The organism is Luteolibacter pohnpeiensis, from assembly GCF_016595435.1.
In the GTDB taxonomy this organism is placed as follows: Bacteria; Verrucomicrobiota; Verrucomicrobiia; order Verrucomicrobiales; family Akkermansiaceae; genus Luteolibacter; species Luteolibacter pohnpeiensis.
On sequence record NZ_JAENIJ010000001.1, the window covers coordinates 1 to 115,343 of the forward strand.

Sequence of the window (115,343 nt, forward strand, 5' to 3'; positions counted from 1 at the left end):
CGGATCGAACACTTCGTTATCGAATTCAACCCCAACAGATAAATCTCACCCCGCCCTGCTGCCACCGGTTTGAATGATCTGAGGTAAATCCTCAATGCTCGGAGCACTGGAATTCCGCTAATAACTCCGCAACGCAACGGCAGGTGTTGGAGCTTTGAATAGGAGGCGTTTTCAGAATTTAGCAAATAGAGCCGTGGATGCGCTATACGCAATCTATTTGCTCTGATGTAATGTCATTATATATGTCTTGGTCCCAAGATGGCATGGTGGCAAATGAAGTCATTGGCGAAGCATGATTGTGAAATATTGATATTGTTAGATAATATTTCTATATGGGGTTGTGCTGACTTGTGAGTGATTGATTCTGCTGCTCTCATGTTTTGGTGCATATGATATTCAGCTCATGCATGGGCTATTCTATGATTCTGGCTGCAACTGGCTCTTTTGAGATCGAATTAGCTATTTGCGAGTTTATTTTGGACGAGCGATTTGGTCGTATCGAGGCGTGACATGACTTGAAAAAGTCTGCAAGGTGTGCACTCGGAGAATCATGCGAGGACCAATCAATACGCTGCGACTGTTTGTTGAGATTCTGATCACCATCGGTGTGGCGGAGGCGCTGGTCATGTTTCTGCTGCCCGTGCTCGCCCCGGGGACTTCAGAAGTCTTTGAGGCCCTGTTAGACGCAATCTTGCTGGTTTTGATCGCAGGCCCGATTATTTTCTTCCGTTGTACTGCAGCGATCAAGAATGCGAAAAGTGGGGTTGAGCAAACTCCGATGGATACGCCGAGTCGATCGATTTGGTTGATGGCTGGAGTTTTGGTCGCAGTCGGACTGATGATTTCCTTTTGGAGTTCTCGGTTGGTTCAGAAGATTTACTTGAATGAAGCTCATGAGAGGTTCGACCGCTTGTCGGAGAGGTTGGAGCGGGAAATAGAGAGGCGAACAAATCAAATTGTCTACGGGCTGAACGGTGCCCGTGGGGTATATGCTGCGAGCGAGGAAGTTGATCGCGATGAATTCCGCCGCTACGTAGCCTCCCGAAATTTACCTAAAGAATTTCCCGGAACGCTGGGGATGGGATTTATCGAGCGGATCGAGCGCAGTGATCTTGATGCTTTTGTCCAAAAAGAGAGGGCTGACAATGCTCCTGGGTTTGCAGTGAAAACGAGCGGTGCTGCCCATGACCTTTATGTGATCAAATACATTGAGCCTCTTGAGCAGAATCGTGAAGCATGGGGATACGACATTGGAAGTGAGCGAGTACGACGGGAAGCCGTTGAAAAGGCCATCCAGACTGGGAATGCGACGATAACAGGAGGTATCTCCTTGCTGCAGGATCACCAGAAGCGGGTGGGTTTTTTGTATGTGGTCCCGGTGTTCAAAAAAGGAATGCCGACTTCCACGGCAGCGGAGCGTGAGGCCAATCTGCTGGGTTTCGTCTATGCTCCGATGGTGATTAATGATGTTTTCTCAGGGGTTACCGGGTTTACTGAGAATTTCATTGATTTTGAATTGTTCGACGGAGAGGAACCGAAAAAATCCAATCTTCTGTTAGACGCAGACGGCCATCTAATGGCGCTGGAGGATGCGATCGGGACGCCGCATTATGATGGTCGCAGATTTCGGCATACCTCATCGGTTTTGGTTGGAGGTCATGTTTGGACATTAGTCACTACTACGACCGAAAAGTTCGAGCGCTATACTCAACGGGATATTCCGGTGGCGGTTGGTCTAACAGGTATTGTCATTACGCTGTTAGCTGCCGGTATATTTGTATCATTGGCGATGAGCCGTAGCCGTGCGTTGAAATTGGCACGGGAAATGACATCGAGTCTGCGTGCTACGGAAGCAGAGGCCAGACGTCTGGCCATGGTGGCGGATCGGACGAGTAACGCCGTGGTGATCTGCGATACCAAGGGAAGAATCGAGTGGGTAAACAAAGGGTTCACTCGCATCAGTGGCTATACCCTAGATGAGGTGATTGGAAAAACACCGGGCTCCATTCTCCAAGGTGAACTTACTGATCCTGAAACCGTGAAAATCATGCGGGACGGGATTGCCACTCACGCGGGATTTGACGTGGAGGTGATCAATTACCATAAGAACGGTGAGTGGTATTGGCTGCAGGTTGAAGTACGTGCACTCTACGACAAGAGTGGTGAGTTCGCCGGATTTATGGCGATTGAAAGTGACATCACCGATCGAAAAGCATCCGAGCAGAAGCTCGAAGCGAATGAGCGAAGATTAGTGGCTCTAACAACGCATGCCCCGGGTGTGTTTTTCCAATTCGAAGTTGCACCAGATGGAAGTCGCTCTTTCGCGTTCATCAGTGCGGGCTTTTATGAATTGTTCGGACTAAATCCTGCAGGCTTAGTGAATCATCCGGAATTGCTTTTCGAAGCGATCGAACAAGGACAACGGGATCAAGTTTTCGAGAATTTCGAGAAAGCGATCCAGGAAACACGTTCATGGTCCGATACCTTTTCCACCAAGTCATCGATATCCGAAATTCACTGGGTTGATGCCCGGTCGACGGTGTCGGTCCTGGATGACGGCACGAAGGTTTGGTTCGGCGTATTTATCGATGTGACTGCCTTGCAGGAAGCGCGTAACACAGCAGAGCATTTGAACGAGCGCCTGGTTGAGGCAGTGGATCACGCGAAAGAGGCGGCTGCGCATGCGGAGCAGGCCAATCGGGCGAAGAGTCAATTCCTTGCGATGATGAGTCACGAAATCCGGACGCCGATGAATGGCGTGATTGGAATGACTTCATTGCTTCGTGATACGCCATTGAACCGGGAGCAGCAGGAATATGCGGAAATCATCCGGGTGAGCGGTGAAAACTTGCTGTCTCTGATTAATGACATTTTGGATTTCTCGAAGATCGAGTCCGGTCATATGGACTTGGAATGCGAGCCATTCAACATTCACGAATGCATCGAGAGTGCGTTAGATTTGTTTGCTCCAAAAGCATCCCAGAAGGGGATCGAGTTGTATTACGAAATTGCTGATGGAGTGCCGGTGGGGCTGCGCGGAGATGTTACCCGTGTTAGACAAATCCTGGTGAACCTTGTGGGCAATGCCCTCAAGTTTACCGAGCAAGGCGAGATCGATATTGCAGTTCAAGTCAGCGAGTCCGATACCGGGAAAAAGGAAATTCAATTCAGCGTCAGTGATACGGGAATTGGCATACCTCCCGAGGCAAAAGATCGGATTTTCAGTGCATTCTCACAAGTCGACTCTTCCACCACCCGCAAGTATGGCGGCACGGGGCTTGGGCTAACCATCAGCAAGCGGCTCTGTGAAATCATGGGCGGGCGGATGTGGTTCGAAAGTCCGGAAGGGAAGGGCGCGACCTTTTATTTCACGGTTGGTGCCGAATGGATCTCTACAGGTCGGAGAAGCTTTGTTTCCGAACACACCCGGATTCAGGGCAAGCGACTGTTAGTCGTGGATGATAATGAACACGGTCGAAGGATTCTTTCCACGCTGGCGATGAAGTGGGGGATGGAGTGCATAGCAGTCGCATCAGGTCCGGAAGGATTGGAGGCACTTCGCACAGGTGGCCATTTTGATTTGATCATTTCGGACATGCAGATGCCGGATATGGATGGAGTCATGTTCACCCAGGCTTTGCGTGAAATCCCGGGTTGCGCGGAAATCCCAGTGATCCTGTTGTCGTCGATCGGTCGTCACCCGGGTCCGGAAGTGGCCCATTTGTTTGCTGCTTCGATGACCAAACCCGCAAAGCCGTCGCTGCTGTTCAATGAAATCGGCAGGGTGTTGGGCTATGGTGAATATAAAGAGCCAACGTCGATGACGCGTCCATCTAAAGGGGCGGTGGAAACGCGATCAGAGCGGATCTTATTGGCAGAAGATAATTCGGTGAACCAAAAGGTGGCACTTCATATGTTAGGCCGTCTGGGCTACCGGGCAGACGTGGCTGGAAATGGCCTGGAGGTTCTCGAGGCGATGGAGCGCATTCCTTACGATATCATTCTCATGGATGTCCAGATGCCGGAAATGAGTGGAATCGAGGCCACTGAACAAATCCGGGCCAAACTCGGCGATAAGACGAAGCCGTGGATCATCGCTCTAACAGCTAACGCGATGGAAGAAGATTCCAAGCTCTGCAGTGAAGCTGGAATGAACGATTTCCTCGGGAAGCCGATCAAAATACAGGATCTGTCGAGTGCTTTGGATCGTGCTCGCGACGAAATGGACAACGCTAGCGAGTAATCGATCGACCGAATTTGTATCAGACGCTGCGGCGCTTGCGGACTCCAGTGGTCAGTATTGCTCCGAGCGCTCCAAGAATGAGGACAGATGGCTCGGGTACAAACTTGGTATTTTCCAGAGTGTAAACGAGGCGAAAATTCGTTGGATGATAGGTGTCGGTGATGCCACCTTCGGTGTAAGCCGCGACATCGGATCGATCATTATAGCTCCAGAAAAATGAAGCGTCTTCATAGGTTGAGGTATCGATCAGAGCGATCCAATAAGTCCCGGGTTCAAGATCAACTGCTGTGCTGAGATCCAGTTCGAAGTGAAAGATCGCTCCTTCGCTCGTGCTGAGGCCGGTGTAGGTCCGAGTTAGTGAGGATGCTCCGAGGATTTCACCGATTTGCTCGCCGGGAATGCCATTACCATTTTCGAAAAAAGCGATTTGAAATACATCTTTGGAAGGAGGAACGCCGTAGGGGTAATAAAATCCTTCGAAGGAAATGGCCTGGATCGAGTCGGCGGTATCCAGAACGAATAATGAAGCTGCGGTCTGAGCGGGGCTGGAGCCATTGGTTGCCGAGGCGGGTTTGGAGTCGCTCTTCAATCCATCATAAGGCAGGACATCGGCGGCAAATTCACCACTTTGGTAAATGGTCGCGGCAAACCCGGAAGTGCTCAGGCAAGCAAGCAGCGAAATGATAATCGGCAATTTCATCGTGGTGCAGACCAGCAGGCCAGGGTCGAGTTGTCGACTGTTGAAATCGCCGAATTAAAGCGGCGCCAGAAATTCAAGATCGCTCCACGAGTTGGATGAGCCAAGCCGAGCGATGGATTTTCCCGCTTGTGGCCAAAGGAAGAGTCTTCTCCCGCCTGATCCGATGAGTGCGGTGAAATCAGCTGGCTGATGTGTCGAAAGACAGGCGCGATTCCAAAACGCGGCAGAGTGCGGTTGATTGATCGCGGATTCGACTTCGACTGCAAAAGCTCCGGAACTGCGGTTGGAATTTCGCCAAAGTCCGCCGCCGAACATCGAGTTGGCGGAGGATGGCCGAGTCACCTGAGAAAAATCCTCAGCTTTGAATCCAGAGGCGTTTTCTCCGTTGAGTAAGCGAATCAAAGTTTGCCCGAGGCGACCGAGATCATCGATGCTGAATTCCGCGCCGGTGGATAGATAGGCGATGTCATTTTGGTCAGCTCGCCACTTCGGACTGCTCATGCCGATGGGGAGCAGGACGCTGCGATTCAGATAAGAGGCGAAACTTTCCTTTCGCGCCGTGAGCTTGCGGCGGATGAGTTCGGCCAGCACTTCCCAGTGTGACGGTCCATAGCGAAAGACAAGCCCGGGTTCATCGATGGCCTGCAGTGAAACCGCCGCCTTTCCCTTGTTGGCGGGATTCGATCGATACAGCGGAATCACTCCGCTCTCTAATCCGGAGGTTTGTTGCAAAAGCATTTGCACCGTGATTTTTGACTTTCGAGCGCTGCCTTGCCATTCGGGAAAAGTCGCAGAGACCCGTTCGTCACAACTCATCCAGCCTTCTCGGATCGCTCGAGTTATCGCGAGTCCGGCAATCGTTTTGGTGATGCTCAACGCCGGACCCCGCTCGTTTTCATGCCAGCCGATGATTTTCTTCCGCCCCTGCCATACGGCCCAACCGAGTGGATCATGACGGTTTGCCCCACGGCGGATGGCATCCAATTGGGATTTGCTCCAAGAGGCGCCTCCCGCTGGCCCGCTGAGCTCTGCACAGCTTGCAAAAAGGGATGCGCCCGAGGCGCTGGCTATTCGCAGGAAGTTCCGACGAGATATCATATCACCGACGAACTGCGACGGTCAGATTGGAATCGACCGGGCGGAGTTGATAGCCGGAGCCAAATGGAAGTGGTGGCACCGCGCCAGCAGCGGCGTAGGCGTTGCGAAGATCAGGCTGGGTAAATTTGCTGAAAAACTCAATCGGCGCTTGATAGTTGCCGAACAAGTGGATGTCCCATTTGCCAGCTTCGAATGATTGATAGGGAATGCCCGAGTCATCCTGAACCACAGCTCGGCAATTGTTGAGCACCCATGCTTTGATCGAGGAAAAATCGCTGTCCTGCATGAGATAAGAGGCGGCTTTGAAGTAAGCGACGGACCCGGAATACGAATTGAGCCAGGAGCGGTAGCTGGTGCCGAAGCCGCTGTTAGAGACATCGCCCGAGATATAGGTGACAGTTTTTCGTCCATATCCAGGGAGTGAAAAATCGATACGAATTCCTTGATTCCCAGCGACCGAAATCGGTTGCACGTTGGAAACTTCGGCATCCATCAGCGCAAGCGATGAGAGCAAAATCGGAGTGACGCCTTGCAATGGACCATTGGACAGATCGTTTTTCATGTCCTTGGTGATGAAGTATCCATGCTTTAGCTGGGTTTCCATGGATTTGGAGTGGCCGGGCAGTGAACCGAGGATGTCACCCGGAGAAGCGTTTTCCAGATCGGGAAGATTTCCTGCAGGTTCAAGACCGAGCAGCACATAATTCGAGGCTTCGGGGAACAAGGCCAGAGCGTGCATCAAATCAGGCCCGCCAAATGGATAGAACAAGGTTCTCGGAGAACCGATGAGAGGGCGAAGGTTTGCGGCTTCCCATCCACGTTGATCGGCGATGCGTGCGGAAGCCCGGTATTTCCATTTGCTCAGCGTGTCCTTGGAAAACGCCTGATAGGCGGAGTCCATTTGCAGGCGTGAAAGGATGGCTCCGTGATGCACCGGACGGCCTGCCAGAAAACGGGCAATATCGTTTTGAGACGGGCGGCCGCTCACTTCTTCGAATGGCTCGGGAAGATCGGCACCGGAACTGTCTTTCTTGATCGAACTGGACGAGCAGGCAGTGATCAAGAGAGGTAGAAGCAGGAAGAGGTATTTCATTTGGAGAGGCTTTTGATCGGAAACCAGAGGAGGACGCAGCCGAGTCCCGTCACGAGCCCACAAGCTGCTGGCATGGGTTCGGCGAAAAACAGGCGCACCATCACAAATCCCGTAAATAACAGAAAAATCAAGGCGGGAGCGATCGTGCTCGGCGGAATGTCTTTTCCCCGCAGCTTGAGCAGAATCAGTCCAAACGCGCTCAGCATGGTGCAGAGCGTCAGGCCGGTTTGCGTGTATTTGATGAGAAATTCAAAATCCCCAAGGAGGACCAGGGCGATGGCGAGAACCGACTGAAAAGCGAGAGGCACCAGCGGAACCTCACCTTTTGTGGCGAACAACCTCATGGCGGAAACATCGCGTCCCATCGCAGCCAGTACCCGAGGCCCGGCCCACAGCAGAGCACTCACGGAGGCAAACAAGCCGACCGCGAACAGCCCGGAAACAATGCGGCCTGTTTGTTCACCAAAAAGGGCTGCGGCTGCCACGTGGGCGATCTCTTTCTCGCCGCGAAGTCCTGCGATGGGAGCTGCGACGAGAAATGAAATGTTGAGAGCTAGATACAACATCATGACCAAGGTCGTGCCACCTAACAACGCGCGCTTCACGGTCCGGCTCGGTTCGCGCCACTCTTCCAGTCCATAAACCGCAGCATTCCATCCGCTGTAGGAGTAGAAAACGTAGAATACCGCGGTGGCGAATGCCGGTTTGGCGATTTGGGCGAAATCATCGGAGGCATGGAAGGCCCAGCGGATATCGCCTTTTCCCGGAAGAATGGCGGCGGATGCAATAAACAGAAGGATGAGGGTCAGTTTCAGCAGGGTGGAAAACAGCTGAACCCGTCCACTGGTCCGGTTGCTGACGCCGTGGGCGCAGGCGCTCAACAAAATAACGACCAATGCGGCAGGTCGCTCCGGAATTTCAGCTGACGCTTGGTGGAGGTAGCCACCTACGGCGATCGCCGTAATTGCAGTAGGCACGCTGAAACCAAAGATGGCAGACATGAGTCCAGCCATGAAACCCAGCGCCGGGTGATAGATGGTGCCGAGGAAATGATATTCACCGCCGGATCGGGGCATGCATTTCACCAAGCCAGCGTAGGTGAGCGCGCCACATAGGGCAACAACCCCGCCAATCACCCAGAGCAACAGAATCGGCGGGGCGGAGTGGAAGTCGAGCAACTGGAACCCCAGAGAAACGAAAACTCCGGTGCCGACCATGTTGGCAACCACCAGTGAGGTGGCAGCACTTGTGCCGGGACCGGAGTTTCGCACCGGGTTCACTCGGTGCGGGATAGTTGAGTGATGCCGCGCTGAAGCAGCTGTTTGTCGACAAAATCAGAAACAGTGCCGTCCAGATAGACGGTGAAATTTTCATCGTCGAACTCGATCGAATGAAGATCGCCTGTGTTGCTATCGAATGCTTCCTTCAAGGATTTCATGTCGCGCACTTCCTTGCCGTTGACTCGGCGGACGATGAGATTGCGCAATCTTTCATAGCCGACGGTGGCAGGGGTCGCAATGGCACCACTGAGGAATACGACGCGGTCAACTTTGCCTTCGTATTTTTCAGGGTTTTCGAATGCGTCCAGGAGATTGAGCGGCGCACGCGCAGTCCAATCCTTGCCGAATGCTTCGAGGAGCGAACGTGAAAGTTCCTGGAATACAAAACCGCCTTTAACCAAATAGTTCGGAGCTTTTCCGAAGGAGTAATTCGGAACCAGGCGGTTCTCTTCCTCGTCGCGGGTCAAGGTGGCTTTCAGTTCCAGCGGTTCGCCATCACGAAGCAGGGACAACGAGATTTCCTGACCGACTGAATTTTCTCCGCGAACCAGGTGTCCCCAGAACAAGCTGCCGTAATTCGGATGTTCATAGTAGCCACGGCGGTTGATTTCCTGGCCATCGATGGCAAGCAGGACATCGCCTTTTTTGACACCGGCTGCGTCTGCTGCGCCACCTTTACGAACGGTGTTGATGTAGAGTCCGCCTTTGTCGTCCGGGATTTTCAGCCATTCGCGGAAGGAGGTATCTTCAGTTTTGGCGACAGATACACCGAGGCTTGGGAAACCCTTGTAGCTGCCAGTTGCGGCCTCTTTGAGAAAACGGGTGACAATATCCGTCGAGGAAACATCACAAATTTGATCGTCCGAGTCGTAGGTGAAAAGCACGCCAGCTACTTTTCCGTCCTGAAGAACGGGCAGGGAATAGCTGCTTGCGGCCGTTTGCATGGAAGCTTTCACCCGGTAGGTGAGAAAGCTTTGATTCGGCAGGAAGTTGGATGTGACGTCGATGCTTTGAAGCAGACCTGGTGTGAGAAGGGCAACGCCGTTATCCTCGACCTGAAGCACTTCCATCGTGTCGCCAAGAGTGGATGGCTTTGCGATTTCCAATGGCTTGGTATTGAGGAAAAGCTTCTTTCCTTCTTCCTCGGAGGCGGGGCCTAGCAGGGCAAGGTTGGCTTCGTAATCCACGGCGATGACTTTCGCTTCGGCAAAGCGGGTGCCATCTGGTGACTCAAATTCAAGATAGGTGGCATCAGCGACCATCTCGGCCGTTGTCAGGACTTTCTGGTCTCCGACAATCGCGGCGAGTCCTCTGCGGGTGTAAGGGTCTTCCTTTTCCCAAGGTTGACCAGCGCTCCAATCCTGCAGCGTCGAATTGATCCGAACCACGGAGTCAACCAGATTGACTGGCGCAGGCCGTGTTTCACTGGTGGTGACGATTTCGATCGGTTGGGCGGGTTTGGCGGCGACTGGTGGCGCTTTTTTTTCGCAGGATGAAAGCCCGATGGCGAGAAGCGGGAGCAGCAGATGGTTCGGACGCATGTGTCGTTAGGTGGGATTTTGATGCCTTCCAGGGCGGTTATTTGAGGCCCAGCACATCCTGCATGTCGTAGAGGCCGGGTGGTTGATTTTGAAGCCAGAGGGCGGCTTTCACCGCGCCGGAAGCGAAGGTGAGCCGCGATGACGCTTTGTGCGAAAGTTCGATGCGTTCGCCATCGGCGGCGAAGATCACCGTGTGATCGCCGACCACATCCCCGCCGCGCAGGGTGTGCATGCCGATTTCGGATTTTTTGCGCGGGCCGATGTTGCCGAATCGTCCGTGGGCGATGTCATCCTGATAGGACGTTCCGGTTTCTTCGTTGAGAATCTCAAGCAATCTCCGGGCTGTCCCGGATGGAGAGTCGATTTTGTGGCGGTGGTGCATTTCCACCACTTCGATGTCGAATCGATCCTGGGTGAGGATGGCTGCTGCCTTGCGTGTCAGCCAGAAGAGGGTGTTGACGCCGATTGAAAAGTTCGGCGCATAAACGATCGGGATTTGCTTGGCGGCGGCTTCAATTTCCGCGCGCTGCTCATCGCTGTGCCCCGTCGTTCCGATCACCAGATGGGTGCCGGATTTCAATGCGGACTCAATCAACTGGGAGGTGAAGCCGTGCACGGTGAAATCGATGGCGCACGTAGCCTGTGCCATCGCCGCATCAATGTCTTCGCCGGTATGGTGTGTGGAAGTCACCTTCACTTCAGGTTCGGCGGCGGCGGCGGTGAGGACGGCTTGGCCCATGCGGCCGTTGGTTCCAGTGACGAGAAGAGAAAGCATTGGGGATCGAATCAGATGGGTGACTTGCGCGGATGTTGCAGAGAACCGGGGGATTTGGGAATTTCAGATTTGGATTTCTTGAAGCCAGGAGCGGGGGGCTAGTCTTCCCAGATAAAGTGTTTCAGGCGGATTTGACGGGCGCGGGCGGCGGCTTCTTTGGCACCAGGCCCTTTGAAAGACGCGATTTTCTCGGCGACAGCAATGGCTGCGGGCCAGCGTTCGTTTTTTTCCAACATGCCAAGTGCGCGGAATCCGGCGAGTTCGAAGAAATGCCACTCCGCCGGGGGCTTGCTTCCTGCAGCTTCCAGCACCGAGTAATAGGCCGCCAACGCTTCGTCGTCTCGTTTTCTGGAAGGGTCGTTGGCCCTTGGCAATTGCTCCAAAGTCATGCCGCGCAGGTATTGCAGCCGGTTGAACAATGCTGGTTCGGATTTGGCATGCTCTAACAGCTGGTCATAGACCGAAAGGGCTTCCTGATAGGATTCCGGCTTGCCGGTTCCTTCGGAATAGATGGCCTCACCAAGCAATAATCCTGCGGGCAGGCGGAGCGGGTCATCTTTTGAACTCGATTGAAACCAATCGCGCAGCAGGGCGATGGCTCCGGCGGTGTGGTTCAGCTCAATCATCAGATTGGCCTTCTCCATTTTGGCGACAGCGGTAACCGAACCGTCGATTTGGATGGCATGATCAAACAAGCCCAAGGCTTCTTCCCGGGATTGCGGGGTTGCTCCGAGCGATGCTGAGCGTGCCGCTAACAGCCAGGCGACCTGAGCCCGGTTTGGATTCAGTCCTTCGCCCTCCCCCAGTTTGACAAAGGCGATGCGTGCTTCATTGAAATTGCCGATTTCGAATAAATTCCGGCCCCGCATAAAAGCCGCTTCATCGGCATGTGGGGTATTTGGAAATGCTTCGAGAAAGGAGGTCGCCAGTTGGATGGTCTGCGCGGTGTCTCCTTTCAAATCAGAATAGCGCAATCCCATGAATGCCAATTGGGCATTGGAGACTTGATCCGGATGCTCGTGAAACCAGTCGAGCTGGTTCTTGGCAAAGTCGAGGTTAGGCGGCGATAGCTCAAGAGCGGCCTCAATGCCCGCCATCCGCGCTTCCGGCGCTTTTCGGTGATCTGGGTTGGCCGTCAGAAATTGTTCTATCGCTTCCAACTTGGCCGTTGCGGGAGTCGTCGAGAGTGCCTGCTCGAACTCAATGTCCGACTGGAGTTTTTGAGTTTCTGGAGTGATTTCAGACTCCTTTAACGAGACGAGAATCGGTGCTTTGCCTTCACGGATGCGTGCGAGATCGGCATTGATTCTGGCTGCATCAGGATCGGTCGATTTCAAAAAGCCAGCGGCTTGTTCAAATCGGGTTTCCGATTGAGCAAAATCTCCTGATTGGTAGGCGGCGCGGCCTCTCAGGAATGCTGCTTCCCCACGGATGATTGGCGATTGGGTGATTTCAGAAGCGGATTTGAGGACCGCATCGGCTTGGTCGATTTTTCCTTCCTCAATCAACCAACGTCCGGTTTCCACCAGTGATTTGGCGGTCAGGTAATGGCCGGGATGTTCGAAGAGCAAACGCTGAAACAATGCCTGGGACTGGTGGCGTGACGCAGCAGTGCCCACCCGGTGAAGCGCGATGGCGGTGGTGTAGAGTGAAAATGCCGAGAGTTCTTCGCTTTCCTGGGAATGTTCCGATGAGGCCTCCACCATTGGGAAAATGCCTACGGCTCCAGCATTTGCCGTGTTGAGAATCACCGGCGGTGCTGGAGGAAGGGGCGGAATCCATTGCGCGAGGCGGACAATGATCGGGTCCGAGGGACTCGGGTTTTGCGGCAGCCATTTGAGCAATCGCTCGAAGGCCTGCTGGAGCAATGTGGAATCCTTGTGCTGTTGAATGAAATCCAGCAAGGTGGTGGTCGCTGCCTCCTGATCATTCCTCATCGCTTGCGCATCCGCCAATCCCAGTGCTGCCGCTTGGTGACGCAACAAGGTTTGGCCTTCAGTTCTGGCAAGCAGGGCGGAAAATTTGGCAGCAGCCGAATCCGCGTCTTTTTCTGCCAACGACAGTGAGGCATCGAGAAAACGGGCGTGCTCGCGCTCTGCTGTTACGATGTTTTCTTCGGCTGGCATCCATTTGCGAGCCTCCCGGACATTGCCCTGGTCGAGCAGGATTTCGACAGAGCGCAGGCGGGCCTGAGCCGAGGCCAGCGGATCTGACGCATCAAAAAATGGCCGCAGAATCTCAAGTGCTTGCTGCGATTGATTCAGCGACAGCAGTAGGTTGGCCGCACTGAATGCAGCCTCCACCCGGTAGGGGGAAGCTTCGTCGAGTGCGACTTCCGAAAGCAGGTTGGCTGCCTTGGAAAATTCACCTTGGCCGGCAAAGGCTTCGCCGAGCCAGTAGTTCGCGCCGGGAACGCCGGAGTTCGCGAGCGGTTCCAGCAAAGTTTCAGCTTCTTTCGGGCGATCGCTACGAATCAAAGATTCTGCCAGGTGAAGCGTGATCTTTGACTTTTGAGATTCATTCAGTCCGTCGGCTTCGCGGGCGTCACGGAAGTGCGAAGCGGCGATTTCCCACAGTCCGGACGCGAGGGCTTGCTCGCCGAGTTTCAACGCGGACTGGCCCGGAACCGCGCCGATCGCTGCCACAGTGAGTGGAAGGGAGGCGATCAACGGCGGGAGAAATTTCATGGTTCGGCAAGCGTAACTTTTGCACCGTGCGATGGCCAGAGCAGAAGGTCTGGATCTCAACAGGTGCCGGCAGTGCCAAACAGGCGATCTCCTGCGTCTCCCAATCCGGGTAAAATGTAGCCGCGTGAATCAAGGCATCGATCCAATGATGCCGCAAATATCGGCACATCGGGACATTCCGATTCAAAAGTCGCCACACCTTCCGGAGCTGCGACCAGGCATGCAAAGCGGATCCGAGTTGCTCCAGCTGCTTGCAAGCGCCGGACGCCTTCAACGGCGGAACCACCGGTCGCGAGCATTGGATCGAGAACGATGATCTCGCTATCGGCAAGGCTGGGAGGATGCTTGATGTAATAAGGCTCGGGTTTGAGGGTTTCCTCGTTGCGCGCCAACCCAATGTGCGCCACCGCCGCGTTCGGGATCAAATCCAGAAACCCGTCGAGGAATCCAAGCCCGGCACGAAGGATGGGAACGAGAACCACGGAGTGGGTAAGGGTCTTGCCGGAGGTGATCTCTAGCGGGGTTGTGCAGGGCACCACGGTGCTTTGCAGATTTGCGGTGACGGCTGGAACCATCAATGACGCAATGCGCCGGACCCGTTGGCGAAATTCAGGAGTGGGACAGATCGGGTCTCGTAACCGGGTCAACTCGTCAGTGATCAGCGGGTGGTCGAGAACGTGGATCATGTCAGTTTTTGGGTGCGAGCATTTCCTTCAGGTGCGAAGACGGGATTCCAAGAAGAATGGATGCCTCCTTGAGATCGCCATCAGAGCGTTCCAAGGCACGGCGGGCGATTTCGCGGCCGGACCAATCGAGAACATCTTCGCCCGTGGGAGCGGCGTTGATGATTTGATCCAGCGAATCTTTGATGCGTGTTCCAGCTTTGGCCGGTGCAGAGGCGAGGGGAATGTCTGCGGGCAGTAAAATGTTCGATGAGGCCAGTGCGCAGGCGCGGGCGATCGTGTTTTCCAATTCCCGGACATTGCCCGGCCAATGGTGGGATTGCAGCGCAGAGATTGCCTCCGCGGAAATCCGGATGCGCGCCATGCCGTTCTTTTTGGTGATGCGCTGAAGGAAGTATTCCGCCAACAACGGAATATCCTCCGGGCGCTCGCGCAGGGCGGGGATCCTCAATTCGACAACGTTCAGTCGATAGTAAAGGTCTTCGCGGAAACGACCGGATGCCACTTCCGACGCGAGATTTTTGTGGGTGGCGGCTACAATGCGAACGTCCGTGGTCAACGTGTCATTGGCTCCGACACGTGAAAATGAACCGTCCTGGAGCACGCGGAGCAGTTTGACTTGAATGGAAAGTGGCATGTCGCCGATTTCATCCAGGAATAAAGTGCCACCATCTGCTTGCTCGAAGCGACCGGCACGTCTGGCGATCGCGCCGGTGAACGAACCTTTCTCGTGGCCGAACAATTCGCTTTCCAACAGATTTTCCGGGATCGCACCGCAGTTGATGGTGATCAGCTCTTTCTGGCGGCGCGGGCTGTATTCGTGCACGGCCTTGGCGACCAATTCCTTGCCGGTGCCACTTTCGCCGGCGATCAGAACCGGTGCATCGGAGCGGGCGACACGACCGACGAGTTTGAAAACTTCCTGCAGCGAGCGTGAAACGCCGATGATTTTGACCCGACCGTCCAGGGTGGGTAACTCCGGTTCTGGCTGGGCGGCGCTTCGACGATCTTCCTGAGTTTGTAAGGCGGACTCGATGACGGGGCGCAGTTCGAAGGCGAGCGATTCTTTTCTCAGCACATCGTGGGCACCCTTTTGGGTCGCCTCAATGATCTGGCTGGTACTGGGGAATCCAGCTGTGAGAATCACCAGTGTCTGCGGGCTTTGCTGCAGGATGCGCCCCATGAGTTCCACCCCATCGAAGGGCTGGATCGAGATGGATGCGATCACCACACTGACGGGCGTTTTCTCTACAACCTTGAGAGCGTTGGCGGCATTGTCGCAGCGCAAAATTCGGAGATCTTTCGCAGCGAGATGCTTTGACGCCCAATCTAGAAAATCATGGTCAGGATCAACGAGAAGCAGAGTCTCTTCTGATAAACTATCGGGCATCGCGGGTTCGAGAAATTCAAGCACGCAGGAGTGCGAAGGCACGAAAAAAATCGTGCAGAGGTCAACTTGAATACAAGATCATTCTATTCGAAGAATTTTTTCAGGGTTCGTTGCTCGTCGGGGTCGAGGCTGTCCTGCCAAACGCGATCACCTCCGCTACCGGTTGCGGTGGTGTTTCCGCCACTGCTGATTTTGGACGGAGTGGTATCGACATCATGTTCACCGTTCTGAAGTTGCAACAGATCGCCGGGGATGGCGTTGGACAAATCTTTTGCCTGCAAGCCGGTGAGATCGCCGGTTTCCACGGCATCTTTTTCTTTGCCAAGCACGCCTGGCGAATGGCCTGGACCGCGAGCGACGCCACCTTTGCCATTTTCTCCTCCTGGCTTGCCATCACCATCGCCATCGCCTTGACCTTCTCCATTTTGACCATCTTCTCCATCAAGCAATTCGTCCTGCCACTCCTGGCTTTCTCCTGACTGGGCATCTTTCATCGCCTGCTGATGCTTGCGCATATTTTCACGCAATTGCTGGAGCTGTTCCTGACTCAGCTGTCCAAGATTGCTTGGATCCAGCTGCTTCATTTGTTCCAGCAACTTCGGATTCGGCTTCATGCTGCCGTTTTCCAGGCTTTGAAGCGCTTGCTGGTAATCATTCAGCAGCTGCGACTTTTGCTCTTCGGTCATGGTCTGGGCATTTTTATCCAGCGAACTGAGCGCGTTTTCCGCAGACTCCAGATCGCGTTGCATGCGCTTCATCTCGGACTCGTGCGATTTTTCCAAGGTATCCGTGGCCTCCAAGGATGAATGGCTGAACCATTCTTCCTCTTTTTGCGCGCGCAGCTGCTCAAGACGCTCCTTCATCTCATCGAGGTAAGAATCGTTGACGACGTCTTTCTCTTCGAGCTGATCAAGTTGGGACTCGAGCTTTAACCAAGCCTGGGGCTCTTCCGGTTTCGGGTAGGCGGCGGACTTGCTCGATACTGGAATGAGTAAGCCGGCACTCAAAAGAGCGATCGCTGCAAGCGGAGGAATGATCAGGCGTGGCCAATGCCACCGCAGGCCGGCGCGAGCTTCGACAGTTGGGCTTGGCCAAGGGCCGATGCCGACGTTGGCGGCGGAGAGGGAATTGTGCAGTCCCATTTCAGCCTCAATTCGCACTAGGGATGTCTCCGGTTTTTCAAAGCGACGGCTTGCGAAAAACCAGGAACCGAAAGCAATCAGGGAAATCAGTCCGCCCAAGCTGGACCACAGAACGGCAGGGCTGAGGTCGGGTAAAAAATTACGGGTTAGGAGTATGGCGGCAGCTCCGATCAGAGATGCGATCAGAAGAGGGCCGGTGGCGAACTCCAGCCACCAGGCGGCATTTACCTGAAAAGCAGTTTTCCTAGCCTCTTTGAGCCAGAAATCACGACTGGATGACCCGGATTTTACCTGAATCGGGTCGTTTTGAGAGCTGGGCGCTGTCATACTTTGACAAAAGATAGCGTCCCGACTGCAGAAAGCGATCTCTTCCCGCAAACCTCATCGATTTTTCACAGATGCCCGAAATTAGAGCCATTCCATCGCGTCGTACAAAGAATCGACGACCTTGTCTGGATGATGGACCCGAAGTTCGTTCGCTGTGAATCTGCCAGTTGCGACAGCGAGGGATTTCGCCCCGATTGCTTTGGCGCAGGCGATGTCTTTCGGAGTATCGCCGATGACCCAGATTTCTTCGCCCGAATAGCGGCGCCCGGAATGCAAAGCTGCGCGCTCAATCGCGATGGGACCCAGTAAATTCCGGTCTGCATGATCGCTACCGTAGGCGCCAAATGGAAAGAAATCGTGCAACCCGAAGTGCCTCATTTTCGAAGCGGCACCGGCCTCGATATTGCCGGTCAATAGCCCCATGGCGATATCAGGACGGCCAGCCAGCGCGGTCAACGTCTCGACTGCCCCACCCAACACCCGGGCATGGTGATCTGCGTGTTTTAGATTCCAATCCAGGCGCTGGAGGTAAGCCGCGAAGAAAAGCTCGATGTTTTGCGGCGTGGATTCGATTTTGAAATGCGCGTGGATTTCCGCGACAATACCCAGATCGGTGCTGCCAGCGAGATCGAGCTCTGGACCTTCCTGGCCGAAAATTTCGAAACTGGCTTCCTGCAATGCCTTCATCCCTGCACCGCCGGTGTCCACGAGCGTGCCGTCGATATCAAACAGGTAGAGCATGAACTGAATGGGGGGATACGCGCAGCGCGCCGAATCACTCCGGCGCGCTGAGGGGCAAAGCTTAATTTTCCTCTTCTGCAGCGACTTCATCGCCGTCGTCTGCAGACTCTTCATCCGAATCGTCGATCGAATCATCGTCGAACTCTTCGGAATCATCATCGAAATCGTCTTCTTCCATCAGTTCACCGTGGAACAGCTGGAATTTGCGTTTGCGCTGATGGGCAGGGAGTGGGGAAAGAATCATGGCAACGGCGCGGCCGTTCAAGCGTGGTGCTTGGTCGACTTGGGCCATGGTTTTCAAATCTTCGACAATGCGGTTGAGAACCACGAAACCGAGATCCTTGTGGGCATTTTCACGGCCGCGGAACTGGAGCACGAAGCGGACCTTGTGGTTGCTGTCGAGGAAGCCCTCGGCGCGACCGAGCTTGATGTTGTAGTCGTGCTGGCCGGTTCCGACGCGGAATTTGACTTCCTTCATCTTGGTTGCAGCCTTCGACTTTTGCTTCTTTAGCTTGGCCTGTTCGTATTTATATTTCCCGTAGTCAATGATCTTACAAACGGGAGGATCCGCCTGGCCGGCGATTTCCACGAGGTCCAGTCCGATCGACTGGGCTTTCATCAAGGCGTCCCGGGTGCTGAGCACTCCGAGCTGTTCGCCGTTGGCGAGGACGACGCGCACTCTTGGGGCGCGGATGCGGTCGTTGATCCGCGTCATGTCGCGGAAACGGCCCCTGTTTTGGTCTCTTTTTGGCTTAGCTATGGCTTTGTCCTATTTTGGTTGAATGCGACCCACCATGGCACGTTCGGACAAGCCGCCGCAAAATGGTGCGAAGAAAAAATAAAAACGATCATCCGGGCACCAGATCATAAATCGGAGACAAATAAGCCCGACCGAACCAGGAGTCCGGTTTGAAAATTCATTACTGATCGTTCTTGGAAAGTCATCGGGCGGCTGGTGCCGGGGAGACGCGACGGGGGAAGTCAAAATGGGAATCAAGCTTCAGACCGCGCGTCTGAGGCCAAGTGTGTAAGGGCTGGCGAGCGAATCGGCAAGTCTCTTTTTACAGGGTGTTGAGAAGTGAAAGCTGAGACCGCGCGCGGTGGAAATCTGGATCGGGCAGTCACCGCGATGGCGTTCGTTGGCTTGGGAAGCGTTGCGCATGCCGAGAGCTGAATCGGAAGATGCTGCTTGGTACCTGTTTCAGCGAAGGTTCCTATTGAGGACGGTGAGGTGCAGACCCAACCAGCTTCAAGAAAGACGGTTCTGGAGGATCATGGGGGAACTTCTTGGCTTCTGAAAGTTCTGACTGAAAAGGGCAGGCGTGGAAATTTGACAAACTTTTGACACTTCTCCGACGCGACTTGGCTAGGTTTGAAGCCCTATGAAAACTCAAACTTTGCTGCTTTTGGCCGTCGTATTGCCGATTTCATCGCTTTTCGCCCAGGAAATGCCGATGGACGACCCTTATGTCCAAAATGCCAACCGTCAGGAGACGCGAGACACGATCAATATTTCGATTTGCTATGAAGATTTCTCGATGCCGCTCGCCCTGGCAGCGAAGCTTCAGCGTGAAAACTTAACGGATGCGGAACTTTACCAACGAATTGTCGAGTCGCTGGGTAAAGAGGTGAAGCAGGAATCGCTGTGCGTGATCCGGTCGCGGCCCACTCTCAAGGCGACGTCTGGAAGTATCACCGAGACCATCTATCCAACCGAATATGAGCCGGGGACCATGCCGGTTAGCTTGACGATAGACGGGGCAGTGACACCCGAATCGGCAAGATTTTGCCGAATTCCTGCAACACCGACTTCATTCGAAACGCGCAATGTCGGATTTTCTCTGGAGGTGGACCCAACCTTTGGAGAAGATTTGAAAACCCTGCGCCTGTTGCTATGCCCAGAGCACGTCGTGCTTGTCGGTAAGACCGAAGCAGGCATCGAAAACAGTAAAACGACTATGCCGACGTTTGAAACTCAGCGGCTCTCGACTTCGGTTATGGTCAACGTAGGAATTCCGGCCTTTATCGGAACGATGAATCGCTCACCTGAATCTGTTCAGGATCCGGACTCGGCAAATAAGGTGTGGTTTGCTTTTGTAACCGCAACTTTGGCAAAATGATACGATCATGCGTCCCGCTCTGATTTGCCTCGTTCCCATGCTTGCCGCCGCTGTCTTGGTGATGGTCGGCGGCGAACGTCTGGCCCGGCGCCAGGTGGAATCCCGCACTCCAGCAGACCGGGAACGGGTGTTGGATCTGGATGCTGCGTTTCGTGAGGAACTCCGGAGGCTCGAACGAATCTACCTCGCGCATTTGAATGAATTGGCGGCGCAGGCGGCCGACCGCGAGTCACGGAATCTGGACCAGGACGCGGAATCCCTTTACGGGTTGGTTCAGATTCACATTTTACCCAAAAACGGTAAAGATCTGACCATTCTCTCCGGTCCGCGGACCGCTGGACTCCCAGAAATCGAGTTGAATCCCGGCAAGCGCCCGCTTGATCCTGGAAAGGCAGTGCGGATTGACGCCTCATGGCTGGAATCCGGGAGGAAGGTGCAGCCTGTTTGGCTTACAGCCCCGGATCCGCGTTATCGCGTCTATTGTTGCAGGCCAGATGGTGGCAGGATTCGGCTTGTCGCCTTCCTCATCGATTGGGAAATGGTGAAAAATCGAACTGCGGTACATCTCAAGGCATGGCTTGGAACGCCACTCACTCCGCTTCGTGAGGCGGGAGAGCGTTTGTCGATCGAACAGCCGGACGGTAAGCCCCTGCTGGTCATCGGGCCCACTCAGCATGGTCCGGCGGCATCCATTATCCCGATTCGATCGCTTTTCGGGGATTGGCAGATTCGTTCGTGGGATGGGCTGGTGATTTCACATGAGTATGAACCAGCGAGCTTGATGATTGCGGCGACTTTGGCGATCTTGCTGGTTGCATCCGGCGTTTTTCTCATGGTTCAGCAAAAACGGGCGCTCAAAGCCGCTGCGGAACGGGTTTCATTCGTCAACCGGGTCTCGCACGAATTTGGCGCGCCACTCACCAATCTTTCCCTCAATTTGGACCTGGCCTTGGACTTTCTGGAGCATCGGCCAGCCGAGGCCAAGCATCGCATGACCTTGATTGGCGAGGAGATTCAACGGTTGTCCCGACTAGCGGGCAATGTCCTGACCTTTTCCCGTCAAGAGCGGGACATGCTGGAACTCAATCCGGTTCGTTGCTTCCCAGCCGAAGTGGTTCAAAAGGTGCTCGATAGCTTTCGCCCTTCTTTCGAGCGTCGTGGCGTCCGAATCGAGACTGATATTCCAGCGGGTGAAACCGTGGTGATGGATCAGGATGCGGTTAGCCAGATTCTAGGCAATCTATTGTCCAACGTGGAAAAGTATGCCGCTTCAGGCGGCTGGATGGGATTGATTGGAGAGATCGGCACCCATGAATTCATCATCGAGGTTCGAGACCGGGGAGAGGGAATTCCCGCTGCCGATCGCGAACGGATTTTTGCGCCATTTGAACGGGTTCGAGATCAAGTCAACGAAGGCTCCAGCGGAACCGGGCTGGGGTTGGCGATCGGTCGGGATCTCGCCCGTCGCATGGGTGGCGATCTTGAGCTGCTGCAGAGCGAAACCGGGGCTCGGTTCCGGCTTCGGATTCCCATTTCCACGACATTCACCGTATTGCCTCATCCCAATGTCGCATGACCATTCTTGTAGCTGAAGACGACCCGTTGACTCTTGATGCGCTTTCAACCTGCATCGAGAGCGATGGGTTCCAGGTGCTCAGGGCAAAGGACGGGCGGGAGGCGATTGATCTCTGGCGCAATGCAAAACCGGATTTGCTTTGTTTGGATGTGATGATGCCGATGGTGGACGGCTACGAAGTTTGCCGTCGGGTCAGGGCAGGAGATCGGACCATCCCGATTCTCTTTCTGTCCGCCAAAAATCAGGAAGTGGATGTGGTGGTGGGACTTGATCTCGGGGCGGATGATTTCATTCGTAAGCCCTTTACCCGAAACGAAGTGATGGCTCGCATTCGGGCCGCGCTGCGCCGATCTGCTCCGCGGGAAACGGGAGATAACTTTCGTTTGTCAGGAGTTACGATTCGGCCACGGGCGCTGTTGGCAGAGCGTGGAAATGATATCGTGGAACTGACCCCGCGTGAGATTTCGATGCTGCGCTTGCTTCACACGAATGCGGGTGAAGCGGTTACGCGAGATGCCTTTCTGGATGCATGCTGGGGGATGGATTATTATCCGGATTCCCGCACTCTGGATCAGCACATTTCGCAACTGAGAAAAAAGATCGAGATTGATCCGAGTTGCCCGCAAATCATCCAGACCGTGCGAGGCGTCGGCTATCGGACCGACTCAAATCAGCTTGGTTGAAAGGCACATTCTCTGGCTGAGGAATTCAGTTTTTTGGGCTGAATGAAATTTTTCCAAAGTGCCGAGTGGCTGGTTTAGAAGCAGATACTCCTGAAGCTGGAGAAACCATCGTTTTTTCTGAGGATCTAGGCACGCCTGCTGCAATGTTGTGGATGTCACGACAAGACAAGGCGGTCCGCCTGAAATGCTCCTCTGGTTAATGGGTTTTCCTTTGTGAGATGATCAGGCGGGTCGCCTTTTTGTATGGTGACAATGCGGGTGGAAATTTGAGTAATTTTTCCCATGGCGAAGGTGAATTTGCCGGTGCATGGTTTCGTGGTCGAAAGACAAAGCGGCCCGCGTGACATATCTCTTGGTTTTTGCGTGTTTTCCATGGGGTAAATCAGGCGGGACGCTTTTTTGTTTTTGCCCGGGCCCTGTATCGAGTCAGAGGACTACGAAGTGCGAGAGATCACCGTCCCAATACAAAAAAGCACCTGCCTTCGGCAGGTGCTAAGAATCGTGACAAAATCACGAGTGGATGAAATGACCCGGGTTTAGCGGCGGCGACGGCGCATGCCGAATCCAAGTCCAACTAAGCTCAGAAGTGCGACAGCAGATGGCTCAGGAATCGCAACGTTATTGTAAGCCAGACCATCGTAGACGGCGCGATCGTTGGCTCCGTCTCCGATATTGATCCAGACGTAGAATGTTCCGGTCTCGTCGGTAGTCACATCGGGCAGAGAGACCCAGTAGCGAGTATCGGCTGAAAGTGTCGATCCATCGTCTGCTGTCCCTAGGGCATCAGTATTACTATCTATCAGAGCGGTTCCTGAACCGTCTTCGTAATTGGTGAAGCCAGTGGATTCACTCACGACACTTGCTTGCAAGGTCCAGTTGCGAGTGGAGGTCGTCAGGATATTGCCTAGGTAATAAAGGCGAATGTCGGTGTAAGTGGAATTCGGGAGGAGGCCGGTAACAGCTGTCCGGATTACAATACTGGTTTCGGCGGAGTTGATTTGGAATGCAGTTCCGCCGTAAACGAAAGAGTTACCAGTGCGTTGGTCCCATAGATTATTCGTAGGGGATCCTGTATTGACTTCATACCAGTCGGTTTCGCTCTCAGTGAGAGCATTCACCGTGTTGCCGCCAACGCCGCCAGTGGCATCAACATAGACCAACGCAGCATGCGCTGAGGATAGGTACAATAAGGGTAGGGCGAGTGTTAATAAACGTGTTCGCATAATTTTCGGTTTCCTGATGTAGAACAATGCCAAACTAGAGAAATCTGAGGAAAAGGGAAGGAAAATAGTGGAAAACCTGGCATTCAAGTAGTGAACGAAATTACAGTTTTCCGTAATCATTGGATTCGCTAAACTTGTGCTTCGGCAAAGGTGATGAAGGACGTTGAGATTCGAAAGTGTGTAGCGGGTGACGAAGAGTTATTGGCGTTAGTTGGCAAGGCGACCTTTCTGGAATCCTTTGCCGGGATGATTTTTGGACAGGATGTGGTGGAGCACTGCATCGTACAGCATTCCTTGGAAAAATATCGCGAATGGCTCGCCTCGACCCATTACGAAATCTGGCTGGCAGAGATTGGCCCTGGGCAAGCCCCGATTGGTTACGTCGTATTGACGAAACCTGATCTTCCGTTGGAGGGGCTCGATCCGAAAGATGTGGAAGTCAAACGCATCTACGTATTGAGCCGATTCCAAGGAGCTGGGATCGGCAAGAGATTGATGGAAACAGCCAGGAACTTCGCTCTAGCACGTGGATACCAACGCCTATTGTTGGGAGTTTATGGCGGAAATGAATCCGCCATTCAATTTTATCGCCACATGGGTTATCGCGAAGTGGGGACCAGGACTTTTCAGGTTGGTGAACACACCTACCAAGACCTCATTATGGGGTGGGATCTTTGATTTTTCCGGTGACCAAGCCACTTAACGGCGTCGGCTGAATCCAAGAGAAAAACCAGCCAACCCTAAAAGTAACATGGATGCCGGCTCAGGAATCGCGACGTTGTCATAAGCAAGGCCATCGTAAACACCCCGGTTGTTCGCGGCGTCGTCGATATTCACCCAGATATAAAAAGTTCCGGAGGAATCCGTGGTAACATCAGGAAGTGAAACCCAATAGCGTGTGTCTGTGGCTGCGGTGCCGGTTTCAAGTGTGCCTAGAGCATCCGTGGTGCTGTCGACTAATGCATTCCCGCTATTATCTGGATATGAAATGAAACCTGTCGAATCACCAATTACACTAACTTTAAGTGCCCAATCATTACCCCCTCCTGTACCGGCATTGCCAATGTAATAAAGTCGGACTCCGGTATAGGTGCTATTGGGTAATAGTCCCGTGACAGCAGTGCGCAATAGGATACTGGTTTCGGTAGAATTAAGTTGATAGGCTGTGGCACCATAGGCAACACCTGCGGCTCCTGTATTCGTTCGGAGATCCCACAATTCGTTGTTTGCTCCGGTACCCGGTGTATACCAATCAGTTGTGCTTTCAGTGGCCGCATTAACCGTATTTCCTCCCACATCTCCAACCGCATCTACGTAGATGAGGGCGGCATCAGAAGCTGAAATAGAAAGCAATGGCAGTGCTAGTGAAAGTAATACTCGGTTCATTAGATTACGGGTTTTTGTAGAACAATGCCAACATATCTAAATTCTCACAGTGAGCGCAAGACAAAATAAATGACGATTCTTTCATTCTTTTCGTCTGGTGTTAGAAGTTGAACAATGATTTAAAAAACACGTCTCAATCTATAGTTTGTTGCCATATATCAAGATAAGTGGCCCAGCGAATCAATAGGGCGACAAGTGGAGGGCAGAGTTTAGGCTACAGTCTCTCCCTTGGAACGAAAAAGCCCGGCAGATGCCGGGCAATTTGCGGAGTAAAAATGTTAGCGTCTTATGCCTTTGCTTAGCGCGCAGCCACACGGCCGAGATCCGGGCGCTGGCGGACGATGTTGGCAAGCATTTGGCTGCAGTGACGGTATTTGGTCCGTTGCGAAAGGATTTCAGCACTGCGGGTGAAGGAACCCCATTGGACAATCGTCAGTTCCACATTGCGGCGGCCCCAGAGATTCATGAGATTTCTGGTGGGTTGGTAAATATCGATGGTGCCGGTTCCAGTCAGTGCGGAGCCGTAATCGTCGACCACGTAAAGCTGCGACATGCCTTTGATGCGGAAAACCGTTCCGACAGGATAGATGGACCAGTCTGCGGCGGCACTGCGCACGCGATCGGTGTAGCGAAGCTGGGTGCCGGTTGCATTCTTGGCACCGTAAATGAGGTGATCGGATTCGGTGGAAGTGTAGGCAGTGGTGCGAACGACGCGTGTCCGGTCAGTAAATGAATAAACCGGCATTTGGTGCCGGTCTTTCGGTTTCGAAGCTGCTTGAGCGATAACTTGCGGGGACGGAGCCGCGATTGGAAACGCGTTGTTTTGAGTTGAACGTGACGCGAGGCCGCCAGTTGCGTTGCCGTGAATTGCGGTTTTTGAAACGACGGTGACGCCGGAATCAGCACAATTCGAGAGGAGGGCCGCAGAAAAAGTTAGGGCGGTGAATGAAAGGATTCTGTGGATCATGCAGTATTGGTGAAAAGGTCTCACAAGGTCACTGAATGCTGAGGCGCACAAACAACGATGCAGGTTCTCTAGAGATTTCTGGAATTGGTGGCAATCGAAAAAGATCAATCGAGCGAATCAACTCGCTTCGATGTGGCAAATTACTGCAATTTAATGCCTTAAATCGCTGCTTAACATGTCTTAAATGCCGCTGAGAAACTGGTGGACGGCTTCTGGAACGAACGAAGCGTCGGTTGCTTCGGCGGCAGCCAGCTGCATTTGCTGGCGAATAATCGCAGGATCAACAGGGGGGCGATAGCCATTCAAACACTGCCGCAAAGCTTGGATTGGAGAAATTTTTTCCGTGCGGGTCAGTCGATAAGTTTTGACCGCGATGGCTTCTGCTGCGCCTGGAGTGAGCCATGGTGGAACCAAGGTCAGGAGGTCTGGCAATTCGGATTCGTTAAGAGGCGCGCCATGCCGCTTGCAAAGTCCGGCGAGCAAGGAAAGGCCTTCCGAAGCGGAGCCAGCAGGGAAAATCGGGATTTTGACGTCGATCCGCCCGGGGCGCTTGAGATCGACCTCAATCAGGTCCGGTCTTGAGGAGGCGAGGACCCACAGAATGCGACCGCGATTTTCCTGCGATGACATTTCGGCGGCGATCATGGAGTAAACCCGTGAAGAAACTCCGGAATCACCGTTGTCTGCTTGTCTCCGGCCCAAAGCCTGATCTGCTTCGTCGACAAAAACGATGCAGCGCCCCAACGCATGAAGGAGTGCGAATATTTTCTCCAAATTCGCCTCGGTCGCGCCAACCCAGCGATCCCGAAAATTCTTCAGCACCACGACTGGAACTCCGGCTTCACCCGCCAAGCATTCGGCGAGGTAGGTTTTCCCTGTCCCGACCGGGCCGCAGAAAAGGTAACCCATCGGCAACGCGGCAAGGTCGTCTTGCTGCCACAGCTGCAGGTCTTGCCGGAGCCACGACTTGACTCCATCCAGACCGAGAACTTGTTCGAGCGATTTTTTGGGCTCGATGAATTCGATCAGTCCCTCCGAATCGCGTTCCACCAGCGATTTACGGAGCTCGCCCAGGTCCGACTGAAGTAGTGGTTGCTTTGCGTGCTCGCGCAATCGCAGGAAGGTTTCCAGTGCAGCCACGGAAGTTCCTGCCAGGCGCGATGCGGGTTGAGTGAAATTTTCTTTCCAGAGAGCAAGTGTGTTCGGGAATGTGGGGGAGAAATGGGAGAAAACGTCGGCAAGTTCCGCGGGTTTCGGCAGCGGGATCTCGATCGCGCAAGCTCGCGGATTTTGTGCAACCAGTGCATGGAGGGCGTGAAGTCGGTCGCACATGAGAAAGACCGCCTGTCCATGTTGATGGGTGCTGTTTTCGGTGGCGAGAGATCGGACGACTGAAGCGAGTGCCGCCAAGTCGGCATTCAGGACTTGGGGAAGATTCGGTAGATAGAGAGAGGCATCACGGAGCAGAATGGCGACCGCTGGAGCTGGCGCCCCCATGGAGCGCAGGTTGCGGACGTATTGAAGATACCTCGAAAGCAGGCGTGCGGTCGCAAGCGCTTGCGTTGGCAGATCAGGGGCATCCTTGATGGCTGGCCAGGAATGGAAAATTTCCCTGCCGCGTTCGACCCGCAGCCCGTGTCCAGGGTCGTAGGTGAGTATCACCTGGAATCGCGGCAGCAGAATTTCCATCAGGAAATCCGATAGCGTTCCAAGTCGTGGTTTTTCCTGCAGTGGAAGCAGGAAATGGTCATCGATATTTCCATGAAGCAGGAACTGCCCGGCGGCTCCGCTTTCGTAGTGGGCAATGATGGTTTTGGTCCAGTCCGGCAATTCGATGGGCATCTCCTACTTTTATTAGAGGATGCAAACCGATCGGTAAATCACCTTGTGGCGGGCACCCATCCTCGCGCGCCCACACTGCGGCAGGATGTGTCCTTGAAAAATCCCTCCAGCCCCGGTCGGGCAAGCAAGTCTTTCAGCGCTGAGCGCATTTCCGGGTAATGCCAGCGGAAGCCGGCATCGCGGAGTCGCAACGGATCGACCCAGCGGCTTTTAAGAACCAGCTCGGTTTCGGTCCGCAGCAATCGGGCTCCGATTTCGAGCAGCGGCCTGGGCGATGGAATTCCGATGGGCATCCGGCAAAGCTGGCGGAAATTCGCCATCATTTCTCGATTGGTCGGAAATTCAGGCACCGTCACGTTCACCACCCCATCCAGGAATGGTTCGTCGACCACGAAATCAACGGCGCGGAGGAAATCCTCCATATGAATCCAGCTGACACGTTGTCCACCATCACCCATCGTCCCTCCCAAACCGCGAGCGGTGAGTTTTTTCAAAACGGAGAAAACGGTCCCGGTTTCGTTCGCCAGCACCATGCCGGTCCGGAGTGCCACCTTGCGGGTGACAGCCGGGCTTTGGCTTGAGAAAAACGCTTCTTCCCATGCGCGGGCGACATCGAAGGAAAAACCGTTCTCGTGTTCACCGAGCCATTCGTTCTGGGCTTGATCGCGCGCATCCCGATACCAGGTTGCAGTGGAGGCGTTGATCCAGGTTTTGGGCGGTGCTTCGCACGCGGCAATGGCGGTTCCGATGCTGCGCGTGGAGTCAACGCGGGAGTCGAGTATCCGTTTGCGGTTCGCCGGATGATAGCGGCAATTGACGGAGGCTCCGGCGAGATTGATCACAGCCTCGGCCCCTTCCAGAGCAAAGGTCCATGGTCCGTGGCTTTTACCATCCCACTCAAGGAACATCCCATCGCCGCTCCAGCCGGATCGGCTGCGGGCGATGGCCACGACTTGTTTTCCCTGACGGGTGAGGTGTCGGCACAGATACCGACCAAGGAATCCATTTGCACCGAAGATGACGATAGTAGGGCTCATGATAGGAATGGGTTAAAGGTTCTGGCAAATTCCGGAGGAACATTCGGGCGCTGGCTGGCTTTGCAGCTCGTCGCGCAGATCTTTCTCGCTGTGGAGTCGCAGCAGGCGCGAGAGCTGGAGGCGGTTTTCGGAAAGGAGATGAACGCATTTCCGGACCAGCGGTAGGAGAGATGGCTTCGCCAGGCGGTAGGACCAGTCACGATAGTTGCGGGTGATCCAGAGGCAGGTCAGCCACGCCGCCGGTCCTTGCCACCAGCGACCGTCATCGGCTAAAATCACAACATCCTGAGCGGCGTTGAGGCGGGAGATTTTGGGGAATCGCTTGATCGCTTCAGCTGAGTTGAAGGCGCGGAACTCAACTTCACAAAACCTCGGTTGCCCTTCCAGCCACAGGCGGAACTGGCGGCATAATCCGCATTGCGGGTCGTGAAAAATCGTAAGCGTTTTCATGACTGTTCTTAGATCGTGCCGCTAGGAGGAAGGGGAGGGGCTTGGTTCCAGCTGGCTCTCTTCCGCATCCGGGTGAAGACCACCAGGTTGAAAAAATGCATCCCGCCAAGGACAAGGAGGACGATACCTATCTTGGCACTAAGTGCTTCGAAAACGCCGCGGGTATTCGTTACTTCGCTTGCCAGTTTCAGATAAAGGGCAACGAAACCGAAATTGATGAGATAAAATCCCATCACCAATAACTGGTTCACACTATCGGCAAGGGATTCATTGCCGTGAAAGCAATCCACCAGGAAAATCCGGCCATTGCGGAATAAGTTTCGCGCCACCCACATCGTGAGCGGCAGGGCGATGACGAGGTAAATGGCATAGGTAATGACGGTAGCGTTCATATTTCTTTTATTTTTGTGTTTTCAGGAAAAAATGAAAATTTGAATCAAAAAAAGATCAACCCAGGAGTTTGGCCGCCATTTGGATCGCGAATCCATGTTTCATGGTGGAAACCCGATCCGCCATTTTGGAGGCGAACGAAACGAATTCTTCCAATTCGCGCATCTGGTCGTGGAATGCACGCCCTTCCGGGCTTTCGATGGCACTGCTATCTTCGGCGCACTTTTGTAGGACCGACAGGGCTGGTTCGATCTCACGACGCTTCCGCTCGCGGGCGATGATGGTGAAAATTTGCCACACATCTTTCTCTGCCTCAAAGTATTCGCGACGTTCTCCTTTGATCACCGTGCTGCGGATCAGACCCCAAGCGACGAGTTCCTTCAAATTTGTGTGCGCATTTCCCCGGCTGACCTGCAGCTGTTCCATCACGTCATCGGTCGACAATGGAGTAGGGGAAGTCATCAGCAGGGCGTGGATCTGAGCCATGGTTCGATTGATACCCCATTGATTGCCAAGGGCTCCCCACTGAGAGACGAACTCGTTTCTGGCTTTTTCCAAGGCTTCCATGATCTAATCCGCTGAGGACTTTCAATAGATACTGAAAGTTCAAAAAGAGTGCAAGCGGAAATTTAGGCCCGGAAGTTGCTAATTGAAACGCTTCGTGTCGAAAACGCCACGAGACTTTTGCTAAAAACCCGATATAAACTCCAACCCGATCTATCGGTGATTAGACGCTGCGGCGTCTTTAAAGCCGAAAAGCTCCTAACATTCCACTAACTATATGAAGGCAATTGATCAACTATTGCGAAGTAAGTTGCTGCGAGCGACTGGCATATCGCTGCTATTGGCGACTGCAGCGTCTGCTACGCCTTATACTGCGGACTTTGAAGACGGCACGAAGTCCAGCTATGCTACCGCCTCTGACACCTTCAACGGAGTTTCGTGGACGTTGACGAACGCATTGGTGGGGGATTTGGAGAACGATTGGAAAAACGGGGCTCTTTCGATTCGTTTGCGCGGTTATCAAGATAGCGCGATGACCATGGAATCGGATAAGTCCGATGGAGTGGGATCGGTGACATTTAGCTATCGTTCTTACGGAACAGATTCCCAAGTGCCCTTTGCAGTTGAATACAGCACTGATTCAGGCGGGACTTGGACTCAGCTGGGTGACGAATTCACTGCAACCAGCGAAGTGGCGACTTTTGATGGTTTGATCAATCTCGCCGGCAATATCCGGATCCAGATTGTTTGCCGTAGCACCAGCACGGGAACCAACCACCGGATGAATGTTGACGATCTGACGTTGAGTGATCCTGACGGCACGGTTAATCTTCCTCCGGCACTGGCGGGGACCGATCCGCTTTCCCCTGCGAATGGAGCGACTGAGGTCCCCTTCGACAGCGAATTTTCGATGACATTCTCCAAGCCGGTATCGGCAGATACTGGAAGCATCAAAGTCTACACCAGCTCAGGAACGTTGGTCGAATCAGTTGCAGCTTCCTCGACCTCAATTGCGAGTAACGTGGTGACTTTTTCTCTGACCAATTTGTTGGAGGAGTCGACCAGTTATTACATTCAGGTGGATGCTACCGCTTTTAAAGATGCCGACGGTGGGTATTTCGCCGGTATCTCCGATACCACTACCTGGACTTTCACTGCGATGGGACCTGACGAGACGGGGCCTGTTTTGGTCAGTTCCATGCCGGCTGATGGAGCAACTGGCGTTTCGCTGGATTACTTGATTACGAGTGCGGAGATGACATTCGATGAGTTTGTCAGCCGTGGTTCCGGGTCCATCAACTTGGTGGATACCAGTGACGAATCCACCGTCGAATCGCTGGACGTTACCGACGATTTCGAAGTCGGTTTGTTCGACTCAGGCGATGACAATCCATTGCTGTATTTTACCAGCACGCTGGAATATGGCACGACGTACCGGATCGATATTCCAGCAGGTGCCTTTACCGATGAACTGGGTAATCCAAACACCGCCTTCTCCTGGACTTTCACCACTGCAGCAGAACCTGTTTCGGTCTCGCTTACCACTGCTGCAGCTTACACACAGGATTTTTCGACGCTTCAGCCTGATGGAGAAACGACCACTCCGCTTTTACCGGATGGATGGAGTCTTGAAGGAGCAGTGACCACTTACAACTCTGGCACCGATCAACGTGCCTGGGGAGAGGGCTACAGCAGCGGTCTTCGCGGTAATTTGGGTGAAAATGTCCTCGGCTACCAGCACACGGGCAGCACCGGTGTTCTGCAGGAAATCCTCACTTTGCGAAATGCAACCGGCAGCACCATTACCGACCTTACGGTTTCTTATACCGGTAAAGTGGAGCGAGCAGACCAAGGTCGTTCACCGATCTACACGGTAACTGTCGATGGAATTGAAGTAACCGGTTTGCAGTTTAGCACCGAAAGTGGATCGGATAGCGACCTCACTGCCTCCGTGACAGGATTAAGCATCGCTGATGGAGCGATTTTTCAGATCATCTGGACTTCGGATCGCGGCCTGCCCAGTGGCTCTTCCAAGCAAATCGGCCTGACGAATGTTTCCGTTGAAGTCGGAAGCGCAGCACTTCCTCCGGCTATTGCGGGGCTTTCGGTCAATCTTGCAGACCTCACTGACACCTCGACTTCGGTGACTGCAACGGTCAATTCAGACAACGGGAGTTCAGTCACTCAACGGGGAATCGTTTTTGCCGCAACTTCGGTAAACGATACCCCGGCTCTCGGAGGAACTGGCGTTACCAGTGTGATCGATGGAAGTCCGGGCACTGGCTCATTCACCGCTGCACTTACCGGATTGACTGCTTCCACGAGTTACTCCGTTCGTGCTTTTGCGACGAACTCAGTCGGGACCAGCTATACCAGTGTCGTGACGTTCTCAGCGCTTCCGACACCTCCGCAGTTTACTGGAACTTACACTCAGCCTTTCGATAATTATGACGGCTCATGGCCGGTTGGTTGGACCGCAGTATCGAGCGGTGGCGTTCAAACCTTCAATGATTTGGATTGGACATCCTCCACTACTAACGGGGGATTCTACGGTGGCTTGAGCGATCCGGGGCTTTTGGGCTATTTGCACACCTCCTCGACCGGGACCCTCACGGTGACTCTGACTCTGATCAACAATACTGGTGCAACGATCGATCAGCTCTACGTTGGTTATCTTGGGCAGGTTTCCAATACAACCGCCACCCGGGTGCCGGAATGGACGGTTAGCATTGATGGTGTCCCTGTAAGTGAACTCTTCTACTCCACTGAAGATGGGGTCGATAAACAAGTGTCCACGACCTTAACCGGCTTGAATATTCCAGCTGGTTCCAGATTCACTCTGAGCTGGGTTTCAGATCGGGGACTGTCCGCTGGTTCGTCCAAAAAGATCGGTCTTGGCGAAGTCGTCGTTGCCTTGGAAGCCCCGGAGCCAGGTGCTGGCTTTGCTGAATGGGCTACAACCAATGCAGGTGGTGGAGCTTTTGACGCTGATTACGATGGCGACGGAGTGGCAAACGGCCTGGAATACTTCTTTGGTGAAACCGGGTCTTCATTCACGACCACTCCTAGCCTGGTCGATGGAACCATCACATGGCCGATGGATGTGAACGCAACGGACGTCAGCTACGCGGTGCAAACTTCGACCGATCTCGTAACCTGGACGGATGTGGCGGCATCAAGCCTCGATTTGACCACTTCCGGATTCATTTCCTACACACCGCCGACAGCGACCACGGCTCAGCCGAAGTTGTTCGTGCGGATCATGGTCAGTCAGGCTGACTGATTCATCGCACCTCAATCAGGCGGCCCTGTCAGTGTGACGGGGCCGCCTTTTTCATTTCAAAGATCGAGGAATTTCCCCGGGTTCAGCAAACGCTGAGGATCGAGCGCCTGTTTGAGCGCTTGATGAACAAACAGGGAGGTTTCTCCGAGCGCCTGCCGGATCCATGGTTTTTTTGCCAGGCCGACGCCGTGTTCTCCAGTGATCGCGCCGCCGTTTTCGAGAATCCAGGTGAACAACAGATCTAGCGCTTCATCGGCGTGGGCGCGAACCTTGGGATCGTCGTAATTCTCGACCATCAGATTCGTGTGAATGTTGCCATCGCCGGCGTGGCCGAAACAGGCCACCGGAATGCCGGTTTTTTGCTCCAGGCTGCGGGCGAACTCGACCAATTCGACCAATTTCGAACGTGGCACCACAATGTCCTCGTTCAGCTTGGTCAAACCGGTATCGCGCAGTGAGTAAGAAAACTCGCGACGAAGTTTCCAGATGTGTTCGCAGGCCGCTTCATCGACGGCGCGCTGGATGTGACTGGCTCCCAGTGACAGCAATCGCTGATAGAGTTCCTCCAATTCCGACTCCACGGCTGCATGGCGACCGTCGATTTCCACGATCAAATGAGCGTTGCCCTCCGGGAAAACATCGGCTCCGAGCCGACGGCGTGCGGCTGCGAGCGTGAATGTGTCGGTGATTTCAAGAGCCGATGGCAAATGCCCGGAATTCAGAATGTTCTGCACGGCCGCTGCTGCCAGATTGAATTCCGGGAACACGGCGGCAAGCATGGCACGGGCTGCTGGTTTGGGAATCAGGCGCAGCGTGGCTTCGGTGATCACGCCCATCATGCCTTCCGATCCGGTGAAAATACCGATAAGATCAAACCCGGTTTTGTTTTTGTGGAGCCGACCACCGGTGCGAAGAACCTGGCCATCTGGTAAAACGACCTCAAGTCCCAGAACGTAACTACGAGTCACACCGTACTTCAGGCAGCGCGGGCCACCGGCGTTGGTGGCGATGTTGCCGCCAATCGAGCATTCCTTCAGCGATGCCGGATCAGGCGGATAATCCCAGCCAACCTGGTTGGCGGCTGCCTGGAGATCGCCGGTGATGACGCCTGGCTGAACGATCGCGACGCCGTCTTCTGGGTAAATCCCCAGGATTTGATTCATCCGTGCAGTTGAAAGCACGATTCCGCCCTGGATGGGAACGCAGCCACCGACATAGCCAACACCGGCGCCGCGTGTGGTGACAGGGATCTGGTTTTGCGAGGCGAACGTAAGAACGGCGGAAACGTCAGCCGTGCTTTCGGCAAACACCACCACATCCGGCGGGTGGCTGGCATACCACTTATCGGTCGAATGAGTGGCCAGAATCTCAGCAGCGGTAGAGATCTGGCTCTTGCTGACGATGCTTTCCAGGCGGGATGCCAAAGTGGCTGGGTCGAAAGGTGGTGGAGTTGATTCCATAGGCAGAATTTGGGGTTCTGCTCCCGCATTTCAAGCCTTCGTCTTGGAATACGTCCTGGAATGCCAGTTGGAATCCCGATAAGCCGAACCACTCCACAGACTAGGGATCAGTCGTAGATCTTCTTGTAATACTCGTCCGCCAAACGATCGGCATCGAAGTAAGGCACGACATCGTTCATCGATTGGAAAACGAGTTTCGACCAATCGTCCGGGGCGTCGTAGTAGAGAGGAAGAATTTCCTCGTTCATCTTCGAATAAAACCCGAGCAGATCCTGCAAATCCCGCTCTTCTGGGGCGAGATTTGGATCCGCCGGTGGGATGATGAACGAGTTTTCGCCATCGCGCGCGAATTCACAAATCCAGCCATCGTAGGTGGAGAGGTTCAGCGAACCATTCATGGCCGCGGTCATGCCGGATGTGCCCGAGGCTTCGCGCGTCACGATCGGGTTGTTCAGCCAGACGTCCGAGCCGCATTTTAACAAACGGGAAAGCTCCAGCTCATAGCCGACAAGCACGGTCGCATTCGGATAAGGTTTGGTGGTATGGATCAGGTGGTTGAAAGTCCCGATCGCACCGTAATCGAAAGGGAATGGTTTTCCGGCCCAGATCATTTGCACCGGTCGCTCGTGATTGCTGAGCAGTTTTTGGAAAAGCTTGATGTCGCGGCTGATCAGATCAGGGCGCTTGTAGCCGGCGAAGCGGCGTGCCCACACGATGGTAAGGATATCCGGGTTGAAAAGCTTGCCGGTCTGGTCGGCGACGGTTTGAAAAAGTCGGATTTTTAGCTCACGTTTGCGGCCGCGGAGCTGTTCCGCATCGTTGCGGATGCGGGCGCTCTCGATGCCTTTGTCCACCCAGTATTTTTTGTTTTGGGCGTTGGTCACATGGGTGATTCCGCAGATGTTTTCCGCGTGGTCCCACATTTTCCGGGAAACCTCGCCATGAAGCTTGGAGACGCCATTGGCCTTGTGACTGAGTCTGAGTGCCGCGAGCGAATGATTGAAAACTTCGCCATAAATCCCCGTGATGGAGCGGACTTCTTCCTCCGGGATGCTTCCGAAAAATGAAAACTCCTTGAGAAGCTGGAAGCTGTGCTTCTCGTTTCCTGCTTCCTCTGGAGTATGGGTGGTGAAGACCAGGCGTTTCTTCACTTCTTCCAGATTCCGGTGATTTTGATAGAGATGGAAAGCTGCAGACAGTCCGTGCGCCTCGTTTAGGTGCCAGATGTCTGGCTCGACATCGAGTTGATCTAACAAGGTGGCGCCACCGACACCGAGGACGATGTATTGGGCGATACGGCGCAGCTCATCATTGTCGTAAAGGCGATGCGTGATCGCACGCGAAAGATCGTCGTTCTCTTCCAGATCGGTTGTTAGAAAGAACATCGGCACGGTGCCGAAAGTCGACCCATCCAGGAACATCGCTTTCACCCAAACGGCGTGACCGTGAATCGGAATGGTGAAACGGATTCCGGTGTCCTGCAGGAATGAATACTCGTTCTTGTTGAACTGCACGGATAGTTCGCGATTTTCACCCCGTGCCTGGTGGTAGTAGCCGTAGGTCCAGAGGATGCCGATGCCACAGAGGTTTTGGCCAAGCGCCGCCGCCGCGCGCATGTGCGATCCGGCGAGGAATCCAAGCCCGCCCGAATAAATTTTGAACGCTTGGTCGATGGCGAACTCGGAGCAGAAATAGACCGCACTTTTCGCATACTCCGGCGCGATTTCGTAAGGGTGAGCGAACGGCTTGGGCAAAAACGATTCAGGCATGGTGGGTTTGGAACAATTCCGGGGTTGTCAGTCCTGAAACTATGGCCTGAATGGACGCAAAATTCAAAGAATTTAAGATTTGCGTATTTGTTTGGCGTCCAATGGGTTGAATCGATTTCGAACGGATTGGAGTGGCAGCTCGATCCAGCGCCACGATGCGAGGGTCATGATCCAGGTAATCGCAGAGAATACCGCGATACGGATCAGAGCCGTGAATCCGGTATCAAAATGGCCGTTCCACAGAAACGGCATGATTTTACCCGCCGCGAGCGGGGCGAGATTATGGAACAGATAAACCCCATAAGATAGTGTGCCGATGCGCTGCAGGATCGGGTTTTCCAATAGGATCTGAATGGGCCCTTTGAAGCCCACTGACGTTGCCGCAATGAGACCGCAGAGTCCCACGGAGAGGAACGATTGCTGGAGGAATCCGAGCCCGAACGATGGCCAGTGATGTTCATAGCCTACGAATAACCAGATGAAGACCATCCAGCTCGCCACCGAGATCCACCGCAGGCCCGGGCTTTCCAGTGACATGCCACGGTGGATGGCCCAAGCCATCAGGCCGCCGATGCCAAAGTAATCAAAGGCGTTCCATGTCAGCTTGTCCGGCCAGGCGACCCAGGTGCCGATCTCTGCGACGAACAAGCGCGAAATCGGAGCGATAGCCGCGAATGCAAAAATAGCAAAGGGGAGCGTTCGCTTCGGCAAAAACCAGATGATGAATGGCCAAATGAGGTAGAACTGCTGCTGCATCGATAGCGACCAGTAGTGGGACGTGCCCGGTGGCCAGAATCCAATCTTTGCAATGTGGATGTTCGCCACATGAAATACATACCAACCGAGCGACCGCCACATGTCTGATGCGCCGACCAAAAGCGCGAAGGCGAGCGACGCATAATAAGGCGCCAGGATGCGCAAACCACGGCGGATCTGATAGGTTTTCAGCGATTGCATCCGCCAGGGGCCGCCGCGTTCTTCCGCACGATCCCGTTCACGCAGCAGGGAGCCGGTAATCAGGTATCCGGTTAGAACGAGAAACAGATAGAGGCAAATCTCAAACGGGAAAACCCTCGGCCAACCTCTTGGGCACCAATGGTCCCATGCAATCGCCATCATGGCGATCGCACGCAATCCATCGAGTTGTACGGCCCGTTTACTCACTTGCCCGGTGAAAAATCATGTTCCGTAAGACGATGCACGCGTTTTCGGGTGAATCGGTGAAATCAATTTTCAGATCATCTTGTTTGAATCGGGATCGGTTTGATTTTGATCGATTTGAGTCGGTTTTTCTTTCACCGGTTGCGGAAAGCTGATTATGCACGAATACTCGGTGCATGAACTTCCCAGCGGCTCGGTCGTCGGCTTCCCAGGTGTTAGATTTAACGCCGACAGCCAAGCGTATTTCCTGGTGTGCGCTTTTTGCGACACTTTCAGCCTGCGCCCCCACTGCGACGGATCATTCGGGGGCAGATTCCTCCATTGCGAAATTGGAACCAGGGGTCCGGCATATTGAGAATTTTCCGGAATTTCTTCCAGATCCAGCAGAGCCGTTGAACCGAGCGATCTGGGGGATCAACAAAGGTTTGGTGACCGGTATCGTGAATCCAACTGCGCGCGGCTACCGGAAAGTTGTCCCGGCGAGGGCTCGTGAGTCGGTTGCTGATTTCTCGCGGAATATCACTTACCCAGGGAGGTTGGCGAACAATCTTTTGCAGGGCCGATGGAAAGGAGCAGGGGAGGAGTCACTTCGTTTTCTCACCAATACAACCGTCGGTATCGGTGGACTGTTTGATCCGGCAACCAAATGGGGAATCCCGGAATCCGATGCGAGTTTCGGCCAAACATTCAGCCGTTGGGGTTGGGAGCCGAATCTTTTTGTGATGGTGCCTTTGTTAGGACCTAGCGACGATAGCCATGCGACGGGTGCGGTGGGAGATGAACTGGCGAATCCATTGAACTACACGGATTATCGCTATCTTACCTACGGGACATACTATAACGAGTTGAGCGGGAAGTCAGAGTCCGCTGCTCAGTTTATTCAGACGGAATCTGATTCCTATAGCGGCACGAAATACCTTTGGACTTATGGTGCAAAAGAAAGCCAGCCGGATTGGAGTGCCTCACCAGAGCGTGACCTACCGACTTTGCAGACTCTGAATGCGGCAACAATCCGCCCGAAAGACCCTGATTTCCTTGAGCACGGACGCCAAATGAGCGTCCGGTTGACCTCCACCGGCAAGAACTTCAAATTCAATTGCTGGCTTCAACCCACCAACGCGCCACTGGTTTATGTGTCCCCCGGGCTAGGTTCGCATCGCATATCTAACATGACGCTGGCCTTGGCTGAGTGCATCTATCAACAGGGCTACTCGGTGGTCACTTTGACCGGTGTTTATCATCCAGAATTTATGGAACAGGCATCCACCGTGGCGATGCCTGCGTATCCACCGATCGATGAGCACGATTTGATGGTGGCCATCACCGACATCGATCAAAAACTTACCCGCAAATACCCGGACCGGTTTGGCAAACGGGTCCTTGTTGGATTTTCCATGGGCGCTTTCCAGGCCTTGCACATTGCGGCTCGCGAATCCTCGGAAGAGCCAAGGCTTTTGCGGTTTGATCGCTATGTGGCGCTGAACCCACCAGTCAATCTGCAACATGGAGCGGCGGTGATCGCAAGTTACCAGGAGGCGCCGCTGGAATGGCCTGCGGCAGAACGCCAGGAGCGTATCAATAATGCCGCGCACAAAGCGGTGAAGGTGATCGGCTTGCCACCTGAGAAGCTTGCCAATCCTCCGTTTGACGCGACCGAATCCAAGTTCCTGATCGGAATGTCATTCAGTCTAACTTTGCGGGATACGATTTATACCAGCCAGATGCGTCATAACATGCATGTGCTTCAGTCGCCCCTTTCGCGTTGGCGGCGTGATGCGGTTTATAGTGAAATTCTCAACTATTCCTTCCACGATTATTACGAGCGCTTTGTCATTCCCTACTATCAGGAGCTTGGAATTGGCAGGAAGGATTTTGATCGAGAGGTCGATCTCCGAACCTATGAATCCCGTCTTCACAGACTGAAAAATGTGCGAGTCATCACCAATCGCAACGACTTCCTGTTGAACGCTGACGATATTTCCTGGCTGCGATCGACCTTTGATCCATCACGTCTCACTCTGTTTGCGAATGGCGGACATTTGGGCAGCTTGGGAACACCTGAAGTTCAAAACGAGTTGATCAAGGCGCTGCAAGGGCTGAAGTGATTGATCCAATAAAAAACGCTCCGTGAAATCGTTTCACGGAGCGTGGGAATTTGAGCGGGAATCTACAGGAACTGAAAATTCTCAGGACTTTTTCTCGGCAAGTGCCTTTTCGACTGCCTCGGTGACGGCCGGGCTTTCTGGAACTTGCTTTGGTTCGAAACGAGCAATCGGTTTGCCATCGCGGCTGATCAGGAATTTGCCGAAATTCCAGGCGACATCGCCGGGGAATGCGCCTTTTTCACCGGTGAGGGCCTTGTAGAGCGGGTGCTGCTCTTCGCCTTTGACGCTGATTTTGTTCATGATCGGAAAGGTCACATCATACTCGCCGGTGCAGAATTGTTGGATTTCTTCAATCGTTCCGGGTTCCTGACCTCCGAAGTCGTTGCAGGGAAATCCGAGGATGACGAGGCCGTCGTCCTTGTGTTTTTTATACATGGCTTCGAGGCCTTCGTATTGCGGGGTGTTGCCGCATTTTGAGGCCACATTGACGATCAGAACCACTTTGCCGGCGTATTCCTTGAGCGTGTGATCTTTGCCTTTGGCGTCTTTAAATGGGATCGATGTGAGGTCCGCAGCGAAGGCGGTGGACGCCATCATGACAACAGGAGCGATGATTTTGAAAAACATATGGGGTCAAGTTTAGCACGTGATTCTCAGAATGCAGCAGTCGATTTTTAGCTGCGCATTCCGAGTTTTTCTTCGATTTCCTCCAGCGGGATTCCCTTGGTTTCCGGGACGAATTTGAAAACCCAGAGAAGCTGCAAGACCATCATTCCAGTGAAGAACAGGAAAATGGTGGCGGGATGGAAGGTGCTCACCATTTTTGGGAAAACACTCGTGAGCAAGGCGGCGAAGATCCAGTGGGTCGAGCTGCCGAGGGATTGTCCGGCAGCGCGATGCTCGTTTGGAAATATCTCCGAGATCAGCACCCAGATCACGGCGCCTTGACCCACGGCGTGTGCGGCGATGAAGGCAAAAATGCAGGTGGGGACGATGGCATAATTTTTGGAGTAGAATGCCCAGGAGACGAGACCCAATGAGATGATGTATCCAAATGAACCGATATAAAGCAGGGTTTTTCGGCCGACTCGATCGATCAACCAAAGCCCGAGCAGGGTGAAAACGAGATTGGTGACCCCGATGCCGATGGATTGAAGCAATGCGGTATTCTGGGCGAGGCCCGTCATTTCGAAAATTCGCGGGGCGAAGTAGAGAATCGCGTTGATGCCCGAGAGCTGATTGAAGAACGCAACCATGATCGCGAGGAAAATGGGAATCGTCAGCCGCTTTGACCAGAATGGGTTAGACGCCCGGCTGCCACCGGATTGGGCACGGCCATAATGATTCGCGATTTCGTCTGCCAAGGCGGAGGCTTCTGCTTCTGTGGCATCTGGATTGGTAAGGCGGAGCACTTCCAGTCCCTTGGCGCGATCTTGCTTTTCGCCGATCAGCCAACGCGGGCTTTCAGGAATGATGAAACAAAGCAGGGTGTAGATTGCGGCGGGAATGGCCTCCACACCGAGCATCCATCGCCAGGCGTGTTCACCGATCCCAGCCAGCAGCATGTTCGAGAAATAGGCGACGAGAATTCCGAAAACGATGTTGAACTGAAACATGCCAGCCATTCGTCCACGCTTCGCCGGAGGCGAGATTTCAGAAATGTAAAGCGGAGCGGCCACCGTTGAGATTCCAATACCCACACCGCCGAGAAATCGCGCGATGATGAATGAATAAACATCCGTGGCGAGGCCGGACCACATCGCCGAAATGAAATAAAGCGAGCCGATGCAGAGCAGGGTTTTCTTACGGCCGAAGTGCTCGGTAGGCCAGCTGCCAAAGAACGCTCCGAGCACCGTGCCGTAGAGTGCGGAGCCAATGGCCATGCCGTGGAGCAGGTCGCTGAGCTTCCATAATTTCTGGATCGATTGCTCCGCCCCGGAAACGACAATGGTATCGAAACCGAAGATAAAACCGGCAAGCGCGGCGATGAGTGCGATGAAAAATAGACGGGATTGGGCTTTCATGGGTTGGTGACAGAATTTCGGATTTCCCCGAATGAATTCTGCTTTTGGGTTTCCTGAGAATTAGCTTTCGCAACCTCCCGCCGTCGATGGTAAACGGCGATCAGTTCCGGAAAACTGTCATGTCAGGTTGTTGCCTGTCCAAGCTGCACACCGTCGTGCGATTGGTTCGACTCAGCGCCTACGATGAACCCGCTGCTCTTCTATCTAAAGATTTCACCATCAATGAGCGGCCAGCCAGTTCGATCCCGTGCCATATTCCACTTCGATCGGGACTTCGTGCGGCAGTGGGAGAGAGGTTTTCATCGCCTCGAGAATTCTCGGAACGAGTTCATCCTTCTCATCGATTGCCAGATCGAAAATCAATTCGTCATGCACCTGCAGCAGCATTTTCGACTGATACGGTTTTTCCCGTAGCAGGGCATCGATGCGGATCATCGCCAGCTTGATCATGTCCGCCGAGGTTCCCTGGATCGGGGAGTTGATCGCTGCGCGCTCGGCATTTCCACGTAGATTCTGGTTGCCGGATCGGAGGTCCGGGAAGTAGCGGCGGCGACCTGTTAGAGTCTCGACGTAGCCGCTTTCGCGGGATTCTTCGATGGTCCGGTCCATGAATTCTTCGATCGCTGGATACTCACGGAAATAAGCTTCGATGATGGATGCTGCTTCGGTCCTCGGAATCGAAAGCCGCTGGCTCAGGCCGAATGCCGAGATGCCGTAAATGATGCCGAAGTTCACCATCTTGGCAGTACGACGCATATCCGAGGTGACTTCTTCAGGCGCCACGCCGAACACGCGAGAGGAGGTGATGGTGTGAATGTCCGCGTTGCTGCGGAATGCGGCGATCATGCCTGAGTCGTTTGCCAGCGCGGCCATGACACGAAGCTCGATCTGCGAGTAGTCGCACGAAAGCAGGGTGAATTGCTCGCCATCGGTCTTGCGTGGAACGAATGCCTTGCGAATTTTTCGTCCGGCCTCGGTGCGCACCGGAATGTTCTGCAAATTCGGATCGGACGAGGCGAGTCGACCCGTTGCCGCGAGCAACTGATGATAATGGGTGTGAATGCGGCCGGTTTGCTCGACGATGTGATTTGGTAGCGCGTCGAGATAAGTCGACTTGAGTTTGGTGGCTTCGCGCCATGCCAGAATTTCGCCGATGATTGGGTGTTTCCCCTCGAGGCTCGCCAGCGTTTGCTCATCCGTTTTGTATTGGCCGGTTTTGGTTTTCTTCGGCTTCTCGATCAGTTGCAACTGGTCGAACAGGATTTCTCCCAATTGCTTGGGCGATGCGATGTTGAAGGAACGGTCGGCATGGTGGTGGATCGATTTGGCGAGTTCTTCGATCTGTTCTAACAACTCATCTCCGATTGACGAAAGGGATGCTTTGTCGACTTCGATTCCTTCCATTTCCATGCGGACCAAAACCGGCAGGAGTGGGGATTCGATATGGGTTAGAATTTCTTGCTGGCCGGAAGCTTCCAGCAGTGGGCGAAGTTTTTCTGCGATCTGGAAAGTCACATCCGCATCCTCCGCCGCATATTCGGCGAGCGCGGAAAGGGGAATCGATTCAATGTCGAGGTCCTTGGAGGCCTTCGATTTTTCCGCGTGGGCGAAGAGATCCATACCAGACGACTCTTCGGAGTCAGTGCGTGCTTTCGCCAGGTCCGCGAGTTTGACCGGAGTATAGCCGAGCAAAATCTCCGAAAGGTAATCCATCGAGTGCTTGCGGTCCGGCGCGATCAAGGTGTCCGCCAGCATGGTGTCGAACAGAGGGCCGGCGACTTGGATGCCGTGATTTAACAACACACAAAGATCGTATTTGAGATTGTGGCCGATCTTTTCCACTCGGGATCCGAGTAACTTTGTTAGATCGGCTTTCTGGCTTTCGTCGTATGGCAGATACCACGCTTCGTGGGCTTTCCAACTGAAGGCGATGCCTAACAGACGGGCTTCGAATCGATGCAATGAGGTGCTCTCGATGTCGAAACATAACGACTTTTGTTGGGCAAGGCTGGCGAAGAGCTCGGCTTGCTTTTCCGGTGTGTCGGCAAGGTGATAGGTATGCTCGACATCCCGGATCGTTTTGAAAGTTTCGAATAACGTCGGCTCCGCGACTTTGTCTGGAGAGTCATGGTTGGTTTCAGCTGATACGTCACCGAACAAGCGCTTGGTCAGTGTTCTGAATTCGAATTCGGTGAACAATGATTTGACCGCTTCGTCATTGCGGGCGGAGAGCTCCAAGTCTCCCCAGGTGACATCGATCGGGACATCGCGGATGATGGTGGCGAGTTCCTTTGATAGCAGTGCCTGATCGGAATTTGCGACGACGTTTTCCTTCTGCTTGCCCTTCAATTGCGAAGTGTTCGCGAGCAGGTTTTCCACGGAGCCGAATTGGGCGATCAGCTTCTGAGCGGTTTTCGGGCCGATGCCCGGAACGCCGGGGATGTTGTCCACGGCGTCACCCATCAGTCCTAACAGATCGATGATTTGCTCAGGCTTGCTGACGCCCCAGATGCCTTCCAATTCGCCGAGGCCGATGACTTCATGATCCGAGCCTTTGCGGCCGGGTTTCCAGATGCAGGTGGTCGGCGAAATCAGCTGGGCAAAATCCTTGTCCGGCGTGACCATGAAGGACTCGAACCCATCATCATCCGCACGCTTCACCAAAGTTCCGATGATGTCGTCGGCCTCAAAACCATCAAGCACCAGGACCGGGATGTGAAACGCCTCACAGAGTGCTTTGACATGGGGAATGGACGCCGCGAGCTCCTCCGGCATCTCATCGCGCTGCGCTTTGTAGGCCGGATAACGCACGTGGCGAGGTGTTGGTGCAGAGGTATCGAAGGCGACGCCGATGTGGGTGGGTTTCTCCTTTTCCAGAATGGCCAACAGGGTGTTGATAAAGCCATACAATGCGGACGTGTTGACTCCTTTGGAATTCCGGATGGGATTCTGGATCAGCGCGAAGTGGGCGCGGTAGATCAGGGCCATGCCGTCGAGCAGGAAAAGGCGATTCATGGCGCATCGTTGAACATCGAACATCGAACGTCCAACCTTGAACGTCGAAGTTTTTTCAAATGCCGAGCATCAGGGAAACATGCATCGCGGTGAGTTCGCCCATCGATTCACAATCGCCGAATCCGGAGGTCCGGTGCATGCGATCCAGCTCCTTGGCCAGGGTGATGACGTGTTCGCGCGGCGCGATCGGCTCGCGTCGCATGATCCCGAGCAAGGCCCGTAGGCGACCGCTTTCGACCTTTGCCCGGCGTGCCATCTGCGCGTGTTCTTCGGCAACGTATTGGTCGATCGATTTCCGGTTCAGGACGTCGAACGCCAAACGCGTTACGGCGCGGTTCGATTTGAAGCGGAATGCCAAATAGATGTTGCCGCTGCCTTCGTAGGATTGCTGGTCGAAGTCGATCGGGCGGACGCGATATTGGATTTCTTCGAAGTCGGGGGTGATGTCGACCACGTAGTTGACCGAGCGCATGTCCCCGAGCAAGCGGATGAAGCAGCGCTCGGTGAATTTGGTGAACTCTTTGGCGATCCGGACTTTGTTGAGTGCCGGATTCTCAAGGTGGTGGCGCAGAAACACGTCGCCCGGAACACCGGCGATGTGTTCTTCGATCAAGGTGTTGCCCTTGACCAGATAGTTGATCCGGTTTGGCGACAGAATGTGCTCCAGTTCGAGGCCGTAGATCCGTGAAGCATCGGCCTGTTTGACGTAGAAATAGTCCGAGTTGTCGTTGAACAGGTTGGTGATGCGGATGCGGAACGGCTTGGAGTTGCCGAAGTTTCCGAAATCGATTCGGTCGACCAGCAAGTGCTCGTGCTGATCGCCTTCGCGGCCGATTTTCAGCTCGGTGTAAATCTTGGTCAGTCGGCAGCGCAAATCATCCTGCACTTCCGGCGGATACATCACCGTCAGCCACAAGGTTTCATGGCCTTGTGGATCTTCGTAGGGAACGGCTCCGGTGAAGCGGCGCAGCTCGTCATAAACCTGGGGGATTTCCCGCAGCCGATCGTAATGATAAAGATACTGCCGCAGTGGCTGCGAGACCGGGTATTGTTGTTTGCGGCGGGCGATCACCGGTCCAGCGTGACGATTTTTTCAGAAAAGGCTAGAACCGGTGACCGGGAATCGCAGGTAGTTATTTGGACAACGCGACCAGGATCGCTTTCTGCGCGTGCAGGCGGTTTTCGGCTTCCTGGAAAATCGTGTCGGCGTGCAGCTCCAGAGTTTCCTCGCTGATTTCCTTACCGCGATAAGCTGGCAGGCAGTGCAGGACGATGTGGCCATCCGCCGCTCCGCGGAGCAGCTCTTGGTTCACTTGGAAACCGGTAAACTCGTTTTCCTTCTCCTTTTGATTTTCCTGTCCCATGGAAAGCCACACATCGGTGTTGATCACGTGAGCGCCGGCGACCGCAGCTACGGGATCTGTCGTAATGGTGACATTTGGCGCATCCAGCGCGGCCAGGAAATCGGCAGGTGGCTGGCAAGCGACCGGGGAAGCAACCACGAGCTCGAAACCGAGTCGCTTCGCAGCCCACATCCAGGAAATGGTCATGTTGGAAAATCCGTCACCGATGAAGGCGACCTTCTTGCCTTCCCAACCGCCGAGTTTTTCCTGAATCGTCAACAAATCGGCCAGGATCTGGCATGGATGCTCGTCGTCGGTCAGCGCGTTGATCGTTGGGATTTTCGAGAATTCAGAGAAATCGACCACGTCTTGCTGCGCGAAGGTCCGGATGATGGCTCCATGAACCATGCGGCCCAAAACGCGGGCGGTGTCCTTGATTGGCTCGCCGCGACCGAGCTGAATGTCGTTGCTGGAAAGGAACATCGGGAAGCCGCCAAGTTCGCGGATGCCGACTTCGAAAGAAACGCGGGTACGGGTGGACGATTTGGTGAAAATGAGCGCCCAGGTCTGACCTGCAAGCGGTTTTGGCGCATTCGCCTCACCACGTCCGGCCTTCAGTTGAGCCGCTTCGGCCAACAAGCTCTGGATTTCATCCGCGGTGAGTTGTTCGATGGATAGGAGGTGTTTCATAATAGCGCCCGATCTCGGGAAAGGGGCGGAGGCTAGCGGCACTTACGAAAATTGCAAACCGTGAATGTTCACGAAACGGTAGCAATTGCGGATTGCCCGGGCCTTGGGCGATCGGCCGGTCATTTATTTGCCAGATTCCGGCTGTCGACTTGCTCCGTCTTTGCCACGTTTTCTCAATTCGGCAGGCGGAAATCCGAAGTGGCGCTTGAAGGATTTCGACAAATGAAATGCGTCACAGAAATCGAGCGCATCCGCCACCAGATCGAGCGTGAATTCGCTCTGGATCATCCGTGCGGCCTGGACCAGTCGCAATCTGCGGCGGCAGTTGCCGGGGGATTCGCCAGTGGCGGCTTTGTATTTTTTGCGGAAGGTTTCATAGCCCATTCCGAGTTGTCGGGCGATTTGTTCCAGGCTTGGCGCGCCACGGCCCATGCCGAGCATTTGCGTTGCGGAATCCACCCAGTGCCCGGCGTGGCCGGATTGCGGGTGCTGCGCCAGAGCTTCGGCAACCAAGGTGTGAATCGTGCCCACCGCCAGGCATGCCTCGGCAAGAGTCGTGATGCGCATGTCGAGCAACTGGCGAAACCGTTGCTGCCAGGATTCCGGCGATGGCAGTTGCCAAATGGGTTGGCTCGGATTCAACCCGCGGTTCCGCCATTCATCGAATGCGGCGCCGTCAAAGGTGAGAAAGATTTCTTCCCAAAAATCACCTGCTTCCGGTCCATATTGGTGGGGGATTTCTGGAAAAATGAGCAGTAAATCTCCGGCGGTGATTCTGCGATCCGTGCCGAGCTGGTCCCGGAATCGCCCCGAACCTCTGCCGGTGACCAGAACCAGCGCGTAATTGCCATAAGTGCGGAAATGTTGGAACCCGGTTCCGCCGACGTTGGATAAATGACCTCCAAAATGAAAACTGCCCAGTGGTGTCGAAATTTCCGGAAACGATACCACTCCGGGAAAATCTCGATCAGCATCCATTGACCAAAATGTACATGCAATATGCCAGTGAGTCCATTCTCAAAAGGAGACTTAACCACTAGCTTCCAGAAACTGGCTGCCGATTTTTTTCACGGTGGCCCGAATTCACCCAGCTCCCGCACGATGAAGTTCCGAACGATTTCCGCCCTATTGAGTTTGTTCCTGCCGCCCGGATTGGCCTGTGCGGACGTTCTGCTCAAAGACGACTTCAGCGCCTACGGAGTGAATTCGACGGATTTGAATTTAAATCTGCCTGCTGCCGATGGAAGTGACTATCCAACGACACTGGTTCGCCAAAGTGGCTCGATCGGCACCTATGGCTACCAAAAGCAAGGCGGCACCTCGAACAGCCAGTTGGGCAATGGCGCGACTTACGCAGGGCAGGCCGATGCGCCGGGAAATGCGGATTATTTGCTGATGGCGTATTCCAGCACGGTCTCGTCCCGATTGCCGGTGGACGATGCCTTGGTTGATGGCAAACCGCTGACGATCAGCTTTGATTTCGGAACGGAATTGCCGCCGAATTACACGGATGATTCATGGTGGGCTGCGTTCCGGCTCGGTGACCTGGGCAATAGTTATCCGGTTCTGGGAGGCGATGCCGGGTTTGCGTTTCTGTATCGAATCAACAAAGGCGTGCAGGTTTTCACAACCGGTTCCGGTGGCGTTGAATTTCCTGCAGTGACCAGCAATCACTTCACGATGGTCTTCACGGACGACCTCGGCACCGGTTCTGCGTTTTCCGGAAATGGATCGAAGGTCGCACTGTATTGCGGGACGACATTGTTGGGTCGATTCAATACCGGCCAATTGAGCCGCGAGTTCCTCAACTTCGGCGTGCAGAACGCTTTTGCATCGGTGGACAATCTAACGATCGAAACCGGAGTTCCTTCTTTCGTGTCCGATGGATTCCGCATCACGGATACCTCGTTCGATTTTGCGACAGGAAAACTGGACCTGCGTTGGACCTCGGAGGCGGGCAAAATTTACAAGGTGTTCCATTCGGTTGGATTGGGTGACGAGTGGGAGCCGGTTTCAGGAGAAATCCCGGCACAAGGCACCAGCACCGCTACCACCATCGACTTCCAAAAAACCGACAAGGATTTCTTCCGGGCGGAGGAAGTCGAGCCTGCGCCGTTGGAGTTCGATGGGAATCAGGTCGTCCAGGATGAGGTGGGGAAAACCGTGACGATGGCGGATGCAAACGGCGATTTGCAGATCCGCCTTAGCTACGCGGGGCGCAGCATGCTGGATCGCGTGCAGGTGAATGGTCGGCAGGTCATCGCGCCGACCACCGGGGTTTGCACTGGAATTCTAGCAGACGGAGTTTGGGCGACATCTCGGGATCAGGCAGGAGATCAGACGGTGACGGTGGATGGAAATGACGTCCGGATCGATCACATCGAGTTTGCCAGTGGCGGTGTATCCGTCCGCGAATCGTGGCAATTCCATGTCGGCGAAAGCGGGATTGATTGGGAAATCAGTCGTGAATACCTGACAGGTGGAACCTTGCAGGATACTTATTTTCCCGGTTGGGACTTCACCAGCACCTCCGCGTGGACGGGCGGGATTCTAGATACCGGCGGCGTCGCCTGGATGCGCTATCTCGGTTCTGGAGCGTCTTATGGTGCTCACTCGGCATCGACGGTTTTCTGGAAAGGAGATGATTGCCTGAAAGTCAGCACCACGCCATTGAGCGGAACCTACCAGGCATCCCGGTTTTCCAATCAACCAGCAGGCGGGGCTTTCACCTATGCCCAATCGGTCTCGTCCTCACCGATCGCCACCAATCACAACTTGCGGCGCAGCATTCAAGGCATGGATTTGTGGGCTCCTTTCGAGGTTTCTCCCGGAACTGTGGCGGTGAAAATTCATCTGGAAGCCCCGAGTGGCGCCGCTGAGCGATATCGCGGAAATTTCCAAGGGATCGATGGAGAAGCCGTCGGCGAGTTGATGGACACGATTGGCCGCTACGGCGTGATCGATCGTCAAATCATGGGGGGCAATGGTTGGCTGACTGGATTTGTCTGCGTGCATGAGCCTTTCCACGCGGAAATGGGCATCGCGGTTGCGGATGAAAATTACACGGCAAACATGGCGACGACGCTTGATGCCCGGAGAGACCAGGCATTGCAGGCCAGCGGCCGTATGTTGCCTCGGTTTTGTCATGACACTGGCGATTACATGGTCCCCGGAACCTACAATCCACAGACTGGATTTTACGAAGTCGGCTGGGGTTATCTGTTGGATTCGCAGCCGGATTACCCGATCAATGTTGCGGAGGAGTTCGATCTAACAGGGGACATCGAGTGGCTGCGCAGCCACAAGGAATCCTGTGAGCTTAGCTTGAAGTGGATCATGGACCGCGATCAAGATGGCGACGGTTTGGTCGAGATGATGACGGATTCCCAGGAAGAGGGAAAATCCAGTGACTGGATCGACATCGTTTACGCATCCGGTGAAAATGCCTTGGTCAACGCTGCCGTTTACGAGGCGTTGGTGTTGTGGACGGAGCGGGAAGAAATTCTGGGCGATGCCGAACAAGCAGCTGCTTACCGCGCGGCTGCGGAAAAGCTCAAGGCCGCCTACATCAAGCCAACCAGCGAAGGTGGATTTTGGGATCCGGACAATGGCTGGTTTGTTTACTGGAGAAATACCGATGGCAGCATCCACGGCAACAATTTGGTGACTCCGGTGAATTTCTGCGCGGTCGCTTACGGACTGTGCACCGATGAGCAACGCAGCCAACTGCTCGATACGATCGAAACAAAGACCCGTGCGGAAAACCTGTTCCATTGGCCACTTTGTTTTCTTCCTTATGAGCAGGGCGAGGGGCGCGATAACGTTTTCCCAACCTATGAAAATGGCGACATTTTCCTGTCCTGGGGAGGCATGGCCATGCGCGCCTATGCGTCCTACGATCCGCAGATCGCGGTTGCTTATGTCAACCGGGTTTTGGCCAGATATCAGGAGGATGGCTTGTCGTATCAACGCTACCTTCGGAACAGCCAGGCCGGAGCAGGGGATGATATTCTTGCCGGCAATTGCATGACCATTGTCGGGCTGTATCGAAACATTTACGGGGTGCGGCCGCAGTGGGATCGCATGATGCTGGACCCACACCTCACACCGGAATTGGCAGGGACCAACTTGAGCTATCCATTGAGGGGGCAGACTTATGAACTGACCCTCGGTGAGCAGATTTCAACGATCGCAGTGGACGGATTCGCCGCGACCGGAGCCACCCCATTTGCCGTCAATGCCAAGGCGGATCAGGTCGCGTGGTATCATGGAAACCAGGACGTTGCAGCTCTGGTGATCGATCGCGATGGATCGGATTCAGTGGAACTCGAAATCCAACAATGGCCAACTGGCGAAGCTGGCCTGAGGAGTTGGACCGAGCGTCATTCCGCAGCGGAATCGACAGCAACGCAGCACACCTTGCGAGGGTTGATGCCAAACACCGCTTATCTGCTGAAAATCGACGGCGGCGAAAGCACCACGCTGCAATCGAGCGAAGACGGGGAATTGGAATTCGAGCTTTCCCCGAACTCCGCAGCCGCTCGCCAGATTGAACTGCAGGAAGCTCCCTGAGGAGCCATCAGCCGGGATACCAGATATTCTCCAGTTTCCGCAAGACGTAGGTTTCGGTGGCGGAAAATCCATCGGAACCGAGCACCTTGGTCAGCCAAGTCAGTGCTTCACCCTGGCACCCTTCGGCCTTGATCGCTTGGGCGCGGCTGACGAAAAACTCCTGAGTTTTTGCCGTGTCCGGGTGCGTTTCGCGGACCAGCGCGAAGGTTTGGGATAAAAATTCCTCCCTTGGTTCCTCACTTTCCCAGTTCAGCGTTTCGATGGCCTGATTGAGAACGGCATCTTCCGCTAGCGAGAGATGGTCGTCGGTGTAAATCGAAAGCAGAAGAAGCTCGATAATGGCCTGGCGCGATTCTTGGGTCATGTTGCCGCATGCTAGCAGAGAAGTTTCAAATCACAATCGGATTCCGATGGTGATGGTGCATGAAAAACCCGCGCCGGATCGGTATCTGGCGCGGGCTGGATAAATTCAAGAATGTTTCGCTCGGTTTTAAAGCGGCATCATGTAGCCGAGCAGGCGGGCCAGTTTTTCCCGGAGTTCCTTGCGGGGCACGATGGCATCAATCAGGCCGTGCTGCAGCATGAACTCAGCGGTTTGGAAGCCGGGTGGCAGCGTTTGGTGGGTCGTTTCCTTCACCACGCGTGGGCCGGCGAAGCCGATCATGCACTTTGGCTCAGCCAGGTTGATATCGCCGATGGTGGCGAATGAAGCGGTGACGCCCCCCGTGGTCGGGTGGGTGAGGACGGAAATATATGGCAAATGCGCTTCGGACAAACGGGCCAGGGCACCGCAGGTTTTCGCCATTTGCATCAGGGAAAGCATGCCTTCCTGCATCCGCGCGCCGGAGGAGGCGGAAATGATGATGACGCCGCGCTTTTCCTTGATCGCAGTTTCAACGGCGCGGGTGATTTTTTCGCCGACGACGGAGCCCATCGATCCTGCAAAGAATTTGAAATCCATGACGGCGATCATGGCTGGCTTGCCATCGATCGAGAGACGGCCGGTGACGACAGCGTCATCAAGGCCCGTTTTTTCGCGCATGGTGGCGGTCTTTTCGCCGTAGCCGGTAAACCCGAGCGGGTTGGCGGAAATCAGGCCGGTTTCAGTTTCTTCAAACGTGTCAGGATCGGCCAGGAGTTGAATGCGCTCGCGGGAATCGAGCAGGAAATGATGGGAGCACTGCGGGCAGACTTGGAGGTTCTGTTTGAGCTCGATGGTGTGGATCATCGCGCCGCAATCGGGGCATTTGATCCAGAGGCCTTCCGGCATGTCTTCGCGGCGGTCGTGACTGCGAAGGCGCGGTTTGTTGAAGATACCCATGAAGATGATTTGTTGCAGTGTCTCGTGAAGCGTCCGGTCGTTTTTCCGCAAGAAGTGCTTCGGCGTTGAAGCTAGCGCCGGACGGCGGCAAGAACAATCCCTTTTCGGACTTTCATGCCAGCTGAAAAGGCCATTTTTGATTGCATTTTCAGCTAAATTCGCCAAAAAACCGCCCAGCGTAAAGAATCTGCCACCCTACTGATTTTGAAGAATATTCGCAACTTTGTTTGTCTCTCCTCACTCGTTTTAGCTGGCTGGTTGGGATTCACCTTCGTCAACAAGGTTCCACCGCATCGTTACCCGACTTTGGGTGGCGGCGATTTCCCAGCATCTCAGACCGTTGGAACCAAAGTCGATCCGTCAAAAAAGACCGGCCAAGTCGATTCGGAGCATGAGAAGCTGACAGCTGTGGTCGTTTCACCGATCGGCACCAGCAGCTCTCACGAGTGATCGACTTTGTGCTTCCTGGAGAAGCAGTGTTCAGAAATCGAGGTAGATTTCGGTCCGGCGATTGGCGCGTCTTCCTTCGGGATTGTCGGTGCCGGTTTCGGTCACGTTCGGCCTGCGTGGTTGGCTGGAACCTTTGGCTAGAGTGATGATTTGCTCGGTGGCGACACCGGCTTTAACCAGAAAATCCCTTACGACATCGGCGCGACGCTCGGAGAGTTGATTGTTGTAATTGTCCGTTCCCATCGCGTCCGTATGACCGGAGAGGGTGATTTTTTTGCCGGGATCGGATTTGAGAATCAGCGCGACGATTTCCAATTGGCGCCGGGTGCGCGGGTTGATTTCGTCCTGATCGAACTCGAAGTAGAGTGCTAGGGTGTCACCGCCTTGCGGATTTTTGACTAAAGGCGAGTAATAGATGTCACCGCCCGCCACGCGCCGGGTGTAATCGGCGATCAGTTGATCCAGATTGATCTCGGATACCCGCCACGCCAACGGATCCGCGTATTTTTCCAGGCCGATGGTGAATTGGGCGGTTTGTTTGGCTTCAGGCGTAACGACGTTGGCCAGATAGCCAGCGGCATCATCCCGGCGATACATCGCGCGCAACGGCTTGTTTGCCCGGAGGTGATAGGTTCCTTCCTCAAAAAGAATGCAAAGTGCTGCGATTTTGGTGTCGGATACCGAGTCCGGATTGACGAAATTCCGGGCAAATTCGAAATCCTGCTGCAGCACGGATTGGAGAAACGCGTCGGTGATTCCCAGCGGATCGGCGACCTGGGCATCGGGCACCGGTTGATCTCCCTCCGGCGGCAAGGCGAGCCGCTCGACGGACCACCTGCCGTTTCGATTGCGCAGATCCAGCAAAATCCGATCGCGGCCAGCTTGCTTGCCTTCCAGCTGCAGTGACCAACGGGCCAGCGCGTTGAGTTCAATTTCGCCTACCTCCCGGACTCCTTCAGGCTGGCGCAGTTTCAACGAACCACCGGAAGAAAGCCCCTTGAGGCGCTCAAGCGTCGGTTGATCCAACGCGTCTTTGCCGATGAGCTGGGCGACATCCTGCAGATTGCCTTTTTCCAGCGCGTTCCCAATGCGGTTGACCAGCTCTCCGGGATCGACAGTGGCAACTCCGATCCCGAGATCTTTGAGGATCACGGCAGGATCTTCTTCCGGCACCGGCTGGTCCAGCGAGGGAATCGAATCCGGTGGTGGCTGGATCGCGAGCTTGGCGGTCGGGCTGATATCTGGTTTCGCTTTTACCGTTTGGGCGGATTTTTCCGCGCGATGCAGGAGTAGATACAGAGCGGACGCGGCAATCACCGCCGAGAGGCAGAGGAAAAACCAGGCAGTGCGATTGGAGCGATGCATGTGGATGACGTGGGTTTCGACTTAACAAAACGTCAGGCAGAACCCGGTATTTCAACGGAATTGGTTATTCTCCCGTTGGCTCGCTATTGGCGAGGTTGAACGTGTTCTCACTAATGGTTGCGCTGAGAGTGGTGATTTCACCTTTGCGCCACACATCGATGTTGACGTTTTTTCCGATGCTGGTGCGTTGCACCAAGGAAATGAGTTGATTGGCGGTGTCGATGGTTTGCCCGTCGTAGCGGACAATGACGTCATCCTCCTGTAGCCCTGCTTTTTGAGCGGGGGAGTTATCGGTTACTCGACGAACGGCGATGCCGCCTTTGGCCGTGTAGTTGAGCAGCACATGACCATAAGGAGTGAGTTCGCCGACTTGAATGCCAAGGTAGCCGCGGATCGGTCTGCCGCGTTCCAGAATCTGGACGATGGCGTCTTTGATGTCATTCGACGGCAACGAAAATCCGAGACCCGCTGATGCTGGGTTTTGTCGGTCTGCGGAAACGATGCGGACGTTGATGCCGATCACTTCCCCGCGTAAATTGACCAGCGGACCGCCGGAATTTCCCGGGTTGATGGCGGCGTCCGTTTGGAAAAGATTGCGCTGATCATCGGCAAATGAGCGTTCTTTGGCTGAAATGATGCCCTGGGTTACGGTTTCACTGAGACCGAATGGGTTTCCTACGGCAAAGACGATTTCCCCGACCTGGGTTTTAGATGAATCCCCGAGCTTCAGAGGCGTGAACTTTTCATCGCTGTCAATTTTGAGCACCGCAATATCCAGCAGATTGTCCTCTCCAATCAGCTTGGCGCGATATTCTTTGCCGTTGTGGAGGGTGATGGTGATCCGATCCTGGCCTGCAATCACGTGATGGTTCGTAACCACATGGCCTTCTTCCGTGACAATGACTCCAGAGCCCTGGCCTTGCACCGGAACGGGGCGAATGGCGGTGCGGCCCCAGGCATCGCGCATGGCCTGATCGCGTTCACCGGAGGTGGTGATGGATACCACGGAGGGCACCACGGCCTGGGTCAAACGAGCGTATTCGTTGTTGAGTCGGGCCAGCAGCTGCACGTCGGAAAGATCAATCGGAGCAGAATCCGGCAGGGTGTATTTTTCCGGGCTGAACTTTTCCTCATGTTTCGACAACCCTGGAATGAGATCCCGGAAGCTACCACCGCGTCGCCAGACACGAAGAGAATACACGGCAACAAAGGCGACGAGGAAAACGGCGGCGAGCGACAACAGGCGGCGAAGTCCGGAATTCATAGGTAAAATGGAGTGCAGGGTGGAGGGACCGGGTCATGATGATGTAAATACGGAAGATTCCAAGTGCGTAAAGATCAGCTCAATTCCACTTCTTCGCTCTTCCTGCTTGCACCCATAAGCCAATCTGCCATGTCTGAAAGCATGAATCGATCGTTGTTTCTCGTTTGCGCCATTGGCCTTATCGCAAAGTCCGCGGCAATCGGGGCTCCCCTCACAGATGCGGATCGTGAACAAGCCTTGGAACGCCTCGAAAAACTCAAGGATGAGGCGTCGAGCCGCTCGTATTCCCGGTTTCGCGCAGCGATCAGCGCGTTCAATACGGGCATGGCCAGCGACTCCGCGGCGATTGATCTGTATTTGGATTGCGTGAAAAAAGTGGAGTTCGAGGATCAGAAAAAGAAGGACTCGGATTTCCGCGATTGGAAGCGCCAAAAGAGCGACGAACTGTCCGATCCGGGCATGCGTCTGGCCCTGCGCTATCAATTGCGCTGGCTGGTTCTGACCTTGAAAGTCGCATCCAACAACGTCCCTCGGGAAGATATCCAAAACGAAGCCCAGCAAGTGGTCGACATGATCGTCGACGATGCCAAATCGTTGAAAAACCAGCAGGGGGTGATTTCACAATCGGTCATCGGGACCGTGTTTGCCAAAGCATATTCATTGCAGGACGTGCGTGCATCAAATTGGCCGATGGCCCCGATCAAGGCGCTCAATTCCCGCCAGGATCGGCCATGGAGAACTTCGGGAGCTGACAAGGAATCCCAACGCCAGGCGGATCGTGCGGCAAAGGATCAGGCACCCAGCGGGAATTTCACTTTTGATCCGACGGGTCAGTTGGGCGAGGTCTACGAACAAGTGCTGCTGCCGCCCTACCGTTCCGAAAGCACGCTCGATAAACTCCGCGCGGGGTGGGCGAAACGCGTCCAGCAGGAAGATACGATTTACAAATACTGGGGCGGTGGCAGCGGGGATTCCGCCGTTTATGAAAAGTTTCAGGAGGAGGGGCTGCCTGCTTTGAAATGGCAAATGGAAGTGGATCTTTTCCGCAATGGGGATGAAGCCGGAGCTGCTGTCCGCATGCTGGCTCATCTCGAAAAATACATGTATATGCCGGCTGCAGAAGGCTGGTCCAGACAGCTGCAAGGCCTGCTGTCCCAGAGCGGCTCTGCCAAAACGGCAGAAACCGCCAAGGGGCTTTGAGCCTGGCTAAAACCGTATTTCGTCGAGAAACCGTGCACCAAGATGGATTGGTGTACGCTGCGTTCTTGGTCGCAAGCAGGTTGGGAATTTGCGGCTTAAGTTGGGATCATTGGCAGTGACTGGCGGATTTCCCGCGTGGACTGACGGCTGGGCTTTACTCCTGCCGCGGATTTTTCCAAGTTGCCCGCCCGCCCGATTAACCAACCGCCCATGACTGCCGCAGAGATTCGCCAGAGCTTCCTCGACTTTTTCAAAGAGAAACAGCACACCATCGTGCCGTCCGCGTCTCTTCTGCCATCGGCCGAGGCGCAGAAGACGCTGATGTTCACGAACGCGGGGATGAACCCGTTCGTGCCCTATTTCCTGGGGGTTGAAACTCCGCCATACACACCGCCTCGCGCCACGGACACGCAGAAATGCATCCGCGCCGGTGGCAAGCACAACGACTTGGAGGATGTCGGCTACGATACCTACCACCACACGTTTTTCGAAATGCTCGGAAACTGGTCGTTTGGTGACTATTTCAAAAAAGAAGCCATCGAATGGGCCTGGGAGCTCGTCGTCGAGCGCTGGGGATTTCCCGCCAACCGGCTTTACGCCACGGTCTATGCCCCGAAGGAAGGGGATCCGGGAGAATTCGACCAGGACGCCTGGGACATCTGGGCGGAGCTTTTTCGCAAAGCGGGCTGTGACCCGGCGGTCCAGATCGTCAACGGCAACGTAAAGGACAACTTCTGGATGATGGGCGAAACCGGCCCTTGCGGTCCTTGCTCCGAGCTGCACGTCGATCTCACACCGAACGGCGACTCCGCAGGCAAGCTGGTGAACAATGACTCCGATCTCTGCATCGAAATCTGGAACCTCGTTTTCATCCAATACAATGCCGAGGCCGATGGCACATTCCGCGATCTCCCCGCCAAACACATCGATACCGGCATGGGCTTCGAGCGCGCTTGCTCGATCATCAAGGGCACCAACGGTTTCACCGATTTCTCGAAAAAACCGAGCAACTACGCGACCGATGTTTTCACTCCGCTGTTCAGCAAACTCGAAGAGCTCAGTGGCAAGACCTATGTGAACATCTATCCGGAGCCGGGCGCGGACCGGACCGCGTTCAGCGAGGAAATGAAAACGGCGATCGCCTTCCGCGTGATCGCCGACCATTTGCGCACGCTCAGCTTTTCGATCGCCGATGGCATCATGCCCGGCAACAGCGGTCGCAACTACGTCTTGCGTCGTATCTTGCGCCGTGCGGTTCGCTACGGTCGCCAGCTCGGCTTTTCCGGCGACAAGCCATTTTTCAGCGCCTTGGTCAGCACCTTGGTCGATCAAATGGGGGAAGTTTTCCCTGAATTGAAAGCCCGCCAAGAGGTCGTGAGACAGACCCTGGAAACCGAAGAGGCAAGCTTCAACCAGACGCTCGATCGGGGGCTGAAGCGGTTTGAAGATGCCGTCGTGGAAGTGAGCAACGGCACGCTATCCGGCGATATTGCTTTCGAACTCTACGATACTTTTGGTTTCCCAATCGATCTAACCGAATTGGTTTGTGCCGAGCGCGGGTTGAAAGTGGATATGCCTCGGTTCGAGGAGCTGATGGAGCAACAGCGCGAGAGAGCCCGCGCCGCCCAGAAGTCGACCGTGGTTCGGGCACTGGATCTAACAACCGAAGCCGTGACAGAATTCGGTGGCTTTGAATCGGATGAACTTGAGGCAACGGTTCTCGAAATCCATCCGCAGGATGACACGCTCTTCGTCATTACGGACCAAACTCCATTCTACGCAGAAATGGGCGGCCAGTCGGGTGATACTGGGAATCTGGTAGTTTCAGGAACCGAGTATCCAATCAGCGGCACCCAACAGATCGGTCGAGCACGCGCTCACATCGTTGACTCATCAGTCGAGATCAAAACTGGCGACAGGATCACCCTGAAAGTCGACACCACCCGCCGTCGGCCGATCGAGGCGCATCACTCGGCAACGCACTTGTTGCACTGGGCATTGCATGAAGTGGTCTCAAAGGACGCATCGCAGCAAGGTTCATCGGTCGATGAAAACCGCCTGCGCTTTGACTTCAATAGCGCGGCCGTTACTCCCGAGCAACTCGCGGCAATGGAGGAAAAGGTGAACGCTTCCATCCTGGCAAACGATGCGGTCAGCTGGAAGGAAGTTGCGCACGAATCGATCAAAGGCCGTCCGGATATCATGCAGTTCTTCGGTGACAAATACGGAGATACGGTGCGCGTCGTACAAATTGGCGGCGAACGCGAAGCGCTCAATGGCTACTCGATGGAACTTTGCGGCGGCACTCACGTCCGCAACACCGGCGAGATTGGACTTTTCAAAATCAAATCCGAAGGGGCGATCGCTTCCGGAGTTCGTCGAATCGAAGCCGTTTGCGGCAACAGCGCATTGGAATATCTCCGGGATCTGGTGGTGCAGCTCGCTCAGGAATCCGAAGCGATCCAAGCCAAGCTTGCACCGCTGAACGCGAAACTTGCTGGCATTGAAGAGCCGGTTTTGGTCATTGCACCTCCACCGGTTTTGAATGCCGATGCCTTGTTTGCCGTGGGTGATATCAAAGCGATCAATGCGGCGATTTCTGAAGTTCAGTCCGCGATTGAGTCGGCAAAGAACGAGCTGATCGAAGGCGAGAAACGTTTCAAGAAACTCCAGGCATCGGCCGCAGCGAAAATGGCGGATGAAGCCTTGGCCGAGCTCATCGAAAAGGGTGAGCCGATCATCGTTTCGTTTGAGTCCGATGCATCACTGCTGCAGGAGCTGCAGAATGGTCTCAAGAAAAAGCAATTCGCCGGTCCAGCGTTTCTCATCGTGGATGATGGCGACAAGCTTCACTTGGCGACCTATTGTGGCGATGACGCCCTTGCCAAAGGTCTCAAAGCTGGCGATCTGCTGCGCGAACTCGCTGCCATCGCCGGTGGCAAAGGCGGCGGCAAGCCGGATCAGGCACGCGGAGCCGCCCCGGATCGATCCAAGTTGGAAGAACTGAAGGCCGCAGCTGCAGCGAAGTTCTAACCACTGCGATCCCGGATTCAGAATTGCGATGAGTTGCCCGAAATCCGGGCATACTCATCGGCCCATTCTTGCACCAGTCGACGGGCGACCGCATTGTTCTTGCTGAGTAGGCTCACCATCTTTTGCTGGTGCTCAAGTTCACGCTGCAGTTCCGATTTGATCAAATACGAGCTGGCGATGTTTCCGGTCGCCGGATGCTGGAATCGTCGCAGCGGTCCATATTGCGGCTCCGCAAGCATGGTCAGGGTGCGCTTTTTTTGATCCGTGATCTGCTCCTCCAACACCTGACAATACACGCCGAGCTGCGCATCTCCTGCGTTCATCAAATTGCTCGAAGTCTCACCTAACCACTCCATTTCAAGTTGCAGCATTTCCCGCAGATCATCAGCTTCGTAGGCGGCGTTGAGTCGTTGCATCCAGATTTCCTTCTGCCGTTTGAGCGAGGAATCGGATTCAAGATCCGGATGGAACGACTTCGCGAGCTGCTTGAATAGCGTCTTGAGGTCGCGCTTTTTGGCCGTTTCCATTTCCTGCCTCAGTCGTTCCTTTTCCAGTTCTGCGGCTGTTACTTTTCGGGATTGTCGGGTTTTTTCGCGTGGTGGTTTGCGCGCTCGTGCGGCCTGCATTTGCTCCTGCACCATGCGCTGCAATTCTTCCAGCCCGGCATGGGAATCGATGCTGCTGAGATCTAATTCAATGCCTTCTTCACGGGCGATTTTTTCGAGCATTTCCCGCCATTGCTCAAATCGGGTTGCTTCATCCGCATCGCTCTGGGGATGGCATGGGGGCGGTGCGAGCTCGGCTCGAAGTTGCTCCAAGCGATCCAAATCCGTAGTTGTTAGGCCGACGGGATCGCTGAGCATGCGATCCAGTTTGAGCAGTAGAAAATTCCTCAACGCCAATTGGCGCTCGGGTGACAGCGGGAAGGCTTTCAATGCCTGGGCGCCAGCGAAAAGCAGATCGCGTTCAGCGCGTTTCACATCCTCCAACAAGGGCATCCATTCGCGAATCGATAGCTGTAAAATCTCATCAAGCTGCTTTTGAGTTCGGACATGGCTGCGCCTGGCGGTTTCCAGGGTTTTCATCAAGCGGTTGAACTTCTCCTGGGTCCGGCTCAATGGAGTGTTTTCCCGAGCACGGATCGTCACGTCGTCACTCGTGACTGATTTTCTCCGTGCTCGTCTGCGCCTCATCGGGTGGATCATCCCGCGAAGCGCTGACGAGTCAAACGAGTTTCACCGATTAGTGGCGGATCGAAATTTCGTGCGCCTTGCCGCGTTCGCCGCTGGTGAGGATCGCCGAGGAAATATAGCCATTTGCCGGGTTCTGAATGTAGGCAAGGAACGACTCCATGCCATCATGATCCGTATTGTCACTGGCGATGACACTGCCGGATCGAAAACGCGGCTCTAACAGTTTCAACACTTCGATGTAGAGCTCCTTAGCGCCATCAAGGAATAACATGTCGATTTGATCCGGCGAATCGGTGAGCGATTCACGTGCGTCCCCGACGCGGAAGTCGACCCATTCCTCCAAGCCTGTTGCGGCAAGATTGCGCCGTGCCTGCTCGGATTTTTCCGCATCGTATTCGGTGGTGATCAACTTGCCACCGCCATTGTCCCGCAGCGCTGCAGCAAGGAAAATGGTGGAAACTCCAAACGAGGTGCCGAATTCCACGATGGTCTTCGCATGGGTGGTTCGTGCCAGACTGTAAAGGAGCTTACCAAATTCCCAACCCACAGCCATGTAGGCTTTGCGCATGGATTTGAAGAAAACAGGAATATCATCTCCGGTGGGTTTGATGCCGGAAGCGGAGGCTCGTGCCAGCGGATCCTTGATCGCGGCATCGGCATAAAGTTCTTTCAGCAACGACGTGACTCGGTCCGTTGCAATCCAGGGGATGATTGATTTTGACACAGAAATATTAAAAGTTAGAAGTTGATATTGTCTACGAGATGAATGGTTTCGTAATTTGACGAAGTCAACTAAAAACTGGTGTCCTCAACAGCCAGGAGTCACTTCGAAATCCGAGCCATCCACGCGAACAGCTCATCCAAATCGTAGTCTCCGGCGTGTCCTTGGTTCCATGGCATGCTGAAGTCAGCTTCGTTGCCATTGTTGAGAAGTTTCGCCGCGAGCATCACGGGAATCGCAAGTGAAGTGTCACGATCCATGGTTCCATGGCGGATTCTCCAGAAGTGGGCGGTTGCAGTTCCATCCGCGCCGATGTAGTTCATCGGGTTCATCATTTTGATCACCGCTGGCTCGGCCATGGCATGATTTTCTCCGGTATCTTTTGAAAATTCGGTGAAGTGCTGATGATCGACGGTCGCCGTGCCGAACAGGTCATTTTCCGGTGCGCTCAGATCCAGTGCATCGAAAGCCGGAGGGGTCTTCATCCGGTTGGCGAAGGTGATGTATGCATTGAAGTCCAAGTCGGTGACTTTGCCGTCCTTCAGGGTGAGCCAAGGGTATTTGCTCAGATCCTCGCCATGACTGGCTGCTTTTTGAGCGGATGCTGCCACGTAAGCCTTCACAACATCCTTGAAATTGCCTTCGCCATTTTCATCCAAGGTTAGTGCCGTTCCATCAGCTTTTGTTAGGCCAAGATTATTCAGATAAGCCGGAAACTGGGATTTCAGTTTCTCAGAAACCTCGATTTGTGGAGCCGTGAGCTCTCCGGATTTGCCGCGCTGATTGTAGCTGTTGATGCCGTGAAACAGCCACTCATAGGCTGCGTCCGCGTGATCCAGATTGGTGATCGGGCAGTAACAGGACGCTGCAAAAACTATATCGGATTCTTCAGCCGCACCGATTTCCTTGAGATACGGCTCGTAGTCCGAGTTATCGCCAGTGGCTCCGAGAAGTGCGGATAGCGCGCCTCCGGCGCTGGTGCCATTCGAAATGATCTTGGTCGCATCGCCCGGCATTTCGGCATCATTGTGGTGCAGATAACGGACTGCGGCTTTGAGATCGACGATGGCAGCAGGGGCTTTGCCGGTGAAGTTGCCATTTTGATCCTTCAAGGTGCGACCACGCGCCCCTGGGGCAGCGACGACATAGCCTTTGGAAAGGGCGACTGCGATTGGGTTGGGGCTTGCTGCATCACCGCTGGGGCCGGGCGGGCGTCCTGATTGATCTGGAGTGCCAGGTTTTCCGGGCATGTAGCCACCGACTTGATTAGGGAAAAAAATGGGGGCCGTGTCCTTGGTGAAATCGCCGATGGCTTGATCCTCGAAGTAAGCCTCCGGAACGTAGAAATTCAGTTGCTGATATGCAGGATCGACAGGTTTTGCAACGTAGACAATGCCTTCGACCGCGCGATAGGCGACTTCATCGTCGCCCAGTTTCAGGGATTTTTTGGTGAAGGCATTAGCATCAAATTTCAGCGGATCGGCATCCTTTGGCTCATCTGCCATCGCGGCGTTTGCCAGAGCTACCATGGCGATGAACGGCGAAGCTGCCTTAACGCACCGGCGGCTGAAGAAATTGAGGCGTTGAAGCGGGTTTGCGCAGCGATCGGTGATGGTAGCCTTCATGAATAGATCCAGATTCGTGTGGAAAGAATGCATTCTTGAGGCAGAAGTTGCAATCCAACTTGAATTTCATCTGCACGAGGCAGGAATTCGGGATCGAATTCTCAGCCAACGGCTGGCTCTAGGGGCTTTTTGGGTTTCACCCGGAACAGTCGCATGACCGTGACGAAGTAAAACGGCACGAAGAATAAACCAAGGAGTGTGGTGGTGATCGCACCGCCGACGATGCCGGTGCCGACGGCATTTTGAGCGCCCGCACCCGCGCCGGTGCTCAGCGCCAGAGGCAAGGTGCCGAGACCGAAAGCGATGGAGGTCATCATGATGGGGCGTAAGCGCTGTCTGACGGCGTGGACGGTGGCTTCGATCAAGGTGGCCCCTTCGTCGAAGGCTTCTTTGGCGAACTCGACCACCAGAATGGCGTTCTTTGCCGAAAGGCCGATGATGGTGATCAAGCCGATTTGGAAATAAACATCGTTCGGCATGTTGCGGATGAAGCAAGCGCTCAGCACGCCAAGTGCTCCCAGTGGCATGTCCATCAAGACGGATACCGGGATCGCCCAGTTTTCGTAAAGTGCGGCCAGGCACATGAACACGACGAACAGGGAAAGGGTGTAAAGTAGCCCTGTTCGCGAACCGGCAAGATTCTCTTCGTAAGACAAACCGGCCCATTCAAAGGTGATGCCTGCGGGGAGTTCCTTTGCGAGATTTGCCATGACCTCCATCGCCGCGCCCGAGCTGTAGCCTGGAGCTGCGACACCGGAGATGGCGACGGATGATTTTCCGTTGAAACGCGAGAGGGTGGTCGAGCCAAGTTCCCATTGCGAGCTGATGAATGCGGAGAACGGAACCATTTCACCGTTGCCGTTACGAATATACCAGCTGTCGATGTCGTCCGGCGTCATCCGGTAATCGGCGGCTCCTTCCAGATATACTTTTTTCACCCGGCCACGGTCGATGAAATCATTCACATAGGATGAGCCAAAGATGTTCGAGAGTTCGGTTTTGATATCGCCGATGTTAAGTCCCAGTGCGCCTGCCTTTTCGAAATTGATGTCGAGGCGGAGTTGCGGTTTGTCTTCCAGGTTGTTAGATCGGACGTTCTGGACCTCGGGACGTTGGCTGGCCATCTGGATGAGCTTTTGCTGCGCCTCGATGAGCGCTTCGTGGCCAAGGCCCGCATTGTCCATCAGGCGGAAATCGAATCCATTGGTGTTGCCAAGTTGGCGAACTGCCGGTGGGATCATGGCGATGACTCGGGCTTCCTTGATTTGGGAAAAGGCGCCCATCGCCCGTTGCTGGATTTCTTGGATGCTTTGGCCTTTGCCTTCGCGTTCAGACCAGTCTTTCAGATGGGCGAACACCATGGCCTGGTTTTGACCGGAGCCAACAAAGCTGAACCCGGTAACGGCGAAGACCCCTTCGATCGAATCCGAAATCTGGTTGATGTAGATATCCTGGACACGCTTCAGCACTGCCTGGGTTTGTTCGGAAGTCGCGCCGGTCGGGAGTTGGACCAGGGTCATCATTTCCCCGGAGTCCTCTTCGGGAAGGAAGCTGGTGGGCAGGTGCTTGAACATCAGGACGACCCCGGCGATGATAACCAGATAGGCGGCGAGCAGCACCCATACGCGATGCAGAGTGAATCGAACGGCTCCGCTGTAGCGCTCTGCGATGCGGTTGAAGCCACGGTTGAACCAACCAAAAAATCCGCGTTGATGCTTCGCGTCTCCCTGATGCCCCGGCTTCAACAGGGTGGCACACAGAGCGGGGGAAAAGATCAGCGCGACCACCACCGAAAGAGCGACGGAAGTGGCAAGGGTGATGGAAAACTGCCGATAGATCACGCCAGTGGAGCTGCCTAGAAATGCCATCGGTGCGAAGGCGGCGCAGAGCACGATTCCGATGCCGACGAGCGCGCCGGAAATTTGCTTCATCGATTTGACGGTCGCTTCACGGGCGGGCAATCCGTCCTCCTGCATCACGCGTTCCACGTTTTCGACGACGACGATGGCGTCATCGACCAAAAGGCCGATTCCCAGAACGAGGCCGAAGAGGGTGAGGGTGTTGATGGAATAGCCGGCGATGGCCAGCACGCCGAAGGTGCCAAGGAGAACCACCGGAACCGCGAGAGTGGGAACCAGAGTGGCGCGGATGTTTCCCAGGAAAAGATACATCACGAAGAACACCAGGATCACGGCTTCGATCAGGGTTTTCACCACCTCTGAAATCGAGTGATGTACGAAGGCTGTCGTATCAACCGGGTAGATGACTTTGAGGCCGGTTGGGAAAGATGGCTTGAGCTCGTCCATCTTCGCCTTCACCGCAGAAACGGTGTCGAGCGCGTTGGCGCCCGGGGCGAGGCTGATGCCGAATCCGCTTGCTGGCTGGTGATTGTATTCAGCCTGCATGCTGTAGCTTTCACTGCCGAGTTCCACACGGGCGACATCTTTGAGCAGCACCTTGGAACCGTTTTCGTTTACCTTCAGCAGGATGTTTTCGAACTGGGAAACATCTTCCATCCGGCCTTGGGTGACGATGGTTGCATCGATCAGGTGGCCTTTCACGGCAGGGTCCGCACCGAGCGAGCCAGAGGAAACCTGGGCGTTTTGATCCGTGATGGCATTTTTGACATCTTCGGAGTTCAGCTTGTATTGCATCAGCTTGGCAGGATCGAGCCAGATGCGCATGGCGTATTGGGAGCCGAAGCTGCGGACATCACCCACGCCGGAGATTCGGCTGATGGTATCCTGCAGGTTGCCCAGGAAATAGTCGCTGATGTCCGCGCTGCCCATCTTTCCATCTTCGGAAACGAGCGCCAGCACCATCAGCATGGAGTCGGACGCTTTGCGCACGGTGATTCCCTGATTCTGGACCTGTTGCGGCAGCATGCCGCTGGCGCTCTGGACCTTGTTTTGAACCTGAACCTGGGCAATGTCCGGATCCGTGCCGACTTCGAAGGTGAGGTTGATCGTCGCCGTGCCGTTCGAGCTGCTGGAGGATTCCATGTAGCGCAGGTGATCGAGCCCGGTCATCTTTTGCTCGATGATCTGGACAACGCTGTCCTCGACCGTTTCAGCGGAAGCTCCCGGGTAGGTCGCGCTGATCGAGACACGCGGCGCGGCGACATCCGGGTATTGTTCGACGGGAAGCAGGAAAATGCAGAGCCCGCCCGTGGCCATGATCAGGATGGCAACCACCCAGGCAAAGATCGGGCGATAAATGAAAAACTTGGACATGGCCGGGGGGAGTTAGTTGCTGGAGGTGGATGGCAGATATTCCGCGGACAAATTCGCCGCGGTGCCCTTCACGGGGGTGCCTTCGCGCACTTGTTGCAGATTGGAAACGATCAGTTGATCGCCAGCATCCAAGCCGGATTCCACCAGCCACTGGTTGCCGATGCTGCGCGAAGTTTGGAGAATCCGGGCTTTGGCGAGGCCATCGCTGCCGATGGTGTAGGCGACAGCTTGCCCTTGGTGGTTGCGGGTCACGGCGAGTTGCGGAACCAAAATGGCTTTCGGCTTTTCTCCTTCAACCAGTCTCGCACGCACAAACATGCCGGGCAGGAGATCCTTTTTTGGATTGGGAAAAATCGCACGAAGCGTCACCGAGCTGGTGGTTGGGTCCACGGTGACATCCGAGAATTGCAAGGTGCCTTCTTCCGCGTAGTCGCTGCCATCGTCCATGATCAATCGGGCAGGAGCTTTGCCATTTTCATCACTTTGGATTTCTCCGTTGGCGAGGCTTCGCTTCAGGCGCAGCAACTCGTTGCTGGATTGGGTGAGGTCGACGTAAACCTTGTCGAGTTGCTGGACCGTTGCCAGCAAGGTGGCGGAGGAGGCCTGCACGTAGGCACCTTCGGTGACTTGTGAGGTGCCGATGCGGCCGTTCACCGGAGCGGTGACTTTGGTGTAGCCGAGATCGATTTCCGCAGTTTGTACCGCAGCTTCGGCGGATAACACATCGGCCTCATTTGCATGCAGAGTCGCGACGGCGTTGTCGTAATCCTGCTGACTGATGGCCTGGGTTTCGATGAGTTTTTTATATCGCGCCTCGGTGAGCTTGGCTCCTTCCGCATTGGCTTTTGCTTTTGCGAGATTCCCCTTTGCGCTGCTCAAGGCGGCTTCATAGGGCGCTGGATCAATGAGATAGAGCACCTGACCCTCCTTCACATCGCTGCCTTCCTCGAAGTATCGTTTCAGCAAAATACCGCTGACCCGAGCGCGAATTTCAGCGACTCGAAATGCGGAAACCCGGCCCGGCAGGTCTTTGAACAAAGTCACCGGTTGCGGCTGGATTTCCAGAACCCCGACTTCCACCGCGCCGCGTGGTATGGCGGACGAGCTTGCCTCGGTCGATGACTTCCGGTTGCACGATGTCAGCCCACCCACGCAGACGGCGACGCCAAGGATCGAAACCAGTTTCTGAAAACGTAACGTCGTGAGGAAGCGCGGGCGACCCGATGATCTCGGTGTCGCCAAATGGGCGGCTGCATATTTCTCTTTCATTGCGCGGGGGTAACGTTGATAATATCCACTATGAGTCGCAGCAATGTTGATAAAGTCAACAGAAAAAAATCGAACCAGGCAGACGAGGTGTTTGAGTCGATCCATCACCTGATGCACCAGTTTCGTTCGGAACAATACCGGATGTTGCGGGACGGGCCGTATGAGATGACTCACATGGAAGGAAAGCTGATGGGGTATTTCGCCCACAATCCGGGGTCGACCCTGCGGGAATTGGTCGAATTCACCGGCAAGGACAAGGGGCAGCTAGCGCGTTTGATCCGCAGTCTGAAAGATCAGGGACTGCTTGAGGGTGAGGAAAATGCGAAAGATAAGCGGAGCGTTCGCCTGTCGCTGACCAGTGAGGGAAATGCGATCCATGACGCGTTGAGGAAACAGCTCAGCCGGGTTTCGAAAATTGCCGTGGCGGGGCTGGATGCGGACGAATTGCGGCAGCTGATTTCGATGCTGAACCGGATTAAGGGAAATCTGGAAGAGTCGCGGGACAAAGAGTGACGGCATGCCGTCCGGCGGTCACAGCTCGTCCGCCAAGTCTTCGAGCGGATAGCTCCAGATTTCGCTCAAGGTGGGATGGTACCAGTGGACTTTCAGCAGGTCGGCCGGAGTGGCTCCCAGTGATAATGCCACCGCCATGGAGTGGATGAGTTCACCAGCATCCTTGCCCACACATTCGGCGCCGATGAGTTTCCCGGTCGAGCGGTCCGCCCAGGCTTTGACGTAGCCGTATTTGGCTTCCATCAGGATGGATTTGCCATGGTCATCAAACGGGTAATCCGCAACCACGACGTCCAGTCCGCGTTCAGCGGCCTCGGCCAGTGAAATTCCGGCCGTCGCGACTTGAGGATCGGTGAAAACCACCCCGGTGCGGGTGTTGTAATTTACTGGATCTGGCGATTCTCCACGAGCGTGTTTGGCGGCGACTTCTCCTTGGATGATGGCGATGTGGACGATCTCGAAAGGTCCCGAAACATCCCCGGCTGCGTAGATGCGCGAGTTGCTGGTTTGCTGGAAATGATTCACCATGATTTGCCCGTTCGGACGGGTTTCGACGCCCGCCGCTGCGAGTCCCAATCCGCTGGTGTTCGGTTTGCGACCCAGCGCGTTGAACAAGTGGGCGGCCCGCGCCTGCTGGGCTTTGCCGTTTTGGGTGAAATGGACGACAAAAGCCTCGCCGTCTTTTTCTACCGAAACGAGCTGGGTGTCAGTGTGCAGCTCGATTTCTTCGTCGCGAAACGCTTGCTCCACCACCTTGGCGGCATCCGGTGACGTTTCCTTGAGAATCAACGGACTGCGTTGGATCTGGATGACTTTGGAACCAACCCGGTTGAGAAACTGCGCCAGCTCGCAAGCAACAATCCCGCCGCCCAAAACGATGACGGATTCCGGCAGGAAATCCAGATCCAGCACATCATCGCTGGTCCAGTGCGGTGTTTCCGCAAGACCGGGAACATCCGGAGTGTTCACGACCGAGCCGGTGGCGATCATGAAATGGTCTGCTGTGATGTGTTTGCCGGATTTTGCGAGAAGCAGGGTTTTCTCGGCGATGAAGGTCGCGCGGTCGCGGATGAGGTGAAATCGCTCGGATTCGAGTTGTTCCCGGCGATACGAGGCGAAGTCTTCGATCGTGACCAGCTTGCGCTGATGAATCGCCGCCATGTCTGCTGTTGCGGTTGGGATCTTCAGGCCGAACTTTTCCGCTTCGTGCGCCAAATGCAGAACTTCTGCGGAGTAAATGAGCGTTTTGGACGGCATGCAGCCTCTCAGGATGCACAAGCCACCAAGTTCGGCACCGTCATCGATGATGGCGACTTTGTTCTTGGTCTCGCGCGCGGTTCGGGCTGCCGCGTAGCCTGCGCTGCCGCCGCCGATGACGACAAAGTCGAAATGCTCAGAATCCATGCGCCAATGAAGCCGATGAGATCCTGCTGGGCAAGTGCCACGTCGACCCGGATGGGAGCGTGCCAAAAATTTCTCACTCCCGCACCGAAGCCCGGCGCAGCCGGTCCATGATGGCAACACCCAGACCGGTTTCGCTGAGAGGCTCGGCGACGATGCAGTCCAGACCTGCTTCGTCCATCAGGCGCATGGTGAAAAATAACCGGATTGCCGCTTCGGCGAGTTTTCCACTGCCGGGGCTCAGTGCCTCGATCATTTCCCAGTCGTGAATGTCGGCGTATGGGCTGTCGTCCTCACCCTTGTAGGAAAGCAGTCCGTATTTCTTGCCTGGCTCGGGTTTGAAATCGGTTGGGCTTTCTAACAGAATCAGAGGAGTCAGAGGGGCGTAGTGGCTGGGTAGCTGACCTGGCGCGAGCGGTTGATCGGCGGATACCTGCTTGAGCTTTTCGACTTTGCCGAAGGCTTGGAGCTGCTCCTTGGTAATCGGTCCCGCGCGATGCAGGCGGAAAATCGGCTTTTTGCCTTCGCGCGGCTCAATCGAGATGATCGTGCTTTCCAAGCCCTCCGAGCAGGCCCCGGCGTCAACGATCAGCGGGATTCTGCCGTCGAGTTCCTTGCTGACCGCAGAAGCAGAGGTCGGTGAAATTCGACCGAATCGATTCGCGCTCGGGGCTGCGATGGGTCGGCCAAGTTCCTTATTAATGGCACGGAATACCGGATGGGCGCTCTGGCGCACCGCCACCGTGGGCAGGCCACTTGTCACCAAATCGGGAACATCCGGATGTTTTGGGAGAATGAGGGTGAGGGGACCTGGCCAGAATTCGGAAATAAGTCGGTTCACCGTGTCGGAAATTTCGTCCGGCACGATCGCGACGCTCTTCAGATCGGTGACGGAGCCGATATGAACGATGAGCGGGTCAAACGATGGCCGTTCCTTTGCCGCGAATACTTTGGCTACGGCTTCTGGATTAAATGCATCCGCGCCGAGTCCATACACGGTTTCCGTGGGGAGGGCCACGACCTCTCCGGCACGGAGCAGGGTGACTGCTTCACGCACGGCATTTTTGAAATCGTCATCAGCGGCTTGGATCGTTTGAGTCTCGAACACGGGCCGATCATGACCTGTGAGTCGCTGCTGGCCAATCCCGAACTTCAATTCGAATGGCAGAAGCACGACATTTTACGCCCTTCTCCTTGCCAAGCGGGCACGAAGGGGGTAAAGCTGCCGCCCGCGAAGGAAAAAGGTCCCGTAGTCCAATGGATAGGACGATGGTCTCCGAAGCCGTAGGTACAGGTTCGATTCCTGTCGGGACTACCACTTCGCATGCCTCAGCAGTTGTTTTGCCGAGGCCCAGTCTTTGAGGATGAGCCGACGATGGGCCATTTTTTCTCCAATTGTTGGGAATGGTTCAGAATGATTCACTTGTGGGGTGCTTCGGGAATCCTTGATTTCTCCTTTGCTGGCAAAGGCATTTGACATGGTTCGATGGAATGAAGATAAGAGCCGGACAAACCCGTTACATCCGAAAGATCGACCGCATAACCCTGTCCGATTTTCGCGATTCTCTGGCCGGGTTTGATTGCCAAACCCATATCATCCATGACCCAGACCTCGGCCCCATCGGGCAATCGTTTCGCTTTCACTACCGTAACAGTGTTGTTCTTCATGTGGGGTTTTATCACCTGCATGAACGATCTTCTCATTCCGAAGTTCAAAGCAGATTTTGATTTGACCCAAACCCAGGCAAATTTGGTGCAATCGGCCTTCTTCGGTGCCTATTTCCTTGTCTCGCTCGCCTATTTCCTGATTTCTGCGGCGAAGGGAGATCCGATCAATCGAATTGGCTATAAAAATGGTTTGGTTTTGGGCCTCATCGTGGCGGGGTTGGGTTGTTTCATGTTTTATCCGGCGGCCGTGTCCAAAAGTTATCCCCTGTTTCTTGGGGCGATGTTAATCGTCGGAGCTGGCGTTACGTTGATCCAAATTGCGGCAAATCCCTATGTTTCGATCCTCGGGCCTGAGGCTTCCGCTCCTGCAAGATTGAATCTTTCCCAAGGTATCAATTCCTTGGGATATGTCATTGCACCCTTGATCGGCGGCATCCTGATTTTTGGAAATGAAATCTACAACGATCAGGCGGGCGGTGTAGATTCATTGAAACTCCCTTACGTGGGACTGGGTGTTGCTTTCATCGCTCTTGCCGTCATTTTTAAAATGATCACTCTTCCGGAGTTCACCCAGGAAGGCGAAGTGGAAGCAGGTGTTCGAGCTTTCCGGCATAAGCATTTTATTTGGGGATGGTTGGCAATTTTCTTTTATGTCGGTAGCGAGGTGGCGGTCGGAAGTATTCTGATCAATTACCTGGGCGATGCTGGTGTGATGGGGCTTTCGGAAACGAGCGCGGCTCACTTTTTGTCCTTTTATTGGGGAGGTGTCATGATTGGACGCCTTATGGGGGCGATTTCATTGAGCAACATCAAGGAGTCGAAGAAGTATGGTTTCATGGTGCTCTCAGCGGCAATCGCAACTGCGATCATCTATGCAAATGCAACGTTTAAGGAAAAGGTGACCAATGGGCATCATATCAATCCCATGGACATCATTCCTTATGTTGGATTGGTGGTGCTGAGTTTTGTGTTCTTTGTGCTGGGTCAATCCAAACCGGGACGCATGGTTGGCCTCTTTGCTCTGATGGCAACCCTGCTCACCGTGTTTTCCATGGCAACCCACGGGCAGTTGGCTCTTTGGTCAATCGTCGGCATCGGATTGTTTAATTCGATTATGTGGTCGAATATTTTCACCCTTTCGATTCGTGGACTGGGCCGGGACAAAGCACAAGGTAGCTCGCTTTTGGTCATGATGATCGTGGGTGGTGCTGTCCTTCCACTGATTCAGGGAATCTTAATGGACGCCAAGGGAGTGCGAATTTCACTCGCGGTGGTTTTGGTGGGATACGTGTATCTCGTCTTTTTCGGATTTTTCGGTTCGAAATCGGGCAAGCTCCTTACGGAGGAAGAAGAGGAAAAGGCAATCACTGCAGGACATTGATAATAAATGGATGATCGCCGCCGTTGGTTTTGCGGCTGCCATTGGTAAGGCACATTGAGAAAAAAGTTAGATGTCAGATATCACCACCGATTCACGAATCGTCATGACGCTCGATGCGGGCGGGACGAATTTCAGATTCTCCGCGATGCGCGGCGGCAAACCTGTTACGGAGACGATCTCGTTGCCAAGCAATGGCGATGATCTCAACCAGTGCCTCGCCAATATGGTGGAGGGGTTCAATCTGGTGAAGGCCGGGTGCCCGGAGCCTCCGGTGGCGATCAGCTTTGCGTTCCCTGGGCCATCGGATTATGCGAACGGCATCATCGGAGATCTGGTCAATTTGCCAGGTTTCCGCGGCGGTGTCGCAGTGGGGCCGATGCTGGAGGAGAAATTTGGTATCCCTGTTTTCATCAATAACGATGGCGACCTTTTTGTCTACGGGGAAGCGATTGGCGGATTCCTGCCTTATGTGAACAGTCTGTTAGAGAAAGCAGGCAGTCCGAAGCGATATAAGAATCTGTTCGGCATCACCCTAGGCACCGGACTGGGTGGCGGGATCTCTCGCGATGGCGAATTGTTCATCGGTGACAATTCCATTGCATCCGAAGTCTGGATTCTGCGCAACAAGCTCAATCCGTCGATGATCGCGGAAGAAGGTGCCTGCATTCGTGCAGTCCGCCGAGTTTTCGCGGAACAATCAGGAATTTCCTTCGATGAAGCTCCGGAGCCTAAAGAAATTTACGAAATCGGCACCGGTGAGCGCGTTGGAAATCGTGCCGCGGCATGTGAAGCCTTTCGTCGGCTTGGTGAAGTGGCGGGTGATGTGATGTGCGCGGCGCTGAACCTCGTTGATGGCCTTGGCGTTATTGGTGGCGGCGTTTCAGGAGCATGGCCGTTGTTCCTTCCATCGCTGGTCAGCGAAATGAACAGCTCATACGTCAATCCGCAGGGTGAGAAACTCCGCCGCTTGGCATCGCAGGCGTTCAATTTGGAGGATGAAGCCGATTTGAAAACCTTCCTCGCGGGGCAAACCCGGGAGATCACTGTGCCTGGCGGAACGCGGACGATGAAATACGATCCGCTGCAGCGCGTAGGTATCGGGATGTCCAGACTTGGAACCAGTGAAGCGGTTGCTTTAGGAGCTTACGCCTATGCTGTCAGGCATTTGCCGGTGGCCGCCATCAGCCTCTGAAGTGATCAAAGAAAATCTGGCATCACAGGCCCAATCGGGTGATAAATACCACAGACCTATGAACCGAAGAAACTTCATTCAGAAATCCGCCATCGCTGTTTCGGCGATCGCTTTCGCAGGTTCCGCCTTTGCGGAAGAGTCCGAATTTCCCGTTGTCCGCACACCAGTGGGCGAAAGAAAATTCAAAAGCGAAGCCGTCGAGCGAGTGATCAAGGAAGTTCGGTCTTCCATCGGCAACAAGGAGTTGGGCTGGATGTTTGAGAACTGCTTCCCCAACACGCTGGATACCACGGTCGATTTCTCGATGGTCGATGGCCGCCCGGACACCTATGTCATCACCGGTGACATCGACGCGATGTGGCTGCGCGACAGCTCCGCACAGGTCTGGCCCTACCTTCCTCTGATGAAGGAGGACAAGCCGCTCCAACAACTGATCGCGGGCGTGATCAACCGCCAGACGCGGTGCATTTTGTTAGATCCGTATGCCAACGCGTTCTACAAGAACCCGACGGATACCGGACATTGGAAAGACGATCACACCGACATGAAGCCGGGTGTTCACGAGCGGAAATGGGAAATTGATTCGCTCTGCTATCCAATCCGTCTTGCCTATCAATATTGGAAAGACACGGGCGATACCGATCCCTTTGATGAAAAGTGGCATGAGGCGATCAAGCTGACCCTCAAAACGTTCAAGGAACAGCAGCGCAAGGATGGCCATGGTCCCTACAATTTCATGCGCACGACCCAATGGGCGACGGATACCGTTCCGGGCAAGGGATATGGCAATCCAGCCAAACCGGTCGGGCTCATTTACAGCATTTTCCGTCCGAGCGACGACGCCACGATTTTCCCGTTTTTGGTCCCGTCGAATTTCTTCGCAATGGTGAGCCTTCGCCAAGCGGCTGAAATGTTAGAGGCGATGCCGAAGGATCTGGAAACGGCGAAGGAATGCCGGGCTCTGGCGGACGAAGTCGAGAAAGCACTGGCGGAATACGCGGTGGTCAATCATCCGGAAGCCGGGAAGGTCTACGCCTTTGAGGTCGATGCTTATGGCAACTACTACTGCACCGATGATGGCAACATTCCCAGCCTGCTTTCGTTGCCTTATCTCGGAGCGGTCAAAATCAGCGATCCGCTTTATCAAAGCACCCGCAAGATGTTGCTTTCCAAGCTGAATCCTTACTATTGCGTCGGAAAAGCCGCGAGCGGAATCGGTGGACCACACGTGGCCGCAGATTCGATCTGGCCTTTGGGGGTCGTGATGGAAGGCCTGACCGCGAACAACACCGAAGAGGTGAAACAATGCCTTGCGACCTTGCAGAAAACTCATGCCGGCACTGGCTTCATGCACGAGGCTTTCAACAAGGATGATCCGACCAATTTCACCCGTCCGTGGTTTGCTTGGGCCAACACGATCTTTGGTGAGTTTGTCCTGAAAACCTATCACGAGCATCCTGAGTTGCTGGATTGATCTGCAACGGTCATCAAATCATTTCAAAAGCCGTTTCCGTGACCCGGGAGCGGCTTTTTTGTAGGATCTGGCTGCTTTTTTCAGTCCGGATTTGACCCTGCAGGCGGATGCCGTCATTTGAGGTCCCCACCCGCCATGTCTCTGAAAATTCGCTTCACCTCCGCATCTGCCACCGAACTTTTCCTCGCAAAAATCGGCCACCCTCAGCGTGACGAGCCGTTGCAGACTTCCAAGGAGGTTTTTGCGGTCGATGAGGATGAGCAGGACGTGCTTTCGCCGATTTTCCTGAAACCCTTCAAAAACCTCACCGGGCACCGCTTCAGTCATCATTCGTCGTTGGATCAACACGAAATGAACTCTCTTACGGCGGATATTTTTGCAACACCTTCATCGTTGTTGGAAAAGGCTTCCGCGATTGCCCGCCGCCTCTATTCGAAATCGAATCACCCCAATATCAAATCCGGTGATCTCTGCATTTCCTATGTTCGCAATGTGGAAGTTGAAGGAAATCTAACCGATGCGATTTGTATCCTGAAGTCGGAGAGTGTGGTGCCATTCCTGAGCATCTCCACACGTGATGGCGATCTTCGTTTATCGACCGAGCAAGGCATCAATCCGGAGAAGATCGATAAAGGCTGCTTGATTCTCAATCATGCTGCGAACAAAGGTTATTACGTTCTGACATTTGACCGGTCTGGTTCGGACTCGCGATTCTGGGTTCGGGATTTCCTCGGCGTTCTGCCTGTGACGGATCCTTCGTTTCTAACGAATCAATATGCCAAGATGGCGGTGTCATTTGTCGAGAAAGAGCGGGAAGCCAAAAAGGAGGAAACCGGTAGTGAGGAAAGCCCGCCATGGGATACTGCAAGCGCTGCGCGGGATGCTCTGGCCTACTTCGAAGGCAAAGAGAATTTCAGCCTGCAGGAATTTGAAGAGGAGGTGCTGAAAACTCCCGAGGCAGTGGCGAAGTTTGCGGAACATCGTTCAAAGGTTGAGGAAGAACAGGGGCATCGCCTGGAAGACAGCTTCCAGATTTCCAAAAAGGATGTGACCAAGGCGAAAAAGAAAATTCAGAAAGTGATGAAGCTCGATACCGGTGTGGAGATCCATCTGAAACCCGGCTTCGAAGATGAAACCTCACTTGAGCACGGCTTCGACGAAGACCGTGGGATGAAGTACATCAAGGTCTATTTCAATAAAGACCGCAACGCGTGAAGCCACGGCTCATGCCATGATTTCCTTGATCACCTTGCCATGGACGTCGGTGAGCCGGAAATCCCGGCCGGAGTAATGGTAGGTGAGCTGTTCATGATCGAGGCCTAACAAGGACAGGATCGTGGCATGCAGGTCGTGCACATGCATGGGGTTTTCCGTCGCGGCGAAGCCGAATTCATCGGTCGCGCCGTGAACATGGCCGCCTTTGACGCCGCCACCTGCCATCCAAACGGAAAACCCGTAGTGGTTGTGATCGCGACCTTTCATGACACCGGCATTTGATCCCGGCTTCGGCAATTCGACGACCGGGGTCCTGCCAAATTCTCCGCCCCAGAGGACGAGTGTTTCTTCTAACAACCCACGCATTTTCAGATCGGTTAGAAATGCACCGATCGCCTGATCGCATTGGGCGGCAAGCTTGCGATGATCCTCGATATCATCATGACTGTCCCACGGTTGGCCGTTTCCATGCCAGAGTTGGATGAAGCGGACGCCTCGTTCTAACAGGCGGCGGGCCATGATGCACTGGCGGGCGAAATTTCCCTCACCATACATCTCGCGGATGTTGGTGGGTTCTTTTTCGATATCGAAAGCGTCGGTTGCCTCGCCCTGCATGCGGTAGGCGAGCTCGAAGGAACGGATGCGCGCTTCGAGCTGCGGATCGTGCTGGTGGCTTTCCAGATGTTGCTGGTTGAGTGCCCGCAGAAGTTCCAGTTGATTGGCCTGGCGCTTTTGATCCGCGTTTGGATTGCGAAGGTTTTCGATCATGCGATCGATGTCCTTGATGGAGGTGTCCAAATACGTGCCCTGATAGCTTCCAGGAAGGAATGCAGCGCGCCAGTTTTCGGCACGTTTGATGGGCATGCCGCCTGGGCACATGGACACATAAACCGGGAGATTATCGTTTTCACTGCCCAGACCGTAGCTGACCCATGAGCCAAGCGACGGCCGGGACAATCTGCCATCTCCGCAGTTCATCAGCATGAGAGAAGGCTCGTGATTCGGAACGTCCGCGGTCATGGAGCGGATCACACATAGGTCATCCGCATGCTTCGCGGTGTGTTGAAATAATTCGCTGATTTCCAGCCCGGATTGTCCATAACGCTGGAATTTGAAGGGCGAACGCAATGCGGCGCCGGTGGGGCGTTCGGTTTTCAATCCTTCTAACGGAATCGGTTGCCCATGGTATTTATCCAGTGAGGGTTTGGGATCGAAGGTATCAACCTGGGACGGTCCGCCATTCATGAAGAGGTGGACCACGCGTTTTGCCTTCGGCGCAAAATGGGGAATGACCGGAGCGGCGGATAGATTGCGCGTGAGCAGTCCGCCTAAAGCGAGGCCGCCAAAGCCCATACCGCAGCGACGCAGAAAGTCGCGGCGGTCGAGGATGAGATCGTTTGGGGTAGGAGCATGCATGGCATTCAGTCGATGTAGTGGAATTCATTCGATGACCAGAGCATCTGAATCAGGTCAGCCCAGCGTGTGGTCGGATCTGAAGTCGAGATCCAGTTTCCAACCAATTGTTTTTCGTCAGCTCTCGGTTCGCGTTCGAAGATGCGTTGATAGAGCCACGTGATCCGGTCCTGATCGTTTTGGATTTTTGCAAAGTCCGGAGCATTGGCTAAGGACTCCGCCTGGCGGATCACGAAGGGACTGTTGAGGAAATAAAGTGCTTGTTGGGGAACGGTGGTTTCAACACGCGCGGCCGCATGCTGGTCAGGATGGGGGAGGTCGAAGGAAATGAACGTACTAGGAAGAGCGTAGCGATCAATGAACGCATAGACGCTGCGCCTGGAGTCCGATTCTTTCTTGTCGATCCGAACCGACCGGCCGCCGATTTTTGTTAGATCGAGTGAGCCTGAGGTCATGAGCAGGCGATCTCTCATGGCTTCAAAATCCACCCGGTGGGTGCTCCATTTCCAAAATAGGGAATTCGCTTCATCCGCCGCGCTGTTGGCCGCGGGCCCTGTCGATGCCAGACGGAATGCTTTTGAAGAAAGGATGATGCGTTGGAGTTCCTTGATCGATCCACCACTCTCGTCGAACCGCAAGGTCAACCAATCTAACAAGGGAAGCAATGGCGGTGTTGGCTGCTGGGGTCCGAAGTCCGCTGGGTCTGCCAGTGGATGCCCGAAGTCCCATGCCCATACCCGATTTACAATGACCCGTGAGGTGAGGGGATTGGCCGGATCCGCGATTTTTTCGGCGAGAGAGAGACGCGGGCTTTGCCCTTCTGGAAATGGTTCGCCGCCGAGGAAGGATAGCCAGTGACGCTTGAAAGGTTCTCCTGGATTGCTTGGATTGCCGCGAACGAAAACTCTGGCACTGGAATATTTATCTTTGTCCGCGACCACCATGGCGCGTGGTGGCGAGCCAGGGTGCTCGGTTTGTAGTTTGGATCTGGCAGACGTCCGGGCATTGTTGTCGTTGTTGTCCTTCTGATCCATGATTTCACCCACCCGATCCATGCCGATGGAGAGCGGGCAGGCATGGTTCACGGCAAGTTTGCCAAGTTCGCTATCTGATGATGCATTGGCCCATTCCTCGGCCAATTTCAGGGCTGTGGTGCCTAACTGATCCGCAGGGGTTGATTCCATTTCCTGCATCCACGCCGCTAGTGCAGGCGACTCTGCATGTTCCTTTAAAAACTTTTTCCACAAGGAAACCACGTTCAGCCGGAAGCGACCACGCTTGAACGCCTCGCTCGATATCTTGCCGCTGTCCCAGTCGTTATGAATCGATAGCCAGGCAAGTTCCAGATAGGTGGCTGATGTTTCAGGAAGTCGTACTTGGTCGATGATGTCCTGCCTGGCTTTGCTATTTTTCGCGTCAAGCTCGGCCAGTTTGTTACGGTAATCCTCGTAGTCTGGATTGTCAGCGGGCTGACCGATGACGGGGCCCTCGCTGGGTACTTTTAAGTTATCCAGTATCGAATAGATGGAATAGTAATCTTCGGTGGTGATCGGATCGGTTTTGTGGTCGTGGCAGCGTGCACAGGCGACCGTGGTGGACATGAATCCACGGGTGATGACATCGACCCGGTCATCGTTTGTTTCCAGATTTCCGGAACGTCTCCCGACTGTTAGGAAACCGAGTGCGGCGAGATCAGGATCATCCTTTTGATCGCAGATCAAATCGGCAGCGAGCTGAAGTTTTACAAATTTCGGGTAAGGCATGTCTTCGTTGAATGCCTTAATGAGCCAATCGCGATAGGTGTATGCGTAGGGGTAACGGTTGTCTTTGTCGAAATTGTAGCCGAGCGTGTCCGAGTAGCGTGCAACATCCATCCAGTGACGCGCCCAGCGTTCACCGTATGCGGGTTGGGCGAGGAGTTCGTCTATCAGCGCACGCCATTGTTCATCAGTCGGGTTATCGCTGAGCTTTTTCAGTTGCTCTGCCGTCGGCGGCAGTCCTGTTAGAGCGTAAGTTGCCCGTTTGACCCAGGTTTTCGCATCCGCAAGTGGAGCACTGGTTAGATTGGATTTTTTCTGTGCGGCGAGCAGGTAGGCATCGACTGGATTGGCCTCTCCAGCTGGTGGTTTGGAATCCACCGGCGGAACATATGCCCAATGTTCCTCAGCTCGTGCAGACATTTGCACGAAGATGAGCAAAATGCAGAAAATCGCACCATGGAGCTGGACCATTGTAGTGTGACGAGCATAGCAGGAAATATCTTTCAGTGCGACTGCAAATGAGCTGCGCATTTTCCGGGGATGCTACTGTGCATCTCAACGATGCACCCGGATGGCTATTGGGCCGCCTTCCGGCGCGCTGTCGAAAATGACGAGTAGGTCGCAGTGGGAAGGCGTGTCATCCAGCACCAACATTGCTTCTGCCTTGCCCGACGAGTGAGGGAGTTGTCCGATCTTCTCCGCTTTCTGACCCGGTTTCCAGAAATACAGATGAAACGTGTCGTCGGGTTGATTGGTCAGGGTAACCGGGATTTTCTTGCTCGCTTCGGCCGCTGAATTTCCGGCGATGATCAGAAATCCGTCGCGCACGGCCGTGAGCTCGCGAACTCCATAGTCGTCGCCGAGTTGGATTTCGTGGCTTTTGCCTTCCGTTTTGTCTCCGCTGAAAAGCGATTCTGAAGAAATCTCGATGATGTGGCAGGTGCCGTCGATGTTCGGTCCGCGCATGCCGAACCAGAGTTTGCCATCGCGAAAGGCTAAGCCTTCGATGTTGATACCATTTTGTTGCAATGGCGCGCGCACGAAGTCCTGGAACAGGTCATCGTTTTGAAACCATGGGAGCAAGCTGCTGCGACGAATTTGCGAACGGAGGATTTCTCCGGATTCGGGATCGACCGGGACTTCGAAAACCGTCTCGCGCGGCGGTTGGACATCGGCCTTCTTTTTGCCGACGCCATGCGAGCCGGTAACAAAATAGCGATGGTTTTCCGGATCGGCGGCGATGGCCTCGATGTCGAGTTCGGGAGCACTGCCGCTGTAGGTATCGAGTAGTGGCATCAAGGGCTTGGCATGAACGACGTGCTTCGCGAAATCGATCCTGGCGGGTTGAACGCTGAACAATTCGTCAGTGCCGACGAGTGCGGAGCGGTTGCCGATCGCGGCGATGCCGCTGAGGTCGAGTGATTCAGCGAATCCATCGAGCTTCCAGTTTCGGTCAAGAATCTCGAGCCGATGTGGGGCTGCTTGAAGGGAACCGGCGGCGAAGATGAGCAAGGTGAGCGATTTCATGAAAACATGGTTCCATGATTGCATGACGGCACGATGAGCGGGAGTCGAAAATTTTTGCCTTCATGCCTCACAAGTTGATGATTCTGAAAATTTGACTCAATCTGGATCGACCTCGGAACTCATGACTAAAATTCTTTGCCACACCTTTATCGGCCTTCTAACCCTGGGTATCTCGGGGTGTGTGAATTCGTCTCAATCAGACAAGCCATCGGCATGGCCAGAGAAGGTGATGAGTTTCGACGAGAACCGATTTGTCGGTGTGTATGAAAATCAAGGGGCTACTGATCCTGAATCAGACCAATCAGAGCATTCGAACCAGCTCTTTGACTATTTGGCGAACGATGGCCAGTTCAAGGGGCGGCGTGGGAAGTATGTGGCAATCGCTTATTCACCCGACCAGGAAACGTTGGAGATCACGCTTCTTGATAAGTCACGTCGGCGAATGGATTTCATAGCACTGAAAAAGAATAACAATTACACTTTCACTGAGGGCACTATCAGAATCAAGGGACGCAACTATATTGGCGGAAATGTCGGTGGTGGTTTCGAATGGTTCGATTTCAAGCTTTCGAAGAATTCCAGCGATGGCTTGCTGGGAGAAGATTCGAGACGTGGTGCTGCACTTCTGTTTTATTTTCTGCCCATCGCCGGTGAGCGAACCGATTGGTTGCTTTGGCCGCGAGCCGGACAATGACGAAGGATTTCTTGAATGATTCCGGTTCTGAGCGTTGTATCGGGAGCATGACAGGGATTCAGATCGCAATGGGCCTGGTGGCCGCCGGGGCACTTACCGCAACTTTGCCGGCCACCGCACAAGAGATTCCAAAGGTGCTGGAAATCGGCTCATCGGCTCCGGATTTCTCGCTCAAGGGCATTGATGGGAAAACTTACACGCTGTCGAGTTTCGCCGACGCAAAGGTGCTCTGTCTGATTTTTACCTGCAATCACTGCCCGGATTCCGTGGCGGCGGCGGGCCGGATCGAAGGCGTCTACGAAGATTACAAGGACAAGGGAGTCCAGGTGGTCACGGTCAACGGCAACAATGCAAACAGTCTGAGGCCAGACGAGTTGGGCTATTCGCCTTACACCGACTCGTTTGAGGAAATGTCGTTGTTTGCCAAGGACTATGGCTGGACCTTCCCATATCTTTACGATGGGGAGAAGCAGGAGCTGGTGAGCGCATGCGGCGGCCAGTCGACCCCTCATGTTTTCATTTTCGATCAAGACCGGAAGCTTCGTTACACCGGGAGGATGGATGATGCCCAACGCAATCCGGGGGCGGTTGACAAGAGTTACATCCGTGATGCTCTGGATGCCGTTCTCGCTGGCGAGGAGGTGAAGGAGAAAGTGACTCGCTCGTTTGGTTGTTCGACCAAGTGGCTGTTCAAAGTCGGCGATGTGGCGAAGGATCAAAAAAACTGGGAGTCCAAGGAAGTGACGCTCGAAGAGATGGACGAAGCTTTGGCGAAGAAAATCCGCGCCAATGCGACCAATAACATCCGACTGGTGAATTTCTGGTCCACGACTTGCGGTCCATGCATCATTGAGTTTCCGGATTTGGTGGAAACCTATCGCCGTTTCCAAAACCGGGAAGTCGAGTTCATCTCGATTACGATGGACCCAGCCGACAAGAAAGCGAGCGCTGAGAAATTTCTGAAAGGAAAACACGCGGCGCTCGCCGACGCCAACGTGAAGTCACTCAAAGCCGACGGCAGAACGAGCAACAACTACATCTGGACCGGGGGAAATCCTGACAAGGTGGCAGACGCGATCGATCCAGAGTGGACCGGCGCCTTGCCAGATACCGTGATTCTCGCTCCAGGCGGAGAAATCCTGTGGCGGCATTCAGGTGCGTTGGACATCGTCGAGATGCGCAAGGCATTGATCAAAGCTCTCGAAGGCAGGCCATAAATTGCCTGGTTCGGCAATCCAGCGTTGATTTGAGACAATCCTGCGCGAGCGGGATTTTCCAATCATCGCTAGATTCCAGGCATGTTCTGTTCCTGGAAGAGCGAGCGAGGAGGCGGCTGCAATTGTGCTTACCGCCTTCGCAGACCGATCGGTGAGATTCTCAATCACCTGTGCAGCATCGGCCCTTCCACGCTGATTCTGCGCAGCCCCGGTCTGACGGTGGCGAAAGCCACCCGGTTCGGCCTTCACATCCGTGAAAAGGCGGGGGATTGGAACGTCCTTCATGATGCGGTCAGCGGCCTTCGCACCAACTTGGAGGTCCAGCAGCATGCATTCATCATTCGGGAGTTTTCGGATCAGTGCCCGATTTTGGCTTTCGCGGTCGATGGGCGGCCCGCTGATCTATCGGTTCGTTTGGTAGGACACGATTGGGGATCACCCGCTGTGCGGAAAATGATCGCGGATTTTGATGGAGTCGCACTCGATTGTGCTCAAAGTCGGCAACTTGGGGCAGGTGCCTGGCTAGATGAATGGGAGCAACCGAAGGCAAAGGCACCCACAGTCGAAAACCGATTGGATGAGGCATGCGAAATTCTTCATTCCTGCCAATTATTGGCGGTCGAGGTGAAAACGCCGACAATGCAATGCGATGCCTGTTTCAGTCCATCCTTCATCGATCATGAAGGAACGGTAATCCGAATCGCGGATCGGAAGCGGAACCACATCGTCTATGCGGACGTGGATGCCGCTGGCTTCCGACTCGATCACATTGGCAGCCAAACCGCGCAATTATTTCACTCCATTTGAAAACCAAGCGATGCATTCTCTCGCCAAAACCCGCTATCATCTGATTGAGGCCCCCGCTGACTCGGTTCTGGAAAACCTCTACTGCGGCGTCCCGCTGTATCTGAACGGGAGGACTCCCATGGCTGAAATCACAACGGTGGTTCCGATGAGCGACTCCTTCTTATCGGATGACGATTGGTTTTGTTTTCCAGAGCAAAACCTCCATGTGTGGATGCCTCAAGTTCAGGTAGTGCACGCGATCGAGGTCGACCATCCGTTGCGGCCTTGCCTGACATTGGAAGTGGCCGCTCGGGACGAACCGAGCGCGCTATCGTTTGCGGCGATCGGCAACAGCAGTGAGCGTGACGCATTTCGCAAAGGTCTGGCCAAACATCCGGCCCGTGAGTTGACGGCAAAGCAGTATGAAAAGTGGCGCCTAAAGCATTTTGCCAAGCCACATCAGTGTCCATGTTGTGAAGAAGCTGCCGAAATCCGTCGCAAAGCGCCCGGAAACAGTCCGATCGCGCTGATTTTTGCGGATGCCATCCGGTCCCGCCGCTCTCTTCACTGCCGCGCCGTTGCCAAATCGTTTCAGTTCGGCGTCGAAATGATGCCGAGTGAACTCTTGGTCGGTGATGAGCGGATTGGCGTAGCAGGTGAGGATCAATCCTCGATGATTGAGATCGATCCGGGAATTTGCTATTCGATGGTCATTCGTGAAAACCGGATCGACGATGCACCCTTTACCTCGGTCTATCTCTCGAACTCGATGGGTATTACAGAGTTAGTCATCGAAACTCCAGGTTTCGAGTCCGCCAGAAAGTGGGCGGATCTTTGCCGGAAATAGCGGGTGATCAATATCGGACCTCTTGCGCCTGCCAGCCTTCGTCGCGGATACGGCGCAGCCAGGATTGATAAGATGGCAAGTCCATGGCTTCTCGTGGAGCGGTGGCTTTGCTTGGCCCCTGAAGCACGATGATCGAGCGCTCAATGCTCATACCGGCTGGCAAATCGCCGAATGGAATCAGTTGAATCGATTCATGCCGATCACTGGGATGAATATGGAATTTTGAGGTAACTTTTAGAGATTGCATAGGTTACGTTATCAAAATCCCAAAAAAGCGGCAAGTTACGAATCCGTTCATAACATGGCGAAATCAGGACTGCTCAGCCGCTCGTGAAATCAACCGCCTATCGCTACCGGAAGCGGTATTTGCCGCAGTTCAATTTTTCATCAGCTTCAACCGAGCGATCTGCCATTCCTGCCAGGCGCAGTCGGGCTCGATTTCGTCAACAAAATCGCAATTTTCCCACGAAGCCTGCAGCGTATGGGATTTGATCCGCGAAGCCGCCATGGCATGTGCGATGTGGATCACCTCTTTTTCCGTCAACGCTCTACCCAAGCTTTCCTCAGAAGCGGAAAGCAGGTGTATCAACGGAGGAAATGCAATAAATTCACTCTCCTCCTCTGTCGGTTGCTCGGATATTCAAAAATCATATTATTTTTGAACGAAATGGCGAGTCGATTGTCGTTGGATTTAAATTTTTCCTTCCAACCGTTTGATGCAAAATGCGGATTGCTGACCCAACGATTGAGCACGTGGGATGCCGATTGGAATTCGTTGCTTCGCGTTGCTCAGCTTTGGGAAAAAGGACTTTTGATACTCAAAAACGTAAATTGCTGAAGATCAGTTCATAAATGAAAAAAACTCGGCATCCGTTTCGATGCCGAGTTTTGGAGAAAAAGAAATGGAACGGGTTCCTTTAGTTGTTAGGGCCGCGGTCGTAGTCGATGCGGAAGGTTTTTCCGCGCAGCTTGGAATTGCGGGTGCGTTGGATCACTTGATCGGCGACTTCGGATGGGACATCGACCAGCGTATGCTTCGGGAACAGGGTGATCCGGCCGAGAGTGCCATCCGGTACGCCGGCTTCGCGATACATCATGCCGACGATATCCTTTGGCAGCAGTCCCTGGCCTTTGCCGAGGGAAAGGAATAGCCGGGCCATGCCTTCTTCGCTGCCTTGGGAATTGCGCGGGCCACGTGGTGGGCGTGGTCCTGCTTCGCGATCGCGGGTATTCCGGGTGTTCTGACGACGCGGACCGCGTTCCGGCTCGCGATCTTCCTCGATCATCGATCCTTCACGGCCACTGGCTTCGCGCAGCATGGTGACCAAGGCACCGGCGATGTCGGTTGGGGTGTGGCCTTGCTCGAGCAGGCGGTCGATGGCTTCCTGATGGGATTCAAATTTTCCGCCCTCGAGGCGCTCCTTGAGTGCGTCAAAAATCAGATCGGCGCGGCGGCCTTCGACTTGCTCAACCGATGGGATCTTCTCGCGGGTGATGATGTGGCGCGTGTAGCGCTCAATCGCCTGCATGCGATAGATTTCCCGGCCGAAAACAAACGAAACCGCGCGTCCGGAACGTCCGGCCCGACCGGTGCGGCCGATCCGGTGGACGTAGTCCTCGGGGTCGGTGGGGAGGTCGTAGTTGAAGACGATGTCGATTTCATCAATGTCGAGACCGCGTGCAGCGACGTCGGTAGCGACCAAAAGCTCAACCGATCCGTCGCGGAAGCGCTTCAGCACCCGCTCGCGCATTTGCTGGGTGATGTCGCCGTGCAGACGGTCTGCCGCGTAGCCGCGATTGATCAGGTCTTCGGTGCACTCGTCGACCGAACGCTTGGTGTTGCAGAAAATGATGCCGAGCCGCGGCGGATTCATGTCGAGAATCCGTGAAAGAACCTCGACCTTGGAACGCTGGCGAACCTCGAAGTAGGATTGCTCGATGGTGGAAACCGTGCGGGCTTTTTGCTCGATCTCGATGATTTCCGGCGTGTTGCCGAAGCTCTTGATCAGGCGCGAAACGCCGGGGTTCATCGTGGCGGAGAAGAACAAGGTTTGGCGTGCTTCTGGCAAAGCGCCGAGAAGCTCGTCCATTTCATCCTTGAAGCCCATGTCGAGCATGCGGTCCGCCTCGTCCAGAATCGCCATTTTGATGTGCGATGGGTCAAAGGAGCCACGACGCAAATGGTCGAGTAGGCGTCCAGGGGTGCCGACGACGAGCTGCGCTCCGGAACGGAGTGCGCGAAGTTGGCGATCGATTGGTGCACCACCGTAGACCGGCGTTGCGTGCAGGCCTTTCATCTTCGAGCCGAGGCGATGGACTTCTTCGCAAACCTGCACCGCGAGTTCGCGGGTCGGGCAAAGGATGAGGACTTGTGGGTAACTCGCCTGAACGTCCAGTTTGGTCAGTGCGGGCAGGGAGAATGCTGCGGTTTTACCGGAGCCGGTGGCGGACAAGCCGAGAATGTCTTTTCCTTCCAAGGCTGGTGGAATGGACTTGGCTTGGATAGGGGATGGTTTTTCGTAGCCGAGAGCTTCGATCGCATCGAGAAGTTCCTGCGGCAGGCCGAGTTCAGAAAAGGGAGGGGTGTCCATGGAAGATAAAATGGTACGTGTTGCGGCGTGAAAGTCAGATCGGACGGCGCGGGAGGGAGAGGCAATCGCTGTTTTCGTCAAGAACACAAGCACAGAATGCAGTTTCTGCCGATCGAAGATTCCGGGTTGCAGATCCGGGAAGATCGGGGATGCTCGCGCCGTGGCCAGCTACGAGGAACAAAAGAGGGTAATGAATTGGTCGTTGGCTGCAGCGGTGGTTTTACTGATTGCCAAGGGATTAGCGGCGATTTTGACCGGTTCTTCGGCAATTTATTCCGACGCGGCGGAGTCGGTGGTGCACCTGTTGGCGGTGGCGTTCGCGGTCTGGGCGCTGAGATTCTCTCATAAACCGGCGGATGAGACTCACCACTTCGGTCACGACAAAGTCGCTTTTCTATCTTCCGGTTTTGAAGGGGCGATGATCGCCGCCGCGGCTTTGCTGATTCTGAGCGAAGCCGGTCGGCAGTTTTTTTCCGGTGTTCACCTGTCGAATCTAGGAATAGGTGCGCTGCTGACTGGAGCGGCGGCCGTGATCAATCTGATCTTGGGCCTGTCCTTGGTGAGAATGGGAAAACGCAGTGGCTCGCCATTGATCAAGGCAAACGGGATCCACGTTTTGACAGATGTCTGGTCGAGCATCGCCGTTCTGGTAGCGATCGGATTGATCTGGTGGACCGGTTGGTTGTGGTGGGACCCGATCGCGGCGACGATTGCAGCGCTCAACATCCTGCGCTCGGGCGCGAAACTGATGCGGCAAAGCTTTGGAGGCTTGTTGGATGAGGCGGATTTGGAAATGGAGCGCCAAATCTGTGAGCTGCTGGATACGGAAGTCTCCAAGCGCGGCCTGAGTTATCATAATTTCCGCCATCGCCACTCCGGGCGCACCCACTGGGTGGAGTTTCATTTGGTTTTCGACGATCATTTAACCGTCGGCAAAGCTCACGAGCAGGCGACTGAGGTGGAGTCGGCTGTTGCCGCGTTGCTCTATCCGGATGGCCGGGTGATTTCCCACCTGGAACCGAAATCCGCCGAGCACGAGGAAGAGGTTTGGGAAGAAGCGCGGAAGGTTTGAGAGCGAAATTCCGGTCCGCATGGGGGTGGAGATACGGACCGGTGATTTTTCATGCCATTTACGGATTCTGCCTCCGTAGATAAACGACCTGAGCGCTCACACCGAGGATCAGTGCTACCAGCAAGCCCGCCTGGGTGCCGAGCAGCAGTGGCGATTTCAAATCGGTGACGATCGGATGACCATTGGGAACCCGCCGTAAAACTTCGGAAACGGTGGGCAGAAACAGTAAAAACGCGGTCATGCTCAGGAAAATCGTTTCCAGATAAACGCCGGCGCGTTTCAGCGAACCGATTTTACCCACGGTGTAACCGGCGAATAATAACAATAACGTCAGGATTGCGATGACCCGGCTGACGTTCTGATGGGCAATCGGGAAAACCGTGACTGCTCCGAGCAACATGCAGATGAAATAGACGACCCCGGGCACGGATCGCGGCACGATTCGACCTTTTCGGGCAAGCATGTAGATGGCGACTGGGATGGCGGGCAGGCTACTGAGGGTGTGCACCCATCCAAGTGGTGAGATTCCAAACATATTCGTGGTTCTTGTGGTTCAGTTTTGTGGATTCAAGCTATCTACCAGTAGGTAGACTTGACAATGAGAGTTATGCATTTCGTTTTTTAGGCAAGATCAAGAATGGAGCGTCAGGCGATCGATCAAGGCATGAACGATGGTGCTAAAGATGGAGGCATCACCGTAGGCCCTGGCTGAAAGCATGGCTCCGTGAAGTGTCGCCATGAACTTTTCCGCTTCAGTTTGCGCGGAGGAGGACAGTTTGAGGTCGCCAAGCTCCTCGCCTCGTTCGATCACGCGAGTCAGCCACTTGGATAGCATCTGGAAATGAGACCTGACCTCAATCACCACTTCCTCAGGCAGAACCGGAATTTGTGAAGCCAGTAACGCGCAGATGCAAAACGGAGCGGTCGCGTCCGCGATGCATTTCTCCCAGTATCCGGTGTAGGCTTTGAGCTGATCGATGGGATTTTTCACATGCTGCTCAAGTTGAGCCAATCCTGCTTCGGCTTCCTTCCGATAGCGCGAAACAAGAGCCACCACCAATCCTGCTTTGCTCGGAAAATGGTGATGGATGCTGGCCTTGCGAATCCCGACCTGAGCCGAAATATCCGCATAGCTAAACCCATTGTAGCCCCCCGCAACGATCAGCTCCCGTGCGCTGGAAAGGATGGAGTCTGCGGTGGAAGACAAGTTGGTCATGAATGAAATCTACCGACTGATAGGTAGATTGCAATCGAAATTTTCTTGGGAAGATTTGAAGATCGTTTGTGTTGGCTGAAGGCCTCCTCCGTAAAGACGGTGCGCATGAATCATTGGTCGGGTTTGCGGTGATACCCAATCCCATGTTTGGGCGAAATCCCTGCGGACAGTGGTTGATCCGGTTCGTTAAGGGCGGTTAAGTGGCGGGGCGATGCCGAAGATCCGAGTCCTTTCCGATATTCTCGCCAGCCAGGTGGCGGCGGGGGAGGTGGTGGAACGTCCGGCTTCGGTGGTGAAAGAACTGGTTGAAAACAGCATCGACGCCGGAGCAAAGGAAATCCGGGTGGATGTCGACAAAGGCGGTGCGGCCTTGATCCGGGTGTCGGACGATGGCTGCGGCATGTCGCGCGAGGACGCGCTGCTTTCACTGGAGCGCCATGCGACGAGTAAACTGCGCGAATCCAGTGACCTTGCGGCGGTGCGGACCCTTGGATTTCGCGGTGAAGCGGTGCCGAGCATCGCCAGCGTTTCCCGTTTTCGCATGGTGACCCGGGAAACCGATGCCGTCTCCGGTACCGAAATTTCCGTCGATGGTGGCAAGCTGCGGGACGTGCGCGATGCGGGTGGCGCGCCGGGCACCCAGATCGAGGCGAAGTCGCTTTTTTTTAACATGCCGGCGCGGCGGAAATTCATGCGCGCGGAGAGCACGGAGTCGGCGCACGTCGAGCATCAGGTGCGCTTGCACGCGCTGGCGGCACCGTGGGTGCGGTTTCGCTTGCGGCGCGATGATCGCAGCATTTTCGATTTGCCGCCGGTGGCGAAAGCCGTGGATCGCGTGCGGCAGATCGTTGGCACTGAGTTGGCGCGGGAGCTCATTTCCTTACCAATCGGGCATGGCAACGGGGTGTCCGTGGAGGGTTTCGTGCTGCCAGCCAAACATGCGCGCAAGGGGCGGCGGCATCAGTTTGTGTTTCTCAACGGTCGGCCGGTCGAGGATGCGGTGATTTCCCGTGCATTGGCAGAAGGGTTTCGCGGCGCGATCGCGGATGGTCTGCATCCGGCGGCATGGCTGTGGATCGATCTGGAACCGGGGTTGGTCGACGTCAACGTTCATCCCGCCAAACGCGAGGTGCGATTTCATCGGCCGCTGGATTTGAGAGACGCCATTCTGGAATCGGTGACTGCGGGGCTCAAACCTCCCGTCCAAAGTGCGACGCCTGTGCCGGTGACGCGGGTGGAGTCGCCTGCGGTTGATTTGCCGACCCGATCCGTTGCCGCTTCGCGAGTGCCGCAACGACCTGTTTTCAGCGCTAAAAACGTTCAGCCCGAATTGAAGTGGTCGCCGCCCAAGCAGTCGGTGGTGAAGTCTGAACCTGATGTGAAATCTACTGCACTTCCCGTAGAACCGGCTGAATCCAAAGCAGTGGAAACCATGGCATCGCCGCGCGCGAGGTTCAAGGTGATGGCGATGTTGCATCAGCGCTATGTCTTGCTGGAAAGTGAGGACGGTCTTGTGGTTTTAGATCCGAAAGCAGCGAAAGAGCGGATCTTGTATGAGGCCATGCTGGCGTGCCGGTCCGGAAGCATGGCAACCCAGGGATTGTTGGTGCCGGTTTTGTTAGAGATGGACCCGCGTGACCTGGATTTGCTGTTGCGCGAGCGGGATGCGTTGGCGGACGCGGGAGTGGAATTGGACGGATTTGGCGGCAATACCGTGCAGGTCCGGAGTTTGCCGGCTTGCCTGCCGGTTTCCGAGCCGCGTCCGTTTTTGGAAGAGTTGGTCGAAGAATTGTTGCACGAGGCAACGCCTGGGAAGCGGTTTGCCTTCGAGCGTCTGGCGAAAATTCTGGCGAAACGTGCTTCGTGGTTGGTGCGTCCGAAATTGGCGGAGATCGATGGTTTGTTGGATGAGCTTTTCCGTTGTGATCTGCCGTATTGCGCCGCTGATGGACGGCCGACATTGACCGAGTTCAGCTTGAGCGAGCTGCAGCGCCGATTTGGCGGAGCGGGGTGAGCGCATCAGAATGTCGCCCCGTTGGGGCTCGGTTTTCGTGGGGGGCTTGTATCCAAGGTTGCACCTTGGGCTAATGCATTTCACCCCGTTGGGGAGATGGGAGATGGTGATTCTGTTAGAACGATGATGAACGAAATCCCATGGAATCACGCATTGATGAAACGGTGTCGCCCCAATCGGGGCGAAATGAGATAGCCCAGGGCATCGCCCTGGGTTGAATATGCCTCCCCGTTCAACCCCAACGGGGTGTCATGATGGTGGTATTGGAGGCGAGTTTATCCGGAGGACTCCGAGTGTGCTGTTAGAGCGATGTTGAACGAAATCCCCACGGAATCACGCATTGATGAAACGGTGTCGCCCCAATCGGGGCGAAATGAGATAGCCCAGGGCATCGCCCTGGGTTGAACATCCCCCCTATTCAACCCCAACGGGGTGTCATGATGGTGGTAGGGGTTCGAGTTTACACCGGTGAGTGCAAATGTTTTGCTAACTTGTAGTGAAAGCCATTCTTAAAATCTTCCTATGGATACTCACTGCGCTGGCAGGATTTTTCTCGCTATTTGTTGGGGCGACCTCCGCGTCGGATTGGTTCGTGATTCGTCACTATGACGACTATATCAAGCAAGACCTCGTCGTTCATGGGGTCAGCAAAGAATCCAATCCGGATGGGACGTCCGGATATCGCCTTGAAGGATTCATTGGGAGTGAGAGCATCACGTTCTCAGTCGATTCGTCGAAATACGAATATTTCTCACAACCAAAGGCACGAGGGGAAGTGGTTCAAATTTATCGGAACCCAAAGGCAATGTCGGTGACCTTCCAGCAAAAGAGCCTCAATGTGATTTTTGCGGATGAGTGGCGGGATCTTGAGCCGCTTGTAATCAGCGCAAGGTCGACAATGTGGATTGCGATCGCTTTATTTTCGGTCGCTGCGGTGTTATGGATCATCGCCCGATTCGCTCTTCCGCCGATTCATTCTCGGGGTGGGGGTATGGGCATTACAGGATGATCCTTCTTGTTTCGATCGTCCGATTCGCTAAAACGCTGACGGACATGAGGCTGCCAAATTTCCAGAATGCCCGCCGGGCGATCATCGGCTGTATCGCCTTGGCGGCGGGATCACTGCAGGCTGGCCCGATGGAAGTTCGGCTGGCTGCGGCTCATGATGAATTTTTGGTAAATCGGCGCGAAGCGATTCATGGTTTGCTGGATCCGTTCGGCGTGCCAGAGGTGGCGCGGCCTGTGATCGAGACCCCACGCGGACCATTTCATAAGCCCGAGGACTGGAAGCGGCACGTGGTGGCAACCGTGTTTTGGGTCGGCGAGCAACCGAGTGAAAATAATCCTACCGCGAACACCAAAAGTGCTTGGGATCCGAACTGGCAGGCAAATTTTGGTGGGTATGATGACCCGTTGGCTCGTGATGGATATGCGCCTGCGGGGTTTGTCCCCCAGCAAAACTCATTTTATGTCGCTCTGCCTTACAATGATCTAACATCTGGCGGAAAGCACCGGGAAGAAGCATCCAAAGTCATTCCCTGGTTCTGGGAGAAATATCGCGGCGATGGCATCTCGGTTTGCAAAGGGCATTGGGTCGAAATTCATCGAGGGGGCAGGGTCTGCTATGCCCAGTGGGAGGATGTCGGACCGTTTGTCGTAGATCATTGGCAGTATGTTTTTGGCCAGGAAAGGCCGCGATTGAATCGAAACAACGCAGCGGGAATCGATTTAAGCCCGGCAGTGCGGGATTTTCTCGGATTGCGCAGTGGCGAGGAAGTCGAGTGGCGTTTTGTCGAAGACTACGAAGTGCCAGTCGGGCCCTGGAGGCGCTGATGCTCAATAGCTGATCCGCGCCGATCGTCTCGGATCATCACCACTGACGACCACCATTACGCGATCGCGTTCAAATCTTTATTGAAAAAAGATCCTGAGGTTTCTACGACTGATGCGTCCCATGACAACACGCCCAGCCTGTTGGTGAACCTGACTGAGCTTGGCAATCCCCCCCAACAACCTCCCCCCGAGATGAATACCAGCCACTTGGCTGCCTTTGCGGCAGCTTTGGCAAGCGCATGCTTGTCGCCAAATTGCTTCGCTGATTCCAGCGAATTGCAGCTCCCCGTTGGCAGTCTGACTGCCAGCCCCGGATGGGTCCGGGAAGGGGTAAAGCCACAACTCACCTGGAGCATCACCTATCCTGAGGTGGTCACCGATTTGGTGGAAATCGAGGAGCCGGGCACGATTTGCGCAAAGGTTCCTGTCAACATGGACGTTCGTGTGATCGGAGCCTCGGTGAAGGCTGTCTGGACGGACTCCCTGGGCAAGATCCTCAAATGGCAGTGGGTGCCAACCGAAGCTAGAATCAGCCTCAATGGCGGGTCCTATTCCCGGATTTTCTACAACACCCAGGATCAGGTAAATCCTAACACCATCATCTACTCGAAGAGTCTTTCCAAAGGGAACAAGGTCGATTTTGGCGGACGTTATTACTTCCAGAGTCTCTGGTCTCATTTCTACACGACCACGAATGGCAACTACAACGTCGTGGCATTGGTAAATGGTGACGTTCCGCCAACCACGGTTCCGCTTTATCAGCAGCCGACGATCGAAAGTTTCATCAAGCCGTATCTGGATGAGGAAGGGCGGATCAAAATCGGCCCGAAAGATGTGATCTATCTGATGGAACTGACCCATACGGATCGCAACGACGGTGGTTTCGATCTCCAGGACTTGGCCTTGATCGTGACCTTTACCAAACAGTAGCCGGGTCGCCTTAGGGCGATCCATTTCCTGAAAAGTCGATGAAATTCCTGTTATCCAGCTTGCTCGCACTTGGGCCATCGTTGGTGCTTGGACAGACGCCTGTCGCTCCGGTTCAGCCGGCGAAGACGGTGACCAAAGTGACTGAGCAGGAGCTCGCGCAGCGCTTGCTGCAGACCGAGATGCGCGATCTTCAGAAGAAATCGAAATCAGCCGATTCTTCCGATCCATCCGAAGGTTCGCGACCGAAAAATCTGTTAGATCGATCGACCATCCTCTGCTTCGGAGGCATGGCGACACTGGTGCCGAAGGGAGCGGTGTTGCACATTCCGGCATCCATCGCGGATCGGATTGGCATGCAGGATGGCGCGAAAATCGTCACCTGGCGGGAGTTCCAAATCGCCAATCGCGGCTGGATTGTCACTCAAGAGGTGACCATGGCCCAAGCCGAAGGCAAGGAGCCGTTAGCCGCGAATGTGGCGAATCGATTGGGTAAGGAAATCAACATGGTTGTCGCAACTTATCAGGGCGGGCCGATCTCAATGTTGAAACCGCTGGAAACCCATAGCGAAAGCAGCCAACCATGAATACATTCAAGGTCCTATTCTGCGTTGCAGTCGCCGCGATTTCAACCGGGGCCGTGCTGGCCGAGGATGTGATATTTACCAATTCCATCCGCCAAATTCAGGTGCCGTCCGGCGTCGAATGGGACATGCCGGTGGATCCACAAGGGGAAGATCAGTCACAGGTGGGGGTGGATAGTACCGGATCAAAATTTGAACTTTGGACGGTCCGGACTCCCGGCCCGATCGCCTATTTGTTAGATACGGCTTACGTCGGTGCCTACATCCCGAAAGCGAGTATTGTTATTGAGTCCGCGGATCCATTCAGCAAAGAGGGACTGGTCCGTACCAGGGCGGATCAACCCTTCAAGGTTTATACAACGGTTCAGAATCTCGTTGCTGATTCAGAGGCACCAACTGCGGCGAAGCAAGTGACTTATGTTCACCATAAACAAGCCTATGGTGAAGGTGGTCCGGCGGCAAATCAGCCCGATCAGGCGATTTTGCATTCGAAGGATACTTTGACTGAGAACAAGACCTACGAGGATGATCGTGACATCACGGTCGTTCCGGGTGCTGAACGGATGAAGGTCTGGGGTGAGGAGCGGTTTTCCGTATTTTCCGTCCAAGATGGAGATGTGCCGCCGACTGAGCTGGATTCCAAGACCATCCAAATCCTGCCAGTGGTGACCGGTGAAATTTCAGGAATCACCGAGGGCGAATCGATCAAATTTGCATTACCGGAAATGACGTTCACGGCGCAGGATGTTTACCCGCAGGAAGGTATTACCGTGCAAGTTTATCAGGGCGCTTACGATGAGACAAAAGCGACAAAGACGGTGGTGCAAATGCCGATCGGCTGGACCAACACTTCATGGGATAATCCACAATCGATCGAACTCACTGGCAGCAAATCCGATTTGAGTCGTGTGATCACTTCAGACGGTGAGTGGACGATTGAGCTTTGGGCGGACAATCCATATTTTGGTAAGCTAGAACTCGCCCATGTCACCTTCGACTACAAGTCAGCGATCCAGGTGCAAGGATTGGTTGGTGGTCTGGAATGATTCACTTTTCCGGCTGATGGGCTTTTTCGGCCTTCACCAATTCCAATCGCAAATTCTCATTTCGATAAATCAACGAAACCTTGGCCTCACTTTTCTGGCGGAGAAGATCTTCGACTTCCGTGAGAGCGAGCAACAAGATCAGCCCCTTGACTGGTTCACGATGACAAGACTCGGTCCGAGTGACATACTGATCTTCCATGGTCCGGTTTTTCCGGTCGGTGGTCAAAGCTCCGTATTCGGCGCCAAGCTGTTTTCTCAGGTCCTCGAATCGGGCCAGAATGATGTCCGAGGTGGCCGAAGGATCCGAGTAATCGACCGTCAGCTCATACATGCGGCCGGTGAGAAATCGCCCCTCGACAGCGGCCGCCTTGGTGTCCGGCAAATAACCGCTCCGGGGTTGGATGCGGACCACGCGCAATGCGGGTTGATCTCCGGGCAGAGAAATAGTAACGTCAAGCGAATGTCGGGAGGCCCAGTCTATCAACTTTTCCGGAGAATCTCCCCAGCGCAGGCCGAAGGGAGGGTCGACCAGTGCTTGCCCATGAGCCGGACCCATGGCGAAAGCCATCAGAATCGCGGTGAGGATCAGTTTTCTGGCAGCAAGGAACACGCAGGCAGTTTAGGCGGAATCGAAACCCGCCACAAGCCGCGATCAAGCGCTCAAGCCGGGTTTGCCTTATTGGAAGTGACGGTGGCGCTGGCATTACTGGTCGTTATCGGCATGGTAATGCTCAAATTGTCTCTCAACGTCGTTTATCCGCGACAGTGGATGATGCAGCAGAGCCTCACGGATGCCTATCTTTCCGGGGAACGGGCGCGGGCCGAACGGATTTCTTTTTCGGATCTGAACCAAGACGATGCCAGTGTTTCCCTTTGGACCACGACGGCGAATACGACGGATGATGTGCTGCTTGGTAAACTTCCAGGAGGAAAGGAAGTCACGGGATCGGTCACCCGGGTGATGACTGCGGATTCAAATAATCCTGAAAATGGAAATCTGCATGAGGATGAAAATCCGGCGGCCATGAAGATCTGGAAATTGGAAAGCACGCTGAAATATACCATTGGCGGTAGAAACTACGAGAAATCTCGTACCATCATTCGAATGCAATGAAAATCCAGCGCGGTCATCACCAACGGGGGTTTACTCTGATCGAACTGGCATTGGCCATGGGGCTTGGCATTACTGTGGGTGCCATGCTGCTGGCGGTGGTGAATCAGCAGGTCTCATTTCTCACCATTTACCGGGCACAGGGATTTCTCATCGATGAGGCCCCGATGATGAATATGTATTTTTCCCGTGTGATGGCCAAGGCGGATCAGGTGGAGTTGAAATACCTCAAGGATAACGGGCTAACGGAAGATCCAAATTCAGGCAGCAAGGATGCGAATGCGTTATTGATGCATTTCCGTCAGCCGGATGGAACGTGGACATCCTCGGTTCTGGGTTACAACGAAGAGACTCTGGAGTTGGCTTATTTCACCACCACGGACACGGGGAATAATCCCGTGTGGACCAAGCAATGGACAGTGGCAAAATTGACCAGCGGTGAAAACGTCGGTGTCGTATTTGAGATCGAAGACGGTGTTGTTGAAATGGCGCTGACCGGGCCGGCCGGAGAAGAGATATCCTATTACAGTTACCCCTCGTATTCCGGGGACATCAGCGAATGAGACTCACCTTCCATCATCGCCGCAATCGTGGATTCATCACCCTGTTGATGGTGATCTCCACCGGCGTCTTGCTCACTTTCATGATGATCTTCGCCTATCGCAGCGCGATGAAATCCCATGCGGTGCAGGCGGATGTTCAACTGTATGTGGATTACGGTGAAAAGGAGGATGCGATCCTGCGATCCATCGTCTCAAATGTGCCGAATCAAGCCATCAATACGATGCGCTATGCTCCTGTCTCAAGCGGTGCGGCGGATGAACGGACCTGGGAATCGATTTTCACCAAGGCAGTCGAGGATGCGAATATTTTACGCACGGACGGAACTACGGGAAACATCGGAGATATCCGCCTGAGTTCGGATGAGGATGCGGAGCCCTTCAGTATCGGATCGCCTGGTGAAATGTTCGGCAGCATTCATAGATCTGGCGACTCGAAAGAATGGGTTTCGCCAGCGGTTTCCTTTGATTCGTCAGTTGATCCCTGGAAAACTCCGCGGAACGGTTACCCACCACTACTGGTGTGGAATTCTGCTGAGGCGATTAATTCCGCCACCATGGAGTTGGATTATGATTATCCGATCATTGCGAACGACAAAATGTATCAACTGGCGGGTGAGGAAAGCCGCTTTCAGGTCTTGAATTATCCAGATATCAACTTCGGTTATTTCTTTACTGAAAATGGATCGACCCAAAGAAAGTTCGTCGCCAAACGCAATTGGTGGGCGTTCGAGATGGATCTGGGAGCGCATGATCGCGCGACCACCAAGGTTGCTCGATTTGGCCGGAAGTTCGTGCTGTCAATTTATGAAGTGCCGTCTCAGCTGGCACTTTCCGCATCTGCATTCATGAATCTCCAAGGGGATGCATGGGATGCGGCCACCATTGATGGGACCGTCTTCGCTGGCAGGGCTAATGGCGGTGCTGGTGTGGACCAATTGGCGCTTCGGCGCGGTGAGGAATCCACCGATGTTGCGGTTTCTTCAGAGAGCGGTCGCGTCGCCTTTGTGCCGATCAATCGCGGCGCATTATTTTTCGACCGCTTTGCCAGTAGCAATCCGGTCGGTGGAACAGACACCGTTTCACCAACGACGTGGGATGAATACACCATGGGCTCGGTGCAGTGTGCGATGCAGCTCGATGTGGTGGCAGTTGATGGTGATAGCAAGCCGACCAGCATCCGCATGTCATGGTTGAATGCGACGGGCGATCGAGTTGACCGTGAGTATGCTGCAGCCGAGTGGAATGATGGTGCCCTTCCTTTCGAGGTCGATACTGTAATCAGTGCGCAAACTGCGGTGGTTTTGAAGCCGGATATGCTGGCTGCTTGGCTGGCGAGTGTTGGCGGCGCAGATACTTCCGTGAATGATTCCATCGCAGTGAATGTCGATTACCGCTCGGCCTATCTGGGGGCCAGCTATAAGCCGAATTGGGATGCTGATGCCGGAACAATCGATGCCGGGAATGTGGCAATGGTCCTGCGTAATTGCTCGGATCTAACCAGTTTCCCCAAAGGGTTTTCCCTGGTTTCGAACTTGCGCCTTTATATCGATGACGACTTTAACCAAGAGAAAATCTCCGATAAGTCCTCGGCCTTGGATAATAAATATCCACCGTGCTCGATTTTTGCTCCGGAAAAACGTTATGGCGCCAATGAAACGCCCAAGTCCGTTGAATTCGCCGGTCAGATCGGCTCACTGAAAGACGAAAACAAGCAGGGAGATGACGATGCGATTGATCCACTGCAAACCCAGAGCGGTTCGGGGGAGGACTTGGATGTTTCGATGGATCTGGCGCCGATCCGCACCGTGGAGGAACTGCCGCCGATCATGATGATGAACTGGCTGGTGGTGCTGGAGGAAGTGAAGTAGGGCCGATCAATCGTCCCAATAGAGAATGCGGCTGCAGTTTTCGCATTGGGCGAGTTCCCGGCCGGTCTGAACTTTGATCACAGAAGACGCGATCAATTTCATGTGGCATCCGCCGCAGCGGCCCTCGGTCATCGGCGAGACGGCGAGGCCGTCTTTGGACTTCATCAAGCGATTGTAGATGGAAAGCAGAGTGCCATCGATGGTGGCGGCGATGGGTTCGCGTTCGGCTTCGACTTCCTTTTGGGTTTCGAGAAGTTTTTTGCGGCGGACATCGATGGCAACGAGGTCTTCCTCGACCAGTTTCCGGGTTTGGGCACGGGCAGCTTCGGCAGTGCTGAGCGCAGAGCGGAACTTGTCGGTTTCCTCCATCGCCTCAAGCTCCTGGGTTTCGAGCGAGTCGACATCTTTTTCGTAGCGCGCGATTTCGTGGTTCAGTGCCTGGTATTCGTCGTTCTTGCGGGTTTCGAATTGCTGCTGGCGTAGCCGCTTGATGGTGGTGCGGCGGGTTTCCGCGTCCATTTCGACTTTTTTCACCTTGAGCTCTGATTCACGCAGCGCGTCGTGGGCTTTGGTGACAGCGGCTTCATCGCCCGCCAGTTTGGTTTTCGCCCGGGCCTCGTCGTTTGGAAGTTTTTCCAGATCTTTGGCGATCGAAAGGAGCCGACGATCGCGGTCCTGGAGAATAAGCAGCGAACGAACTTCATCAAGCATGCCTCTGGTTAGACTGCCGGTCGGGCGGGGGCAAGCCCCGGGATGTTTCCGGCATCAAGTTGATGATGAGGAAGCTTTGCGCATCGCGTCCCAAGCATACACGCCAACGGCCAGCCAAATGAGGGTGAATGAGTAAAGTCGAGTGGAAGTCAGCGTTTCATGATACACCAGCCAGCCGACGAGAAACTGCAGCGTGGGCGCGATGAATTGCAGGATGCCCAGAGTGGTGAGGCTGATTTTCCGGGTGGCGAAACCGAAGCAAAGCAGTGGCACGGCGGTAACCAGTCCGCTGCAAACCACCAGTCCCATTTGTAAACCGGTCTGGCCGAATGAAGTGCTAGGGGAGTGGAGTAAAATCCAGCCGATCCCGATGGGTGCTAACAGTAGCGTTTCTGCGGTGAGGCCGCTTAGCGCCTCGAGCGGTGCTTTTTTTCGCACCACCCCATAAGTGGCAAAGGTGCCGGCCAGAATCAGAGCGATCCATGGGATTTTTCCCGCCGCCGGGAGTTGGATCGCGACGCCTGCCAGGGCCAGAGCGATCGCTGCCAACTGCACCCGGTTGTGCTTTTCACCGAACCACAATGCCCCGGCGAGCATGTTGAAAAACGGATTCAGGTAGTAACCGAGGGCACTTTCGATGATGTGGCCGTGCAGGGTGGCCCAGACGTAGATGGTCCAGTTTAGCGAGAGCAAAATGCCAGATAACAAGTGCCAACCGACCGTGGCCGGTTTCTTGAGCGCTCGAAATAGCCCGCCCGTTTCCCCTCTTAAACGGAGCACGATCAGCAAAAGCAACAACGACCAAACAGTGCGTTGGGCGACGATGGTTGCCGGGGGCAAGAATCCGAGGAGCTTCCAGAAAATCGGCAGAATTCCCCATAAGGTAAATGCAGCGATGGCAGCGAGAACTCCGGAGCGGGCGGTAGACACGGTGGCACGCTGGGTGCCATTTTTGGGATTTCCAAGCGGAATCGACCGATCCCGGATTGGCGCTTGGCACTAGTCCTGTGGAAATTCAGGGTGCTGGGGATGTCACGACTCTCGATCCCGCAATACGCGATGGCGCTGGCCCATGTGGCGAGCCTCCGTTCGGAAGATCCATATCGAAAAGTCGGTGCCGCCGCGCTGGATTTCGACAATCGGGTGATCGGCACCGCCTACAACGGATTGGCACCGGGTTATGTCGCCCCACCGGATTTTTGGGACGATCGCGAGGCGCGGCAGAAATTCATGCTCCATGCCGAGGTCAACCTCTGCAGCCTGTTTCGTCGCGGCGAGGCGAAATTGGTGGCCACCACCACCATGCCCTGCACTGCGTGCATGCAGACGCTGTGCGCGTATGGCATCAAGGAAATCTACTTTCTCGAAATCTACCACGTCTCCGATGCTCCGGAAATCGCGGAGCTGTATGGCGTGAAATTGCAGCAAGTCACGGATTTTCCCCGGATCGGAATCCCGGACGAAATTTAATCCATCATCATATCATGATGCGACGATTTGTTGCTTGAGCGGCGGCATTCATCGACTATCGTTTTGCCATGCCCCAGGCCGATCCGACCTCAGACCTTCAACGTGCGCTCGCGGAACGAATTTTCGTCCTCGATGGCGCCATGGGAACCACCATCCGCACTTACGGATTGGAAGAGAAAGACGCTCGGGGTGAAAGGTTTGCGAAGAACGAGAAAGATCTCCTCAACAACGGTGACATCCTCTCGATCAGTCGTCCGGACGTGATTGGTGACATCCACAAACGCTTCTACGAGGCGGGATCGGACATTTGCGAAACCAACACCTTTTCCGCGACCGGGATCGCGCAAAGCGAGTTCTTCGTCGAAGACCCGCGCGAGCATGGCGGGCGCAAAGATCCCGAGTTCTTCCAGAAAATCCTGGAGAATTCATTCCTGAACGACCTCGCCTGGGAAATGAACGTCAAATCTTCCCAGCTCTGCCGGAAATGGGCGGATGACATCGGCACCGATACCGGCCGGCGTCGCTACGTGGCCGGAGCGATCGGACCCTTGACCGTTTCGCTGACAAACTCGCCGGATGCGAATGATTCCGCCTTTCGCGTGGTCACGTTTGACCAGGTAAAGGAAGCCTACACGCGTCAGGTTCGCGGCCTGATCGAAGGCGGTTGCGACATCTTGATGGTCGAGACGATTTTCGATTCTCTCAACGCCAAGGCTGCGGTCGTCGCAATCCAGGAGGTTTTCGAAAGCGATGGGCTCAAGCTGCCGGTGATCGTTTCCGCAGCCGTCGGGCTTGGTGGTGAAACGATGATTTCCGCGCAAAAGGTCGAGGCCTTGTGGAACGCATTTTCGCACATCAATCCGCTCGCGGTCGGGCTGAACTGCTCGCTTGGACCGGACTTGATGAAGCCGCATTTGGAAGAACTTTCCGCGTGCGCAGCGACCCACGTTTCCTGCTATCCGAACGCCGGGTTGCCGAACCCGCTGGCTCCGACTGGTTTCGATTTGGAGCCGCAGCACATGTTCGAGTTTTTATCGGATTTCGCCAAAGCCGGACTGCTCAATCTCGCCGGCGGCTGCTGTGGCAACACCCCGGATCACATCGCCGCCATCGCGAAAGCTGTGGCCAACCACCAACCCCGTCAGGTGCCGGTTGTGCGGTGAAGAAAATTGAACCGCAAAGACGCGAAGTTCGCTAAGGAAGATAGGTTGTGATGAAAGGTATCGAGGAGATCGCATCAGAAATGGTTGATGCTGCATTCAAGGCGCAGATCCTTACTTACCTGAAACTTTCGCGTAAATCGTTAGGCTTTTTGATCAATTTTCATGTCCCGCTCCTCAAGCATGGCATCAAGAGATTTGTAAATCATCACCAGGAAATCAAAACTCCTCTTCCTTAGCGAACTTCGCGCCTTAGCGGTTCAAATTCTACAATCATGCCTACTATTCCTCACGCGCTCCGGCTTTCCGGAACTGAAGCCTACAATCACACCGCCGAAAAACGGTTCCTGATGATCGGGGAACGGACGAACGTCGCCGGCTCACCGCGGTTCGCGAAATTTGTAAGGGCAGGGGATTTGGAAGCGGCGGTCGAGGTCGCCCGCCAACAAGTGGAGAACGGCGCGAACGTCATCGATATCTGCTTCGATGACGGCTTGATCGATGGCAAGGAAATGATGGGCCGGTTCCTGCGGCTGTTGCAGGGCGAGCCGGATGTGGCGCGGGTGCCGATCATGGTCGATTCGTCGAAGTGGGAAATCCTCGAGGAAGGCCTGAAATACCTGCAGGGCAAAGGCATCGTGAACTCGATCTCGCTGAAGGAAGGCGAGGAGGCATTCAAGTCGCACGCCCGCCACATCATGCGCTACGGCGCGGCGGTGGTGGTGATGGCTTTCGACGAAAACGGCCAGGCGGCGACCTACGAAGAAAAGATCCGCATTTGCGAACGCGCGTATCGCATTTTGGTCGATGAGGTCGGCTTCAACCCGGACGACATCATTTTCGATCCGAACATTCTGACCGTCGCGACCGGTATTGAAGAGCATAACAACTACGCGCTCGATTTCATCAATGCGACGCGGTGGATCAAACAAAACCTGCCGGGAGCGAAAGTCTCCGGTGGTGTTTCGAATATTTCATTTTCCTTCCGCGGCAACAACGTGGTGCGCGAGGCGATGCATTCGGCCTTCCTTTACCACGCCGGTTTGGCGGGCATGGACATGGGCATCGTCAATGCGGGCATGCTCGAGGTTTACGATGAAATCCCGAAGGACTTGCTGGAGCATGTCGAGGATGTGCTGTTGAACCGCCGTCCGGATGCGACCGAGCGCTTGCTGGATCTGGCGGAAAGTTTCAAGGGCGTTGGCGGCAAGAAAATCGAGGAAGATCTCACTTGGCGCGAAGAGCCGGTGGAAAAACGGCTGGAGCACGCGTTGCTCAAGGGAATCGACAAATACATCGACGAAGACACGGAAGAGGCTCGGGTGAAATACGAGCGCCCGCTGAAGGTGATCGAAGGTCCGCTGATGGATGGCATGGGCGTGGTCGGCGATCTTTTCGGTGCCGGTAAAATGTTTTTGCCGCAGGTCGTAAAATCGGCGCGGGTGATGAAAAAAGCGGTCGCCTGGCTGACCCCGTTCATGGAAGCCGACAAGGCGGCGAATCTGGCGGGCGACATCGCGGAAATCAAAGCCAAGCAACCTGAGCTTTCCGACGAAGAGGCGTTGAAAATTGCCGAGCGCGGTCGGTCTGCCGGTCGGTTCCTGATTGCGACGGTAAAGGGCGACGTCCATGACATCGGCAAAAACATCGTCGGCGTGGTGCTGGCCTGCAATGGCTTCGAAGTCACCGACATGGGGGTGATGGTTGCCTGCGACAAAATTCTCGCCAAAGCCAAGGAGATCGGTGCCGATGTGATCGGGCTTTCCGGGCTGATCACCCCCTCGCTGGACGAAATGGTGCATGTGGCGAAGGAAATGGAGCGCGAAGGATTTACCGTTCCGCTTTTGGTGGGCGGGGCCACGACCTCGGCCGCGCACACGGCGATCAAGATCGCGGAACATTACTCTGGCCCGGTCGTTCACGTGCTGGACGCGTCGCGCTCTGTTCCGGTCACGACCTCGCTGCTTTCGAAGGATCAAAAGGAAGGGTTCGCTGCGGAAAACCGGGCGAAACAACAGAAGCTGCGCGACAATTTCCACGGTGGGCCGAAAAAGGAAACGCTGAGTTTGGCAGAAGCTCGCGCAGCGGGTCCGAGCTACGATTGGGACAGCTACGCGCCGCCGGTGCCGGGATTTTTGGGAACAGAGGTCATTCCGGATCAATCGCTGGCGGAACTGGCCGAATACATCGACTGGACACCGTTTTTCCACGCTTGGGAATTGCGCGGTGTGTGGGATCGACAAGCGAAAGTTCTCAAAACCAAAAACGCCGAAGGTGCGGCAGAAGCGGCGAAGCTGTATCAGGAAGCGCAGGAATGGATCGCGCGCATCATCGCCGAGAACCGCTTCAAGGTTTCCGGCATCTACGGATTTTTCCCGGCCAATGCCGACGGCGACGACATCATCGTTTGGGAAAATGAAGATCGCGCGACCGAGCGGATGCGTTTCCACAGCTTGCGCCAGCAGGTCAAAAAAGACTCGGGCAAGCCGAATGTGGCATTGGCCGATTGGGTCGCGCCTGGCAAAAAAGCGGATTATGTCGGCGGCTTTGTCGTCGGCATTCACGGCGCGGATGAATTCGCGGCCGAACTGGAAAAGGAGCACGATCCGTATGGCTCGATCATGGTGAAAGCGATTGCCGACCGTTTTGCAGAAGCATTTGCCGAGTTGCTGCACCACCGTGCCCGCGTTCGCTGGGGGTATGAAACGGAAGCGGAGTTAACGCACGATCAGTTGATTCACGAAAATTATCGCGGCATCCGGCCGGCTCCCGGTTATCCGGCGCAACCGGACCACACCGAAAAGCCTTTGTTGTTCGATCTGTTAGATGCCAGTGCGGCGACCGGTGTCACGCTAACGGAAAGCTGTGCGATGCATCCGGGCGCGGCGGTTTGTGGTCTCTATTTTTCCCATCCGGAATGCCATTATTTCGCGATCTCGGAACTGCAGCAGGACCAGATCGAAGACTATGCGCAGCGGAAAGGATTTACTCTAACAGAAGCTGAAAAATGGTTGGGGCCATGGCTTGGATACTCGGCCTGAAGATGATTCGAAAAAAAATGAGTCATTCAGACGATTCTCGGAATCGTTACCGCTAAGTGCCATGATGATCCCAAATTTTATCACAAGAAGCGCCGTGATTGCGGCCATGATTTGTTCCAGCACCGCATTTGCGGCCAAAGAAGGTTGGACCTCCGATTATGCGGCAGCGAAGAAGGAAGCTGCTGAAACCGGCAAGGACCTTCTGATCGATTTCACCGGTTCCGATTGGTGCGGATGGTGCATCAAGCTCGATAAGGAAGTGTTCCAACACGACGAATTCAAAACCGGCGTGAAGGACAAATTCATTCTCGTTGAGCTGGATTACCCACGCGACAAGTCGATCATTTCCGAAGAGACTCAGGCTCAAAACACAGAGCTTGCGAAGCGCTACGCGATCAAAGGTTATCCAACGATCCTTTTGACCGATGCTTCTGGTGCTCCTTATGCAGCAACTGGTTATAAAGAAGGTGGCCCGGTAACGTATGTGGCTCAGCTGGACGAACTCCGCAATGCGAAGGAAACCCGCGACAAGGGCCTGGAAGAAGCTTCCAAGGCAGAAGGCGTTGCCAAAGCTGAAGCCCTCGTCTCCGTCCTCAAGAGTATGAACCTCAGTGACGAGTTGGTCGCCAATTTCTATCCGAATGTGACTGAAGAAATCTTTGCTGCGGATCCAAAAGACACCACTGGTTTCAAAAAGAATTACGATGAGAAGCAGCGCTTTGCCAACTTCGAGTCGAAAATCAACGATTTCGCCGCAGCTAAAGACATGGATGGTGCTCTTGAGTATGCGAGCAAATCACTCGGAGAAACCTGGCCAGGTGAAAACGCGCAGAAAATCGCTCTTACCAAATTCCAGATTCAGATGATGAAAGGTCAGCGTGACGAGGCTCTCAAGACCCTTGACGACGCGAAGGCCTATGCTCCTGAAAGCCCGGTCGTCGCAAACATCGATAAGATGAAAGCAAGCATTGAGGCCATGAAGGCAAAAGCTGGAACTGCGACCCCACGCCAAGGCGTGCCTGCTAAGCCAGTGGAAGGCACCAAGGATAAGGAATAATCTTTGAGATCCTGATTTCGATGCCGCCTTGCAGTTGCAAGGCGGCATTTTTTATGCGCGGATGAGTCCAAGATGCGGCTGTGGTTGATTTTTGTCGTTCCGGCCATCCTGGTGCTCGTGACCTGGATGCTGTGGGGAAATTCGATGGAGGCTTGGCTGACTCCCGAAACCCTTGCCGCCGCGGGTAAATGGGCATGGGTGGCAGGAATCGGACTTTTGCTCGCTGACTTTTTCCTTCCGGTGCCTGGGACGGTGGTGCTGTCAGGGCTTGGCTGGATTTACGGAGCTTTGCTCGGCGGTTTTTTCGGCTGCGTCGGCTTGGTTTCAACGGGCTTGCTTGGCTACGGCATCGGCAGGCTTTGCAGCGAGAAAGTTGCGAAACGGTGGCTGGGTGGTGATTTCGAGCGCGGCGAGCAACTTTTCCGGAAGGGTGGCGGCTGGATGGTCGCGCTTTCGCGCGCGTTGCCGATCATGCCAGAGGTCATCTGCTGCAGCGCAGGTTTATTGCGCATGCCATTTCCACGATTCTTCGTCGCGTTGGTTTGCGGAAGCATTCCCATGGGGATGTTGTTTGCATGGGTGGGGTCTATCGGAACCGTCGCCCCCGCCTGGACATTTGGACTGAGTCTGGTGGTGCCGGCATTGCTTTGGCTGGCGGCGGTGGGTTTCCGGAATTTCAGATCTTGAGTTGCCCTGCCACCCGGAGAATGTTCCGGGTGTGCGGATCGAGATCTTAAATACCGGAACGGAGCTTTTACTTGGAAACACGCTCAACACACACGGCGCATGGTTCGGGCGGGAATTGTTCAAACTGGGACTGCGGATCACCCGACAAACCACCGTCCCGGATGGTGACGCGATCCGCGAGGCGCTGGAAGAAAGTGTGAGTCGCGCCGATGCAGTGATCGTCACCGGTGGTTTAGGCCCAACCAGTGACGATTTGACCCGGGAAATCACGGCTGAGGTATTGGGAATCGAACTCATCACGGATGAGGCGGCTTTGCGATCGCTGGAGGCATTCTTTGCCGTCCGCGGATTGAAAATGGCACCGTCAAATCTCAAGCAGGCATTGGTGCCGGTTGGCGCGGATGTTTTGCCAAATCCGAATGGCACTGCGCCCGGGGTTTACGTGCCGCCTCGGCTGAACGGGCGGGCGAATTGCGCCGTATTTTTGCTGCCTGGTCCTCCGCGTGAACTCTATCCGATGTTCCATGATGAGGTGGTGCCGAAATTGAAAGCGCTGTCCGGGATCGAATCATTCCCCCCGGCGTTGGAACTGAAATTCACCGGGGTGGGCGAGAGCGATTTCCATCAGCAAATCGATGCGCAGCTGGCTGCGGTTCCAGGACTGGAATACGGCTACTGCGCGCATGTGGGCGAGGTCGATTTGAGACTGATTGGTGAAGAAGATGCTGTCCGATCGGGGCGGCAAATTGCTCTGGATGCCTTTGCTTCCAAGCTGGTGAGCGATGACGGAAGTTCCCTGGAACGAGTGGTGGTTCGACTTTTAACCGAGCGGAATATCAAATTGGCCACTGCGGAAAGTTGCACAGGGGGACTGATCGCCAACCGCATCACCAACGTCCCTGGCTCAAGTGCGGTTTTCACCCATGGTTTTGTGACTTACGCGAATGAGGCAAAAGTCGATTTGCTCGGGGTTAGCGAGACCGATTTGGAACAACACGGCGCAGTCAGTGAGCCGGTGGCACGGCAGATGGCCGAAGGCGCGCTGCGGGTGAGCGGGGCGGATATTGCGGTGTCGATCACCGGCATCGCAGGACCGTCCGGCGGTTCCGAGGAAAAACCGGTGGGGACGGCCTGGATTGGCTTGGCGATGAAAGATCGGCCGACTCTTGCCATCAAAGTCTACCACCCACGCAAGCGAAAGGATTTCAAGCAAGCCGCCAGCCAATCGGCACTCGATTGGGTGCGCCGACGGCTGGCAGAGTGATTTTTACAGGATCAGGGAATCTGATTGAACAGCTCCTTCAAGACTTCCGGAGAAAGCAACTCGGGAGCGATGATGGGCTCTTCTCTGCCTGGAATGTAGAGGACATTGACCGGGATCGCATCACGATGGAGCTCGGTGAGCTTGGCGTCGATTTCAGGATCGGGATTGGTCTTGTCGGCTTTGAAGGCGACGATGTTTTTCTGCTTCATCAGCTCCACGATTTCAGGTGGGTAAGCCCGTGCTTTGTTGAGCTGGCAGGTGAGGCACCATTTCGCGGTGAAATCGACATAGACCGGCTGTCCGGCAGCAAGGCGCTGCTTCACCTCGTCCGATGTCCAATGCTGCCAATCCACTTTGGCAACGTTCTTCCCGGCGGCATTGGTTGGAATCGGCCATGGCCACGCGGCGGCGACACCTGCACCGAGAAATGCCAACGATAGAACCCAGGCTGTTACGCGGACTCTGAACTTGCGGTAAGGCTGGCTCCAACGACCGTAGATCCATGCGGCGCAGGCGATGGCGCTCAGCCCACCCATGACCCACAGTCCTTTTTGGCCTTCATTGCGTTCAAAAACCTGGTTGCTGTAAACCCAGAGAAAGACACCGGCTGCGGCAAAAAGCAGGAACGACATGCCTTGTTTGAAGGACTCCATCCACGGGCCGGGACGTGGCAGTTTATCCACCAGCTTCGGAAAGGCGGAAAGGACCAGGTAGGGTGTGGAAAGCCCCAGTGCCATGGCGGCAAAGGCGATGAAGAACGGAATGGCTGGCAGGGTGGAGGCAGCACCAATGGCGACGCCGAGGAATGGGCCGGAGCATGGAGTGGCAACCAATGTCGCCAAAACGCCTGAGAAAAAGGTGCCTGCGATACCATCCTTTTGCATCAGCTCTCCGCCGACGCTGGTCGCTGAGGTGCCGATTTCAAAAACGCCGAACAGATTCATGCCAAGCAACAGCATGATGACAACCGTGAGAAAGATGACCCGTGGGTCCTGCAGTTGATTCCCCCAGTGGGCGATTCCGCCAAAAAAGAGGGCGACCGAGAGGACTCCGAATGAGATCAGCACACCAAGGGTGAAGATCAGGCCATGAATCATGACTTTGTTGCGATCGTGCCCAGCTTGCTGGACGAAACCCATAATTTTCAACCCAATCACCGGAAAGACGCATGGCATGAGATTCAGGATCATTCCGCCGATGAACATGCCTCCGACGATGAAAAGAAATCCACTGAAGGAATTGGCAGCCGCCTTCTGGGTCAAAGCGGTCTTCGAATCTGATGTCGCCGCAGTTGCGCCTGGCTGAGTGATCGAGGTGTCGGGGACCAGGATGGCTTGGGTGCCAGCTGCTGTGGTGATGACCGCGATGCCGGAAAGTGAATTTCCAACCGGAATCGGTTCACCGTTAATATCGATACTGACATGAGAGAGGGAAACGCTGAATGTTCCTGATTTAAGCGCATCTGGCTTTTTCCCTTCAAAAGGCTCAATGAATGGTTGGTTCGGGAGGAATTCGATCGATTGGATGTCCGCCACTTGGCCACCAGCTGCAGTCATCTGTAGTACCGTCGTTGCGCCATGATCGATTGCTTCGAATTTCCAATCGGTAGCTTCATGCGGCAAATGGGACCGGGCATCTTCAAAGAACTTTGTCAGTTTGGCGTCTTTGGAAGCTTCAGCGGAAGAGTTCAGGGTAACGCTGAGATTGCTGCTTTCAAAGTTGCAGTTGGAATCGGAGCAAATTTGCCAACTGGCGTCTGCAGTCAAGGTGATGGATTGACCTGAAGGAAGCTCTGAAGGAGGGGTGATTTCGACGAGAAAAACCGGATTGTCTGCATAGACCAGGCTTTTGTAAGCTGGAGTTTGCTTGATTTCAGGCACTGGCCATTGAATCGGCCCTGCTGTGAAGCCCGCAGGTAGTTTCCACTGAATGGCGGGTGGCGTTTCTATTCCTCCAGAGTTTTTGTAGTAGCTGTGCCAATTGGCAGGGTGCTCAAGCGACAAGGCCAGGGTGAACGGCTGACCCGGGGCAATGCTGGTATTTTCAGATAACAAATTCGCCTTGGACTTGGCGTTCTCACCTGTTTCCCCGAATCCTAAATCCGGTGAGAGTGAAAACTGCGCATGAGCTGAGGCGCTGAATGCGGCCAGGGCGATGGTGGAAAGAAAAAATCGGAGCATGGTGTGGAGAACTGCGACACAATAAGAGTCACCGAGCGTTTAATTCATCCAAAAAAAATGAGACACCCGATATTATGGGTGCCTCAAATGCAAAAAACGATGATTGCGAGCGCTTAGCGGTAGCCTTGCTTGTCTTTGGTATCGCCATAGACCGCACCGGCTCCACCGCCGATAGCAGCTCCGAGAGCAGCACCTTCAAGCTCCCGACCGGATTGGTGACCAATGATGGCGCCAGAAACGGCTCCGATTCCGGCTCCGGTTGCAGCTCCGCGCTGTGCGTTAGGGCCCATTTCAGCACAGCTGGTGAATGAGAAGAGAGTGGCAACGCCAAAAAGAGTGATTATCGAGGTTTTCATAATGTTTTGAGGTTCCCTTAGGTTCGATTGAGTTTTGATTTTCTCAAATCATTTCTATCAAAAATGGCGTTCAATGGAACGGGTGGCATTTGATGCGCTATTTCATGCGTGGGCATAATTTGAGATGTTACCTGCACGATAAATCTGCCAAGAAAGTCGCCGTGACGCTTGAAGTATCCACGCCCGCTTTATTGTTTCCGGCCATTAGTTTGTTGTTTCTTTCGTTTACCAATCGCTTCCTACATTTAGCAGCACTGATCCGAAAGCTGCACAGCGATTGGCTGGAAAAAGGTGAGGAAATGCTTCGCGCGCAGATCGAAAACTTGAAGCGAAGATTGGTGTTAATTCGCCTCATGCAACTGCTCGGAGCCATCAGTCTGCTGCTTTGTGTGTCTTCCATGTTGGCCGTGATCGGGCAATTTCATGACCTTGCACTCGTTACTTTCGGCATCGCACTGATCCTGATGGCTGCATCCTTGGGATGCCTTGTCTACGAGGTCTGGATCTCAGGCGGAGCTTTGCGCATTCTTCTTAATGCGATGGAAAATACCAATCGCCCGGGAGCTAATTCTTGAGGAACGATTGGTTGAATTTGTGAAAATGCAGGCGATGGTCCATCATGACAAAAAAAGCCGCATTTAGTATTCCGTCGATTATTTCGATTATAGCTGCCATTCTAACATTCGCTACCGGGGCCTTCTTCGGATTGATATGGGCCGGAGTGGCGGTTGTATTTGGTTTGCTGGGGGTTTTGTTATCACTTTCCCCAAGCATCAGAGGCGGCTTTTTAAGTATTTTGGGGGTTTTAGGTGGATTGATAGGCGTTATTGCCGCGATCATCAAAGCGATCGCCTATTTCCTATCCTAAGCATCTGCTCGATTGAGCCTTCATGAAGAACTTCCATTGTCAAAAGTGCGGCGAGCGGCTGTTTTTTGAAAATACCCTTTGCCTGTCTTGCTCAAGTGCCCTGGGTTTTCTTCCCGATTTTACCGAACTTGCCGTGATTGAACCGGCAGGGGATCAGGAATTCAGCACTTTGGCTAAAGGAGCTGAAGACCGCCTTTATCGGAAGTGCGCGAACTACCAGCTGGAGAATGCCTGCAATTGGATGGTTCCCGCCGATGAAACGGATGGCTTTTGTTGTGCCTGTCGGCTTAACCGGATTATTCCCGATTTAAGTGGTCTGGAAAACCGCAAGCTGTGGGTCAAAATGGAGGCTGCAAAGCGCCGCCTCATCTATGGTCTGCTGCGACTGGAATTACCCATCGTTCCGAAATCCGTTGATTTGCAGAACGGTCTGGCATTCGAGTTTCTGGCGGACCAGCCTACGACAATGGAACAGCCGGATCAGGTGGCCCGCATTCTGACGGGGCACGCGGATGGGGTGATCACCATCAATCTGGCGGAGGCAGATGATGCGGTGCGTGAAAAGACACGCATGAACATGGGGGAGGCGTATAGGACTCTGCTTGGACATTTTCGCCACGAAAGTGCTCATTATTACTGGGATCGATTGGTGAGAAATGATCCGGGAATAGATCAAGTGCGGGCGATTTTCGGCGATGAACGGAGCAATTATCAGCTCGCGCTGCAGAACTATTATCAAACTGGAGCGCCTATCGGTTGGGAATCTTCATTCGTCACCCCCTATGCCGCATCTCACCCTTGGGAAGATTGGGCGGAAACCTGGGCGCATTACCTTCACATCATGGCAACGCTCGAAACTGCATCCGCTGCTGGCTTGCAAATTCGGAATCGTGCCCAGAATCGCGTTCTTGCGTCTCCTTTTGGTAGAAATTTTTCGGAAATTCGCGAAGACTGGCATGCACTGCGATTCGTGGTGAATAGCCTGAATCGCAGTATGGGAATGGCTGATCCTTATCCGTTTATCCTCTCTGATGCGATCACTGAGAAGCTCTCCTTTATCCATCATTGGATCCGGAAAGACCGCGAGGTGGCCCAGTTAGTCGGCTGATTTGGCACGGCCATTGCTTTTGCATTTCTCGTCGTGGCATACAAATGGCCCGACTGAGATGCCTTTGGTTAATGGGTTTTCCGAAGGATGATCAGTCGGGCCATTTTCTTTGTACATCATTCTTTGTACATCATTCTTTTTGCTTCTTTTGGCGGTGCTTTTCACAGAGCAAATCCTGACCGCAGTCCATGTCTCTCCGGACACCTTCAGCATCCGATGATCGATGGATCAATCGCGTGTTTCAGTAAAGCTTTGAGCCGCAATGGCTTCGTCAATCCAGACAAGCCATATCTAGCAAATCATGAGCAAATGGCAGCCTCTGAACAAATTTCTACGAAGTTTTTGGCGATTCGCCGAAAACTTGGCACGACCAATGCTTTTCTTCAGGTGTCGCGACACTAAAGCAGGCGGTCCGACTGAGATGCTCTAAGGTTAATGGGTTTTCCGCGGAGATGATCAGTCGGGCCGCTTCTTTTCTATGCAGAAGTTGTAGGTAATACAACAAAAAAGTCCCCTGCCTCCAAAATGAAGCAGGGGAATCTGTCGAAGAATCTCGAAACCTCATGGATTGAGGCGCAATGACTTTCGGAAATCGAAAGCCATCGCGAATCCGGTCACTTCGAGGATTCAATCAGCGATTGGACGAGTCCACGAATCTGTTGTGTCAGAGCGTCATCTTTCAATGCTCCATTTTCATCGAAGGCGAGATGTGATTCCGCAACGGTGACTTGGGCAGGAATGACCTGTGTGCCGATATTTTGCAGGATCAAGCGGAGCGAATCCAAGCCGCGGACGCCACCGTAGTGCGATGGCGAGGCTGCCAAAATCGCGGCCGTCTTGCCCTTGAAAATGGCGGCCGGTCCTTCTGCTTCCTCGTCAGCACGCGAAATCCAATCGAGCGCATTTTTCAAGGCACCACTGATCGCGCTGTTGTATTCAGGCGAGGCAATGACGTAGGCGTCATGAGCCGCGAACAATGCCTTGAGTTCCTTGGCTTTTTCCGGTTTTCCGGATTTTTCTTCATCGTCCTGATTGAAAACCGGAAGAGGAAAGTCCGCCAGGGAGGATAAGGTGACTTCCGCGCCCAATTCTGAGGCTTCTTTCGCGGCTAGTGCTGCGAGCGCCTGATTGAAGGAGGCGGCACGCATGCTCCCGCCAAAAACAAGAATTCGAGGTGTTTTCATGTTCCGATCAGGCTTCAGGTTTCGCTTCCATTTTGAGCTCAACGACCACTTCGTCGCGGATCAAGTCGTCGGCTTTGCCAGCATAGACAATGTTGAAATCCTTGCGATTGATATCGAACTTCGAATAGATCGCGACGCTCTCGCTGTTGCGGGTGACGGTCGCCGGAAACGAGATATTTTTGGTGACGCCGTGCAGGGTGAGGTTGCCGGCGACGGTGTAGCCAGTTTCGGAATCTTTCTTGATGGAAGTTACGTCGAAGGTGGATTTTGGATATTGATCGACATCGAAGAAATCGCTGCTTTTCAGGTGCGTCGTCAGCTTGTCGTCGTCCGCCCAAGCGGAATCCATGGTGATTTCGACTTTGTGATC

The 115,343-nt window shown here is 54.5% G+C and carries 97 protein-coding genes and 1 tRNA gene (1 of these 98 running past the window's edge); 41 read left to right on the plus strand and 57 right to left on the minus strand.

Annotation, left to right across the window (positions count from 1 at the left end; genetic code table 11):
- The first annotated feature begins 550 nt into the window (after positions 1-550).
- Complete coding sequence (locus tag JIN85_RS00005) at positions 551-4,243, plus strand: CHASE domain-containing protein (protein ID WP_200266310.1); 3,693 nt, start codon at positions 551-553, stop codon at positions 4,241-4,243.
- Between the two features lie 19 nt (positions 4,244-4,262).
- On the opposite strand, the gene JIN85_RS00010 is transcribed toward JIN85_RS00005, so the two are convergent.
- From JIN85_RS00010 to JIN85_RS00070, 13 genes are all read right to left on the minus strand, one after another.
- Entirely contained in the window at positions 4,263-4,943 is a 681-nt protein-coding gene (locus JIN85_RS00010) for a hypothetical protein (protein ID WP_200266312.1), read from the minus strand.
- A gap of 54 nt (positions 4,944-4,997) precedes the next feature.
- Positions 4,998-5,927, minus strand: a complete 930-nt coding sequence (locus JIN85_RS00015) for a serine hydrolase domain-containing protein (protein WP_200266314.1) — start codon at positions 5,925-5,927, stop codon at positions 4,998-5,000.
- 115 nt (positions 5,928-6,042) lie between these two features.
- Positions 6,043-7,134 carry a hypothetical protein gene (locus JIN85_RS00020; protein WP_200266316.1) on the minus strand — a complete coding sequence of 364 codons (1,092 nt, stop codon included), beginning with the start codon at positions 7,132-7,134 and terminating at the stop codon, positions 6,043-6,045.
- Complete coding sequence (locus JIN85_RS00025) at positions 7,131-8,414, minus strand: APC family permease (RefSeq protein ID WP_200266318.1); 1,284 nt, start codon at positions 8,412-8,414, stop codon at positions 7,131-7,133. Before JIN85_RS00025 ends, JIN85_RS00020 begins: the two co-directional genes overlap by 4 nt.
- Positions 8,411-9,955: a S1C family serine protease gene (locus tag JIN85_RS00030; RefSeq protein WP_200266320.1), complete on the minus strand. Its 1,545-nt coding sequence runs from the start codon at positions 9,953-9,955 to the stop codon at positions 8,411-8,413. The genes JIN85_RS00025 and JIN85_RS00030 overlap by 4 nt, the downstream gene beginning before the upstream one ends.
- A 37-nt stretch (positions 9,956-9,992) precedes the next feature.
- Positions 9,993-10,730 carry a 4-hydroxy-tetrahydrodipicolinate reductase gene (gene dapB, locus JIN85_RS00035; RefSeq protein WP_200266322.1) on the minus strand — a complete coding sequence of 246 codons (738 nt, stop codon included), beginning with the start codon at positions 10,728-10,730 and terminating at the stop codon, positions 9,993-9,995.
- Between the two features lie 98 nt (positions 10,731-10,828).
- Complete coding sequence (locus JIN85_RS00040; protein ID WP_200266324.1) at positions 10,829-13,417, minus strand: tetratricopeptide repeat protein; 2,589 nt, start codon at positions 13,415-13,417, stop codon at positions 10,829-10,831.
- Positions 13,418-13,473: 56 nt separating this feature from the next.
- Positions 13,474-14,103: a uracil phosphoribosyltransferase gene (gene upp / locus JIN85_RS00045; RefSeq protein WP_200266326.1), complete on the minus strand. Its 630-nt coding sequence runs from the start codon at positions 14,101-14,103 to the stop codon at positions 13,474-13,476.
- A gap of 1 nt (position 14,104) precedes the next feature.
- Positions 14,105-15,532 (minus strand): sigma-54-dependent transcriptional regulator, encoded by a 1,428-nt coding sequence (locus tag JIN85_RS21580; protein WP_325107819.1) that lies wholly within the window; start codon positions 15,530-15,532, stop codon positions 14,105-14,107.
- A 41-nt stretch (positions 15,533-15,573) separates the two neighbouring features.
- On the minus strand, positions 15,574-16,959 hold the full coding sequence (locus JIN85_RS00055) for a hypothetical protein (RefSeq protein ID WP_200266328.1): 1,386 nt from the start codon (positions 16,957-16,959) through the stop codon (positions 15,574-15,576).
- A gap of 81 nt (positions 16,960-17,040) precedes the next feature.
- Entirely contained in the window at positions 17,041-17,700 is a 660-nt protein-coding gene (locus JIN85_RS00060) for an HAD family hydrolase (RefSeq protein WP_200266335.1), read from the minus strand.
- A 61-nt stretch (positions 17,701-17,761) separates the two neighbouring features.
- On the minus strand, positions 17,762-18,415 hold the full coding sequence (infC, locus tag JIN85_RS00065; protein ID WP_200266337.1) for a translation initiation factor IF-3: 654 nt from the start codon (positions 18,413-18,415) through the stop codon (positions 17,762-17,764).
- A 285-nt stretch (positions 18,416-18,700) separates the two neighbouring features.
- Entirely contained in the window at positions 18,701-18,862 is a 162-nt protein-coding gene (locus tag JIN85_RS00070) for a hypothetical protein (RefSeq protein ID WP_200266339.1), read from the minus strand.
- Between the two features lie 220 nt (positions 18,863-19,082).
- Here JIN85_RS00070 and JIN85_RS00075 point away from each other — a divergent pair, with 220 nt between their 5' ends.
- Genes JIN85_RS00075 through JIN85_RS00085 form a run of 3 tightly spaced genes read left to right on the plus strand, consistent with a single transcriptional unit; the run spans position 19,083 to position 22,079 of the window.
- Complete coding sequence (locus JIN85_RS00075; protein ID WP_200266341.1) at positions 19,083-19,820, plus strand: hypothetical protein; 738 nt, start codon at positions 19,083-19,085, stop codon at positions 19,818-19,820.
- Between the two features lie 7 nt (positions 19,821-19,827).
- The gene (locus JIN85_RS00080; RefSeq protein WP_200266343.1) at positions 19,828-21,396 is read left to right on the plus strand and encodes a sensor histidine kinase; all 1,569 of its coding nucleotides are present in this window, start codon (positions 19,828-19,830) and stop codon (positions 21,394-21,396) included.
- Positions 21,393-22,079 (plus strand): response regulator transcription factor, encoded by a 687-nt coding sequence (locus JIN85_RS00085; RefSeq protein ID WP_200266345.1) that lies wholly within the window; start codon positions 21,393-21,395, stop codon positions 22,077-22,079. Before JIN85_RS00080 ends, JIN85_RS00085 begins: the two co-directional genes overlap by 4 nt.
- A gap of 536 nt (positions 22,080-22,615) precedes the next feature.
- Here JIN85_RS00085 and JIN85_RS00090 read toward each other — a convergent pair.
- Entirely contained in the window at positions 22,616-23,302 is a 687-nt protein-coding gene (locus JIN85_RS00090; protein ID WP_200266347.1) for a PEP-CTERM sorting domain-containing protein, read from the minus strand.
- Between the two features lie 153 nt (positions 23,303-23,455).
- Between JIN85_RS00090 and JIN85_RS00095 the strand changes: the two genes are divergently transcribed.
- Positions 23,456-23,980, plus strand: a complete 525-nt coding sequence (locus JIN85_RS00095) for a GNAT family N-acetyltransferase (protein ID WP_234047156.1) — start codon at positions 23,456-23,458, stop codon at positions 23,978-23,980.
- A gap of 21 nt (positions 23,981-24,001) precedes the next feature.
- Here JIN85_RS00095 and JIN85_RS00100 read toward each other — a convergent pair whose 3' ends face one another.
- From JIN85_RS00100 to JIN85_RS00130, 7 genes are all read right to left on the minus strand, one after another.
- Positions 24,002-24,688: a PEP-CTERM sorting domain-containing protein gene (locus JIN85_RS00100; protein WP_200266351.1), complete on the minus strand. Its 687-nt coding sequence runs from the start codon at positions 24,686-24,688 to the stop codon at positions 24,002-24,004.
- Positions 24,689-24,986: 298 nt separating this feature from the next.
- A complete protein-coding gene (locus JIN85_RS00105) occupies positions 24,987-25,655 on the minus strand; it encodes a 3D domain-containing protein (RefSeq protein ID WP_234047144.1) in 669 nt (222 codons plus the stop codon).
- A gap of 180 nt (positions 25,656-25,835) precedes the next feature.
- Positions 25,836-27,497: an AAA family ATPase gene (locus JIN85_RS00110; protein WP_200266353.1), complete on the minus strand. Its 1,662-nt coding sequence runs from the start codon at positions 27,495-27,497 to the stop codon at positions 25,836-25,838.
- Positions 27,498-27,535: 38 nt separating this feature from the next.
- On the minus strand, positions 27,536-28,534 hold the full coding sequence (locus tag JIN85_RS00115) for a TIGR01777 family oxidoreductase (RefSeq protein ID WP_200266355.1): 999 nt from the start codon (positions 28,532-28,534) through the stop codon (positions 27,536-27,538).
- A 12-nt stretch (positions 28,535-28,546) separates the two neighbouring features.
- Positions 28,547-28,984, minus strand: a complete 438-nt coding sequence (locus tag JIN85_RS00120; RefSeq protein WP_200266357.1) for a DCC1-like thiol-disulfide oxidoreductase family protein — start codon at positions 28,982-28,984, stop codon at positions 28,547-28,549.
- A gap of 8 nt (positions 28,985-28,992) precedes the next feature.
- Complete coding sequence (locus tag JIN85_RS00125; RefSeq protein WP_200266359.1) at positions 28,993-29,376, minus strand: hypothetical protein; 384 nt, start codon at positions 29,374-29,376, stop codon at positions 28,993-28,995.
- Positions 29,377-29,431: 55 nt separating this feature from the next.
- Entirely contained in the window at positions 29,432-29,941 is a 510-nt protein-coding gene (locus tag JIN85_RS00130) for a GbsR/MarR family transcriptional regulator (RefSeq protein ID WP_200266361.1), read from the minus strand.
- A 214-nt stretch (positions 29,942-30,155) separates the two neighbouring features.
- Here JIN85_RS00130 and JIN85_RS00135 point away from each other — a divergent pair, with 214 nt between their 5' ends.
- Positions 30,156-33,161, plus strand: coding sequence for an Ig-like domain-containing domain (locus JIN85_RS00135; protein WP_200266363.1), 3,006 nt, complete (start codon positions 30,156-30,158; stop codon positions 33,159-33,161).
- A gap of 56 nt (positions 33,162-33,217) precedes the next feature.
- Here the strand turns inward: JIN85_RS00135 and JIN85_RS00140 are convergent, their stop codons facing one another.
- From JIN85_RS00140 to JIN85_RS00150, 3 genes are all read right to left on the minus strand, one after another.
- Positions 33,218-34,621 carry an FAD-binding oxidoreductase gene (locus tag JIN85_RS00140; RefSeq protein ID WP_200266365.1) on the minus strand — a complete coding sequence of 468 codons (1,404 nt, stop codon included), beginning with the start codon at positions 34,619-34,621 and terminating at the stop codon, positions 33,218-33,220.
- Between the two features lie 107 nt (positions 34,622-34,728).
- Positions 34,729-36,390 carry an alpha-glucan family phosphorylase gene (gene glgP, locus JIN85_RS00145; RefSeq protein ID WP_200266367.1) on the minus strand — a complete coding sequence of 554 codons (1,662 nt, stop codon included), beginning with the start codon at positions 36,388-36,390 and terminating at the stop codon, positions 34,729-34,731.
- Positions 36,391-36,462: 72 nt separating this feature from the next.
- Positions 36,463-37,554, minus strand: a complete 1,092-nt coding sequence (locus JIN85_RS00150; RefSeq protein WP_200266369.1) for an acyltransferase family protein — start codon at positions 37,552-37,554, stop codon at positions 36,463-36,465.
- Between the two features lie 173 nt (positions 37,555-37,727).
- On the opposite strand from JIN85_RS00150, the gene JIN85_RS00155 reads away from it, so the two are divergent.
- Positions 37,728-39,656 (plus strand): MlaA family lipoprotein, encoded by a 1,929-nt coding sequence (locus JIN85_RS00155; RefSeq protein WP_200266371.1) that lies wholly within the window; start codon positions 37,728-37,730, stop codon positions 39,654-39,656.
- An 81-nt stretch (positions 39,657-39,737) separates the two neighbouring features.
- On the opposite strand, the gene JIN85_RS00160 is transcribed toward JIN85_RS00155, so the two are convergent.
- The 6 genes from JIN85_RS00160 to JIN85_RS00185 form a co-directional block, all read right to left on the minus strand.
- Positions 39,738-40,283 (minus strand): glutathione peroxidase, encoded by a 546-nt coding sequence (locus JIN85_RS00160; protein ID WP_343225469.1) that lies wholly within the window; start codon positions 40,281-40,283, stop codon positions 39,738-39,740.
- A gap of 47 nt (positions 40,284-40,330) precedes the next feature.
- Positions 40,331-41,680: a sugar porter family MFS transporter gene (locus tag JIN85_RS00165; protein ID WP_200266373.1), complete on the minus strand. Its 1,350-nt coding sequence runs from the start codon at positions 41,678-41,680 to the stop codon at positions 40,331-40,333.
- Positions 41,681-41,899: 219 nt separating this feature from the next.
- Positions 41,900-44,695, minus strand: coding sequence for a DNA polymerase I (polA, locus tag JIN85_RS00170; RefSeq protein ID WP_200266375.1), 2,796 nt, complete (start codon positions 44,693-44,695; stop codon positions 41,900-41,902).
- A 55-nt stretch (positions 44,696-44,750) separates the two neighbouring features.
- On the minus strand, positions 44,751-45,767 hold the full coding sequence (locus tag JIN85_RS00175; RefSeq protein WP_200266377.1) for a hypothetical protein: 1,017 nt from the start codon (positions 45,765-45,767) through the stop codon (positions 44,751-44,753).
- A 61-nt stretch (positions 45,768-45,828) separates the two neighbouring features.
- Positions 45,829-46,728 carry an ornithine carbamoyltransferase gene (argF, locus tag JIN85_RS00180; RefSeq protein WP_200266379.1) on the minus strand — a complete coding sequence of 300 codons (900 nt, stop codon included), beginning with the start codon at positions 46,726-46,728 and terminating at the stop codon, positions 45,829-45,831.
- Between the two features lie 123 nt (positions 46,729-46,851).
- Positions 46,852-47,706 carry a helix-turn-helix domain-containing protein gene (locus JIN85_RS00185; RefSeq protein ID WP_200266381.1) on the minus strand — a complete coding sequence of 285 codons (855 nt, stop codon included), beginning with the start codon at positions 47,704-47,706 and terminating at the stop codon, positions 46,852-46,854.
- A 123-nt stretch (positions 47,707-47,829) separates the two neighbouring features.
- Here JIN85_RS00185 and JIN85_RS00190 point away from each other — a divergent pair, with 123 nt between their 5' ends.
- Positions 47,830-51,300, plus strand: coding sequence for a glucosidase family protein (locus JIN85_RS00190; RefSeq protein ID WP_200266383.1), 3,471 nt, complete (start codon positions 47,830-47,832; stop codon positions 51,298-51,300).
- A 7-nt stretch (positions 51,301-51,307) separates the two neighbouring features.
- On the opposite strand, the gene JIN85_RS00195 is transcribed toward JIN85_RS00190, so the two are convergent.
- A complete protein-coding gene (locus tag JIN85_RS00195; protein WP_200266385.1) occupies positions 51,308-51,664 on the minus strand; it encodes a hypothetical protein in 357 nt (118 codons plus the stop codon).
- 126 nt (positions 51,665-51,790) lie between these two features.
- On the minus strand, positions 51,791-52,621 hold the full coding sequence (accD, locus tag JIN85_RS00200) for an acetyl-CoA carboxylase, carboxyltransferase subunit beta (RefSeq protein ID WP_200266769.1): 831 nt from the start codon (positions 52,619-52,621) through the stop codon (positions 51,791-51,793).
- Between the two features lie 204 nt (positions 52,622-52,825).
- Here accD and JIN85_RS00205 point away from each other — a divergent pair, with 204 nt between their 5' ends.
- Positions 52,826-53,071, plus strand: a complete 246-nt coding sequence (locus tag JIN85_RS00205; protein ID WP_200266387.1) for a hypothetical protein — start codon at positions 52,826-52,828, stop codon at positions 53,069-53,071.
- Between the two features lie 30 nt (positions 53,072-53,101).
- On the opposite strand, the gene JIN85_RS21830 is transcribed toward JIN85_RS00205, so the two are convergent.
- Together JIN85_RS21830 and JIN85_RS00215 are read right to left on the minus strand one after the other, a co-directional pair.
- A complete protein-coding gene (locus tag JIN85_RS21830) occupies positions 53,102-54,436 on the minus strand; it encodes an OmpA family protein (protein WP_325107821.1) in 1,335 nt (444 codons plus the stop codon).
- A gap of 64 nt (positions 54,437-54,500) precedes the next feature.
- On the minus strand, positions 54,501-55,700 hold the full coding sequence (locus tag JIN85_RS00215) for a S1C family serine protease (RefSeq protein ID WP_200266389.1): 1,200 nt from the start codon (positions 55,698-55,700) through the stop codon (positions 54,501-54,503).
- Positions 55,701-55,829: 129 nt separating this feature from the next.
- Between JIN85_RS00215 and JIN85_RS00220 the strand changes: the two genes are divergently transcribed.
- Together JIN85_RS00220 and alaS are read left to right on the plus strand one after the other, a co-directional pair.
- Positions 55,830-56,900: a hypothetical protein gene (locus JIN85_RS00220; protein WP_200266391.1), complete on the plus strand. Its 1,071-nt coding sequence runs from the start codon at positions 55,830-55,832 to the stop codon at positions 56,898-56,900.
- 210 nt (positions 56,901-57,110) lie between these two features.
- Positions 57,111-59,933, plus strand: a complete 2,823-nt coding sequence (gene alaS / locus JIN85_RS00225; RefSeq protein ID WP_200266393.1) for an alanine--tRNA ligase — start codon at positions 57,111-57,113, stop codon at positions 59,931-59,933.
- A 17-nt stretch (positions 59,934-59,950) separates the two neighbouring features.
- Here alaS and JIN85_RS00230 read toward each other — a convergent pair whose 3' ends face one another.
- The 5 genes from JIN85_RS00230 to JIN85_RS00250 all read right to left on the minus strand — a co-directional run bounded on the left by JIN85_RS00230 (position 59,951) and on the right by JIN85_RS00250 (position 67,974).
- A complete protein-coding gene (locus JIN85_RS00230; RefSeq protein ID WP_200266395.1) occupies positions 59,951-61,126 on the minus strand; it encodes a hypothetical protein in 1,176 nt (391 codons plus the stop codon).
- Positions 61,127-61,175: 49 nt separating this feature from the next.
- A complete protein-coding gene (locus tag JIN85_RS00235) occupies positions 61,176-61,850 on the minus strand; it encodes an O-methyltransferase (protein WP_200266397.1) in 675 nt (224 codons plus the stop codon).
- A 98-nt stretch (positions 61,851-61,948) separates the two neighbouring features.
- Positions 61,949-63,376 (minus strand): subtype B tannase, encoded by a 1,428-nt coding sequence (locus tag JIN85_RS00240; RefSeq protein ID WP_425494623.1) that lies wholly within the window; start codon positions 63,374-63,376, stop codon positions 61,949-61,951.
- Between the two features lie 197 nt (positions 63,377-63,573).
- On the minus strand, positions 63,574-66,705 hold the full coding sequence (locus JIN85_RS00245) for an efflux RND transporter permease subunit (RefSeq protein ID WP_200266401.1): 3,132 nt from the start codon (positions 66,703-66,705) through the stop codon (positions 63,574-63,576).
- A 12-nt stretch (positions 66,706-66,717) separates the two neighbouring features.
- A complete protein-coding gene (locus JIN85_RS00250) occupies positions 66,718-67,974 on the minus strand; it encodes an efflux RND transporter periplasmic adaptor subunit (RefSeq protein ID WP_200266402.1) in 1,257 nt (418 codons plus the stop codon).
- Between the two features lie 30 nt (positions 67,975-68,004).
- Between JIN85_RS00250 and JIN85_RS00255 the strand changes: the two genes are divergently transcribed.
- Positions 68,005-68,487: a MarR family winged helix-turn-helix transcriptional regulator gene (locus JIN85_RS00255; RefSeq protein ID WP_200266404.1), complete on the plus strand. Its 483-nt coding sequence runs from the start codon at positions 68,005-68,007 to the stop codon at positions 68,485-68,487.
- A gap of 18 nt (positions 68,488-68,505) precedes the next feature.
- Here JIN85_RS00255 and JIN85_RS00260 read toward each other — a convergent pair whose 3' ends face one another.
- Together JIN85_RS00260 and JIN85_RS00265 are read right to left on the minus strand one after the other, a co-directional pair.
- Positions 68,506-69,891 (minus strand): dihydrolipoyl dehydrogenase family protein, encoded by a 1,386-nt coding sequence (locus JIN85_RS00260; RefSeq protein WP_200266406.1) that lies wholly within the window; start codon positions 69,889-69,891, stop codon positions 68,506-68,508.
- Between the two features lie 73 nt (positions 69,892-69,964).
- Complete coding sequence (locus JIN85_RS00265) at positions 69,965-71,062, minus strand: L-threonylcarbamoyladenylate synthase (RefSeq protein WP_325107822.1); 1,098 nt, start codon at positions 71,060-71,062, stop codon at positions 69,965-69,967.
- 69 nt (positions 71,063-71,131) lie between these two features.
- Here JIN85_RS00265 and JIN85_RS00270 point away from each other — a divergent pair.
- Positions 71,132-71,206: transfer RNA gene (locus JIN85_RS00270), tRNA-Arg, on the plus strand.
- Positions 71,207-71,307: 101 nt separating this feature from the next.
- Here JIN85_RS00270 and JIN85_RS00275 read toward each other — a convergent pair.
- Positions 71,308-71,556, minus strand: coding sequence for a hypothetical protein (locus JIN85_RS00275; RefSeq protein WP_200266408.1), 249 nt, complete (start codon positions 71,554-71,556; stop codon positions 71,308-71,310).
- 19 nt (positions 71,557-71,575) lie between these two features.
- Between JIN85_RS00275 and JIN85_RS00280 the strand changes: the two genes are divergently transcribed.
- From JIN85_RS00280 to JIN85_RS00295, 4 genes are all read left to right on the plus strand, one after another.
- On the plus strand, positions 71,576-72,937 hold the full coding sequence (locus tag JIN85_RS00280) for a sugar MFS transporter (protein WP_200266410.1): 1,362 nt from the start codon (positions 71,576-71,578) through the stop codon (positions 72,935-72,937).
- Between the two features lie 70 nt (positions 72,938-73,007).
- Entirely contained in the window at positions 73,008-74,129 is a 1,122-nt protein-coding gene (locus JIN85_RS00285; protein ID WP_200266412.1) for an ROK family protein, read from the plus strand.
- A 58-nt stretch (positions 74,130-74,187) separates the two neighbouring features.
- Positions 74,188-75,603: a glycoside hydrolase family 125 protein gene (locus JIN85_RS00290; RefSeq protein ID WP_200266414.1), complete on the plus strand. Its 1,416-nt coding sequence runs from the start codon at positions 74,188-74,190 to the stop codon at positions 75,601-75,603.
- Between the two features lie 135 nt (positions 75,604-75,738).
- Complete coding sequence (locus tag JIN85_RS00295; RefSeq protein ID WP_200266416.1) at positions 75,739-76,818, plus strand: nucleoid-associated protein; 1,080 nt, start codon at positions 75,739-75,741, stop codon at positions 76,816-76,818.
- Positions 76,819-76,827: 9 nt separating this feature from the next.
- Here the strand turns inward: JIN85_RS00295 and JIN85_RS00300 are convergent, their stop codons facing one another.
- Genes JIN85_RS00300 through JIN85_RS00310 form a run of 3 tightly spaced genes read right to left on the minus strand, consistent with a single transcriptional unit; the run spans position 76,828 to position 81,518 of the window.
- Positions 76,828-78,234 (minus strand): DUF1501 domain-containing protein, encoded by a 1,407-nt coding sequence (locus JIN85_RS00300; RefSeq protein WP_234047146.1) that lies wholly within the window; start codon positions 78,232-78,234, stop codon positions 76,828-76,830.
- Positions 78,235-78,239: 5 nt separating this feature from the next.
- A complete protein-coding gene (locus JIN85_RS00305; RefSeq protein WP_200266418.1) occupies positions 78,240-80,522 on the minus strand; it encodes a DUF1549 and DUF1553 domain-containing protein in 2,283 nt (760 codons plus the stop codon).
- A gap of 24 nt (positions 80,523-80,546) precedes the next feature.
- Positions 80,547-81,518 (minus strand): DUF3616 domain-containing protein, encoded by a 972-nt coding sequence (locus tag JIN85_RS00310; RefSeq protein ID WP_200266420.1) that lies wholly within the window; start codon positions 81,516-81,518, stop codon positions 80,547-80,549.
- A 121-nt stretch (positions 81,519-81,639) separates the two neighbouring features.
- Between JIN85_RS00310 and JIN85_RS00315 the strand changes: the two genes are divergently transcribed.
- The 4 genes from JIN85_RS00315 to JIN85_RS00330 all read left to right on the plus strand — a co-directional run bounded on the left by JIN85_RS00315 (position 81,640) and on the right by JIN85_RS00330 (position 85,062).
- Positions 81,640-82,212, plus strand: a complete 573-nt coding sequence (locus JIN85_RS00315; protein ID WP_200266422.1) for a hypothetical protein — start codon at positions 81,640-81,642, stop codon at positions 82,210-82,212.
- A gap of 47 nt (positions 82,213-82,259) precedes the next feature.
- Entirely contained in the window at positions 82,260-83,429 is a 1,170-nt protein-coding gene (locus JIN85_RS00320) for a redoxin domain-containing protein (RefSeq protein ID WP_200266424.1), read from the plus strand.
- Positions 83,430-83,510: 81 nt separating this feature from the next.
- Positions 83,511-84,236 carry a hypothetical protein gene (locus JIN85_RS00325; RefSeq protein WP_200266426.1) on the plus strand — a complete coding sequence of 242 codons (726 nt, stop codon included), beginning with the start codon at positions 83,511-83,513 and terminating at the stop codon, positions 84,234-84,236.
- A gap of 10 nt (positions 84,237-84,246) precedes the next feature.
- A complete protein-coding gene (locus tag JIN85_RS00330; protein ID WP_200266428.1) occupies positions 84,247-85,062 on the plus strand; it encodes a hypothetical protein in 816 nt (271 codons plus the stop codon).
- Between the two features lie 7 nt (positions 85,063-85,069).
- Here the strand turns inward: JIN85_RS00330 and JIN85_RS00335 are convergent, their stop codons facing one another.
- The 3 genes from JIN85_RS00335 to JIN85_RS00345 form a co-directional block, all read right to left on the minus strand.
- Positions 85,070-85,309: a hypothetical protein gene (locus JIN85_RS00335; protein ID WP_200266430.1), complete on the minus strand. Its 240-nt coding sequence runs from the start codon at positions 85,307-85,309 to the stop codon at positions 85,070-85,072.
- A gap of 129 nt (positions 85,310-85,438) precedes the next feature.
- Positions 85,439-85,651 (minus strand): hypothetical protein, encoded by a 213-nt coding sequence (locus tag JIN85_RS00340; RefSeq protein ID WP_200266432.1) that lies wholly within the window; start codon positions 85,649-85,651, stop codon positions 85,439-85,441.
- Between the two features lie 328 nt (positions 85,652-85,979).
- Positions 85,980-87,653, minus strand: a complete 1,674-nt coding sequence (locus tag JIN85_RS00345; RefSeq protein ID WP_200266434.1) for a DEAD/DEAH box helicase — start codon at positions 87,651-87,653, stop codon at positions 85,980-85,982.
- A gap of 190 nt (positions 87,654-87,843) precedes the next feature.
- Here JIN85_RS00345 and JIN85_RS00350 point away from each other — a divergent pair, with 190 nt between their 5' ends.
- Positions 87,844-88,725 (plus strand): cation diffusion facilitator family transporter, encoded by an 882-nt coding sequence (locus JIN85_RS00350; protein WP_200266436.1) that lies wholly within the window; start codon positions 87,844-87,846, stop codon positions 88,723-88,725.
- 58 nt (positions 88,726-88,783) lie between these two features.
- Here the strand turns inward: JIN85_RS00350 and JIN85_RS00355 are convergent, their stop codons facing one another.
- A complete protein-coding gene (locus JIN85_RS00355; RefSeq protein WP_200266438.1) occupies positions 88,784-89,260 on the minus strand; it encodes a hypothetical protein in 477 nt (158 codons plus the stop codon).
- A gap of 96 nt (positions 89,261-89,356) precedes the next feature.
- Positions 89,357-89,941 (minus strand): TetR/AcrR family transcriptional regulator, encoded by a 585-nt coding sequence (locus JIN85_RS00360; RefSeq protein WP_200266440.1) that lies wholly within the window; start codon positions 89,939-89,941, stop codon positions 89,357-89,359.
- A gap of 211 nt (positions 89,942-90,152) precedes the next feature.
- On the opposite strand from JIN85_RS00360, the gene mutL reads away from it, so the two are divergent.
- The 6 genes from mutL (at position 90,153) to JIN85_RS00390 (ending at position 96,345) form a co-directional block, all read left to right on the plus strand.
- On the plus strand, positions 90,153-91,955 hold the full coding sequence (gene mutL / locus JIN85_RS00365; protein WP_200266442.1) for a DNA mismatch repair endonuclease MutL: 1,803 nt from the start codon (positions 90,153-90,155) through the stop codon (positions 91,953-91,955).
- A gap of 496 nt (positions 91,956-92,451) precedes the next feature.
- Positions 92,452-92,964, plus strand: coding sequence for a hypothetical protein (locus JIN85_RS00370; protein ID WP_200266444.1), 513 nt, complete (start codon positions 92,452-92,454; stop codon positions 92,962-92,964).
- On the plus strand, positions 92,961-93,788 hold the full coding sequence (locus JIN85_RS00375; RefSeq protein ID WP_200266446.1) for a hypothetical protein: 828 nt from the start codon (positions 92,961-92,963) through the stop codon (positions 93,786-93,788). The genes JIN85_RS00370 and JIN85_RS00375 overlap by 4 nt, the downstream gene beginning before the upstream one ends.
- Positions 93,789-93,869: 81 nt before the next feature.
- Positions 93,870-94,718, plus strand: coding sequence for a hypothetical protein (locus JIN85_RS00380; protein WP_200266448.1), 849 nt, complete (start codon positions 93,870-93,872; stop codon positions 94,716-94,718).
- Positions 94,719-94,756: 38 nt separating this feature from the next.
- On the plus strand, positions 94,757-95,302 hold the full coding sequence (locus tag JIN85_RS00385) for a hypothetical protein (RefSeq protein WP_200266450.1): 546 nt from the start codon (positions 94,757-94,759) through the stop codon (positions 95,300-95,302).
- Positions 95,299-96,345, plus strand: a complete 1,047-nt coding sequence (locus tag JIN85_RS00390) for a hypothetical protein (RefSeq protein WP_200266451.1) — start codon at positions 95,299-95,301, stop codon at positions 96,343-96,345. The genes JIN85_RS00385 and JIN85_RS00390 overlap by 4 nt, the downstream gene beginning before the upstream one ends.
- 1 nt (position 96,346) lies before the next feature.
- On the opposite strand, the gene JIN85_RS00395 is transcribed toward JIN85_RS00390, so the two are convergent.
- Positions 96,347-96,901 (minus strand): hypothetical protein, encoded by a 555-nt coding sequence (locus JIN85_RS00395; protein ID WP_200266452.1) that lies wholly within the window; start codon positions 96,899-96,901, stop codon positions 96,347-96,349.
- Between JIN85_RS00395 and JIN85_RS00400 the strand changes: the two genes are divergently transcribed.
- The 3 genes from JIN85_RS00400 to JIN85_RS00410 are packed head-to-tail and all read left to right on the plus strand — an operon-like array spanning position 96,887 to position 99,887.
- Positions 96,887-97,459, plus strand: coding sequence for a type IV pilus modification PilV family protein (locus JIN85_RS00400; protein WP_200266453.1), 573 nt, complete (start codon positions 96,887-96,889; stop codon positions 97,457-97,459). The two genes, JIN85_RS00395 and JIN85_RS00400, sit on opposite strands and share 15 nt — an antisense overlap.
- Positions 97,456-98,019: a PulJ/GspJ family protein gene (locus tag JIN85_RS00405; RefSeq protein ID WP_200266454.1), complete on the plus strand. Its 564-nt coding sequence runs from the start codon at positions 97,456-97,458 to the stop codon at positions 98,017-98,019. The genes JIN85_RS00400 and JIN85_RS00405 overlap by 4 nt, the downstream gene beginning before the upstream one ends.
- Positions 98,016-99,887, plus strand: a complete 1,872-nt coding sequence (locus tag JIN85_RS00410) for a hypothetical protein (protein ID WP_200266455.1) — start codon at positions 98,016-98,018, stop codon at positions 99,885-99,887. The genes JIN85_RS00405 and JIN85_RS00410 overlap by 4 nt, the downstream gene beginning before the upstream one ends.
- A 6-nt stretch (positions 99,888-99,893) precedes the next feature.
- Here JIN85_RS00410 and JIN85_RS00415 read toward each other — a convergent pair whose 3' ends face one another.
- Positions 99,894-100,598 (minus strand): zinc ribbon domain-containing protein, encoded by a 705-nt coding sequence (locus JIN85_RS00415; protein ID WP_200266456.1) that lies wholly within the window; start codon positions 100,596-100,598, stop codon positions 99,894-99,896.
- A gap of 54 nt (positions 100,599-100,652) precedes the next feature.
- Positions 100,653-101,528: an EamA family transporter RarD gene (gene rarD, locus JIN85_RS00420; RefSeq protein ID WP_200266457.1), complete on the minus strand. Its 876-nt coding sequence runs from the start codon at positions 101,526-101,528 to the stop codon at positions 100,653-100,655.
- A 99-nt stretch (positions 101,529-101,627) separates the two neighbouring features.
- Here rarD and JIN85_RS00425 point away from each other — a divergent pair, with 99 nt between their 5' ends.
- The 7 genes from JIN85_RS00425 to JIN85_RS00455 all read left to right on the plus strand — a co-directional run bounded on the left by JIN85_RS00425 (position 101,628) and on the right by JIN85_RS00455 (position 109,277).
- Complete coding sequence (locus JIN85_RS00425; protein ID WP_200266459.1) at positions 101,628-102,068, plus strand: deoxycytidylate deaminase; 441 nt, start codon at positions 101,628-101,630, stop codon at positions 102,066-102,068.
- A gap of 68 nt (positions 102,069-102,136) precedes the next feature.
- On the plus strand, positions 102,137-103,231 hold the full coding sequence (locus JIN85_RS00430) for a homocysteine S-methyltransferase family protein (protein ID WP_200266461.1): 1,095 nt from the start codon (positions 102,137-102,139) through the stop codon (positions 103,229-103,231).
- An 80-nt stretch (positions 103,232-103,311) separates the two neighbouring features.
- Positions 103,312-103,467, plus strand: a complete 156-nt coding sequence (locus tag JIN85_RS22095; RefSeq protein ID WP_425494624.1) for a GxxExxY protein — start codon at positions 103,312-103,314, stop codon at positions 103,465-103,467.
- A 36-nt stretch (positions 103,468-103,503) separates the two neighbouring features.
- Positions 103,504-106,269 (plus strand): methionine synthase, encoded by a 2,766-nt coding sequence (metH, locus tag JIN85_RS00440; RefSeq protein WP_200266465.1) that lies wholly within the window; start codon positions 103,504-103,506, stop codon positions 106,267-106,269.
- 106 nt (positions 106,270-106,375) lie between these two features.
- Positions 106,376-107,326 (plus strand): thioredoxin family protein, encoded by a 951-nt coding sequence (locus tag JIN85_RS00445; protein WP_200266467.1) that lies wholly within the window; start codon positions 106,376-106,378, stop codon positions 107,324-107,326.
- Between the two features lie 72 nt (positions 107,327-107,398).
- Positions 107,399-108,013: a TVP38/TMEM64 family protein gene (locus JIN85_RS00450; RefSeq protein ID WP_200266469.1), complete on the plus strand. Its 615-nt coding sequence runs from the start codon at positions 107,399-107,401 to the stop codon at positions 108,011-108,013.
- 31 nt (positions 108,014-108,044) lie between these two features.
- Positions 108,045-109,277: a competence/damage-inducible protein A gene (locus JIN85_RS00455; protein ID WP_325107823.1), complete on the plus strand. Its 1,233-nt coding sequence runs from the start codon at positions 108,045-108,047 to the stop codon at positions 109,275-109,277.
- A gap of 11 nt (positions 109,278-109,288) precedes the next feature.
- On the opposite strand, the gene JIN85_RS00460 is transcribed toward JIN85_RS00455, so the two are convergent.
- Complete coding sequence (locus JIN85_RS00460; protein WP_200266471.1) at positions 109,289-111,457, minus strand: protein-disulfide reductase DsbD family protein; 2,169 nt, start codon at positions 111,455-111,457, stop codon at positions 109,289-109,291.
- Between the two features lie 113 nt (positions 111,458-111,570).
- A complete protein-coding gene (locus tag JIN85_RS00465; RefSeq protein ID WP_200266473.1) occupies positions 111,571-111,813 on the minus strand; it encodes a YMGG-like glycine zipper-containing protein in 243 nt (80 codons plus the stop codon).
- A 92-nt stretch (positions 111,814-111,905) separates the two neighbouring features.
- Between JIN85_RS00465 and JIN85_RS00470 the strand changes: the two genes are divergently transcribed.
- Genes JIN85_RS00470 through JIN85_RS00480 form a run of 3 tightly spaced genes read left to right on the plus strand, consistent with a single transcriptional unit; the run spans position 111,906 to position 113,789 of the window.
- Entirely contained in the window at positions 111,906-112,388 is a 483-nt protein-coding gene (locus tag JIN85_RS00470) for a DUF2721 domain-containing protein (protein ID WP_200266475.1), read from the plus strand.
- A 44-nt stretch (positions 112,389-112,432) separates the two neighbouring features.
- Complete coding sequence (locus JIN85_RS00475) at positions 112,433-112,681, plus strand: hypothetical protein (RefSeq protein ID WP_200266477.1); 249 nt, start codon at positions 112,433-112,435, stop codon at positions 112,679-112,681.
- Between the two features lie 22 nt (positions 112,682-112,703).
- Entirely contained in the window at positions 112,704-113,789 is a 1,086-nt protein-coding gene (locus tag JIN85_RS00480) for a zinc-binding metallopeptidase family protein (RefSeq protein WP_200266479.1), read from the plus strand.
- Between the two features lie 614 nt (positions 113,790-114,403).
- On the opposite strand, the gene JIN85_RS00485 is transcribed toward JIN85_RS00480, so the two are convergent.
- Together JIN85_RS00485 and JIN85_RS00490 are read right to left on the minus strand one after the other, a co-directional pair.
- Entirely contained in the window at positions 114,404-114,973 is a 570-nt protein-coding gene (locus tag JIN85_RS00485; RefSeq protein ID WP_200266481.1) for an NADPH-dependent FMN reductase, read from the minus strand.
- A gap of 7 nt (positions 114,974-114,980) precedes the next feature.
- On the minus strand, positions 114,981-115,343 hold the 3' portion of the coding sequence (locus JIN85_RS00490) for a YceI family protein (RefSeq protein ID WP_200266483.1). The gene runs 264 nt beyond the window's last position; only the last 363 of its 627 coding nucleotides appear in the window; its start codon lies beyond the right edge, outside the window — the gene reads right to left on this strand; the stop codon is at positions 114,981-114,983.

What these genes read in the sequence shown, in the direction of transcription:
- JIN85_RS00005 (WP_200266310.1), top strand. Translation starts at nt 551, where the DNA reads ATGCGAGGACCAATCAATACGCTGCGACTGTTTGTTGAGATTCTGATC.
- JIN85_RS00010 (WP_200266312.1), bottom strand. Translation starts at nt 4,943, where the DNA reads ATGAAATTGCCGATTATCATTTCGCTGCTTGCTTGCCTGAGCACTTCC.
- JIN85_RS00020 (WP_200266316.1), bottom strand. Translation starts at nt 7,134, where the DNA reads ATGAAATACCTCTTCCTGCTTCTACCTCTCTTGATCACTGCCTGCTCG.
- JIN85_RS00030 (WP_200266320.1), bottom strand. Translation starts at nt 9,955, where the DNA reads ATGCGTCCGAACCATCTGCTGCTCCCGCTTCTCGCCATCGGGCTTTCA.
- dapB (WP_200266322.1), bottom strand. Translation starts at nt 10,730, where the DNA reads ATGCTTTCTCTTCTCGTCACTGGAACCAACGGCCGCATGGGCCAAGCC.
- JIN85_RS00040 (WP_200266324.1), bottom strand. Translation starts at nt 13,417, where the DNA reads ATGAAATTTCTCCCGCCGTTGATCGCCTCCCTTCCACTCACTGTGGCA.
- upp (WP_200266326.1), bottom strand. Translation starts at nt 14,103, where the DNA reads ATGATCCACGTTCTCGACCACCCGCTGATCACTGACGAGTTGACCCGG.
- JIN85_RS00055 (WP_200266328.1), bottom strand. Translation starts at nt 16,959, where the DNA reads ATGACAGCGCCCAGCTCTCAAAACGACCCGATTCAGGTAAAATCCGGG.
- JIN85_RS00060 (WP_200266335.1), bottom strand. Translation starts at nt 17,700, where the DNA reads ATGCTCTACCTGTTTGATATCGACGGCACGCTCGTGGACACCGGCGGT.
- infC (WP_200266337.1), bottom strand. Translation starts at nt 18,415, where the DNA reads ATGACGCGGATCAACGACCGCATCCGCGCCCCAAGAGTGCGCGTCGTC.
- JIN85_RS00070 (WP_200266339.1), bottom strand. Translation starts at nt 18,862, where the DNA reads ATGCGCAACGCTTCCCAAGCCAACGAACGCCATCGCGGTGACTGCCCG.
- JIN85_RS00075 (WP_200266341.1), top strand. Translation starts at nt 19,083, where the DNA reads ATGAAAACTCAAACTTTGCTGCTTTTGGCCGTCGTATTGCCGATTTCA.
- JIN85_RS00080 (WP_200266343.1), top strand. Translation starts at nt 19,828, where the DNA reads ATGCGTCCCGCTCTGATTTGCCTCGTTCCCATGCTTGCCGCCGCTGTC.
- JIN85_RS00085 (WP_200266345.1), top strand. Translation starts at nt 21,393, where the DNA reads ATGACCATTCTTGTAGCTGAAGACGACCCGTTGACTCTTGATGCGCTT.
- JIN85_RS00090 (WP_200266347.1), bottom strand. Translation starts at nt 23,302, where the DNA reads ATGCGAACACGTTTATTAACACTCGCCCTACCCTTATTGTACCTATCC.
- JIN85_RS00095 (WP_234047156.1), top strand. Translation starts at nt 23,456, where the DNA reads ATGAAGGACGTTGAGATTCGAAAGTGTGTAGCGGGTGACGAAGAGTTA.
- JIN85_RS00100 (WP_200266351.1), bottom strand. Translation starts at nt 24,688, where the DNA reads ATGAACCGAGTATTACTTTCACTAGCACTGCCATTGCTTTCTATTTCA.
- JIN85_RS00105 (WP_234047144.1), bottom strand. Translation starts at nt 25,655, where the DNA reads ATGATCCACAGAATCCTTTCATTCACCGCCCTAACTTTTTCTGCGGCC.
- JIN85_RS00110 (WP_200266353.1), bottom strand. Translation starts at nt 27,497, where the DNA reads ATGCCCATCGAATTGCCGGACTGGACCAAAACCATCATTGCCCACTAC.
- JIN85_RS00115 (WP_200266355.1), bottom strand. Translation starts at nt 28,534, where the DNA reads ATGAGCCCTACTATCGTCATCTTCGGTGCAAATGGATTCCTTGGTCGG.
- JIN85_RS00120 (WP_200266357.1), bottom strand. Translation starts at nt 28,984, where the DNA reads ATGAAAACGCTTACGATTTTTCACGACCCGCAATGCGGATTATGCCGC.
- JIN85_RS00125 (WP_200266359.1), bottom strand. Translation starts at nt 29,376, where the DNA reads ATGAACGCTACCGTCATTACCTATGCCATTTACCTCGTCATCGCCCTG.
- JIN85_RS00130 (WP_200266361.1), bottom strand. Translation starts at nt 29,941, where the DNA reads ATGGAAGCCTTGGAAAAAGCCAGAAACGAGTTCGTCTCTCAGTGGGGA.
- JIN85_RS00135 (WP_200266363.1), top strand. Translation starts at nt 30,156, where the DNA reads ATGAAGGCAATTGATCAACTATTGCGAAGTAAGTTGCTGCGAGCGACT.
- JIN85_RS00140 (WP_200266365.1), bottom strand. Translation starts at nt 34,621, where the DNA reads ATGGAATCAACTCCACCACCTTTCGACCCAGCCACTTTGGCATCCCGC.
- glgP (WP_200266367.1), bottom strand. Translation starts at nt 36,390, where the DNA reads ATGCCTGAATCGTTTTTGCCCAAGCCGTTCGCTCACCCTTACGAAATC.
- JIN85_RS00155 (WP_200266371.1), top strand. Translation starts at nt 37,728, where the DNA reads ATGAACTTCCCAGCGGCTCGGTCGTCGGCTTCCCAGGTGTTAGATTTA.
- JIN85_RS00160 (WP_343225469.1), bottom strand. Translation starts at nt 40,283, where the DNA reads ATGTTTTTCAAAATCATCGCTCCTGTTGTCATGATGGCGTCCACCGCC.
- JIN85_RS00165 (WP_200266373.1), bottom strand. Translation starts at nt 41,680, where the DNA reads ATGAAAGCCCAATCCCGTCTATTTTTCATCGCACTCATCGCCGCGCTT.
- polA (WP_200266375.1), bottom strand. Translation starts at nt 44,695, where the DNA reads ATGAATCGCCTTTTCCTGCTCGACGGCATGGCCCTGATCTACCGCGCC.
- argF (WP_200266379.1), bottom strand. Translation starts at nt 46,728, where the DNA reads ATGAAACACCTCCTATCCATCGAACAACTCACCGCGGATGAAATCCAG.
- JIN85_RS00185 (WP_200266381.1), bottom strand. Translation starts at nt 47,706, where the DNA reads ATGGATGCTGATCGAGATTTTCCCGGAGTGGTATCGTTTCCGGAAATT.
- JIN85_RS00190 (WP_200266383.1), top strand. Translation starts at nt 47,830, where the DNA reads ATGAAGTTCCGAACGATTTCCGCCCTATTGAGTTTGTTCCTGCCGCCC.
- JIN85_RS00195 (WP_200266385.1), bottom strand. Translation starts at nt 51,664, where the DNA reads ATGACCCAAGAATCGCGCCAGGCCATTATCGAGCTTCTTCTGCTTTCG.
- accD (WP_200266769.1), bottom strand. Translation starts at nt 52,621, where the DNA reads ATGGGTATCTTCAACAAACCGCGCCTTCGCAGTCACGACCGCCGCGAA.
- JIN85_RS21830 (WP_325107821.1), bottom strand. Translation starts at nt 54,436, where the DNA reads ATGCATCGCTCCAATCGCACTGCCTGGTTTTTCCTCTGCCTCTCGGCG.
- JIN85_RS00215 (WP_200266389.1), bottom strand. Translation starts at nt 55,700, where the DNA reads ATGAATTCCGGACTTCGCCGCCTGTTGTCGCTCGCCGCCGTTTTCCTC.
- JIN85_RS00220 (WP_200266391.1), top strand. Translation starts at nt 55,830, where the DNA reads ATGTCTGAAAGCATGAATCGATCGTTGTTTCTCGTTTGCGCCATTGGC.
- alaS (WP_200266393.1), top strand. Translation starts at nt 57,111, where the DNA reads ATGACTGCCGCAGAGATTCGCCAGAGCTTCCTCGACTTTTTCAAAGAG.
- JIN85_RS00230 (WP_200266395.1), bottom strand. Translation starts at nt 61,126, where the DNA reads ATGAGGCGCAGACGAGCACGGAGAAAATCAGTCACGAGTGACGACGTG.
- JIN85_RS00240 (WP_425494623.1), bottom strand. Translation starts at nt 63,376, where the DNA reads ATGGTAGCTCTGGCAAACGCCGCGATGGCAGATGAGCCAAAGGATGCC.
- JIN85_RS00245 (WP_200266401.1), bottom strand. Translation starts at nt 66,705, where the DNA reads ATGTCCAAGTTTTTCATTTATCGCCCGATCTTTGCCTGGGTGGTTGCC.
- JIN85_RS00250 (WP_200266402.1), bottom strand. Translation starts at nt 67,974, where the DNA reads ATGAAAGAGAAATATGCAGCCGCCCATTTGGCGACACCGAGATCATCG.
- JIN85_RS00255 (WP_200266404.1), top strand. Translation starts at nt 68,005, where the DNA reads ATGAGTCGCAGCAATGTTGATAAAGTCAACAGAAAAAAATCGAACCAG.
- JIN85_RS00260 (WP_200266406.1), bottom strand. Translation starts at nt 69,891, where the DNA reads ATGGATTCTGAGCATTTCGACTTTGTCGTCATCGGCGGCGGCAGCGCA.
- JIN85_RS00275 (WP_200266408.1), bottom strand. Translation starts at nt 71,556, where the DNA reads ATGAAGAACAACACTGTTACGGTAGTGAAAGCGAAACGATTGCCCGAT.
- JIN85_RS00280 (WP_200266410.1), top strand. Translation starts at nt 71,576, where the DNA reads ATGAACGATCTTCTCATTCCGAAGTTCAAAGCAGATTTTGATTTGACC.
- JIN85_RS00285 (WP_200266412.1), top strand. Translation starts at nt 73,008, where the DNA reads ATGTCAGATATCACCACCGATTCACGAATCGTCATGACGCTCGATGCG.
- JIN85_RS00290 (WP_200266414.1), top strand. Translation starts at nt 74,188, where the DNA reads ATGAACCGAAGAAACTTCATTCAGAAATCCGCCATCGCTGTTTCGGCG.
- JIN85_RS00295 (WP_200266416.1), top strand. Translation starts at nt 75,739, where the DNA reads ATGTCTCTGAAAATTCGCTTCACCTCCGCATCTGCCACCGAACTTTTC.
- JIN85_RS00300 (WP_234047146.1), bottom strand. Translation starts at nt 78,234, where the DNA reads ATGCATGCTCCTACCCCAAACGATCTCATCCTCGACCGCCGCGACTTT.
- JIN85_RS00305 (WP_200266418.1), bottom strand. Translation starts at nt 80,522, where the DNA reads ATGCGCAGCTCATTTGCAGTCGCACTGAAAGATATTTCCTGCTATGCT.
- JIN85_RS00310 (WP_200266420.1), bottom strand. Translation starts at nt 81,518, where the DNA reads ATGAAATCGCTCACCTTGCTCATCTTCGCCGCCGGTTCCCTTCAAGCA.
- JIN85_RS00315 (WP_200266422.1), top strand. Translation starts at nt 81,640, where the DNA reads ATGACTAAAATTCTTTGCCACACCTTTATCGGCCTTCTAACCCTGGGT.
- JIN85_RS00320 (WP_200266424.1), top strand. Translation starts at nt 82,260, where the DNA reads ATGACAGGGATTCAGATCGCAATGGGCCTGGTGGCCGCCGGGGCACTT.
- JIN85_RS00325 (WP_200266426.1), top strand. Translation starts at nt 83,511, where the DNA reads ATGTTCTGTTCCTGGAAGAGCGAGCGAGGAGGCGGCTGCAATTGTGCT.
- JIN85_RS00330 (WP_200266428.1), top strand. Translation starts at nt 84,247, where the DNA reads ATGCATTCTCTCGCCAAAACCCGCTATCATCTGATTGAGGCCCCCGCT.
- JIN85_RS00335 (WP_200266430.1), bottom strand. Translation starts at nt 85,309, where the DNA reads ATGCAATCTCTAAAAGTTACCTCAAAATTCCATATTCATCCCAGTGAT.
- JIN85_RS00345 (WP_200266434.1), bottom strand. Translation starts at nt 87,653, where the DNA reads ATGGACACCCCTCCCTTTTCTGAACTCGGCCTGCCGCAGGAACTTCTC.
- JIN85_RS00350 (WP_200266436.1), top strand. Translation starts at nt 87,844, where the DNA reads ATGAATTGGTCGTTGGCTGCAGCGGTGGTTTTACTGATTGCCAAGGGA.
- JIN85_RS00355 (WP_200266438.1), bottom strand. Translation starts at nt 89,260, where the DNA reads ATGTTTGGAATCTCACCACTTGGATGGGTGCACACCCTCAGTAGCCTG.
- JIN85_RS00360 (WP_200266440.1), bottom strand. Translation starts at nt 89,941, where the DNA reads ATGACCAACTTGTCTTCCACCGCAGACTCCATCCTTTCCAGCGCACGG.
- mutL (WP_200266442.1), top strand. Translation starts at nt 90,153, where the DNA reads ATGCCGAAGATCCGAGTCCTTTCCGATATTCTCGCCAGCCAGGTGGCG.
- JIN85_RS00375 (WP_200266446.1), top strand. Translation starts at nt 92,961, where the DNA reads ATGATCCTTCTTGTTTCGATCGTCCGATTCGCTAAAACGCTGACGGAC.
- JIN85_RS00385 (WP_200266450.1), top strand. Translation starts at nt 94,757, where the DNA reads ATGAAATTCCTGTTATCCAGCTTGCTCGCACTTGGGCCATCGTTGGTG.
- JIN85_RS00390 (WP_200266451.1), top strand. Translation starts at nt 95,299, where the DNA reads ATGAATACATTCAAGGTCCTATTCTGCGTTGCAGTCGCCGCGATTTCA.
- JIN85_RS00400 (WP_200266453.1), top strand. Translation starts at nt 96,887, where the DNA reads ATGAGCCGGACCCATGGCGAAAGCCATCAGAATCGCGGTGAGGATCAG.
- JIN85_RS00395 (WP_200266452.1), bottom strand. Translation starts at nt 96,901, where the DNA reads ATGGGTCCGGCTCATGGGCAAGCACTGGTCGACCCTCCCTTCGGCCTG.
- JIN85_RS00405 (WP_200266454.1), top strand. Translation starts at nt 97,456, where the DNA reads ATGAAAATCCAGCGCGGTCATCACCAACGGGGGTTTACTCTGATCGAA.
- JIN85_RS00410 (WP_200266455.1), top strand. Translation starts at nt 98,016, where the DNA reads ATGAGACTCACCTTCCATCATCGCCGCAATCGTGGATTCATCACCCTG.
- JIN85_RS00415 (WP_200266456.1), bottom strand. Translation starts at nt 100,598, where the DNA reads ATGCTTGATGAAGTTCGTTCGCTGCTTATTCTCCAGGACCGCGATCGT.
- JIN85_RS00425 (WP_200266459.1), top strand. Translation starts at nt 101,628, where the DNA reads ATGTCACGACTCTCGATCCCGCAATACGCGATGGCGCTGGCCCATGTG.
- JIN85_RS00430 (WP_200266461.1), top strand. Translation starts at nt 102,137, where the DNA reads ATGCCCCAGGCCGATCCGACCTCAGACCTTCAACGTGCGCTCGCGGAA.
- JIN85_RS22095 (WP_425494624.1), top strand. Translation starts at nt 103,312, where the DNA reads ATGGTTGATGCTGCATTCAAGGCGCAGATCCTTACTTACCTGAAACTT.
- metH (WP_200266465.1), top strand. Translation starts at nt 103,504, where the DNA reads ATGCCTACTATTCCTCACGCGCTCCGGCTTTCCGGAACTGAAGCCTAC.
- JIN85_RS00445 (WP_200266467.1), top strand. Translation starts at nt 106,376, where the DNA reads ATGATTTGTTCCAGCACCGCATTTGCGGCCAAAGAAGGTTGGACCTCC.
- JIN85_RS00450 (WP_200266469.1), top strand. Translation starts at nt 107,399, where the DNA reads ATGCGGCTGTGGTTGATTTTTGTCGTTCCGGCCATCCTGGTGCTCGTG.
- JIN85_RS00460 (WP_200266471.1), bottom strand. Translation starts at nt 111,457, where the DNA reads ATGCTCCGATTTTTTCTTTCCACCATCGCCCTGGCCGCATTCAGCGCC.
- JIN85_RS00465 (WP_200266473.1), bottom strand. Translation starts at nt 111,813, where the DNA reads ATGAAAACCTCGATAATCACTCTTTTTGGCGTTGCCACTCTCTTCTCA.
- JIN85_RS00470 (WP_200266475.1), top strand. Translation starts at nt 111,906, where the DNA reads ATGCGCTATTTCATGCGTGGGCATAATTTGAGATGTTACCTGCACGAT.
- JIN85_RS00475 (WP_200266477.1), top strand. Translation starts at nt 112,433, where the DNA reads ATGACAAAAAAAGCCGCATTTAGTATTCCGTCGATTATTTCGATTATA.
- JIN85_RS00480 (WP_200266479.1), top strand. Translation starts at nt 112,704, where the DNA reads ATGAAGAACTTCCATTGTCAAAAGTGCGGCGAGCGGCTGTTTTTTGAA.
- JIN85_RS00485 (WP_200266481.1), bottom strand. Translation starts at nt 114,973, where the DNA reads ATGAAAACACCTCGAATTCTTGTTTTTGGCGGGAGCATGCGTGCCGCC.